Source organism: Bradyrhizobium sp. ORS 111 (assembly GCF_045571485.1).
In the GTDB taxonomy this organism is placed as follows: domain Bacteria; phylum Pseudomonadota; class Alphaproteobacteria; order Rhizobiales; family Xanthobacteraceae; genus Bradyrhizobium.
Genome location: NZ_CP120701.1, coordinates 7,635,229 through 7,750,571 on the forward strand (window position 1 = coordinate 7,635,229; position 115,343 = coordinate 7,750,571).

General features: G+C 64.8%; 102 protein-coding genes (1 of these 102 running past the window's edge). 49 read left to right on the plus strand and 53 right to left on the minus strand.

Going from position 1 to position 115,343, the window contains the following annotated elements; all coding sequences use genetic code 11:
* The 5 genes from P6U30_RS35305 to P6U30_RS35325 all read right to left on the minus strand — a co-directional run.
* Positions 1–311, minus strand: the start of a protein-coding gene (locus P6U30_RS35305) for a penicillin acylase family protein (RefSeq protein WP_407167271.1). The gene continues 2,134 nt to the left of window position 1, outside the view; 311 of the gene's 2,445 nt are visible here — the first part of the coding sequence; the start codon lies at positions 309–311; its stop codon lies beyond the left edge, outside the window.
* A 202-nt stretch (positions 312–513) separates the two neighbouring features.
* The gene (gene glpK / locus P6U30_RS35310) at positions 514–2,016 is read right to left on the minus strand and encodes a glycerol kinase GlpK (protein WP_407167272.1); all 1,503 of its coding nucleotides are present in this window, start codon (positions 2,014–2,016) and stop codon (positions 514–516) included.
* A 194-nt stretch (positions 2,017–2,210) separates the two neighbouring features.
* Positions 2,211–3,224: an SGNH/GDSL hydrolase family protein gene (locus tag P6U30_RS35315; RefSeq protein WP_407167273.1), complete on the minus strand. Its 1,014-nt coding sequence runs from the start codon at positions 3,222–3,224 to the stop codon at positions 2,211–2,213.
* A gap of 14 nt (positions 3,225–3,238) precedes the next feature.
* A complete protein-coding gene (locus tag P6U30_RS35320) occupies positions 3,239–4,012 on the minus strand; it encodes an SGNH/GDSL hydrolase family protein (protein WP_407167274.1) in 774 nt (257 codons plus the stop codon).
* Entirely contained in the window at positions 4,009–5,256 is a 1,248-nt protein-coding gene (locus P6U30_RS35325; protein WP_407167275.1) for an OpgC domain-containing protein, read from the minus strand. The genes P6U30_RS35320 and P6U30_RS35325 overlap by 4 nt, the downstream gene beginning before the upstream one ends.
* A gap of 284 nt (positions 5,257–5,540) precedes the next feature.
* Between P6U30_RS35325 and apaG the strand changes: the two genes are divergently transcribed.
* Positions 5,541–5,939 carry a Co2+/Mg2+ efflux protein ApaG gene (apaG, locus tag P6U30_RS35330; RefSeq protein ID WP_407167276.1) on the plus strand — a complete coding sequence of 133 codons (399 nt, stop codon included), beginning with the start codon at positions 5,541–5,543 and terminating at the stop codon, positions 5,937–5,939.
* 172 nt (positions 5,940–6,111) lie between these two features.
* Here the strand turns inward: apaG and P6U30_RS35335 are convergent, their stop codons facing one another.
* The 3 genes from P6U30_RS35335 to P6U30_RS35345 all read right to left on the minus strand — a co-directional run bounded on the left by P6U30_RS35335 (position 6,112) and on the right by P6U30_RS35345 (position 9,445).
* Complete coding sequence (locus tag P6U30_RS35335; protein WP_407167277.1) at positions 6,112–7,113, minus strand: Hsp33 family molecular chaperone; 1,002 nt, start codon at positions 7,111–7,113, stop codon at positions 6,112–6,114.
* 197 nt (positions 7,114–7,310) lie between these two features.
* Positions 7,311–8,237 (minus strand): ornithine carbamoyltransferase, encoded by a 927-nt coding sequence (gene argF / locus P6U30_RS35340; protein WP_407167278.1) that lies wholly within the window; start codon positions 8,235–8,237, stop codon positions 7,311–7,313.
* The gene (locus tag P6U30_RS35345) at positions 8,237–9,445 is read right to left on the minus strand and encodes an aspartate aminotransferase family protein (protein WP_407167279.1); all 1,209 of its coding nucleotides are present in this window, start codon (positions 9,443–9,445) and stop codon (positions 8,237–8,239) included. Before P6U30_RS35345 ends, argF begins: the two co-directional genes overlap by 1 nt.
* A gap of 484 nt (positions 9,446–9,929) precedes the next feature.
* On the opposite strand from P6U30_RS35345, the gene P6U30_RS35350 reads away from it, so the two are divergent.
* Positions 9,930–10,442 (plus strand): GcrA family cell cycle regulator, encoded by a 513-nt coding sequence (locus P6U30_RS35350; RefSeq protein ID WP_280974276.1) that lies wholly within the window; start codon positions 9,930–9,932, stop codon positions 10,440–10,442.
* Between the two features lie 223 nt (positions 10,443–10,665).
* Here P6U30_RS35350 and phoB read toward each other — a convergent pair whose 3' ends face one another.
* From phoB to P6U30_RS35420, 14 genes are all read right to left on the minus strand, one after another.
* Positions 10,666–11,376: a phosphate regulon transcriptional regulator PhoB gene (phoB, locus tag P6U30_RS35355; RefSeq protein WP_016844067.1), complete on the minus strand. Its 711-nt coding sequence runs from the start codon at positions 11,374–11,376 to the stop codon at positions 10,666–10,668.
* A gap of 59 nt (positions 11,377–11,435) precedes the next feature.
* On the minus strand, positions 11,436–12,155 hold the full coding sequence (phoU, locus tag P6U30_RS35360; RefSeq protein ID WP_407167280.1) for a phosphate signaling complex protein PhoU: 720 nt from the start codon (positions 12,153–12,155) through the stop codon (positions 11,436–11,438).
* Positions 12,156–12,257: 102 nt separating this feature from the next.
* The gene (gene pstB / locus P6U30_RS35365) at positions 12,258–13,076 is read right to left on the minus strand and encodes a phosphate ABC transporter ATP-binding protein PstB (protein ID WP_407167281.1); all 819 of its coding nucleotides are present in this window, start codon (positions 13,074–13,076) and stop codon (positions 12,258–12,260) included.
* Positions 13,073–13,918 carry a phosphate ABC transporter permease PstA gene (gene pstA, locus P6U30_RS35370; protein WP_407167282.1) on the minus strand — a complete coding sequence of 282 codons (846 nt, stop codon included), beginning with the start codon at positions 13,916–13,918 and terminating at the stop codon, positions 13,073–13,075. The genes pstB and pstA overlap by 4 nt, the downstream gene beginning before the upstream one ends.
* A gap of 4 nt (positions 13,919–13,922) precedes the next feature.
* Positions 13,923–14,912 carry a phosphate ABC transporter permease subunit PstC gene (gene pstC / locus P6U30_RS35375; RefSeq protein ID WP_407167283.1) on the minus strand — a complete coding sequence of 330 codons (990 nt, stop codon included), beginning with the start codon at positions 14,910–14,912 and terminating at the stop codon, positions 13,923–13,925.
* A gap of 221 nt (positions 14,913–15,133) precedes the next feature.
* Complete coding sequence (gene pstS / locus P6U30_RS35380) at positions 15,134–16,144, minus strand: phosphate ABC transporter substrate-binding protein PstS (protein ID WP_407149087.1); 1,011 nt, start codon at positions 16,142–16,144, stop codon at positions 15,134–15,136.
* A gap of 139 nt (positions 16,145–16,283) precedes the next feature.
* On the minus strand, positions 16,284–17,582 hold the full coding sequence (locus P6U30_RS35385) for an ATP-binding protein (protein ID WP_407167284.1): 1,299 nt from the start codon (positions 17,580–17,582) through the stop codon (positions 16,284–16,286).
* An 85-nt stretch (positions 17,583–17,667) separates the two neighbouring features.
* Positions 17,668–18,723, minus strand: a complete 1,056-nt coding sequence (locus P6U30_RS35390; RefSeq protein WP_407149089.1) for a lysylphosphatidylglycerol synthase domain-containing protein — start codon at positions 18,721–18,723, stop codon at positions 17,668–17,670.
* A 295-nt stretch (positions 18,724–19,018) separates the two neighbouring features.
* Positions 19,019–19,480: a GNAT family N-acetyltransferase gene (locus P6U30_RS35395; protein ID WP_407167285.1), complete on the minus strand. Its 462-nt coding sequence runs from the start codon at positions 19,478–19,480 to the stop codon at positions 19,019–19,021.
* Between the two features lie 2 nt (positions 19,481–19,482).
* Entirely contained in the window at positions 19,483–19,710 is a 228-nt protein-coding gene (locus tag P6U30_RS35400; protein ID WP_407167286.1) for a SelT/SelW/SelH family protein, read from the minus strand.
* Positions 19,711–19,729: 19 nt separating this feature from the next.
* Entirely contained in the window at positions 19,730–20,638 is a 909-nt protein-coding gene (locus P6U30_RS35405; protein WP_407167287.1) for a haloalkane dehalogenase, read from the minus strand.
* Positions 20,635–21,225: a TetR family transcriptional regulator C-terminal domain-containing protein gene (locus P6U30_RS35410; protein WP_407167288.1), complete on the minus strand. Its 591-nt coding sequence runs from the start codon at positions 21,223–21,225 to the stop codon at positions 20,635–20,637. Before P6U30_RS35410 ends, P6U30_RS35405 begins: the two co-directional genes overlap by 4 nt.
* A gap of 106 nt (positions 21,226–21,331) precedes the next feature.
* Positions 21,332–21,628 (minus strand): hypothetical protein, encoded by a 297-nt coding sequence (locus tag P6U30_RS35415; protein WP_407167289.1) that lies wholly within the window; start codon positions 21,626–21,628, stop codon positions 21,332–21,334.
* A gap of 2 nt (positions 21,629–21,630) precedes the next feature.
* On the minus strand, positions 21,631–23,025 hold the full coding sequence (locus tag P6U30_RS35420; RefSeq protein ID WP_407167290.1) for an OmpA family protein: 1,395 nt from the start codon (positions 23,023–23,025) through the stop codon (positions 21,631–21,633).
* A 168-nt stretch (positions 23,026–23,193) separates the two neighbouring features.
* On the opposite strand from P6U30_RS35420, the gene P6U30_RS35425 reads away from it, so the two are divergent.
* Together P6U30_RS35425 and P6U30_RS35430 are read left to right on the plus strand one after the other, a co-directional pair.
* Positions 23,194–24,252: a polysaccharide deacetylase family protein gene (locus P6U30_RS35425; protein ID WP_407167291.1), complete on the plus strand. Its 1,059-nt coding sequence runs from the start codon at positions 23,194–23,196 to the stop codon at positions 24,250–24,252.
* A 249-nt stretch (positions 24,253–24,501) separates the two neighbouring features.
* Positions 24,502–25,302 (plus strand): SDR family NAD(P)-dependent oxidoreductase, encoded by an 801-nt coding sequence (locus tag P6U30_RS35430; RefSeq protein ID WP_407167292.1) that lies wholly within the window; start codon positions 24,502–24,504, stop codon positions 25,300–25,302.
* Between the two features lie 238 nt (positions 25,303–25,540).
* On the opposite strand, the gene boxB is transcribed toward P6U30_RS35430, so the two are convergent.
* From boxB to P6U30_RS35450, 4 genes are all read right to left on the minus strand, one after another.
* Complete coding sequence (boxB, locus tag P6U30_RS35435) at positions 25,541–26,992, minus strand: benzoyl-CoA 2,3-epoxidase subunit BoxB (protein WP_407167293.1); 1,452 nt, start codon at positions 26,990–26,992, stop codon at positions 25,541–25,543.
* Between the two features lie 158 nt (positions 26,993–27,150).
* Positions 27,151–28,839: a 2,3-epoxybenzoyl-CoA dihydrolase gene (gene boxC / locus P6U30_RS35440; RefSeq protein WP_407167294.1), complete on the minus strand. Its 1,689-nt coding sequence runs from the start codon at positions 28,837–28,839 to the stop codon at positions 27,151–27,153.
* Between the two features lie 315 nt (positions 28,840–29,154).
* On the minus strand, positions 29,155–29,958 hold the full coding sequence (locus P6U30_RS35445) for an alpha/beta fold hydrolase (protein ID WP_407167295.1): 804 nt from the start codon (positions 29,956–29,958) through the stop codon (positions 29,155–29,157).
* Positions 29,959–30,275: 317 nt separating this feature from the next.
* Positions 30,276–31,814, minus strand: a complete 1,539-nt coding sequence (locus P6U30_RS35450) for a benzoate-CoA ligase family protein (RefSeq protein ID WP_407167296.1) — start codon at positions 31,812–31,814, stop codon at positions 30,276–30,278.
* Positions 31,815–31,959: 145 nt separating this feature from the next.
* On the opposite strand from P6U30_RS35450, the gene P6U30_RS35455 reads away from it, so the two are divergent.
* A complete protein-coding gene (locus tag P6U30_RS35455; protein ID WP_407167297.1) occupies positions 31,960–32,868 on the plus strand; it encodes a helix-turn-helix transcriptional regulator in 909 nt (302 codons plus the stop codon).
* 153 nt (positions 32,869–33,021) lie between these two features.
* Here the strand turns inward: P6U30_RS35455 and P6U30_RS35460 are convergent, their stop codons facing one another.
* Entirely contained in the window at positions 33,022–33,804 is a 783-nt protein-coding gene (locus P6U30_RS35460; protein WP_407167298.1) for an IclR family transcriptional regulator C-terminal domain-containing protein, read from the minus strand.
* Positions 33,805–33,915: 111 nt separating this feature from the next.
* Between P6U30_RS35460 and P6U30_RS35465 the strand changes: the two genes are divergently transcribed.
* Both P6U30_RS35465 and P6U30_RS35470 read left to right on the plus strand, forming a co-directional pair.
* A complete protein-coding gene (locus P6U30_RS35465) occupies positions 33,916–35,274 on the plus strand; it encodes a Rieske 2Fe-2S domain-containing protein (RefSeq protein WP_407167299.1) in 1,359 nt (452 codons plus the stop codon).
* 114 nt (positions 35,275–35,388) lie between these two features.
* A complete protein-coding gene (locus tag P6U30_RS35470; protein ID WP_407167300.1) occupies positions 35,389–36,825 on the plus strand; it encodes a glutamine synthetase family protein in 1,437 nt (478 codons plus the stop codon).
* A gap of 148 nt (positions 36,826–36,973) precedes the next feature.
* On the opposite strand, the gene P6U30_RS35475 is transcribed toward P6U30_RS35470, so the two are convergent.
* The 5 genes from P6U30_RS35475 to P6U30_RS35495 all read right to left on the minus strand — a co-directional run bounded on the left by P6U30_RS35475 (position 36,974) and on the right by P6U30_RS35495 (position 41,754).
* Positions 36,974–37,687: an ABC transporter ATP-binding protein gene (locus P6U30_RS35475; RefSeq protein WP_407167301.1), complete on the minus strand. Its 714-nt coding sequence runs from the start codon at positions 37,685–37,687 to the stop codon at positions 36,974–36,976.
* A gap of 22 nt (positions 37,688–37,709) precedes the next feature.
* Positions 37,710–38,477 carry an ABC transporter ATP-binding protein gene (locus tag P6U30_RS35480; protein ID WP_407167302.1) on the minus strand — a complete coding sequence of 256 codons (768 nt, stop codon included), beginning with the start codon at positions 38,475–38,477 and terminating at the stop codon, positions 37,710–37,712.
* The gene (locus P6U30_RS35485) at positions 38,470–39,417 is read right to left on the minus strand and encodes a branched-chain amino acid ABC transporter permease (protein WP_407149111.1); all 948 of its coding nucleotides are present in this window, start codon (positions 39,415–39,417) and stop codon (positions 38,470–38,472) included. Before P6U30_RS35485 ends, P6U30_RS35480 begins: the two co-directional genes overlap by 8 nt.
* On the minus strand, positions 39,414–40,331 hold the full coding sequence (locus P6U30_RS35490; RefSeq protein ID WP_407167303.1) for a branched-chain amino acid ABC transporter permease: 918 nt from the start codon (positions 40,329–40,331) through the stop codon (positions 39,414–39,416). Before P6U30_RS35490 ends, P6U30_RS35485 begins: the two co-directional genes overlap by 4 nt.
* Positions 40,332–40,581: 250 nt before the next feature.
* Positions 40,582–41,754 (minus strand): ABC transporter substrate-binding protein, encoded by a 1,173-nt coding sequence (locus P6U30_RS35495; protein WP_407167304.1) that lies wholly within the window; start codon positions 41,752–41,754, stop codon positions 40,582–40,584.
* Between the two features lie 386 nt (positions 41,755–42,140).
* Between P6U30_RS35495 and P6U30_RS35500 the strand changes: the two genes are divergently transcribed.
* Positions 42,141–42,692, plus strand: coding sequence for a DUF805 domain-containing protein (locus tag P6U30_RS35500; RefSeq protein WP_407167305.1), 552 nt, complete (start codon positions 42,141–42,143; stop codon positions 42,690–42,692).
* A gap of 321 nt (positions 42,693–43,013) precedes the next feature.
* On the opposite strand, the gene P6U30_RS35505 is transcribed toward P6U30_RS35500, so the two are convergent.
* Positions 43,014–43,898 carry a sigma-70 family RNA polymerase sigma factor gene (locus tag P6U30_RS35505; RefSeq protein WP_407167306.1) on the minus strand — a complete coding sequence of 295 codons (885 nt, stop codon included), beginning with the start codon at positions 43,896–43,898 and terminating at the stop codon, positions 43,014–43,016.
* 19 nt (positions 43,899–43,917) lie between these two features.
* The gene (locus P6U30_RS35510; RefSeq protein WP_407167307.1) at positions 43,918–44,226 is read right to left on the minus strand and encodes a hypothetical protein; all 309 of its coding nucleotides are present in this window, start codon (positions 44,224–44,226) and stop codon (positions 43,918–43,920) included.
* A gap of 376 nt (positions 44,227–44,602) precedes the next feature.
* Between P6U30_RS35510 and P6U30_RS35515 the strand changes: the two genes are divergently transcribed.
* A complete protein-coding gene (locus P6U30_RS35515; protein ID WP_407167308.1) occupies positions 44,603–46,009 on the plus strand; it encodes a DHA2 family efflux MFS transporter permease subunit in 1,407 nt (468 codons plus the stop codon).
* Between the two features lie 115 nt (positions 46,010–46,124).
* Positions 46,125–47,399: an NAD(P)/FAD-dependent oxidoreductase gene (locus P6U30_RS35520; RefSeq protein WP_407167309.1), complete on the plus strand. Its 1,275-nt coding sequence runs from the start codon at positions 46,125–46,127 to the stop codon at positions 47,397–47,399.
* 270 nt (positions 47,400–47,669) lie between these two features.
* On the opposite strand, the gene P6U30_RS35525 is transcribed toward P6U30_RS35520, so the two are convergent.
* Entirely contained in the window at positions 47,670–48,608 is a 939-nt protein-coding gene (locus tag P6U30_RS35525) for a helix-turn-helix domain-containing protein (protein ID WP_407167310.1), read from the minus strand.
* 149 nt (positions 48,609–48,757) lie between these two features.
* Here P6U30_RS35525 and P6U30_RS35530 point away from each other — a divergent pair, with 149 nt between their 5' ends.
* Entirely contained in the window at positions 48,758–49,417 is a 660-nt protein-coding gene (locus P6U30_RS35530) for a cysteine hydrolase family protein (protein ID WP_407167311.1), read from the plus strand.
* A gap of 61 nt (positions 49,418–49,478) precedes the next feature.
* Here the strand turns inward: P6U30_RS35530 and P6U30_RS35535 are convergent, their stop codons facing one another.
* The 3 genes from P6U30_RS35535 to P6U30_RS35545 form a co-directional block, all read right to left on the minus strand.
* Complete coding sequence (locus P6U30_RS35535) at positions 49,479–50,420, minus strand: IS110 family transposase (RefSeq protein ID WP_407166174.1); 942 nt, start codon at positions 50,418–50,420, stop codon at positions 49,479–49,481.
* Between the two features lie 317 nt (positions 50,421–50,737).
* Positions 50,738–51,955 carry an ABC transporter substrate-binding protein gene (locus tag P6U30_RS35540; RefSeq protein WP_407167312.1) on the minus strand — a complete coding sequence of 406 codons (1,218 nt, stop codon included), beginning with the start codon at positions 51,953–51,955 and terminating at the stop codon, positions 50,738–50,740.
* Positions 51,956–52,010: 55 nt separating this feature from the next.
* On the minus strand, positions 52,011–53,213 hold the full coding sequence (locus tag P6U30_RS35545; RefSeq protein ID WP_407167313.1) for a cytochrome P450: 1,203 nt from the start codon (positions 53,211–53,213) through the stop codon (positions 52,011–52,013).
* 82 nt (positions 53,214–53,295) lie between these two features.
* On the opposite strand from P6U30_RS35545, the gene P6U30_RS35550 reads away from it, so the two are divergent.
* On the plus strand, positions 53,296–53,820 hold the full coding sequence (locus tag P6U30_RS35550; protein ID WP_407167314.1) for a MarR family winged helix-turn-helix transcriptional regulator: 525 nt from the start codon (positions 53,296–53,298) through the stop codon (positions 53,818–53,820).
* A gap of 510 nt (positions 53,821–54,330) precedes the next feature.
* Here the strand turns inward: P6U30_RS35550 and P6U30_RS35555 are convergent.
* Positions 54,331–56,187 carry a feruloyl-CoA synthase gene (locus P6U30_RS35555; RefSeq protein ID WP_407167315.1) on the minus strand — a complete coding sequence of 619 codons (1,857 nt, stop codon included), beginning with the start codon at positions 56,185–56,187 and terminating at the stop codon, positions 54,331–54,333.
* Between the two features lie 146 nt (positions 56,188–56,333).
* Here P6U30_RS35555 and P6U30_RS35560 point away from each other — a divergent pair, with 146 nt between their 5' ends.
* Entirely contained in the window at positions 56,334–56,861 is a 528-nt protein-coding gene (locus P6U30_RS35560; protein WP_407167316.1) for a MarR family winged helix-turn-helix transcriptional regulator, read from the plus strand.
* A gap of 227 nt (positions 56,862–57,088) precedes the next feature.
* Here the strand turns inward: P6U30_RS35560 and P6U30_RS35565 are convergent, their stop codons facing one another.
* The gene (locus P6U30_RS35565; RefSeq protein ID WP_407167317.1) at positions 57,089–58,036 is read right to left on the minus strand and encodes a phosphotransferase; all 948 of its coding nucleotides are present in this window, start codon (positions 58,034–58,036) and stop codon (positions 57,089–57,091) included.
* Between the two features lie 122 nt (positions 58,037–58,158).
* The gene (ugpB, locus tag P6U30_RS35570; RefSeq protein WP_407167318.1) at positions 58,159–59,511 is read right to left on the minus strand and encodes a sn-glycerol-3-phosphate ABC transporter substrate-binding protein UgpB; all 1,353 of its coding nucleotides are present in this window, start codon (positions 59,509–59,511) and stop codon (positions 58,159–58,161) included.
* Positions 59,512–59,692: 181 nt separating this feature from the next.
* Here ugpB and P6U30_RS35575 point away from each other — a divergent pair, with 181 nt between their 5' ends.
* From P6U30_RS35575 to P6U30_RS35600, 6 genes are all read left to right on the plus strand, one after another.
* Positions 59,693–59,890, plus strand: a complete 198-nt coding sequence (locus P6U30_RS35575) for a hypothetical protein (RefSeq protein WP_407167319.1) — start codon at positions 59,693–59,695, stop codon at positions 59,888–59,890.
* A gap of 154 nt (positions 59,891–60,044) precedes the next feature.
* Positions 60,045–61,979 carry an ATP-binding protein gene (locus P6U30_RS35580; protein ID WP_407170622.1) on the plus strand — a complete coding sequence of 645 codons (1,935 nt, stop codon included), beginning with the start codon at positions 60,045–60,047 and terminating at the stop codon, positions 61,977–61,979.
* Complete coding sequence (locus P6U30_RS35585) at positions 61,949–63,697, plus strand: DUF3369 domain-containing protein (protein ID WP_407167320.1); 1,749 nt, start codon at positions 61,949–61,951, stop codon at positions 63,695–63,697. Before P6U30_RS35580 ends, P6U30_RS35585 begins: the two co-directional genes overlap by 31 nt.
* Positions 63,694–64,431, plus strand: a complete 738-nt coding sequence (locus P6U30_RS35590; RefSeq protein ID WP_407149132.1) for a response regulator — start codon at positions 63,694–63,696, stop codon at positions 64,429–64,431. Before P6U30_RS35585 ends, P6U30_RS35590 begins: the two co-directional genes overlap by 4 nt.
* A 218-nt stretch (positions 64,432–64,649) precedes the next feature.
* Positions 64,650–67,703: a DNA polymerase I gene (gene polA, locus P6U30_RS35595; protein WP_407167321.1), complete on the plus strand. Its 3,054-nt coding sequence runs from the start codon at positions 64,650–64,652 to the stop codon at positions 67,701–67,703.
* A gap of 539 nt (positions 67,704–68,242) precedes the next feature.
* A complete protein-coding gene (locus P6U30_RS35600) occupies positions 68,243–68,878 on the plus strand; it encodes a LysE family translocator (protein WP_407167322.1) in 636 nt (211 codons plus the stop codon).
* 164 nt (positions 68,879–69,042) lie between these two features.
* On the opposite strand, the gene P6U30_RS35605 is transcribed toward P6U30_RS35600, so the two are convergent.
* The gene (locus P6U30_RS35605; RefSeq protein WP_407167323.1) at positions 69,043–69,669 is read right to left on the minus strand and encodes a glutathione S-transferase family protein; all 627 of its coding nucleotides are present in this window, start codon (positions 69,667–69,669) and stop codon (positions 69,043–69,045) included.
* Positions 69,670–69,857: 188 nt separating this feature from the next.
* Between P6U30_RS35605 and pyrE the strand changes: the two genes are divergently transcribed.
* Together pyrE and P6U30_RS35615 are read left to right on the plus strand one after the other, a co-directional pair.
* Positions 69,858–70,421 carry an orotate phosphoribosyltransferase gene (gene pyrE / locus P6U30_RS35610; RefSeq protein WP_407167324.1) on the plus strand — a complete coding sequence of 188 codons (564 nt, stop codon included), beginning with the start codon at positions 69,858–69,860 and terminating at the stop codon, positions 70,419–70,421.
* Positions 70,422–70,624: 203 nt separating this feature from the next.
* Positions 70,625–71,422, plus strand: a complete 798-nt coding sequence (locus tag P6U30_RS35615; protein WP_407167325.1) for a DUF2865 domain-containing protein — start codon at positions 70,625–70,627, stop codon at positions 71,420–71,422.
* Positions 71,423–71,571: 149 nt separating this feature from the next.
* Here P6U30_RS35615 and P6U30_RS35620 read toward each other — a convergent pair whose 3' ends face one another.
* A complete protein-coding gene (locus P6U30_RS35620) occupies positions 71,572–72,003 on the minus strand; it encodes a hypothetical protein (RefSeq protein ID WP_407149140.1) in 432 nt (143 codons plus the stop codon).
* Between the two features lie 181 nt (positions 72,004–72,184).
* Between P6U30_RS35620 and P6U30_RS35625 the strand changes: the two genes are divergently transcribed.
* The 4 genes from P6U30_RS35625 to rocF all read left to right on the plus strand — a co-directional run bounded on the left by P6U30_RS35625 (position 72,185) and on the right by rocF (position 77,854).
* Positions 72,185–72,475 carry a GIY-YIG nuclease family protein gene (locus tag P6U30_RS35625; RefSeq protein WP_407167326.1) on the plus strand — a complete coding sequence of 97 codons (291 nt, stop codon included), beginning with the start codon at positions 72,185–72,187 and terminating at the stop codon, positions 72,473–72,475.
* Between the two features lie 656 nt (positions 72,476–73,131).
* The gene (locus P6U30_RS35630; protein WP_407170623.1) at positions 73,132–75,651 is read left to right on the plus strand and encodes a glycogen/starch/alpha-glucan phosphorylase; all 2,520 of its coding nucleotides are present in this window, start codon (positions 73,132–73,134) and stop codon (positions 75,649–75,651) included.
* A gap of 221 nt (positions 75,652–75,872) precedes the next feature.
* Entirely contained in the window at positions 75,873–76,691 is an 819-nt protein-coding gene (locus P6U30_RS35635) for an acyl-CoA thioesterase (RefSeq protein ID WP_407167327.1), read from the plus strand.
* Positions 76,692–76,876: 185 nt separating this feature from the next.
* Positions 76,877–77,854, plus strand: coding sequence for an arginase (rocF, locus tag P6U30_RS35640; protein ID WP_407167328.1), 978 nt, complete (start codon positions 76,877–76,879; stop codon positions 77,852–77,854).
* A gap of 363 nt (positions 77,855–78,217) precedes the next feature.
* Here rocF and P6U30_RS35645 read toward each other — a convergent pair whose 3' ends face one another.
* The gene (locus tag P6U30_RS35645; protein ID WP_407167329.1) at positions 78,218–79,834 is read right to left on the minus strand and encodes a phosphoenolpyruvate carboxykinase; all 1,617 of its coding nucleotides are present in this window, start codon (positions 79,832–79,834) and stop codon (positions 78,218–78,220) included.
* Between the two features lie 540 nt (positions 79,835–80,374).
* On the opposite strand from P6U30_RS35645, the gene P6U30_RS35650 reads away from it, so the two are divergent.
* Positions 80,375–80,578: a hypothetical protein gene (locus P6U30_RS35650; protein WP_407167330.1), complete on the plus strand. Its 204-nt coding sequence runs from the start codon at positions 80,375–80,377 to the stop codon at positions 80,576–80,578.
* Positions 80,579–80,722: 144 nt separating this feature from the next.
* Here P6U30_RS35650 and P6U30_RS35655 read toward each other — a convergent pair whose 3' ends face one another.
* Positions 80,723–81,487, minus strand: a complete 765-nt coding sequence (locus P6U30_RS35655) for a HugZ family protein (protein WP_407167331.1) — start codon at positions 81,485–81,487, stop codon at positions 80,723–80,725.
* Between the two features lie 238 nt (positions 81,488–81,725).
* Here P6U30_RS35655 and P6U30_RS35660 point away from each other — a divergent pair, with 238 nt between their 5' ends.
* The 5 genes from P6U30_RS35660 to P6U30_RS35680 all read left to right on the plus strand — a co-directional run bounded on the left by P6U30_RS35660 (position 81,726) and on the right by P6U30_RS35680 (position 85,725).
* Complete coding sequence (locus tag P6U30_RS35660) at positions 81,726–82,427, plus strand: response regulator transcription factor (protein ID WP_139479670.1); 702 nt, start codon at positions 81,726–81,728, stop codon at positions 82,425–82,427.
* A 114-nt stretch (positions 82,428–82,541) separates the two neighbouring features.
* Positions 82,542–84,350 (plus strand): stimulus-sensing domain-containing protein, encoded by a 1,809-nt coding sequence (locus P6U30_RS35665; RefSeq protein WP_407167332.1) that lies wholly within the window; start codon positions 82,542–82,544, stop codon positions 84,348–84,350.
* A complete protein-coding gene (locus tag P6U30_RS35670) occupies positions 84,347–84,913 on the plus strand; it encodes an HPr kinase/phosphorylase (RefSeq protein WP_407167333.1) in 567 nt (188 codons plus the stop codon). The genes P6U30_RS35665 and P6U30_RS35670 overlap by 4 nt, the downstream gene beginning before the upstream one ends.
* A gap of 87 nt (positions 84,914–85,000) precedes the next feature.
* Positions 85,001–85,402, plus strand: coding sequence for a PTS sugar transporter subunit IIA (locus P6U30_RS35675; protein ID WP_021076632.1), 402 nt, complete (start codon positions 85,001–85,003; stop codon positions 85,400–85,402).
* On the plus strand, positions 85,399–85,725 hold the full coding sequence (locus tag P6U30_RS35680; protein ID WP_407167334.1) for an HPr family phosphocarrier protein: 327 nt from the start codon (positions 85,399–85,401) through the stop codon (positions 85,723–85,725). The genes P6U30_RS35675 and P6U30_RS35680 overlap by 4 nt, the downstream gene beginning before the upstream one ends.
* 15 nt (positions 85,726–85,740) lie before the next feature.
* Here P6U30_RS35680 and P6U30_RS35685 read toward each other — a convergent pair whose 3' ends face one another.
* The gene (locus P6U30_RS35685; RefSeq protein ID WP_407167335.1) at positions 85,741–87,342 is read right to left on the minus strand and encodes a glycosyltransferase family 39 protein; all 1,602 of its coding nucleotides are present in this window, start codon (positions 87,340–87,342) and stop codon (positions 85,741–85,743) included.
* A gap of 388 nt (positions 87,343–87,730) precedes the next feature.
* Between P6U30_RS35685 and lepA the strand changes: the two genes are divergently transcribed.
* Complete coding sequence (gene lepA / locus P6U30_RS35690) at positions 87,731–89,542, plus strand: translation elongation factor 4 (protein WP_407167336.1); 1,812 nt, start codon at positions 87,731–87,733, stop codon at positions 89,540–89,542.
* Positions 89,543–89,749: 207 nt separating this feature from the next.
* Positions 89,750–90,082: a hypothetical protein gene (locus tag P6U30_RS35695; RefSeq protein ID WP_407167337.1), complete on the plus strand. Its 333-nt coding sequence runs from the start codon at positions 89,750–89,752 to the stop codon at positions 90,080–90,082.
* Between the two features lie 248 nt (positions 90,083–90,330).
* Here the strand turns inward: P6U30_RS35695 and P6U30_RS35700 are convergent, their stop codons facing one another.
* Positions 90,331–90,777: a methyltransferase family protein gene (locus P6U30_RS35700; RefSeq protein ID WP_407167338.1), complete on the minus strand. Its 447-nt coding sequence runs from the start codon at positions 90,775–90,777 to the stop codon at positions 90,331–90,333.
* Positions 90,778–91,024: 247 nt separating this feature from the next.
* On the opposite strand from P6U30_RS35700, the gene P6U30_RS35705 reads away from it, so the two are divergent.
* Positions 91,025–92,197 carry an acyl-CoA dehydrogenase family protein gene (locus tag P6U30_RS35705; RefSeq protein WP_407167339.1) on the plus strand — a complete coding sequence of 391 codons (1,173 nt, stop codon included), beginning with the start codon at positions 91,025–91,027 and terminating at the stop codon, positions 92,195–92,197.
* Between the two features lie 213 nt (positions 92,198–92,410).
* Entirely contained in the window at positions 92,411–93,082 is a 672-nt protein-coding gene (locus P6U30_RS35710; RefSeq protein WP_407167340.1) for a hypothetical protein, read from the plus strand.
* A gap of 448 nt (positions 93,083–93,530) precedes the next feature.
* On the opposite strand, the gene P6U30_RS35715 is transcribed toward P6U30_RS35710, so the two are convergent.
* Together P6U30_RS35715 and P6U30_RS35720 are read right to left on the minus strand one after the other, a co-directional pair.
* Complete coding sequence (locus tag P6U30_RS35715) at positions 93,531–94,040, minus strand: lipocalin-like domain-containing protein (protein WP_407167341.1); 510 nt, start codon at positions 94,038–94,040, stop codon at positions 93,531–93,533.
* Positions 94,041–94,837: 797 nt separating this feature from the next.
* A complete protein-coding gene (locus tag P6U30_RS35720; protein ID WP_407167342.1) occupies positions 94,838–95,260 on the minus strand; it encodes a hypothetical protein in 423 nt (140 codons plus the stop codon).
* Positions 95,261–95,586: 326 nt separating this feature from the next.
* On the opposite strand from P6U30_RS35720, the gene P6U30_RS35725 reads away from it, so the two are divergent.
* On the plus strand, positions 95,587–97,554 hold the full coding sequence (locus tag P6U30_RS35725; RefSeq protein WP_407167343.1) for a methyl-accepting chemotaxis protein: 1,968 nt from the start codon (positions 95,587–95,589) through the stop codon (positions 97,552–97,554).
* Positions 97,555–97,782: 228 nt separating this feature from the next.
* Here the strand turns inward: P6U30_RS35725 and P6U30_RS35730 are convergent, their stop codons facing one another.
* On the minus strand, positions 97,783–98,694 hold the full coding sequence (locus P6U30_RS35730; RefSeq protein WP_407167344.1) for a sterol desaturase family protein: 912 nt from the start codon (positions 98,692–98,694) through the stop codon (positions 97,783–97,785).
* Between the two features lie 106 nt (positions 98,695–98,800).
* On the opposite strand from P6U30_RS35730, the gene P6U30_RS35735 reads away from it, so the two are divergent.
* The 4 genes from P6U30_RS35735 to P6U30_RS35750 all read left to right on the plus strand — a co-directional run bounded on the left by P6U30_RS35735 (position 98,801) and on the right by P6U30_RS35750 (position 102,073).
* Positions 98,801–99,406: a TetR/AcrR family transcriptional regulator gene (locus P6U30_RS35735; protein WP_407167345.1), complete on the plus strand. Its 606-nt coding sequence runs from the start codon at positions 98,801–98,803 to the stop codon at positions 99,404–99,406.
* Positions 99,407–99,417: 11 nt separating this feature from the next.
* Positions 99,418–100,200: a sulfite exporter TauE/SafE family protein gene (locus tag P6U30_RS35740; protein WP_407167346.1), complete on the plus strand. Its 783-nt coding sequence runs from the start codon at positions 99,418–99,420 to the stop codon at positions 100,198–100,200.
* Positions 100,201–100,234: 34 nt separating this feature from the next.
* Positions 100,235–100,687: a DUF1801 domain-containing protein gene (locus P6U30_RS35745; RefSeq protein ID WP_407167347.1), complete on the plus strand. Its 453-nt coding sequence runs from the start codon at positions 100,235–100,237 to the stop codon at positions 100,685–100,687.
* Between the two features lie 444 nt (positions 100,688–101,131).
* On the plus strand, positions 101,132–102,073 hold the full coding sequence (locus P6U30_RS35750) for an IS110 family transposase (protein WP_407166174.1): 942 nt from the start codon (positions 101,132–101,134) through the stop codon (positions 102,071–102,073).
* A 126-nt stretch (positions 102,074–102,199) separates the two neighbouring features.
* Here P6U30_RS35750 and P6U30_RS35755 read toward each other — a convergent pair whose 3' ends face one another.
* Complete coding sequence (locus tag P6U30_RS35755) at positions 102,200–104,413, minus strand: putative bifunctional diguanylate cyclase/phosphodiesterase (protein WP_407167348.1); 2,214 nt, start codon at positions 104,411–104,413, stop codon at positions 102,200–102,202.
* Positions 104,414–104,850: 437 nt separating this feature from the next.
* Here P6U30_RS35755 and mepA point away from each other — a divergent pair, with 437 nt between their 5' ends.
* The 7 genes from mepA (at position 104,851) to P6U30_RS35790 (ending at position 110,001) form a co-directional block, all read left to right on the plus strand.
* Positions 104,851–105,795: a penicillin-insensitive murein endopeptidase gene (mepA, locus tag P6U30_RS35760; RefSeq protein ID WP_407167349.1), complete on the plus strand. Its 945-nt coding sequence runs from the start codon at positions 104,851–104,853 to the stop codon at positions 105,793–105,795.
* Positions 105,796–105,964: 169 nt separating this feature from the next.
* Entirely contained in the window at positions 105,965–106,171 is a 207-nt protein-coding gene (locus P6U30_RS35765; protein ID WP_407149162.1) for a molybdopterin-binding protein, read from the plus strand.
* 2 nt (positions 106,172–106,173) lie between these two features.
* A complete protein-coding gene (locus tag P6U30_RS35770; RefSeq protein WP_407167350.1) occupies positions 106,174–106,680 on the plus strand; it encodes a hypothetical protein in 507 nt (168 codons plus the stop codon).
* Between the two features lie 185 nt (positions 106,681–106,865).
* Complete coding sequence (gene modA / locus P6U30_RS35775) at positions 106,866–107,651, plus strand: molybdate ABC transporter substrate-binding protein (protein ID WP_407167351.1); 786 nt, start codon at positions 106,866–106,868, stop codon at positions 107,649–107,651.
* A 2-nt stretch (positions 107,652–107,653) separates the two neighbouring features.
* Positions 107,654–108,349 carry a molybdate ABC transporter permease subunit gene (modB, locus tag P6U30_RS35780; protein WP_407149165.1) on the plus strand — a complete coding sequence of 232 codons (696 nt, stop codon included), beginning with the start codon at positions 107,654–107,656 and terminating at the stop codon, positions 108,347–108,349.
* Positions 108,350–108,351: 2 nt separating this feature from the next.
* Complete coding sequence (gene modC / locus P6U30_RS35785) at positions 108,352–109,023, plus strand: molybdenum ABC transporter ATP-binding protein (protein ID WP_407167352.1); 672 nt, start codon at positions 108,352–108,354, stop codon at positions 109,021–109,023.
* 93 nt (positions 109,024–109,116) lie between these two features.
* Positions 109,117–110,001 (plus strand): hypothetical protein, encoded by an 885-nt coding sequence (locus P6U30_RS35790; RefSeq protein WP_407167353.1) that lies wholly within the window; start codon positions 109,117–109,119, stop codon positions 109,999–110,001.
* A 21-nt stretch (positions 110,002–110,022) separates the two neighbouring features.
* Here P6U30_RS35790 and P6U30_RS35795 read toward each other — a convergent pair whose 3' ends face one another.
* Entirely contained in the window at positions 110,023–111,816 is a 1,794-nt protein-coding gene (locus tag P6U30_RS35795) for a potassium/proton antiporter (protein ID WP_407167354.1), read from the minus strand.
* Between the two features lie 218 nt (positions 111,817–112,034).
* Here P6U30_RS35795 and P6U30_RS35800 point away from each other — a divergent pair, with 218 nt between their 5' ends.
* Together P6U30_RS35800 and map are read left to right on the plus strand one after the other, a co-directional pair.
* Entirely contained in the window at positions 112,035–113,351 is a 1,317-nt protein-coding gene (locus tag P6U30_RS35800) for a mechanosensitive ion channel family protein (protein WP_407167355.1), read from the plus strand.
* Positions 113,352–113,652: 301 nt separating this feature from the next.
* Entirely contained in the window at positions 113,653–114,477 is an 825-nt protein-coding gene (map, locus tag P6U30_RS35805; RefSeq protein WP_407149170.1) for a type I methionyl aminopeptidase, read from the plus strand.
* Positions 114,478–114,501: 24 nt separating this feature from the next.
* Here the strand turns inward: map and P6U30_RS35810 are convergent, their stop codons facing one another.
* Positions 114,502–115,221: a DNA-3-methyladenine glycosylase I gene (locus P6U30_RS35810; protein ID WP_407167356.1), complete on the minus strand. Its 720-nt coding sequence runs from the start codon at positions 115,219–115,221 to the stop codon at positions 114,502–114,504.
* Between the last annotated feature and the right edge of the window lie 122 nt (positions 115,222–115,343).

Below are 115,343 nucleotides of genomic sequence, written 5' to 3' on the forward strand. Positions count from 1 at the left end.
GGCCCGAAATCCTTCGCCAGCAGGCCGAGCCCGCGCTTGCGCCAGAGATCGATCTGCCACAGCCGGTCGCGCGCGGCGTTGAAGCCTTGCAGGAAGAACAGGTCGTGCTCGTTGCCGGCATAGATGTGCGGAATGCCCCAGACATCGACCAGGATCTGACCCGGCGCCTTCAGCCCAGCGACGTCGGTCCTAACCTGGCGCGCCGAGACGAGCGGGTTCTCCTTTTCACGCGCGGCTGCGGGCGCAGCCAGCATTGCGGCGCAGATCGCGGCGCTCAGCAGTTTTGCGACCCGGTTGAGATCCGTGTTCATGTTGTTCTGTCTCCGATGGTTGTTATTGATTATGGACCGCAGCGGGGCGGCTCCCTCTCCCGCTCGCGGGGGAGGGCTGGGGTGGGGGGTCGCCGCGATGGGACTAGTCATTACGCGGAGAGAGCCCCCACCCGTATGGCATCTACGATGCGATCCGGCCTCCCCCGCAAGCGGGAGAGGCGCAGGCAGCGTGCTCGCGCCACTATTCCCCCTCGTCGCTCGCGAGCACGCCCTTCACCGCGCGGGCCCAGCCGGCGAGCTTGCGCTCGCGGGTGGCCTGGCTCATCGCCGGCTTGAAGCGGTGCTCGAGCCGCCAGTTGTCGGCGAATTTCACGGGCTCCGGATAGACGCCGGCGTTGAGCCCGGCGAGATAGGCGGCGCCGAGCGCCGTGGTCTCCTGGATCATCGGGCGATCGACCGGCGCGTTGAGCAGATCGGCGAGGCGCTGCATCGTCCAGTCCGACGCCGTCATGCCGCCGTCGACGCGCAGCACGGCGTTGGCGGCGTTGGCCTCCGGCCAGTCGGTGCGCATCGCGGCCCACAGATCGAAGGTCTGGTAGCAGACGCTCTCCAAGGTCGCATGCGCGAGCTCGGCCGGGCCGGTGTTGCGGGTCAACCCGAACAGCGCGCCGCGCACGCGCGGATTCCAGTACGGTGCGCCCATGCCGACGAAGGCCGGCACCAGATAGACGCTCTGCATCGAGTCCGACTTGTCGGCGAGCGGGCCCGTTTCGGCCGCATGCTTGATGATGCCGAGCCCGTCGCGCAGCCACTGCACCGCGCTTCCCGCGACGAAGATCGAGCCTTCGAGGGCATATGTGCGTTGGCCGCCGAGCTGATAGGCGATGGTGGTGAGCAGCTTGTTCTTGGAGGCGACCGGCGTCGTGCCGGTGTTGAGCAGCGCGAAGCAGCCGGTGCCGTAGGTCGACTTCATCATGCCCGGCTCGAAGCAGGCCTGGCCGATGGTCGCGGCCTGCTGGTCGCCGGCGATGCCGGAGATCGCGATCGGGCCGCCGAACAAATCGGGGATGCTCTCGCCGAAACGGGCAGAGGAATCCTTGACCTCCGGGAGCATCGAGCGCGGCACCCGCAACAGCTTGATGAGATCGTCATCCCATTCGCCGGTGTGGATATTGAACAGCAGCGTACGCGAGGCGTTGGTGGCGTCGGTGGCGTGCACCTTGCCGCCGGTGAGTCGCCACAGCAGATAGCTGTCGACCGTGCCGAACAGCAATTCGCCGCGCTCGGCGCGCTCGCGTGCGCCCGGCACGTGATCGAGCATCCAGGCGACCTTGGTGCCGGAGAAATAGGGATCGATGATCAGGCCGGTCTTGGCGGAGATCGCAGGCTCGTGGCCCTCGGCCTTGAGCGCGGCGCAGATGTCGGCAGTGCGTCGGTCCTGCCAGACGATGGCGCGGTGCACCGCCTGCCCGGTGGCGCGGTCCCACACCACGGTGGTCTCGCGCTGGTTGGTGATGCCGATCGCGGCGATATCCTTCGCCTTCAGGCCGGCCTTCTCCAGCGCCTCGCGGCACACCATGACGGTCGAGGTCCAGATGTCCTCCGGCTCGTGCTCGACCCAGCCCGAGGCCGGGAAATGCTGCGGGAATTCCTGCTGCGCGACCGCCGCAATGGAGATGTCGCCGCGGAACACCATGGCGCGCGACGAGGTGGTGCCCTGATCGATGGCCAGCACGAAAGACATGAGCGTTTCCTTAAGGCATCCCGAAGGGTGATTTATCGGAGCCAAAGGAGCGGATTACCGCGGCAACGTCAAGGTTGGCTGGCCCTTTCCAATCGTCGTGGCCGGGCTTGACCCGGCCATCCACGTCTTCCGCGCGTGGAGACCAAGACGTGGATGCCCGGCTCAAGGCCGGGCATGACGAGCAAGTGGAAAGATCACATCGGACGATACGCCCGCACGTCGGAGGGGACGTTGACGCCGAGCTTGATCTGGCCGACCGAGTGGATGATGTCGTCGCCGAGCAACTGCGCGAAGCAGGCATAGCCCCAGTCGTTCATGTGCAGGCCGTCGGAGATGACGAAATCATTGATCGGAATCGCCTGCTGCTCGTGCCAGTCGCGCATCACCTCGAAGCGCGGGAAGATGCCGACGTGGCGCAGCGCGGCGATGCGGCTGAGCAGCTTCACCATGCCACGCGCGCTTTCGGGACGCTCGGTGACACGCGGCGAATATTGCGGATCGACCAGCACGACGTCGGCGCCCGCGGCCTGGATGCGCGCCACGCCATCCTCGACCTGCTTGCCGGTCTCCTTCGGATCGAGGTTGCGCAGCACCGCATTGGTGCCGACCTGCCAGATCACGAGATCGGGGTGCACGTCGATCACCTCGGTCTGCAACCGCTTCATCATCTCGGGTGCATCCTCGCCGCCGATGCCGCGATTGAGCACGGTGATGTCGGCCGACGGATAATGCCGGCGCAACTGCGCGGCGAGACGGTTCGGATAGGTGAACTCCGGCGCCGACGAGCCGTAGCCCTGGGTCGACGACGATCCGAACGCGATGATGACGACGGGCCGGCCGTCAGCGAGCTTGGCTGCGACGTGCGGCAGCGAGCCGGTGGTGTTCGCTACGCCCTTCGGCTGCAGGCAGGGCACGCGGCGGAAGATGTCGCCGGCGGACTTCGCAGCCTGCTTGACCTTGTCGAGCGCCGCGGCGGCCGCGCTGCGCTGGTCGGTGGAGCTTGCCGGAGCAGCCGTCGTCGCCGCAGGCTGAGCCGCATCAGGCTTAGCGTTGTCGGATTTTGCGCCCGGCGACAGCGCGGCATGCTGGTCGGCCGGCGCGGTCTGCGCATGAAGCGGCGCGATCGCGGCAGGCGCCAGCAGCAGGGGCGCGGCAATGGCGCACACGCTCCGCCATGTCATCGGGCGAAAAGGGACGGTCAAACGCATTTACTCCAGATCCTTTAATTCTGCTGCGTCGAGCCCAGATGGGCGGCATCGATCACGAATTTCGACAGCGCCCGGCCGAGGCAGCCATGCACGCGCTTGGCCAGATCGACGCCATGCGCGGTGCTGAACAGGTCAAAATACCCGGCATCGCTCCACTGCTTCATGATCGCGAACCGGTCGAACAGCGGGACATCGTGCTGCTGGGCCACCACGCGCATATTGTCCAGATATGGCGGCGCAGAGATCATCGTCTCCGTACGTGGGCTGTATTGCAGATTAACCAAAACCACATCGACCCCGGCGTTCCGCAACGCAACAACTCCGTCGTCGACAGCGGCGCGGAAATCATCGGGATCAACCGCTCGCATAGCATCCACGGTTCCGGTCTGCCAGATAACCAAAGTCGGCTTTTTTGCCTCAACAAGCTTAACGAGGGTTCCCCCGGTCTCCTCGGCGGTGTGTTTTGCCTGTAATTCTACGGATAGATTGATCGTCGCTGTCGGCAATGCCTCCTTCAGCGCGGCCTGCAACTCGGCCGGGTAGGCACTCGCCTCGTTGGCGGGAATGGTGGAGGAGCGGCTGCCGACGACCAGCACCTCCAACGGACGGCCGCTCTTGACGGCGTCGGTGACCTTGGGCAACGAGCTCTCGCTCGCCAAGAGATAGGCGGGGACGTCACAAGGCTGTTGCGGCGGTTCGGCCGCGGCGGTGTCGCCGGCCCGCGCCGGTGCCGCCGCAAGGCACGCGGCAAGCAGCGTCAGTCCCAGCATCGTCCGCGCGGACTTCATGCTCCCCCTCCCGCCAGATCGGCGTTGCCGCCGGCGCCCTTCGTTCGCGAGGCGCCTTTGTCGGCAGAGTGCTTGTACCACGAAATGATCCACGCCATGCCCCACATGATGAGGATGCCGCAGACGCTGATCAAGGCGTGCAGTACGGCACCGCCCGACACCTCGGCGAGCACGAAGTGACCGGCAAAGGCGAGGAAGACACCGAGACAGAATATCTCAAGCGAATGCTGGCCGCACAGGATCAAAGGTCGCAGCCAGGGCGATTTCAGCCCCGGCCAATCCTTGGGCAGGAAGCGCACGGTCAACGCGGCGAGCGCCAGGAAGTGCGCGAAACGCAGCACGTCCAGGTCGGTCTTGTTGATCGGATACATCCATTGCTCGATAATCTTCGGCATGACGTGACCGAGCTGCGGCACGTGCCAGGTCAGCGTCACGAAGAACGCCGCGACCAGATAGGCGATGCAGATCCACATCGTGATCGGCGACGCCAGGATATGCGACATCCGTCGCGCGCCGCCGAGCGCGCACCAGGCGCCGAACACGAACAGCAATTGCCAAGCGAACGGGTTGAACGCCCAGACGCCGTTCGGATAGGCCGACAGGTAAAGATCGAATTGCCAGGTCAGCGCGTAGAGCAGCACCGACAGGCCGAGCGTGACATCGGGCTTCCACTTCATCAGCCACAGGATCAGCGGCAGGAACAGCATCAACACGATGTAGAGCGGCAGCACGTCCATATTCACTGGGCGGAAGCGCAGCAGCAGCGCCTGGACAATGGTGACGTCGGGCTGCTTGAGGAAGTCCATGATCCCCATCTCTTCGGTATAGAGCGGGTTCTCGAACGAGGTCGCGACGTAGGAGATCTCGGCGAGGAAGATCGTGAACAGAAAGACATGCGCAACATAGATCTGCCAGACTCGGCGCAGCACGCGCGCGGTCGCGATCGTGAAACCCGCCTCCAGCATCGCGCGGCCGTAGACGAATGCTGCGGTGTAGCCGGAGATGAAGATGAAGATCTCGGTAGCGTCGGAGAATCCGTAGTTGCGGATCGTGAGCCAGGTCAGAAGATTGGTCGGCAGATGATCGATGAAGATCAACCAGAGCGCGAGCCCGCGGAACAGATCGAGCCGCAGCTCACGCTCGCCGGCCGCCGGCAGCGTGATCGCCGGCGCGACCGCCTTGGTCTTCGCCGCCTTGGCTTCCGCCGCGGGCGAACTCGCTATGGGGTCGGCAATCGAGCTCATCAAGCACCATGTCGGCTGCGGGATACTCGCACGCCATGCGAAAACATCATATCGGCCCGCAACGAGCGGACAAAGCGCCGGCAGTGGCGGCATGCCGCCGCGCTCTAGGACGGAACTATGTTGAAACCGCGATGGACCGGTCCCGAATGGACCGGCCTTTCGCCGCCCCGGCACCCGATTGGTTCCGGCGGCCCAATTCGATATGATGGCTTTCCGTCTCAGCGATCCGGAAAGCCGCGACCGACTTTTTCGGATCATGCTCCAAGACCATCGGAATTTGCTGCATGTACCGCGCCGTTACCCGCCAGATCGAAGTCACCGTCGAGCCGAACTTCATGCCGGATCGCTCGTCGGTCGAACGGCGTGAATATTTCTGGTCCTACACGATCGTGATCGTCAATTCCGGCCCGGAGACCGTGCAGTTGCGCACGCGGCACTGGATCATCACCGATGCCACCGGCCGCCGCCAGGAGGTGCGTGGCGAGGGCGTGGTCGGCGAGCAGCCGGTGCTCGCCCCCGGCGAGCGCTTCGAATACACCTCGGGGGTGCCGCTACCGACCGCCTCAGGCTTCATGACCGGCAGCTACCTGATGGTCAGCGAGAGCGGCGAACGCTTCGAGATCGACGTGCCGACCTTCTCGCTCGACAGCCCGAGCCCGGACGGCAAAAGGGTCTTGAATTAACGCGCGCGACCGCAATACCAGTGCCGTAGGGTGAGCGAAGGCGCGTCAGCGCCGCGCCCACCAGATATAGTTCGGCGTCGAACGATGGTGGGCACGCTTCGCTTTGCCCACCCTACCCTGGATCATCGGCGTTCGCGGGTGACGACGCGCTCGTTGTGGCGACGACCGTGCCCTACTCCACGCCCGCTTCGTCCGGCGTGAATTCGTAGACCGACGAGCAGAACTCGCAGGTCACGACCACCTTGCCGTCCTTGACCATGTCGGCGCGATCCTTCGGCGTGAAGCTCTTGAGCATCGCGGACACCGCGTCGCGCGAGCAGGAGCACTGCGCGCGCAGCGGTTGCGGGGTGAAGACGCGGACGCCGCGTTCGTGGAACAGGCGGTAGAGCAGCCGCTCGCCGGAGAGATCGGGGTCGATCAGCTCGACATCCTCGACGGTCGAGATCAGCGACTGACCTTCAACCCAGGCGTCGTCCTCGGGCACGCTGTGCGCGACCGTGCCCTCGGGCGCGTCGCCGGGATGCAGATCGGCCTGCTTGGCGCGCTCCGGCGCCTTCGGCAGGAATTGCAGCATGATGCCGCCGGCGCGCCAGTGCAGCTTGCCACCTTCGCCGCCGCGCATCTCCTCGCCGACCGCAAGACGGACCCGCGTTGGAATCTGCTCGGAGCGCAGGAAATACTCGTGGGCCGCGTCTTCCAGGCTGCCGCCCTCCAGCGCGACCAGCCCCTGATAGCGGCTCGTCTTCGAGCCCTGGTCGATGGTCATCGCCAGATGCCCCTTGCCGAGCAGCTCACCCGAGCTGAGGCCCGGCGTGAGGCGAGCGGCGTCGTAGCGCGCATAAGCGCGCAACTGGTCGGGCGCCCGGAAATCGACGATCAGCAGCGAGACCGGGCCGTCGGTGCGGGTCTGCAGGATAAAGCGACCCTCGAACTTCACGGAGGAGCCGAGCAGCGTGGTCAGTACGATCGCCTCGCCCAGCAGCTTGCCGACCGGCGGCGGATAATCGTGCTTGTGCAAGATCTCGTCGAGCGCGGGGCCGAGCCGGGTCAACCGGCCGCGCAGGTCGAGCGCGTCGACCTCGAAGGCCAGCACTGCGTCGTCAACCGGAATGGCCGATGGCGCGCGGGTTGGCGCCTCGGCAGCGATTTTGGTGTCGGGGGATTGTGGAACCATGGCGCTCTATCTGGGGTCTCGGACCGTGAAATAAAGGGGTTCACTCAACGAGAGATCGTCGTCCCTGCGAAAGCAGGGACCCATAACCACAACAGTTCGTCATCACACAAGGCGTCTCCCCTTGTGCCTTTTTCACAGGCCGCGGCGTATGGGTCCCGGCTCGCGCTTCGCTTGGCCGGGACGATAACGTCGAATGACTACGCGACCGCGTCAAAACACCAGGCCAGAATGCCCTTCTGCGCATGCAGGCGGTTTTCCGCCTCGTCGAACACGACGGACTGCGGACCGTCGATCACCTCGTCGGTGACCTCTTCGCCGCGATGCGCCGGCAGGCAGTGCATGAACAGCGCACCAGGCTTGGCCAGCGACATCAGCTTGGCATTGACCTGGTATGGCCTGAGCACGTTGTGGCGATGCTCGCCCTCCTTGTCGCCCATCGACACCCAGGTGTCGGTGACGACACAATCTGCGCCGCGGACCGCGGCTTCCGGATCGCTGCCGAGTACGATCGGCGCACCGGTCGCCTTGATCCAGTCGCGCATCGCCTTTTTCGGCGCGAGCTCCGGTGGGGTCGCGACGTTGAGATTGAACTTGAAGCGCTCGGCGGCGTGCGCCCAGGAGGCGAGCACGTTGTTGTCGTCGCCGGTCCAGGCCACTGTCTTGCCCTCGATCGACCCGCGATTTTCCTCGAAGGTCATCAAGTCGGCCATCACCTGGCATGGATGGGAGCGGCGCGTCAGCCCGTTGATCACGGGAACGGTGGCGTGCGCTGCGAGTTCCAGCAACGCATCGTGGTTGAGGATGCGGATCATGATCGCGTCGACATAGCGCGACAGCACGCGTGCGGTGTCGGCGATGGTCTCGCCGCGGCCGAGCTGCATCTCGGCGCCGGTCAGCATGATTGATTCACCGCCGAGCTGGCGCATGCCGACGTCGAACGAGACCCGCGTACGGGTCGACGGGCGCTCGAAGATCATCGCCAATGTCTTGCCTTCGAGCGGCTTCTTGCCCCTCTCATGGGCCTTCAGCTTCGCCTTCATGGCGGCGCCGGCCGAGAGCATGTTGCGCAGCTCGCCGAGCGGCAATTCGTTGATGTCGAGGAAGTGGCGGACCGGCTTGCTCATCATCCGGCCGCCTTCTTCGGCTGCGCCGCCGACAGCGCGGAGCAGGCGCGCTCGAGGCTTCCGATGGCGTGGTCGATTTCGGCCTCGGTCACGATCAGGGGCGCCAGGAATCGGACGACATTGTCGCCGGCGCCGACAGTGAGCAGCTTCTGCTCGCGCAGTGCGGTGACGAGATCGCCCGATGGCACCACGGCCTTGACGCCGATCAACAGGCCTTCGCCGCGCACATCCGAAATCACGCCGGGATAGCGATCGACGACCGAGGCGAGCTTCTGCTTGAGCAGCAGCGACATCTTCTGCACGTGATCGAAGAAGCCAGGTTTGAGCATCACGTCCAGCACGGCATTGGCCGCCGCCACCGCCAGCGGATTACCGCCGAACGTCGAGCCGTGCGAACCCGGCGCCATGCCGGCCGCAGCATTTGCGCTCGCCAGAACCGCGCCGATCGGGAACCCGCCGCCGAGCGCCTTCGCGAGCGACATCACGTCGGGCGTGACGCCGACGCGCTTGTAGGCGAACAATTCGCCGGTGCGGCCCATGCCGGTCTGCACCTCGTCGAACGCAAGCAACAGGCCGTGTTCGTCGCAGAGCTGGCGCAGCGCCTTGAAGAAGGCTTGCGGCGCCGAACGCACGCCGCCCTCGCCCTGCACCGGCTCGATCAGGATGCCGGCGGTGTGCGGCCCGATCGCCTTCTTCACCGCCTCGATGTCGCCATGCGGAACCTGGTCGAAGCCGTCCATCGGCGGGCCGAAGCCCTCGAGATATTTGGCGGAACCGGTGGCGGCGAGGGTTCCCAAGGTGCGGCCATGGAACGCGCCTTCGAAAGTGATGATGCGGTAGCGCTCGGGATGTCCCTTGGAGAAGTGATAATGGCGGACCAGCTTGATCACGCCTTCCATCGCTTCCGCGCCGGAATTGCAGAAGAACACGTAATCGGCAAAGCTCTGCTCGCAGAGCCGCGCGGCGAGCGCCTCGCCGTCCGGACTCTTGAACAGGTTCGACATGTGCCAGAGCTTGGTCGCCTGTTCCTGCAGCGCCTTGACCAGATGAGGGTGCGCATGCCCGAGCGCGTTCACCGCGACGCCCGAGGTGAAATCGAGATAGCGGTCGCCGTTGGTCGCGATGAGCCAGGCGCCCTCTCCGCGCTCGAAGCCGAGATCGACCCTGGCGAAGACGGGAAGCAGATGCGACGTGGCGCTATTGGTCATGGCAATCACTGACGGGTTTGAGGCCGACAATTGCCGCGTGCCTTAACGCCAGCGCAGCAACGGCCAGCTTCGGAAAACAAAACGTGCCGCCTTTTCGGGCGGCACGTGGAAGGCATTGTATGCTGCGGGCAGTCGCTGTCAATCGCCACGAAGTGGCCTTCCTGCAGTGCGAAACGCGCGCAATCCCGAGCATACCGGTGAGGTGGAAAAGCCTCATTGCAATGCATAAATGTCGGAACATGTGGACGCGCTGCCGCGGACTCTTGCGCCAGAGTCACGCCATATTGTAGCGTTTGGCCTGTCGGATACGACATCTCGTGCGGCAGTACTGGACCCTCTAAGTAGCTTTCGTTCTGCGTACACGTTCGGGCGCAAAACCGCGTCCGGCGAGGGCTAAGGGATTCTGACCGCAGGGATATTTGTCAGATTTGGCTCGCAGCGCCGCTCCGATGACTGGCCGGCGCAAGGCGAAGGGAAGAATGCGATGACGGTATTGACCTGGTCCGATGATCGCGTCGAGCAGCTCAAGAAGCTCTGGGAGGCGGGCCTGTCGGCCAGCCAGATTGCGGCGGAACTCGGCAATGTGACGCGAAACGCCGTGATCGGCAAAGTGCATCGGCTTGGCCTATCCGGCCGTGCCAAGGCCCCTTCCACCGCTGCCCCGCGACAGCGCAAGGCCCGTCCCGCCCAACATATGATGCGGGTGGCGCGCCCGGTCTCGCGCGGCAACACCGCGCTCGCCCACGCCTTCGAGGTCGAGCTGGAGCCGGATCCGGTCGCCTATGACAATGTGGTGCCGATGAGCCAGCGGCTGTCGCTGCTCGAGCTGAACGAGGCGACCTGCCACTGGCCAGTCGGCGACCCCTCGAGCCCTGAATTCTTCTTCTGCGGCGGCAAGGCGCTCACCGGCCTGCCCTATTGCGCGCACCACTCGCGCGTCGCCTACCAGCCGGCTGCCGACCGGCGCAGGCCCGCCAACAAGCCGCCGACCCGGTGAGCATCATAGGCCGTGGAAACAAAATCCCCGCGCAAGCGGGGATTTTTTTGTGAGGGGACTACCTCTACGTCACAGCGTCGTCCTGCCGCAGGCCGGGACCCATCCGCCGCGGCTTGTGTTGTGAACAGGACTCGTCGTTCCGACTTCGCGCAACAAATTGCATTCGGGGTTATGGGTCGCGGCTTTTGCCGGGACGACGCTGTGGTTATCTGCTGCCCGCGCCTTACGGCTGCGGCTCCGCCTTGGCGAAGCGGTCGTCGAGCGCATAGCCGGCACCGCGCACGGTGCGGATCGGATCCTGCTCGCGGCCGGGATTGAGCAGCTTACGCAAGCGGCCGATGTGCACGTCGACGGTCCGCTCGTCGATATAGATGTCGCGGCCCCAGACGCTGTCGAGAAGCTGCTCGCGGCTGAACACGCGGCCGGGATGCTCGAGGAAGAACTCGAGCAGGCGATATTCGGTCGGGCCGAGATCGATCGGCCGGCCCGAGCGCGCGACGCGGCGCTTCTCGCGGTCGAGCTCGATATCGCCGTAAGTCAGGACGGTGGCGAGCCGCTCAGGGCTCGCGCGACGCAACAGGCCCTTCACGCGCGCCAGCAGCTCCGGCACCGAGAACGGTTTGACGATGTAATCGTCGGCGCCGGTGGCGAGGCCCCGCACCCGCTCGCTCTCCTCGCCGCGCGCCGTCAGCATGATGATCGGAAGCTGCTTGGTCTCAGGCCGCGCCCGCAGGCGGCGGCACAGCTCGATGCCGGAGAGGCCCGGCAGCATCCAGTCAAGCACCACGAGATCGGGAACACGCTCCTTCAGCCTTGTGTCGGCGTCGTCGCCGCGTCCGACCGTCTCCACGTCGTAGCCTTCCGCGTCGAGGTTGTAGCGCAACAACGTCGTCAGCGCTTCCTCGTCTTCGACTACCAGAATGCGTGCGCTCATCGGTCTATGTTCTTTCTCTGTGTTGATCCGTTGCCCGAGAGGCGAACCAAACACCTCAGCTAGCCGTTACCCGGCACCGTGGTGGCAAAGGTGGTCATGTCGCCCTTCGGGCGCTTGTCGGTGATCTGCTGGCCTTCGATCATGTAGAACACGGTTTCGGCGATGTTGGTGGCGTGGTCGCCGATCCGCTCGATGTTCTTGGCACAGAACATCAGATGGATGCAGAACGAGATGTTGCGCGGATCCTCCATCATGTAGGTGAGCAGTTCGCGGAACAGCGAGGTGCAGATCGCGTCGACCTCCTCGTCGCCCTTCCAGACGGTCATCGCGGCCGGCAAGTCGTGCGCGGCGTAGGCGTCGAGCACCGACTTGACTTGCGACAGCACCAGATCGGTCATGTGCTCGAGGCCGCGGATCAGCTTCAACGGCTGGAAATCGCTCTCGAGGGCCGCGACGCGCTTGCCCATGTTCTTGGCGAGATCGCCGATCCGCTCGAGGTCGGTCGCCACCCGCATCGCGCTGACGATCTCGCGCAGGTCGATCGCCATCGGCTGGCGACGCGCAATCGTCAGCACCGCGCGCTCCTCGATGATGCGCTGCAGGCCGTCGATCTCGACGTCGGCGGCAACGACGCGCTTGCCGAGCGCGACGTCGCGGCGGATCAGTGCGTCGACGGACTCGGTGATCATGCGCTCGACGAGGCCGCCCATCTCGGCGACCAGGCGGGTGAGTTCCTGCAGATCGCTGTCGAATGCCTTGGCGGTATGTTCAGAAACCATCGCTTGCTCCTTCAATCATGATCCGGCCGGATCATGATCTCATTTCCTTGTTTGAGCATGATCTCATCGGAAAACCGGGTCTCCACTTTTCCGGATCATGCTCTAGCCGAACCGGCCGGTGATGTAGTCCTGGGTCCGTCGGTCGCTCGGCGAGGTGAAGATCTTGTTGGTGTCGTCGAACTCGATCAGTTCGCCAAGATACATGAAAGCGGTCTTGTCAGAGACGCGCGCCGCCTGCTGCATGTTGTGGGTGACGATCGCGATCGTGTAGTCCTCGGACAGTTCCTGGATCAGCTCCTCCACCTTGGCGGTCGAGATCGGGTCGAGCGCCGAGCACGGTTCGTCGAACAGGATCACCTCGGGCCGCACCGCGACGGTGCGGGCGATACACAGGCGCTGCTGCTGTCCGCCGGACAGCGAGAGGCCCGAGGCGTTCAGCTTGTCCTTGACCTCGTTCCACAGCGCACCGCCGCGCAGCGCCTTCTCCACGCGACCGTCCATCTCGGACTTCGAGATCTTCTCGTAGAGGCGGATGCCGAACGCGATATTCTCGTAGATCGTCATCGGGAACGGCGTCGGTTTCTGAAACACCATGCCGACCCGCGCGCGCAACAGGTTGAGGTCAAGCTTGGGGTCGAGAATGTTGGTCTGGTCCAGCATCAACTGGCCGACGGCGCGCTGACCCGGATAGAGATCATACATCCGGTTGAAGATGCGCAGCAGGGTCGACTTGCCGCAGCCCGACGGGCCGATGAACGCCGTGACGCGGTTGGTGCCGAGCGTCAGGTTGATGTTCTTCAGCGCGTGGTGCTCGCCGTAGTAGAAGTTGAGATTGCGCACCGTCACTTTCGGCGGCGCCTCTGGAAGCGGCACCTGGGGGACGTGGCTCGCGGCAGTCATCGAAACGGAAAGCTCGGTCATTTTGCAGCCCTTTCGGCACCTAGGATGCGCGCACCGATATTGAGCGCGAGCACGGTGAAGGTGATGAGCAGTGCACCGCTCCAGGCCAACTCCTTCCAGTAGGCATAGGGGCTCTGCACGAAGTTGTTGATGGTCACCGGCAGATTGGCCATCGTGCTGGTCAGGTTCAGGCTGAAGAACTGGTTCGAGAGCGCGGTGAACAGCAGCGGGGCGGTTTCGCCGGCGACGCGGGCGGTGGCCAGCAACACGCCCGTGATCAGACCCGATCGGGCGGCACGATATGCGATCCGCTTGATTACCAGCGAACGCGGCAGGCCGAGCGCGCTGGCCGCCTCGCGCAGCGGATTGGGCACCAGCAGCAGCATGTCCTCGGTGGTGCGCAGCACGACCGGGATCACGATCACCGCGAGCGCCAGGGAGCCGGCGATCGCCGAGAAGCCGCGCATCGGCACCACCACGGCGCCATAGATGAACAGGCCGATGATGATCGAGGGCGCGCTGAGCAGAATATCGTTGATGAAGCGGATCACCGAGGTGAGCTTGTCATGTCTACCGTACTCGGCAAGGTAGGTGCCGGCGAACAGGCCAAGCGGCGCGCCGATACCGACCCCGATCACGGTCATGATGATCGAGCCGACGATGGCGTTGAGCAGACCGCCTTCGGTCGAGCCGGGCGGCGGGGTGTTCTCGGTGAAGAGCTGCACGCTCAGCCCTGCGACGCCGTTGTAGAGCAGCGTAAGCAGGATCAGCGCCAGCCATGTGACGCCGAATAGCGCAGCGCCGATGCAGAGGGCGCGGACGACGATGTCGCTGCGGCGGCGGGATTTGTAGATCGGGTTCATGGCGTCACTTCCCCGCCTTCTTTTCCAGACGCAGCAGCATCAACCGCGCTGCGGCGAGCACGAAGAAGGTCAGCACGAACAAGAGCAGACCGAGCAGGATCAGGCCGGACTGGTGCAGGCCGTCGCTTTCGGCGAATTCGGAAGCGATCGCCGCCGAGATCGTGGTGCCCGGCGCGAAGATCGACGACGAGATGCGAAACGAGTTGCCGATGATGAAGGTCACCGCCATGGTCTCGCCGAGCGCACGGCCGAGCGCCAGCATGATGCCGCCGATCACGCCGACCCGGGTGTAGGGGATCACGACGCTGCGGACGACCTCCCAGGTGGTGCAGCCCATGCCGTAGGCGGCTTCCTTCAGCACCGACGGCACGGTCTTGAACACGTCGACCGAGATCGCGGTGATGAACGGCAACACCATGATCGCGAGGATCAGCGAGGCGTTGAACAGGCTGAGATAGGACGGCGGGCCCGCGAAGACGCTGCCGAGCACCGGCACACCCTCGAAGATGCGGATCATGAATGGCTGGAACGTGTTGGCGAGGAACGGGCCGAGCACGAAGAAGCCCCACATGCCGTAGATGATCGAGGGGATGCCGGCGAGCAACTCGACCGCGATGCCGATCGGTCGGCGCAGCCATTGCGGGCAGAGTTCGGTCAGGAACACGGCGATGCCAATGCCCACGGGAATGGCGATCAGCATGGCGATGGTCGACGTGATCAGGGTGCCGTAGACCGGACCGACCGCGCCGAGCACCGGCGGATCGGCCGATGGCGCCCAGCGCTGGGTCCACAGGAAGGCGAACCCGTATTCCTTCATCGCCGGCCAGGCGCCGACGATCAGCGACAGGATGATGCCGCCGAGGATCAACAGAACCGAAATCGCCGAAATCCGGGTGACCCAGTAGAAGGCGGCATCACCGAGCTTGAACGCGCTGAGGGCCTTGGCGCGATCGTAAGGTCCGGCAGCTTCCATCACATCGCTCTGAACAGCCATGTCAGCCACGCCAATCCCCTCTCTACTATGTAAAAGCTGCGCAACCCGCTACGCCCCGAAGCGATCGTCACCGACGTTTTTTGACCGACGCCGTTCCGGTTGCGCCTTCCGGGGCGCCGCTCCCGAACTCCAGGCTTGTCGCGATAATGACGGAGTCCGGATCCGGTTGCAGAGGCTGTGCCGCCCCGTGGGCGGCACAGCTTTGGTTCGAAACGTCGGAGTTAGCTCTTGATCTCGGAGGTCCAGGTCTTCTCGATCTGCTGGACGACATTGCCCGGCATCGGGATGTAGTCGAGCTCCTCGGCCATCTTGTCGCCGTTCTTAAACGCCCAGCGGAAGAACTTGAGCGCTTCCTGGGAAGCCGCCTTATCGGTTGCTTCCTTGTGCATCAGGATGAAGGTCGCCGCCGTGATCGGCCAGGACTTGTCGCCGGGCTGGTCGGTCAGGATCACGTAGTAGCCCGGCGTATGCGACCAGTCGGCGTTGGAAGCGGCGGCCTGGAAGGCGTCGACCGTCGGCTGCACCGTCTTGCCGCCCTTGTTGACCAGGCCGGTGTAGGTCAGCTTGTTCTGCTTGGCGTAGGCGTACTCGACGTAGCCGATCGAGTTCTTGGTCTGGCTGATGTTGCCGGACACGCCCTCGTTGCCCTTGGCGCCGACGCCGGTCGGCCATTCGACCGCGGTGCCCTCGCCGACCTTGCTCTTCCAATCAGCACTGACCTTCGAGAGATAGTTGGTGAAGTTGAAGGTGGTGCCCGAACCGTCCGAGCGGCGGACCACGGTGATCGCGGCCGAGGGCAGGTTGACCTTCGGATTGAGCTTCTTGATCGCCGGATCGTCCCACTTGGTGATCTTGCCGAGATAGATGTTGGCGAGTGTCTCGCCGTCGAACACCATCTCGCCGGGCTTGACGCCGTCGAGGTTCACGACCGGAACGATCGCACCCATGACCATCGGCCACTGGACGAGGCCGTCCTTCTCAAGCTGCTCGACCTTGAGCGGCATGTCGCTGGCGCCGAAGGTGACGGTCTTCGCCTGGATCTGCTTGATGCCGCCGCCCGAGCCGATCGACTGATAGTTCAGACCGTTGCCGGTCTCCTTCTTGTAAGCGTCGGCCCATTTCGAATAGATCGGGAACGGAAATGTCGCGCCCGCGCCGGTAATATCGGCAGCAAAGGCCGACGTCGACGCGGCGACCAAGCCGGCAGCGACGATTGTCTTGATGAAATTCATGCTGGTCTCCCTTGCTGAGCGAAGCGCCGAATGCGCCCGATCGCGCTCACGCCGGTCCATCTAGGAGCGGTCGGTGCTGCTTTTACGAAGGTTGGATGACAGTTGGATGACAGTATTAAGCGATTGAAAACGCTCAGCTTTATACCGGTACCGGGGTCTTCGGGCGCGGAAAACAGGCGGTAAAGGTCGCGCCGCTCTTCGGTACGCTTTCGATCAAAAGACGCCCGCGATGACGGTTAAGAATATGTTTCACCAGCGATAATCCGAGGCCGGTTCCACCCTGGTTGCGGCTGTCGCCGACGTCTACCCGATAGAAGCGCTCGGTCAGCCGCGGCAGATGCTCCGGCGCGATGCCCGGACCGAAATCCCGCACCATGACGCGGATTTCGGGGTTCGCCTCGCCTGGCGCCGGCTGGCTCAGCGACACGATCACGCGGCCACCGGAGGCACCGTATTTGAGCGCGTTCTCGATCAGGTTCTCGAACAGCCGCAGCAGCTCCTCCCGGTCGCCGGCAATCGTGACCGGCGCCTGTGGCAGGTTGAGCTCGATCTCGACCTGGCGCTCCCGCGCCAGCGCCTCCAGCCCATCAACCACCTGGCGGATGATCGGCATGATGTCGATCAGGGCTTCCGGCTGGACATGCGCCGAGAGCTCGACCCGGGACAGCGACAATAGATCGTCGATCAGCCGCGCCATGCGGGTGGCTTGGATATGCATGATGCCGAGAAAGCGCTCGCGGGCCCGGGCATCGTCCCGCGCCGGCCCCTGCAACGTGTCGATGAAGCCGGACAGCGCGGCGAGCGGCGTGCGCAGCTCATGGCTCGCATTGGCGACGAAGTCGGCGCGCATCTCCTCGACCCGGCGCAGCGGCGTCTGGTCGTGGAAGGTCATCAGCATGCACTTGTCGGTGCCGCCGAACAGGGTCGGCACCGGAACCGGCGTGATGACCAATTCCATCCAGCGATCGACCGGCACATGGTCGGTGTAGGTGGCGCGGCGCGGTTCGGTGGTGGCGATCGCCTCGCGCAGCGCGGTGATGATCTCGGGCGAGCGCAAGGCGAATTGCGCCAGCTCGTTCTTGCGCAGCGCCGGCGCGAGCTGGGCGGCGGCCGCGTTGAGGTGGATGACGCGGCCGGCGCGATCCAACAGCACGGCCGGATCCGGCATGCCGGCGACAACGGCACTGACGGCGGCGGCCTCGACCGGGTTGACGCTGCGGGCATCCTCGCGCGACGTCGCCGCATCGTGCAGCCGCCACGGCACCAGGGCCGCGGCGGCGATGCAGATGAACACCGCGGCGGCGCGCACCGGCGACAGCTCGCCGAGCGCCACGACCACGCTCAGCGCAAGGGCTGCCGCCAGCAGGATGATTGCAGCATGACGCAACCGGTCCGGCCACGGCGAGAACATGGAGGAGGGTGAATCATCGATTGCCATCGCGGCGGCTTTCTTCCCTTCGGTTCAGATCTCGCCTGGGCGAGGTCAAACGGACGTCGCGCGAGGACCGATCTGGCCGCTTCAATCAGACGCCGGAATCACCGCGCTTGCGGACGAAAACCGCTTCGTGGTGCGGCTCGACGCGGGGCCCCGAATCAGCCTGCGGCAGCTGTTTGAGTCGGGCGCCGACAATAACCTCGCGAAACGTCAGCAAGATTACAGATATGACAAACGGGACAATATAGTAGAGGAGCCGGAACAGCAGCATCCCGCCCAGCAGGTCCTCGCGGTCCATCTGCCAGAGGCCGACCAGCATGGCGGCATCGAAGACGCCGAGGCCGCCGGGGGAATGGCTGGCGAAGCCGAGCAAGGTCGCCGACACGAAGATGACGGCGACCACGACGAACCCCAGGTTCGGCTCGTCCGGCACCAGCACATACATGGCAAGCGCGCAGAAGCCGAGATCGAGGATGCCGATCGCGACCTGCAGCAGGGTCAGCGGCCCGCCCGGCAAGGTCACGGTCCATGGCCCGCGGCCGACCACCCGCGGCTGGGTCCAGACCCAGACCACATAGGCGACCAGCGCGATGATGATCGCGAATGCGAGGGTACGATTGAGCCAGGGCGGCAACTGATCGATATTGGCGGCGGCCTCCGGGTGATAGGCGATGCCGAGGCCGAGCACCGCGGCGTTGCCGAGCCAGAAGGTGAGGCCGGCGAGGAAGCAGATCTTGGCGACGTCGATCGCGTTCAAGCCCCAGGCTGAGTAGATGCGATAGCGCACCGCGCCGCCGGTGAAGACGCTGGCGCCGACATTGTGGCCGATCGAATAGGAGGTGAACGCCGCGAGCGCATTGATGCGATACGGGACATGGGAATGGCCGATCGCGCGCACCGCGAACAGGTCGTAGAAAGTCAACGTGAAGTAGCCTGCTGCGACGAATAGCGCTGCCAGCACGATCTGACGCTGCTCGGTGCTCTTGATGGCCTCGACCACCTCGTGGGTGTCGATGCCGCGCAGCATATGATAGAGAACGTAGCAGGCGATGCCGATAACGGCGATGCTGATGACAACACCCAGCTTATGCAGGATCTGCTTCTGGCGCAGAAACGCCATCGCCCTGCGTATTGCTTCCAGCATCTAGACCTCGAATTGCGATCCCGCGACGGCGGCTCCCGGGCGAACCCCGCCGACGCTCCGCTGTTCCCCGAACCCTGTAGCGCGTTTTGAGCGCGAGTGGAATTCGTCAAACGACAATAAAACGCGTTTCTTCAAGATATTAGGGACGCCTCGTGACGGCGCATCGACAAATTTGAGCGTTTCCCCCCGCACGGACAAGGCCTTGACGCACGGGTGCGTCAGATAGCCCGCCAAGCCGCCCGCGCGGCATCCCGGAAAACTACGGGCAGCGGGCGCGACGCAGCGACGCGCCGTCTCAGGATTGCGGCCCGTCGTCGGATAGATAGCCGGCGGCGAACGCCCTGGCCGGATTCTCAAAGATCGCCATCGCCGTGGTCATGCGACGAAAGCCGAAGGCCGCATAGAACGGCTCTCTGCCTGGAACGGAATAGAGAATGATCTTGCGGTGCCCGGCTGACAGATTGACCAGGCGTTGCACGATGTCCTTGCCGAGCCCGCGGCCCTGATGGGTTGGATGCACCGCGATGTCGCAGAGATACGCGCAATCGCGGCCATCGGCGAGCACGCGGCCGGCGCCGACCAGCCGGCCGTCATCGAAGGCGAAGGCGCGAAACATGCTGTTGCCGAACACGAGCCTCAGGTCGGCCGCGCCCTTGTCGCCGAGCGGCGCCACCCGGTAGAGCGCCGACAGCTCGTCCCAATCGACCGCGGACAGATCGTCGCTCCATGAGAGCAGAGAAGAAGCAGGTCCGCTCATCGTCATGCCCGCGCCGCCGCCACCGCGGTGACGATCTCCGCGGCATCGGGGAAATGCCCCTTGACGCGCTTGGCGACCACCTTGCCATCAAGCTTGACCTCGAAGATGCCGCCCTTGCCGGGCACCAGTTCGGCATCGAGCCCGAGGCGCTCATGCAACAGGGCGGCAGCCTCTTTGGCGCGCTTCTCGTAACCGCAGGGACGGCAATAGGTGATCGAGATCTCGGTCATGGCATGCTCTCCCATCATTTCATGCTGCGAGGCGTTGTGCGTTGGCGGCTTCGATCCCGGCGATCCAGCCGGCGACCGAGCGACCGATCGCCTCCGGATGATCTTCCTGCAGATAGTGGGCGCCGGCGCCGAGTTGAATGACCGCGCAATGCTTGAGGGTTGCGGCGAAATCCGCAGCGAAGGCCGGTGACACCAGCGCCCCGGGAGATCCCGCGAACAGCAGCTTCGGATAGGTCGAGGCCGCGAGCGCGGCATGTGCTGCGGTGAGCGCCTGGTCGACATCGGCCGGCTCGCCTGCAATCGGCAATTCGCGCGGCAGCATCAATGTCGGCTTGCGGCTCTCGCGGGTCGCAAACGGCGCGCGGTAGGCGGCCATCTCCTCCTCGCTGAGCTTGCGCAGGATCGAGCCCGGCAACACGCGCTCGACGAAAACATTGTGGTCGAGGATCAGCGCCTCGCCCTCGCCAGGCGTGCGGAATTTGCGGAACATGTCGCGAGCGGCGTCATGCTGATGGAAGTCTGACCAATTCCGCATCGGGCGGATGAACTCCATGAAGGCGAGCCCGCGGACGAAATCCGGACGCCGCGCCGCGAGGTGAAACGCCAGCGCGGTGCCCCAGTCCTGGGCGACGAGATAGGCCGAGCCGATGCCGAGATCGTCGATCAGCGCATCGAGATAGTCCGCGTGATCAAAGAAGCGGTAGGCGATGTCGGGCTTGCCGGACTGGCCGTAGCCGATCAGGTCGGGCGCGATGCAATGGCCGACCGGCGCGACCAGCGGCATGATGTTGCGCCAGATGTAGGACGACGTCGGATTGCCGTGCAGGAACAGCACGTGCGGCGCGTCGCCGCGTCCGGTTTCGCGATAGGCCATCGTGGATCCGCGGATGGGCCGGTGATGCAGGCTGATATCGGTAGCGAAGATCATGGCAGCTCCTTGAACACGGTTTGGAATGCGATCGTCTTGAAACGGTTGAGTGCGGCCGCGCTGCGTTCGACTTTCATGCGCAGCATTGCGCCCTGCCAGGATGCCAGCAGGAAATCGGCGAGTTCACCGGGATCGAAGTCGGACGCGATCTCGCCCTTGGCCTGCGCCTCGGAGATGCAGGCAGCAAACGGCTCACGCCATTCCCGGAAGATCGCGTCGAGCTGCTCGCGCAGCATCTCGCTGGAGCCGGATGCCTCCAGACTGAAATCGCCGATCAGGCAGCCGCGGGTGAAGCCGTCATGGGCAAGCTTGCCGGTGATGAGATCGAGATAGCGCCTGAGCCGTTCGCGCGCGGTCAGCGTGGTGTCCCCCAGCGCTTCCGCCACCAGGCCGCGCACATAGAGGAAGTAGCGATCAAGCACTTCGGAGGCGAACAGCTCCTTCGAGCGGAAATGGTTGGTGAACGAGCCCTGCGGCGCGCCGGCGGCGGCGGTGACGTCGCGCACGCTGGTGCCGTGATAGCCGGTGCGGAACATCGCCTTCAGGCCGGCGTCGAGAATGGCATCGCGGAGAGAGGGTTTTGGCATAATCCAATAATACGTACGTACGTATTGATTGTCAAGCGCCAAAATGACCGCGGCTCGCGCGCCCATGGCGGCGCCGCTTAGGCGTGACGGATCAAGCGGTTGGAGGTCAGCTTGCGGGCTTGCTGCGCGAAACCACCCAGTCGCGCAGCCACGAACCCACGGCGCAGCCGCAAAGGTAGAGCGCGAACATGACCAGGAAGAGATCGAGCCAGTAGCCGAAGCGGCCGGGCACGACATGCGTGAACGAGGCGGCAACCAGCGCGACGGCAAGCACGGACAACCAGCCGATCCAGGCCTTCGAGACGCCCCGCGCCCGATGCACTACGGCGATCCAGCCCATGCCGAAGCCGAGCAGCAGCGCCGCCAGCAGCCAGCCCCAGAAGAATGTTGCCACCGCTATCATCGCTACTTCACCACGAAATCGATGCGCCGGTTCTGCGCCTTGCCGTCTTCGGTGTCGTTGCCTGCCACGGGCTGCGTGCTGCCGAAACCGACCGCCGTGAAACGGTTGGCCGGCAATCCGGCACGGACAAGATAATCCACCACTGCCTGCGCGCGCTTTTCCGACAGCGCCTGGTTGGCGGCTTCATCGCCGTCGCTGTCGGTATGACCGGCGATCTCGATATTGGTCGTCGGACAACGCATCGCAGTTTCGATCAGACGATCGAGCAGGCCAACGGAATCGGGCACGATATCGGCCTTGCCCGACTCGAAGCGGATCCGCCCCTTCACCAGGAGGTCGGCGAACAATTGCTGGCACACCGAAGCGTCGACCGGCGCCGATGGCGGCTTGACCGTGACCTCGGCCTTGTACTGCCAACCTTGTGGAAACTCCTTGCCCAAGCCGCTGCGGATCTGGCCGGCGGCGGCATCATAGAGCGCATCGCCTGACAGCTTCACCTCGCGGTCGGACACTACCAGCGTTCCCGTCGACAGCCGCGACAGCGCGCCGAGCGCTGGCACCACGGCCGCGGCAAAGCTAGCCGGCGCACCAACGCTGGCCTTGAGATTGTCGACGACCTTCTCGCTGAAGAATTTGCGGCTGGCGGCGGCGACCAGCGCCGCGTGCGTGGCGTTATCAGGGACGTAGCCGGTCAGCGTCAATGTCAGCGCGACCGGATCCTTGTAGGCCTGGAACACATAAGGCGGGGCCTGGATGTCGTTGGCGGCGATCGAATAGCCCTCCGGAAGATTCTTCAGCGCTCCCGCGATCGCCTCGCGCCCGCCGAGTTCGCGCGCCATGCCGGCAAGACTGACCTTGGTGTCGGTCAGCGTAATCTTGCCGTCCTTCAGCTTGCCGATCTGGTCGAGCAGCAGCAGTGCTGCGGCGTCGAACCGCGACGGCGCGCCGCGCGCGAGCGCCATCTGATCCGCCACCTCGACGCCGCCGAGATGAGCCTTCGCGGCCTCCACCAGCTTGCCCTTGCTCGACGGCAGCGGCGCATTGCCGCCGAGAGTCACGCGGCCGACATCGCGCTCGGCGGACCAGACATACGGCTTGGCTTCGGCAACAAGACGGGTTTCGTCGTTCACCAGCCGCACACCCGGCACCGCTTCGACCGACGCCACCGCGCTGAGTCGGCCATCTTCGGAGAACGCATTGGCCGCAAAGGTCACGTCGCGGCCATCGACGCTGATGCGGCGCTTGTCGAGGACGGTATCCTTGAGTGCGGCATTAGTACGCGCGGCAAGATCGGCTTCGACCGTTGCCGTGCTGGTCCACCCTGCAATACCCCAAAAGACGACCAGCGGAATCACCCCCGGCCACCATTTGCTACTCCACTTGAAAAGTCCGTGCATTCAGGGTCCTGCGGCTCGAGAATCAGAGAGAAAACAAACCCTTGGCTGACTGTCAAACCCCAAATCGCGTCCCCGGCAGAGCCGCCTTGTTCCGATCAGGCTAACAGTTTCTTCAGTGGTCTTTCGCTAAGTTTGCGGCGGAATGCAAATCGGCCCGCCCGTGCCCTCATGAAGCAGCTTCGTAATACCGTGATCCGCGCCGGGCTGGAGGCACTGTGCTTTTCGGGCGCGCACATCCTGCTGCGGCCGGTCTTCGCCGGCGTCGGCGCCATCTTCATGCTGCACCATGTCCGTCCGCGGCGCGATGACGCGTTCCAGCCGAATCGCCATCTCGAGGTCGAGCCGGACTTCCTGCGCGCAACGCTTGCGCACCTGCGCGCGCTCGACATCGACATCATCAGCCTCGACGAGGCTCACCATCGCCTGATCGAACGGAATTTCACCCGGCGCTTCGCCTGCTTCACCTTCGACGATGGCTATCGCGACAACCGCGATTTCGCCTTGCCTGTGATGCGCGAGTTCGAGGCGCCGCTGACCGTCTACGTCACCAGCGATTTCGCCGACGGCTCCGGCCGGCTGTGGTGGATTGCGCTGGAGCGGGTGATATCGGCGGCCTCAGCCATCGAGGTACCGATCGGCGGCAGCACGACGCGGCTCGACACCTCCACCGCGCAAGCCAAGCGCGCAGCGTTCGATCGCATCCACGACTGGCTGCGCGCGCTGCCAAGCGAATGCGACGTGCAGCGCGAGGTCTCCGCGCTCTGCATCCGTCACGGCATCGACGACACCACCATCGCACGCGAGCTCTGCCTGTCCTGGGATGAGTTGCGCCAATTTGCCGGCGACCCGCTGGTCACGATCGGCGTGCACACCGTCAGCCATTGCAATCTCGCCAAGCAAAGCGAGACGATCGCCTCATTCGAGCTCACAACCAGCCGCGCGCGGATCGAGGACGCCTTGCAGCGGCCGGCGCTGCATCTCGCCTATCCCTACGGCGACCGCACGGCTGCCGGACAACGCGAATTCGCGCTCGCCAAGACGATCGGCTTCAGGACAGCGGTAACGACGCGGCCCGGCATGCTGTTCGCCGAAAGCGCCGATCATCTGACCGCCTTGCAACGGGTCTCGCTGAACGGCAACTACCAGGAGGCGCGCCTGTTGCCAGTCCTGACCTCCGGCGCCGCCACCGCGATGTGGAACGGCTTCCGCCGCATCGATGCGGCATGATGCGCGCATCGGGTACCGCCTCGGATTTTCAGTTTTCTCCTTCCCCCTGAAAGGGGGAAGGTCGGGATGGGGGTCGGCCACAGACGACAGTGTCTGCAGAAAGCAGATCCCCACCCGCTTTGCTCTGCGCGCAAAGCGACCTCCCCTTTTCAAGGGGAGGTGGCAAGCCATGCTCCCAGTCGCGCCTCCTCTTCCTTGACTCGATCGCCGCCTGCGCCCAGAACCTCCGATAATTCAACGGAGGAACGCATGTTCAAAGATCTGTTCTCACTGAAAGGCCGTGTCGCATTGGTGACCGGCGGATCGCGCGGCATCGGCAAGATGATCGCAGCCGGCTTCCTCGCGCAGGGCGCGGCCAGGGTCTACATCACCGCGCGCAAGGCCGGGCCGTGCGAAGCCACCGCCAAGGAGCTGTCGGCTGCCTATGACGGCGAATGCATCGCGCTGCCGATCGATATCTCGACGGTCGAGGGCTGCGAGAAGCTCGCCGGCGAGATCATCAAGCTGGAGCCGAAGCTCGACATCCTCGTCAACAACGCCGGCGCGGCATGGGGCGCGGATTTCGACGAATTTCCCGAGAGCGGCTGGGACAAGGTGATGAACCTCAACGTCAAGTCGCTGTTCTTTCTGACCAAGGCGCTGGCGAAGCCGTTGCGCGCCGCGGCCAGCGCAGCGCAGCCCGCCAAGGTGATCAACATCGCCTCGATCGATGGCATCTTCGTCAATCCGATGGAGACCTATTCATATGCAGCGAGCAAAGCAGCGGTCATCCACCTGACGCGGCGTATGGCGACCAGGCTGATCAAGGACCATGTCAACGTCACCGCGATCGCACCGGGCGCGTTCAAGTCCGACATGAACCGGGCCGCGCGCGACCATGCGGACGATGTCGCCAAGCGCGTGCCGGCGCAGCGGGTCGGCACCGACGAGGATATGGCGGGGGTTGCGATCTACCTCGCCTCGCGCGCCGGCGACTATGTCGTCGGAGCCACCATCGCGGTCGACGGCGGCGTGGTCTACGCCAATGCCGGCGCCGAGATCGCAGGGTAGCACCCAGCGACCGACCACAATCTCACTGTCATGCCCCGGCTTGACCGGGGCATCCAGTACGCTGCGGGATTTTCGATTCCTGCTGCGCTGTAGACCGTGACGTGGCGCTCTCTATGCCGGCGAGCACGTCGTCGCGGCCGTCAGCGCACTGCGCTCGACAAAGAAAAGGGGCGAGCCAGGGACCTCTCGGCTCACCCCTCTCCTGCTCTCTCCGGGAGGAGAAAGAGCGCTCAAGCGATCAGCTCTCGATCCTCACATATTCGAAATCGCCGGGCTTGTTGTCGATGCCGACCTTCGGCGGCGAGATCCATGAGGCGAACTGGCCGGGTTCGGTCACGGGCTTCATCAGCGAAGCGATGAACTCACCGTCCTCGCTCGACGGCAGCCACTCGCCCTTGCGCTTGGCCCAGGTGGCATCGTCGATCAAAAGGCCGTCGGGCGTTGCATGAACGTCCTTGAACTCGCCGATCTGGCGGTGGAAGGCGGTGTTCGGCACCGTGAGCTTGTAGTCATAGCCCGCGGTCGAGATCACCTTATTCCAGCGCAGCATGCCCTTGACGCAATCCTGCGTGTAGTCGTCGCGCAGGCGCATGTTGAGCGCGGTGAGCGCCGGCTCGTCGACCATCTTGATCTGGCCGTCGACCAGCTTCATGACCGGATAGGTCGAGTTCTTGAGCTGATGATCGTCGTCGATCGTGGTTTCCTTGTAGCGGCCCTTGATGCCGGCATTGAAGGCGTTGGCGGCGTTGGTCGACACCTCCGAACCGAACAGGTCGAGCGACAGCGAATAGTGCAGGTTCAGCTTCTTCTGGATCGTCGGCAGGTCGATCACGCCGAGCGCGCGGACCTTGGCGATGTCGGTCGGATCGGTGATGCCGGCTTCCCGCATCGCATCGCAGGTACGCTGCACGACGCGGGTGATGCCGGTCTCGCCGACGAACATGTGGTGGGCTTCCTCGGTCAACATGAAGCGGCAGGTGCGCGACAGCGGATCGAAGCCCGACTGCGCCAGCGAGTGTAGCTGCATCTTGCCGTCGCGGTCGGTGAAGTAGGTGAACATGAAGAACGACAGCCAGTCCGGCGTCGCCTCGTTGAACGCGCCGAGCATGCGCGGTGAATCCGCGTCACCGGAGCGGCGGCGCAACAAATCATCCGCTTCCTCGCGGCCATCGCGGCCGAAATACTTCTGCAGCAGGTAGACCATCGCCCAGAGATGGCGGCCTTCCTCGACATTGACCTGGAACAAATTGCGCATGTCGTAGAGCGACGGCGCGGTCTTGCCGAGGTGGCGCTGCTGCTCGACCGAGGCCGGCTCGGTGTCGCCCTGGATCACGATGAGGCGGCGGAGCAGCGCGCGATGCTCGCCGGGCACCTCCTGCCAGGCCGGCTTGCCGTAGTTCTCGCCGAACGGAATGACGCGATTTTCCTCCTGTGGGGCAAGCAGAATGCCCCAGCGATATTCCGGCATCCGCACGTAATCGAACTTGGCCCAGCCGCGCGGATCGACCGAATAGGCGGTGCGCAGATAGACCAGCGATTCCTGGAAGCCGTCCGGGCCCATGTCGCTCCACCAGTCCATGTAGCCGGGGTGCCAGCCCTCCAACGCCTTGAGCACCTGGCGGTCCTCGGCGAGATTCACGTTGTTCGGAATCTTGGTCGAGTAGTCGACGTTCATGATGTTCACGTTCATGGCCGTGCTCCTGGATATCGTTTCGACGTGTATCGCGTCTTGCTCAACCGTCATCCTGAGGAGCGGCGTCTTCGCCGCGTCTCGAAGGATGCTGGCTTGGTCATATTCATCCTTCGAGGCTCGCTAACGCTCGCACCTCAGGATGACGGCGAAATTTCCTAAACCCTCGTCATGTCGAACTGCGCCTTCTGGCCGGTGCCGTAGCGGCGCAGCGCGCCCTCCTCGCCGACCGCGTTGGGCCGCTGGAAAATCCAGTTCTGCCACGCCGTGAGGCGCGAGAAGATCTTCGATTCCATGGTCTCGGGCCCAACGAAGCGCAGATTGGCTTCCATGCCGGTGAGACCGTCGGGCGAGAACGAGGTGCGCTCCTCGAAGAATACGCGCACCTCATCGTCCCAATCGATGTCGTCGAGCGCGAAGGTGACGAGGCCGAGCTCCTCGGCCTGCTCCGCATCGAGCGCCTTGCCGATCGACGCCTGCGCGCGCTCCAAATCGGACGGATCGGCCTGGAAGCGGGATTGCAGCCGGGTCAGGCCGTGGCTCATCGGATACGGCCCGAAATTCATCGCGGTCAGCTCGATGGTCGGCGGGGCGCGATTGTCGCCCTGCTTCTGGCCGATCAGCATATAGGAGCGATCGGCGGCGAACACGAGCTCGGCCAGCGTGCCGACGAAGCAGGAGCCGGGCTCGACCAGCGTCACCAGCGTGCGCGAGGTGACGTCGATGCGCTTGAGCACGCGCTTCCAGTAATGCCTGATCTCGTTGACCAGCCAGTGCGCCTTGTTGGCCTCGAGGAACCCGTCATAGGCGACGACGTTGGCGGCGTCGCCGTGGCTCTTGAACACCAGCATCGCGATCCCGAGTTCGTTGAGGCGCAGATGCAGGACCGCATCGTCGAGCTCGCGGGCGACCTGCAACGGCCAGAACGAGGCGCCCTGCGCGATCATGCCGTCGATGCCTTCCGGCGGCGCGGCTTCCGGCGCCTTGATCGAGATCGTGGCGATGCGCGCCGCGCGGTCGATATCGACGCTGACGAAGCCGTAGCGGATCGCGCTGTCGTCTATGGTCCGCTTCAGCGGCGTCAGCGCGATGCCCGGGCCGGCGCCGTTGCGCTTCGACTTCGCGGCGAATTCCTTGACGCGCTCGGTGAGCTTGCCTTCGAGCTTGGAGTTCGGCGCGATCTCGTCAACCAGCCGCCAGGCGACCGCGCGCTTGCCCTTGATGCCTTCCTCGATGGTGCAGAAGAAATCGGCATGGTCGCGGCGCACCTTGCGCTTGTCGACCACGCGGGTGAGCCCGCCGGTGCCCGGCAGCACTGCGAGCAGCGGCACCTCGGGCAGCGCCACCGCCGCCGCGCCGTCATCGGCCATCATGATGTGGTCGGTCGCGAGCGCCAGCTCATAGCCGCCGCCGGCGGCGGTGCCGTTCACGACGGTGATGAAGCTCTGGCCCGAATTCTCGCTGGAATCCTCCAGGCCGTTGCGGGTCTCATTGGTGAACTTGCAGAAGTTGACTTTGTGGGCGTGGGTCGAGCCCGCCAGCATGCGGATGTTGGCGCCGGCGCAGAACACGCGGTTCTTGCCCGAGCGCATCACCACGACTTTCACCTCGGGGTGCTCGAAGCGCAGCCGCTGCACGGCATCAGCCAGTTCGATATCGACGCCGAGATCGTAGGAATTCAGCTTGAGCTGGTAGCCCTCGAACAGACCGGCGTTCTCGTCGACGTCCATGGTGAGCGTCGCAACGTCGCCCGCAACGTCCAGCTTCCAGTGCCGGTAGCGCGACGGCTCGGTCTGGAAGTCGATGTATTTCGCCCCGCCTGCGAGGACGCGATCGTCGCCAGCCATTGGGCCACCCTTCAACGTTGTTTGTTTGACCTTGTCGGTTCGATACATGCACAATAATGCATGTTTTCGAGCTGGTCTAGTTCAAAATACAAAAACATGCATTTTGTTTCATGTTCGGGGAATCGCCAGCTCATCCAATGACCTAGACGGTGACGCGCACGCTGCTCCATCCCCGTCATTGCGAGCGAAGCGAAGCAATCCATCGTCCCGCCTATGCAGAGCGATGGATTGCTTCGTCGCTTCAGCGCAAAATTGCTTTGCAATTTTGTCGCGAGCTCCTCGCAATGACGGGGACGGAGCGCCGTGCACGTCCTCTCACGCGGCCAACGTCCGGTCGTCGCGCAGCGCCGCCCTGGCGAATTCCGTGACCACCTCCAGCGTCACCGCAGGCGCCTCGCGATGCGGCGAGTGGCCGGCGCCGTCGATGACCGCGACGTCGACCGGGCAGTAGCATTCCTCGCGCGCGATCTCGACCTGGCGCATCGTGCCGTATTGATCGTCGACGCCCTGCACGATCAGCACCGGCACGCGGATATAGGCGAGATAATCGGAGATATCCCAGTCGCGGAAGTTCGGGTCGAGCCAGGCGCCGTTCCAACCATAGAACGCGTTGTCGACATCCTTGTGCCAGCGCGCGAGCTTCTCCTTCAGGTTGCTGGTCTCATACGCCGTCTTGATCTCGGCAATCGATTTCACCGAAATGTCCTCGACGATAAAATGCGGCGCAATCAGCGCGATCCCCTGCAGGCGATGATCCTGGCGCGAGCCGGCATAGATCGCCGCGATCGACGCGCCGTCGGAATGGCCGACCAACAGGCCGCGACGGAAGCCGATCTGATCGAGCAGCTTCGGCAGCACCTCCAGCGCCTCGATATGCATGTACTCAACCGGGCGCGGCAGCTCGACCGGGCTCGACGCACCATAGCCCGCACGCGAATAGACGAGCACACCGGCACCGGTCGCAGCCTGCAGCTTCTCCGGGAAGTCGCCCCACAGCCCGACCGAGCCGAGCCCTTCATGCAGCATCACGATGGTGGGCGCCGCATCCGGTGACGGACCGATCATGCGGTATTCGAGATCGGCGCCATCTATGGCGAGGAAGCCGGAGGGGGAAAGCATGTGCGAAGCTCCATTCTCTCAACTTCGCAAGCGACGCAACGACCGCTCTCTCATTCCCTCCCCCCTTGCGGGGGAGGGGCAGGGAGAGGGGTGCCGCTTGCTCCGCTGTGTGACCGAGAGCGACAACAAAGCTCCGCTCTGCGACGGCCTTGCGAGGTTCGTTGATGTGACGGCGTAGAATCTCTGGCGTCGCAGCCGGGGCTCACCCCTCTCCCCAACCCTCCCCCGCAAGGGGGGAGGGAGCCCGCGCAGGGTGCTCACCTCACTGAAGCTCTCGTCACAGGAGTTCTCTTGCATGCGGGTTCTCAACGGACGTCTCAGCGCTTCGTGCCTTCGTCCCGCAACTTGAACCGCTGGATCTTGCCCGTTGCAGTCTTCGGAAGCGAATCCACGACATCGATCCAGCGCGGATATTTCCACGGCCCGATCTTCTGCTTGACGTGCTCCTTGAGCGCCTCGTGCAGCCCCTCGGTCGAGCTGCCGGGGCGCAGCACCACGAACGCCTTCGGCTTCAACAGTCCCTCCGGATCGGCTTCCGGCACGACGGCGGCTTCGAGCACCGAGGGATGGGTGATCAGCGCGCTCTCGACCTCGAACGGCGACACCCAGATGCCGGAGACCTTGAACATGTCGTCGGCACGGCCGCAGAAGGTGTAACGGCCGTCGGCGTCGCGGACGTATTTGTCGCCGGTGCGGGTCCACGCGCCCTCGAAGGTGGAGCGGCTCTTGCTGCGCTGGTTCCAGTAGCTTTCGCCGGCCGAGGGCGCATCGACCAGGAGCTCGCCGACCTCGCCGTCGGCCACCTCGGCACCCAGCTCGTTGACCAGCCGCACCTTGTAGCCGGGCACCGGTCGGCCCGAGGTGCCGTATTTGATGTCGCCGGGCGCATTCGACAGGAAGATGTGCAACAGTTCGGTCGAGCCGACGCCGTCGAGGATGTCGACGCCGAAGCGCGACTTCCAGGCATTGCCGACCGATTCCGGCAACGCCTCGCCCGCGGAGGTGCAGATGCGCAGGCGATCGCCCGCGGCTTGCGCCTTCGTCGCCTCGTCGTTCAGCATCGCGGCGAACAGGGTCGGCACGCCGAAGAAGATGCTGGGGTGATATTTGTTCATCAGCGCGAACATTACCGCCGGCGTCGGGCGCTCCGAATTCAATACCGTGCTGGCGCCAACCGACATCGGGAAAGTCAACGCATTGCCGAGGCCATAGGCAAAGAACAGCTTGGCCGCAGAGAGCCCGACATCATCCTCGCAAATGCCGAGCACCTGCTTGGCATAGGTCTCCGCGGTAGCAGCGAGGTTGGAATGCAGATGGCGCACGCCCTTCGGCATGCCGGTCGAGCCTGATGAATAGAGCCAGAATGCCGGTTCGTCGGCATGCGTCGGCGCGGTCGCGAACACGTCGCCCTCGCGCGCGAGTTCGTCGGAGAGCTTCTTGTAACCGTGCGCCTGCTGGCCCGAGACCACGACATGTTCGAGATCCGGCATCCGAGCGATAACATCCTTCACGACCGGCAACAGCGCTTCGGAGACGAACAGCACGCGCGCGCGGCAATCGCCGAGGATGTAGGCATACTGCTCTGGCGTCAGCAGCGTGTTCAGCGGCACCGGCACCACGCCGGCGCGGATCGCGCCCAGGAACACGATCGGGAAATCGACCGTATCCAGCATGATCATCGCAACCCGCTCTTCGCGCCGGACGCCGAGCCGGCGCAGCACGTTGCCGAGCCGGCGCGTCTGTTGCTGCAGCTCGCCATAGGTGAGCTTCGACACGGTGTCGTCGAAGACGACCTTGTCGCCGCGGCCTTCGTCGACATTGCGATCGAGCAGCCAGGTCACCGCGTTGTAAGTCATGCCCCGCTCCTCGGACCCAGACGCGCCACGCTTCCCTCTCCTGTGAATTTAAGAATTATAATTCATACAAAGCCACTACATCGGCTTGCTGTCAATGCTCATCGGCACTATGTTTCCGGAACACCCGCGCGCGTCCATAGGGATCATGACCCAGGATAACGATCCGGAAACCGGCTTCCTCGAACAGCTCGGCCAGCGCGTACGCACGATGCGCGCCCTGCGCGGCATGTCGCGCAAGGTGCTCGCCAAGGTCTCGGGCATTTCCGAACGCTACATCGCCCAGCTCGAGAGCGGCAAAGGCAATGTTTCGATCGTGCTGCTGCGGCGTGTCGCAGGCGCGATGGGCGCGCATCTCGAAGACCTCATCCCCTCCGGCGAGCCCGCACCCGACTGGGCTGTGATCCGCGACCTCCTGCGGAAGGCTTCGGCGAACCAGATCGCGCAGGCCAAGGACATCCTCGCCGGCGGCAGCGCCTCGGCGCCGCGGCGCGCCTCGTTCTCCGGCATTGCGCTGATCGGCCTGCGCGGCGCCGGCAAGACCACGCTCGGCAGGATGCTGGCCAAGAAGATCGGCTGGAGCTTCGTCGAGCTCAACAAGGAGATCGAGGCGCAGAACGGCCTGTCGGTCGCCGAGATCATCGCGCTCTACGGCCAGGAAGGCTTTCGCCGCATGGAGCAGGCGGCGCTGACCCAGCTTCTGGCGCGCAAGGAATTGATGGTGCTTGCGACCGGCGGCGGCATCGTCTCCGAGCCGCTGACCTTCGACCTGATCCTGTCGTCGTTCTACACGATCTGGCTCAAGGCCGAGCCGGAGGAGCACATGGCCCGCGTCCGCCGCCAGGGCGATTTGCGCCCGATGGCCGACGACCGCTCCGCGATGGCGGAGCTCCGCAACATCCTGGTCAGCCGCGAGCCGCTTTACGCCCGCGCCTCCGCGGTGGTCGACACCGCCGGCCTGTCAGTCGACGCCGCCGCGGCGCGGCTGATCGATTCGGTGCGGCCGGTGCTGCAGAACGAGGCGCGCTCGTTCGGCCTGCGCAGCGTAGCGCTGTAGGCGCACCGCCACTACCGCGTCACAACCGGTTCATCCCCTCATCCTGAGGAGCTTGCGCAGCAAGCGTCTCGAAGGACGAGGCCACTAGCCGGGCCCCATGGTTCGAGACGCGCTTCGCGCTCCTCACCATGAGGGATTTCCAACTCATTTGACCTACAGCAGCCGGCTCTTCACATCGTCAGCGCCTTCTCGCAGCAGCGGCAGGAAGCGATCGATCAACTCCTGCCTCGGCACGCGGTCGACATGCGCGCCCATGTTGATGGCGGCGACGATTGTGCCGTCATAGCGGCGCACCGGCACCGAGATCGAGCGGAAGTGCGGCTCGGCCTCACGGTCGACCAGCGAATAGCCTTGCGCGCGATCGGCGATGATGGTGGCGAGCAGCCGCTTCGGATCGGTCACGGTCTGCGGCGTCACGGATTCGCGGCGCATCGCCCTCAGCCGTGTCGCGAGCTCGCCATCGGCGAGCCGGCCGAGCATCGCGCGCCCGACCGAGGTGCAGAACGCCGGCAGCCGGTAGCCGATGTCGAGGCCGGCGGAGAACACCCGCGTCGGGCTCGATCGCGCCACGAACACGACGTCGTCGCCGTCGAGCAGCGCGAGCGAAGCGATCTCCTGCGCCGCGCTCGCGATCCGATCGAGCACCGGCTGCAGCACCGTCACCACCTGGTTGGATTGCAGGAACGAGCCTGCCAGCGTCAGCACATGCGGGGTCAGCGTGAACAGCTTGCCGTCGGTCGCAACGAACCCGCCATGCGCAAGCGTGAACAGGATGCGCCGTGCGGTGGCGCGCGGCAGATCGGCGGCGCGTGCGAGATCACTCAGCGTCGCCGGCCCCGTAACGGTGCCGAACACCTGCAACAGGCGCAGGCCGCGGTCGAGGCTTTCGACGAAGTCGGTCGCGCGCTCCTCATCGGTCCGCTTCAGCTTGGGCATGGGTTTGCGGCTTTGAACGGTTCAAAAATTGGACTTGCTGTCCCAATCAGACATGGCATAATTCGCACATTCGTTCAATAGGCGAACAATCCAAATCCGGGAGACGCCGCCATGATGAGCCAGGAGCAGAACGACCTGATCACCCGCACCGGCCGTAAGGACCCATGCGGCAAGCTGATGCGGATGTACTGGCAGCCGGCGGCGCTGGTGGACGAGTTGCAGGGGCCGCGCCCGGTGCGCCCCGTGCGGCTGCTCGGCGAGAACCTGGTGCTGTTTCGCGGCGCGGACGGCCGCTACGGGTTGATCGACCGTCACTGCGCGCATCGCGGCGCCGACCTCGCCTTCGGCCGGCTGGAGAATGGCGGCCTGCGCTGCGCCTTCCATGGCTGGCTGTTCGACACGAGCGGCGAATGCATCGAGACCCCGGCCGAGCCGGCAGGCTCGCAGCTCTGCAAGGGGATCAAACAACGCTCCTATCCGGTGGTCGAGAAGAGCGGCGTCCTTTGGGCTTTTCTCGGCGAAGGCGCGCCGCCGGCGTTTCCCGAGCTCGACTGCTTCGTCGCGCCCGACAGCCACACCTTCGCGTTCAAGGGCCACATGAACTGCAACTGGCTGCAGGCGCTCGAGGTCGGGATCGACCCGGCGCACGCCTCCTATCTGCATCGCTTCTTCGTGGACGAGGATACGTCGGCCGCCTATGGCAAGCAGTTTCGCGGCGCCTCGGCCAGCAGCGACATGCCGATGACCAAGATCCTGCGCGAATATGATCGCCCGATCATCAATGTCGAGCACACCGAATACGGCCTGCGACTGATCGCGCTGCGCGAGCTGGATGGCGAGCGCACTCATGTGCGCGTCACCAACCAGCTATTCCCGCACGGCTTCGTGATCCCGATGTCGACGGAGATGACGATCACGCAGTGGCACGTCCCCGTCGATGACGAGAACTGCTATTGGTACGCGATCTTCACCAGCTACACGAACCCGGTCGACAAGCAGAAGATGCGCGACCAGCGGCTCGAGCTCTACGAGCTGCCGGACTACAAGTCGCGCAAGAACAAGTCGAACGATTACGGCTTCGACCCGCACGAGCAGGCGACCGCGACCTATACCGGCATGGGCACCGACATCAACGTCCACGACCAGTGGGCGGTGGAATCGATGGGCCCGATCCAGGACCGCACCAACGAGCATCTCGGCCAGAGCGACAAGGCGATCGTGCAGTATCGCCGGCTGCTGCGGCAAGAGATCGAGAAGGTCGCGGGCGGCGAGAAGCCGATGCTGTTCCTCGACGACGCCACCGCGCGCAGCATTCAGGGCCCGGCGACGATGGACGGCATCGGCCCGACCCAGGGCTGGGAGCTCTACTGGATGGAGGTCGACGTCAAGCGCCGCCGCGGCGCGCCGTGGGCCGCCCCCGTGCCACGTGAGATCGCCGGCAAGGTGCCTCATCTGACGGCGGCGGAGTGATATGCGTGACATTGTCATTCCGGGGCGATGCGGCAGCATCGAACCCGGGATCTCGAGGTTCCGGGTCTGGTCCTTCGGATCATCCCGGAACGACAGCGGGGAAGGAGTGACGCGGTGAGCTTTGTCGAGCACCACGGCCTGTGGTCGAACGAGCAGCAGGAGGCCGCACAGCGCCTTCGCCGTATCGTCGAGGAGAACAACCTCGAAGTCGTCAGGCTGTCGTTCCCCGACCAGCATGGCATCCTGCGCGGCAAGACGCTGATCGCAAGCGAAGCCGTGCGTTCGCTCGAGGGCGGCTGCTCCATCACCACGACGATGCTGGCCAAGGACACCTCGCACAAGACGGTGTTTCCGGTGTTCACCGCCGGCGGCGGCTTCGGCATGAAGGAGATGGAGGGCGCGGCCGACGTGCTGATGGTCGCCGATCCCACCACGTTCCGCGTGCTGCCCTGGGCGCCCAACACCGGCTGGCTGCTGTGCGACCTCTATTTCAGCGACGGCCGCCCGGTGCCGTTCGCGACCCGCAATCTCTATCGCAAGGTGCTCGATCAGCTCGCCGGCCGCGGCTACGACTTCGTCGCCGGGCTCGAGGTCGAATTCCATCTGTTCAAGCTCGACGACGCCCACATGGCGCCGGAGGATGCCGGCCAGCCGGGACGGCCGCCTGATGTCAGCCTGCTGTCGCAGGGCTATCAGTATCTCACCGAGCAGCGCTACGACCTGATGGAGCCGGCGCTCGAGATCATCCGCCGCGATGTCCTCGCGCTCGGCCTGCCCTTGCGCTCGGTCGAGGTCGAATTCGGCCCGAGCCAGTGCGAGTTCACCTTCCAGCCGACGACGGGGCTTGCGCCGGCCGACACCATGGTGCTGTTCCGCTCCGCGGTGAAGCAGATCGCGCGGCGCCATGGCTATCACGCCACCTTCATGTGCCGGCCGAAACTGCCGAACGTGTTCGCCAGCGGCTGGCACCTGCACCAGTCGCTGGTGTCGCGCGCCACCGGCGAGAACGCCTTCATGGCGAGGGAGACCGGCGAGCCCTTGAGCCCGCTCGGCCGCACTTATCTCGCCGGCCTGATCGAGCACGCGCGGGCCTCGACCGTGTTCACGACGCCGACCATCAACGGCTACAAGCGCTACCGCTCTTACTCGCTGGCGCCGGATCGCGCGATCTGGGGCCGCGACAATCGCGGCGTGATGATCCGCGTGCTCGGCGGCGCTGATGATCCCGCGACGCGGCTGGAGAACCGGATCGGCGAGCCGGCCGCCAATCCCTATCTCTACATGGCGAGCCAGATCCTCTCCGGTCTCGACGGCGTCGACCGCAAGCTCGATCCCGGACCGTCGGCGGATACGCCCTACGAGACCAAGGCCGCGCTGCTGCCGAAATCGCTGCGCGAGGCGGTGTTCGCGCTGCAGGACGATCCGTTCTTCCGCCAGGCGCTGGGGCCGGAGTTCGTCGACTACTACGTCCACATCAAGAACGCGGAGATCGAGCGGTTTCAGGCCGAGGTCTCCGATTGGGAACATCGCGAATATTTCGAGATGTTTTGAGGGCCCATTGTCGTCCCGGCGAATGCCGGGACCCATAACCACAGCCGGTATTTGGTTTGCACAGCCGGCTCCCCGCGGAGCCAAACGAGAGGCCGCGGCGTATGGGTCCCGGCTTTCGCCGGGACGACGCTGGTGCGAGAACGGTGTTCTAAATCCCCAGGTACTTGTGCTGCAAATCTGGCTCGGCGATCAGCGCTTCGCTCGTCCCGCTCCACACCGTCTTGCCGCGCTCGATGATGTAATGGCGGTCGGCGATGCGGGCGAGGTTCTCGACGTTCTTGTCGATCACCAGCACCGACTGGCCCTGCCCCTTCAGCATCGACAGGCAGCTCCAGATCTCGTCGCGGATCAGCGGCGCGAGGCCTTCGGTCGCCTCGTCGAGGATCAGGAGCTTTGGGTTGGTCATCAGCGCGCGGCCGATCGCGAGCATCTGCTGCTCGCCGCCGGAGAGTGTGACGCCCATATTGCTGCCGCGCTCGGCGAGCCGCGGAAACAGCGCGTGGATCTTGTCCAGCGTCCACGGATCGCGGCTGCCCAGGCGATTGCCGGAGGCCGCCACGAGATTTTCGCGCACGGTCAGGTTCGGGAAGATCTGGCGCCCCTCCGGCACGAGGCCGATGCCGAGTTTGGCGATCTTGTAGGACGGCAGGCCCCGTACCTGTTCGCCGGCAAAGCGGATCGCGCCTGAGCGCGCCGGCGTCAGGCCCATGATCGAGCGGATGGTGGTGGTCTTGCCCATGCCGTTGCGGCCCATCAGCGCAACCATCTCGCCCGCCTTGATCTGTAGCGACAGGCCGAACAGCACCTGGCTCAGGCCATAGCAGGTCTCGATCGCATCGACGTCGAGCAGGGTCTCAGCCATTTTGGTCTCAGCCGATTTTGCTTCAGTCATGGCGCGTCACCGCATGCTGTTCGCCGAGATAGGCGCGCTTGACCTCCTCGTGCCTGCGGATCGCGTCCGGCACGTCGCAGGCGATGACGCGGCCATAGACCAGCACCGTGATGCGGTCGGCCAGCGCGAACACCGCCTCCATGTCATGCTCGACCAGCACGATGGTGACCTCCTTGCGCAGCTCCTTGAGCAGCGCGACCATCCGCGCGGATTCGGTGACGCCGAGGCCGGCCATCGGCTCGTCGAGCAGCAGGAGCTGCGGCCTGGTGGCGAGCGCGACCGCCAGCTCGAGCTCGCGCTGCTCGCCATGGCTCAGTTGCGAGACCAGCACATTGGCGCGCATGCCGAGGCCGACGCGCTCCAGCGCGGCGCGCGCAGCCTCGCGCAGGTGCGGCTCTTTCCGCGCATTGCCCCAGAAGCGGAAGGAGTGACCGTCATGGGCTTGGGCCGCGAGCGCGACGTTGTCGATCGCCGAAAAATCCTTCAGCAGCGAGGTGATCTGGAACGAGCGCGCCAGCCCGAGCCGGCTGCGCTTGTAGGACGGCAGCCGCGTCACGTCGCGGCCGCCGAACTGAATGGTGCCGGAGTTCGGCATCAACTGCCCGGTGAGCTGGCTGATCAGCGTGGTCTTGCCGGCGCCGTTGGGACCAATGATGGCATGCAATTCGCCCGGTGCAACCTCCAGCGAAAGGTTGTCGGTCGCGGTGATGCCGCCGAAGCGGCGGACCAGATTGTCGACGCGGAGCAAGGGATCAGACACGGCCCATCCTCCCGAGCAGGCCCATGATGCCGCCGCGCGCGAACAGCACGATCAAAAGCAGCAGCGGCCCCATGATCAACGCCCAGTATTCGGTGAACTGCGACAGCAGCTCCTCCAGCACCAGATAGATGATGGCGCCGAGCACGGGACCGAACAGCGAGCCCATGCCGCCCAGGATCACCATCACCATCAGATCGCCGGAGCGGGTCCAGTACATCACCGCGGGGCTGACGAAGTCGGTGTTGTTGGCGAGCAGCGCGCCCGACAGCCCGCAGATGGTGCCGGCAATGACGAAGCAGACCAGGCGGTAGCGGTTGGCATGGAAGCCGATCGCCTGCATGCGCTGCTCGTTGGAGCGGACGCCCTGCACCACCAGGCCGAAGCGCGAATTGACGATGCGCCAGATCAGATAGAGGCCGCCGAACAGGCAGGCCAGGCAGAGATAGTAGAACTGCGTGCGGTCGGACAGGTTGATCAGGCCGGCGAAGTCGCTGCGCTTGTAGATGGTGAGGCCGTCATCACCGCCGTAGCGCGACAGGCCGGAGGCCACGTAATAGGCCATCTGGGCGAAGGCCAATGTGATCATGATGAAATAGACGCCGCGGGTGCGTAAGCTGAGCGCACCGATCACCAGCGCAAACAGCGCCGAGACCGCGAGCGCCACCGGCCACTGGATGAAGCCGGAGCCGATGCCTTCCGCGGCGAGGATGCCGACCGCATAGCCGCCGATGCCGAGATAGGCGGCGTGGCCGAAGCTCATCATGCCGCCATAGCCCATGATCAGGTTCAGGCTCGCGGCCGCCAGCGCGAAGATCACGATGCGGGTGAACAGCGTGAGGATGAAGATGTTGCCGCTCACCGCCGAATAGACCGGCAGCAGGACTAGGGCGGCGCAGAGCAGCGCCGCGACCAGATTGGAGAGGTTGAGCTTGGGCATCATCGCTTCGCCGCCGGAAACAGCCCTTCCGGCCGCACGACCAGCACGATCGCCATCAGGAGGTAGATCAGCATCGAGGACAGCGCCGGCGCCGCGGTTGAGGCCGCAGCGCCGCTCAACACCTTGCGCAGGAGGTCAGGCAGGAAGGCGCGGCCCATCGTGTCGATGATGCCGACGAAGATCGCCGCCAGGAACGCGCCGCGGATCGAGCCGATGCCGCCGATCACGATGATGACGAAGGCAAGGATCAGGATGTTCTCGCCCATGCCGATCTGCACGGTGAGGATCGGCGCCTGCATCAGCCCGGCAAGGCCGGCGAGCGCGGCCCCCAGGCCGAACACCAGTGTGAACAGCAGCTTGATGTTGATGCCGAGCGCGCCGATCATCTCGCGGTTGGAGGCCCCGGCGCGGATCAGCATGCCGACACGGGTGCGCATCACGACGAGGTAGAGCAGCGCGGCAACCGCCAGCGCGACGGTGATGATCAGGAGGCGATAGGCCGGATAGTACACGCCGGGAATGATCTGCACGGGCACTGTGAGCCAGGCCGGCAGCGGCAGGGCGAGGCCGGCCGGGCCCCAGATCAGCCGCACAGCATCGTTGAAGAACAGGATGAGGCCGAAGGTCGCGAGCACCTGGTCGAGATGGTCGCGGCCATAGAGATGTCTCAACGCGACATATTCGAGCACGATGCCGAGCAGCAGCGTGGCGCCGAGCGCCAGCAGCGCGCCGAGCACGAAGCTGCCGGTCCACGCCACGAACGTCGCGGCGAAATAGGCGCCCATCATGTAGAGCGAGCCGTGCGCCAGATTGACGAAGTCCATGATGCCGAACACCAGTGTTAGCCCAGCCGCCAGCAGGAACAGCAGGAGGCCGAATTGCAGGCCGTTCAGGAGTTGTTCGACGACGAGATACATGGACGTTTCACATTGGGCTGAAACAAAACAGCGGCAGCGCGCATGCGCCGCCGCTCACGTGGACTCCCTCGCCCCGCTCTTCGCGGGGCCGGGACGAGCAGGGCTCGCCCTGAGAGGGTTGGGGAGAGGGGCGGCTCCGCAGACCGGGTTCGTGGAGAGTCCCCCCTCACCCGGCGCCACGCGCCGACCTCTCCCCGCACGCGGGGCGAGGTAACTAGGAAGCAAGCCGCGCGCCAAGATCACCCAAAAATCACTTCATCGGACACTTGTCGTGAAACTTGTCCTGGTCGTCCTTGACGATGGTCGCGACCGTCTTCAGCGAGAGCTGGCCGTCGTCGCCCTTGACCACGTCCTGCAGATAGAAGTTCTGGATCGGGATGTGGTTGTTGCCGTACTTGAACGGGCCGCGCAGCGACTTGAAGTTGGCCTTCTCCATCTCCGCCTTCATCGCGTCCTTCTTGGTGAGGTCGCCCTTCACCGCGACGACAGCGCTGTTGATGAGCTGGGCGGCGTCATAGGCCTGGGCCCCGTAATAGGTCGGGCGCAGGCCGGGATACTTCTTGTGATAATCCGCGACGAACGTCTTGTTCTGCTCGTTCGGCAGGTCGTTGACCCATTCCTGCGCGCCGGGGATGCCGATCGCATTGTCCTTCTGCAGCGGCAGCGACAATTCGTCGACGGTGAAGGCGGTATAGAGCGGGATCTGCTGCTTGATGCCGGCCTGGGCGTATTGGTTCAGAAACTGGACGCCGGCCGCACCGGGATAGAACACGAAGATCGATTCCGCGCCCGAGTTGCGCGCCTTGGTGAGCTCGGCGGAGAAATCGAGCTGGCTCGGCCACACCGTATATTCCTCGCCGACCACTTTGCCCTTGAAGGTGCTCTTCACGCCCGCCAGCATGTCCTTGCCGGCGGCGTAGTTCGGGCCGATCAGGAACACCGACTTGACGCCCTTCTGGTTCATGTAGAGCCCCATCGCCGCGGGCGTCTGGTCGTTTTGCCAGGAGGTTGAGAACACGTAAGGCGAGCACAATTCGCCGGCGAGCTGCGACGGACCGGCATTGGCCGAGATCAGGAAGGTCTTGCTATCGACCGCGGTCTTCAGCGAAGCCAGCAGCACGTTCGACCAGATGTAGCCGACGATGAAATCGACCTTGTCGGACTGCACCAGCTTCTCGGTCTTCTGCTTGCCGATGTCGGGCTTCTGCTGGTCGTCTTCGTAGATCACCTCGACCGGCTTGCCGTCCATCTTGCGGCCCATATGGTCGAGCGCGAGCTCGAAGGAATTCCGCATGTCGTTGCCGATCACGGCGGTCGGGCCGCTGAAGGTCGAGACAAATCCGATCTTGATGGTGTCGGCCGCGGTCGCCGGCTGCGCCAGCGCCATGGCCATGGCGCCTGCCAGCCAAAATGCCTTGTTCATAGTCACTCCCCTCCTCAACCAATATCCTGCCGGGCCTCGTCGTCGGCCCGGGGCGGCGTCACGCTTTGCGCGTCGTTTTTCGATGCCTTGTTTTGTGCGCGAAATCGCAAGTCTACAGCAAGCATGAACCGACGGCCCTCGTTTAGAACCTTCGGCGCATACCCCAGCACTTTGCACCATAATTCGTACAAACCAGCCGTGGCAAGAAATATAATGCCGGTTGCGAGGGCAACGATTGTCGCAGGTGGCCCTGCGCTCCGTGGCGCAGCGCAGCAGAATCGACGCGTTCAATAAAGCGAACGGAAACCACGCGCCGGCCAGATCGCGGCGCTTTCACGGTCTGGAAAGCAGTCCGAGGCGACGGTCAGGCGAAAAGGACGCGTCATATGCTGGGTTACCTGTTCGGCTTCAACGCCCGGATCAGCCGGGCGCCTTTTGTGCTCGGCATCTTCACGCTAGTCGCAGGCCTTGTGCTGCTGGCCTATGGGGTGACCGGCACGATGCCGGGAAGCGGCAGGATCGACGTGCTGCTGGTGCAAGCCGCGGGCAGCGGCCCGATGCAGATCGCCTTCTTTGCCGCGCTTGCGGTCAGCTTCATGCTGCAATCGATGCGGGTCCGTGACATCGGATGGGATCCGGTGTGCGTGATGGTGGGATGGGTCGTGCTCATCGTGATCGACAGGCTGGTCGCCAGCAGACATCCGGAATGGGCGATCAATCCGCAGGTCAGTGGAACGTTGATCGGCGGGCTCATCAATGCCGCCCTCATGCTGGCCTTGTTCGTCTGGCCGAGCGGTCATTCCGACGCGACATCGCTACTGCCGCGCGACCAAAGCGGGACGGCGGACGATGTTCGGCGCAACAGCAGCACACCAGCCGCAGCCACCAACCGCATCGCGCGCATCGCCAACGGCGAATTCGGCGGGCGAGCGAAGTAGGGTGTCCTCGCGCTTCGCTGCATCCTCACGCGTCGTCCTGGCACAAGCCGTCTGAACCGTCATCCTGAGGAACCGCGAAGCGGTGTCTCGAAGGATGCTCGGCCCCGCTGGTGGCCGTCGTGCTTCGAGGCTCGCTCCGCTCGCACCTCAGCATGACGGTGTTAGAGTAGAATGCGCACTCTCGATCGTCAGTGCGAGAAGCTCGCGACCAAGCATCCATCTCTCGGCTTGCTGTGTGATGGATTGCTTCGCGGAGCCTGTCATCGGGCACGCGTTCGCGCGACCCGTTGGCTCGCAATGACGATTTACAGCGTGGCGGGACTACCCCGCATCCACCGCCCACTCCGCGCCGTCGATCGCATAGGGCGCGTGGCGGAAATCTCTGATGGCGGCGAGCTTGTCGGCCGACCAGTCGAGCAGCATAAAATATGTCGGCGGCGCGTTCGCCTCGTTGGGATCGAACACCAGGATAGCGGCGCGTCCCTCGACCTGCCCCGGCACCAGATGCCAGTCGGTGGCCTTGGAATAGTTGCCGAAATAACGCGACACCTCGGCCTTGCCGTTCAGCCTGGTGCGGTTGACTAGCTCGAGCCTGATATCGTCGGCGATCATGGCACGGATAGCGTCGAAGTCGCGGGCGTTGAAGCGGCTGACATAGGCGTTGAGCCGGATCCGATCCGTCTCCGACAGGCCGGGCCGCGGTGCATCGTCCGACTCGCCGGCGAATGCGCGCAATTGGGTGCGGCCGCGATGCAGCGCCGCCTTCACCGCCGGCAGGCTAAAATCCATGATGTCGCAGACCTCGGCCAGCGAGCAGCCGAGCACGTCCATCAGGATCACGCTCGAGCGCTGCGCCACCGGCAGGCGCATGAAGGTGCGCAGGCTGGCCGCTGCGATCTCGCGGCGGGTGACGTCATCGAGCTCTCCGGTCATCATGTCCACCTCCTCCGGCGAGCGGAGTGCTTCCTGGCGGTTGCGCCGCCTGAGGAAGTCGAGCGCGGTGTTGTGGGCGATCCGAAACAGCCAGGCCTCCACGTTCTGGATCGGGGCGGCGGAAGCGAACGCTTCCACCGCCTTGATCAGCGCGTCCTGCAGCACATCCTCGCCGTCGATCACCGAGCCGACCATGCGCGCGCAATAGCGATGCAGCTTCGGGCGCAATGCCGAAAGGTGCTGGTTGATATCGACGGCAGGCGATGTTGACATCATTCCACTCCGGACCCGGTCAAGACTCCTCCAGCATACGGTAATTGCCGACGATGCTGGCGCTACGCACCAGGGGCGGCTCCGCGCAGCGGTCGCGGATACCATCCTGGAACGCCTGGAACGCGGCAAGCTTCGGGATCGGGCTCGAGCCGTCCTCGGCGGCGGCCTCGACAAAGTGCACGAAGGTGTCGTCCTCCAGCCGCAGTGTCAGATAGCGCACGCCGTCCGGCTGCGCCGCCTTCAGCTCGGCAAATACCGCCTTCACCAGCTCGGCATTCCTATCCGCCATCTCCGGCTTCGCCTTGTACCTGATCAGGGTCCGTCTCATGGGTCTCACTCCTTGGGAAGTGTTGTCGTCACCTAAAGCATGATGAGTGAATCGGTCGAGCGGCGGGCTAAGTCGACCTCTCCCGCTTGCGGGGGAGGTCGCATCGCATCGAAGATGCGATGCGGGTGGGGGCTCTCTCCACAACGTGACTCGCGGAGAGAGCCCCCACCCCAGCCCTCCCCCGCAAGCGGGAGAGGGAGCGCACCGTCGCCGCGGCCGCTGTTCAACCTCATCTCATCGTTCCCCAAGGACGTTTGCCGGCCGGCAAAGGATGCGGTCCGGGAAAAATAATTTCGCGCCGCATCCTTTGCCCCTCCCGCCTCGTCTTGGCGATGAAGCGCGCCGCAACAGGGCGGCGCGGCAATGGAGAGCAAACATGCAGACCCCGATCTCTCGCACCGGGCAGCTCTGGGTGCTCGGCGTCACCGCGCTGGCATCCTTCATGATGGCGCTCGACGCCATGGTCATCACGACGGCGTTCGCAACCATCCGCGCCGATTTCGGCAGCCGGGTGGAGACGCTGCAATGGACTGTCAATGCCTTCAACCTCACCTTCGCCGTGCTGCTCCTGACCGGCGCGGCGCTCGGCGACCGCTTCGGTCGGCGGCGGATGTTCGCAGCCGGGATCGCCCTGTTCGTCGTCGCATCGGCCGCCTGCGCGCTGGCCGGCAACGTGCAGGCGCTGATCGCCGCCCGGGCGCTGCAGGGCGCCGGCGCCGCGCTCGTGATGCCGCTGGCGATGGCGATCCTGAGCGGCGCGTTCGGCCGGGACGAGCGCGCCCGCGCGCTCGGCATCTTCTCAAGCATCACCGGATGCGCGCTGATCGTCGGCCCGGCCATCGGCGGCTTCATCACCACCCATCTCGGCTGGCGCTGGATCTTCTGGATCAACCTTCCGATCGGCCTGATCGTGATCGCGCTGGTGCTGACGCGCCTGCGCGAAAGTTTTGGCCCGGCCGCACCGCTCGACATTACCGGGCTGTCGCTGGTTGCCGTCGCCGCGCTGGCGCTGGTCTGGAGCCTGCTGCGCGGCAACGCCGTCGGCTGGCTAAGCGCCGAGGTGGTGGGCACGCTGGCCACCGGAATCGTGTTCGCAGCCGGCTTCGTGCTGTGGGAATTGCGCACGGCAACGCCGATGCTGCCGATGCGGCTGTTCGCGTCGCGCGCGTTCGCATCCGGCATGGCCGCGAGCGTGCTGTTCTATGCCGCGATGTATGGCGTGCTGTTCCTGCTGCCGCAGTTCCTGCAGACCACGCTCGGCTTCGACGCCTTCAGCGCCGGGCTTCGCCTGCTGCCCTGGACCGCGACGCTGTTCGTTACGGCGCCGGTCGCCGGCGCCGTCGTCAACCGGTTCGGCGAGCGGCCGCTGGTGGTGACGGGCCTGCTGATGCAGGCGATCGGGCTTGGCTGCATCAGCGAGATCGTGAGCCCCACCGTCCCCTACTCCGCCCTGGTCGCCCCGCTGGTGCTGGCCGGCGTCGGCGTCTCGATGGCGATGCCGGCGGCGCAGAACGCGGTGCTGAGCGCAGTGGCGGTGACCGAGATGGGCAAGGCCTCCGGCGCCTTCAACATGGGCCGCTTCCTCGGCGGGATGTTCGGCATCGCCGCGCTGGTGGCGGAGTTCTCCGCCACTGGCGCTGCCGATTCCGCCGTTCATTTCGCGAGCGGATTTGCCGCGGCGATGAGTCTTGCCGCCACGCTGTCGCTGGCCGGTGCGGCCGCGGGACTTGTTCTGCCGGCACGCCACCGCGCGCTGGCCGCGGCCGCACCGCAGGATGCGTGAGGCCATGACGATAGGGTTTCGCTATCGGGCGATCCGGCAATTCGTCTTGGAATGGAGCTGCGAATGAATACATAATCGCAGGTGACGAAGCCGTTCGAACCGGGGACAAAATCGGATGACAGACGCGCCGGCCAAACCTCATCGTGTGGTGATCGTCGGCGCCGGTTTCGGAGGGATCGAGGCCGCGTTCGGGCTGGCCGGCGCGCCGGTCGAGATCACGCTGATCGACCGCCGCAACCACCACCTGTTCCAGCCGCTGTTGTACCAAGTCGCCACAGCGTCGCTTGCGACCAATGAGATCGCCTGGCCGATCCGTTATCTGTTGCGCGACCGCCACGAGGTGACGACGCTGTTTGCCAATGCGAACGGCGTCGATGTCGCAGGAAAACGTGTGCTGCTCGATGACGGCGAGAACGTTCCCTACGACACGCTGATTCTCGCCACCGGCGCGCGCCACGCCTATTTCGGCCATGACGAATGGGAGCCGTTCGCGCCGGGACTGAAGACCCTGGAGGACGCCACCACCCTGCGGCGGCGCATCCTGGTTGCCTTCGAGCGCGCCGAGCGCGAGACCGATCCGGAGCGACGCGCGGCGCTGCTCACCTTCGTCGTGATCGGCGCCGGCCCGACCGGCGTCGAGATGGCCGGCACCATCGCCGACCTCGCCAACGACACGCTGCCGCGCGATTTCCGTCACATCGACACCCGCAAGGCGCGCGTGGTGCTGATCGAGGCCGGCCCGCGCGTGCTGGCGGGCTTTCCCGAGGACTTGTCGGCCTATGCGCAGCGCTCGCTGGAGAGCCTCGGCGTCGAGGTGATACTGGGCCAAGCGGTGACGGAATGCTCAGCCGACGGCGTGGTCTATGGCGGCAACACGCTGGCGGCACGCACCATCGTCTGGGCCGCCGGCGTGCGCGCCTCGCGTGCCGCCGAATGGCTGAACGCGCCAGCCGACCGCGCCTACCGCCTGCAGGTCGAACCCGATCTGACGGTACCGGGCCATCCCGAGATCTTCGCGGTCGGCGACACCGTCACGATCAAGGACCCCGACGGCAATCCGGTGCCCGGCATCGCGCCGGCCGCCAAGCAGGAGGGCCGCTACGTCGCAGCCATGATCAAGGCGCGGCTCGCGGGCAGGACGTTGCCGCCGTTCCGCTACAAGCACGCCGGCAGCCTCGCCCAGATCGGCAAGCGGCTCGCGGTGATCGATTTCGGCTGGCTCAAGCTGCGCGGCGCGCTTGCATGGTGGATCTGGGGCATCGCCCACATCTACTTCCTGATCGGCCTGCGCAACCGCCTCAGCGTCGCACTGAGCTGGCTCTGGATCCACGCCCGCAATCAGCGCGCCGCACGGCTGATCACGCAAGGCAGCAGCAAGGTGGGGCAGTAGGCGTGCAGCCGGCGATAGGCGCAATTCTCGTTCCGTCATTCTGAAACGCGCATCCCGCGCTTCTCAAGGGGACGGGGCAATCGGCTGCGCACTCGGTTCGCCTCTCCCCCTGTGGGAGAGGCCCGGAACGCATGAAGCGAAGCGGAATGCGCTCCGGGTCAGGGGTTGCGGTCTCTCCTCGCGGTGCGCCGCATGGAGAGATACCCCTCACCCCAGCCCTCTCCCACAAGGGGAGAGGGGCATAGCGGAGCCAATGGACACAGACTCGCCTCACCCCATCACGTGATGCGGCGAGCGGCCGAACGCGATTTTGAACGCGCGGCTGAAATGCGAGACGTCGCTGAAGCCGAATGCGAGCGCAACGTCGGTGACGTGGGCGAAGCGCCGCTCGGCTAGCGCGCTGTAGGCGCCGGCGAGGCGCTGCTGCCAGAGCCAGCGGATCGGCGTCGTCCCCTCGCGTGCGAACAGGCGATTGAGGGTGCGCGGCGCCAGGTTCTGTGCGGTGGCAATGCTGTCGAGATCGAGCCCGGGGTCGTCGAGATGGGCCAGCATGTAGGCCTTGACCCGCGCCAGCCGCTCGTCGCCATGCCGAAGCGAGTCGTCGGTCAGTTCTGACTGCAGCGTTGTCGCGAAGATGTCGAGCGCGGCGGCGCCGAGCCGGATGGCTGCGGGCCCGGCGTCATCATCGAACCGCACAAGCTGGCGGATGAACAAGCTCGCCAATGCACCGACCTTCGAGTCGCGGCCGATCCGCCGCGCGGTCAGGCGGTGCGCGTCCGGTAGCCGCGACACCAGCAGCGGTCGCGGGATCGACACCATGATCGCGTGTGCCTGCGGTGCGAATTCGAGCGTGAAGGGCTGCGACTGGTCGTGCAACATCAGATCGCCGCGATGCATCTGCGCGTCGCGCCCGTTCTGCGCAAAGCTGACCTCGCCATGCAGCGTCAGCCACAGCATGAAATAATCGCGCGAATCCTTTCTCGTGTCGCCCGAACTGCGCATCACCCTGATACGATCGGCGGCCGCAGTCTTCGACCAGATGTCGTTGATGACCAGCGGGCCGAAATGGTGAATCGCGATCGAGGCCTGAAACGCGTCATCCGCCAGACGGCGGCACTCGGTCAGCGAGAACTCGCGGCAGGTGACGTGATGCCAGCGATCGAAGCTGTCACCCGGCCTGACCGCGACTGTGTGGTGGTGGGCCTGCACTGGACCATGCTCCCGCTCAACCCGGCGCCGGATATTCTGCGTCCGCCGCCCGGTTCTGGCAAGCAGAGTCCAGCGACTGGCAAGCGCAGCCAAGAGCTGCGGCCGCAGCCGATGTAGAAGATGTCTCCCACCAGGAGAGGAGACACCCGATGGGCTACCAATGCGAAATCATCGATCCGGCCCGTACCGTGATGATCGTTGTCGACATGCAGAACGATTTTGTGGCCGACGGCGCCAAGCTGCGCTCGGCCCAGGCCGCCGCGATGGTGCCCCGGCTGGCGCAGACCCTGGAAGCCTGCCGCGACAAGGGCATCCGCGTCATCTACACCGCCCACGTCCATCGCCGCGACGGCAGCGACATGGGGCTGTATGACGACCTCTATGCGCCGATCGCCGACCGTTCGTCGCTGGTCGACGGCAGCGACGGCGTCGAGATCTTCAAGGACCTGGCGCCTGCGCCGGGCGAGCACGTCATCAAGAAGCACCGCTACAGCGCGTTCTTCTCGACCGACCTCGACCTCATCCTGCGCGAATGGGGCATCACCACGGTCATCATCTCGGGCACCACGACCGAGAACTGCTGCCACGCCACCGCGCGCGACGCCATGTTCCACAATTACAAGGTGGTGTTCCTGTCGGACGCGACCGGCACGTTCGACTATCCCGACGTCGGCCAGGGCGCGATGTCGGCCGAAGAGGTGCATCGCGCCACGCTGACGATCCTGGCGTTCTCGACGGCGCATGTGATGACGGCCACGGAGATGCTGGCGCGGGTGAAGCCGGCTGATGGAGCGGCGAAGGCGGCGTAGGCTGTTCTCCCTCTCCCCGTTCTTACGGGGAGAGGGCTGGGGTGAGCGACTATCTGGATTGTCAAGTTGCATTGGGGTAAGCGGCACGCGCATCGCGTGCTTTGGCGTTGAGGCGGACCAGGAGCTTGCGGGCGAGCGCAATGCGCACGACCATTTTCTCCTTGCCAGCCTTGAGCAGCCGGTCGCGGAACTCGCCGAGGCTGTTGTCGTAGCGGGCGGCGATGGCCGCGACGAGGAAGAGGATGGAGCGGACGCCGGCGCGGCCGCCGCGGGTGGGTCGCTTACCCTTGCGCTTGCCACTGTCATTGGCGATCGGGGCGAGACCGGCAAGCTTGGCAATGGCCTTGTTGGACACCGTGCCGATCTCCGGCAGCTCGGCATGGAGGCGGGCGACGGTCCGTCCGGCAACGCCCTTCATCTCGCGCCAGGTCTCGGCGAGCTTTGCCCACAGCGGGTCGTCATCGATCATCGAAGCGATCTCCCCTTCGAGCGAGAGGGATTGGCGCTTCAGCAGGACGATCACCTCGTCAATGCTCGCACGCATCTCGCCGTTGTCGAACATGCTGGCGCGGCGCTGCTTCTGGACGGTCAGATCGTCGGTGACCTGTCTGAGCCTTGTCACCAGGGCCTTCAGCCGCTGCTGGGCTTCGCTTGGCAGCGGGGTCGCTGCCAAGTTCTTGGCATGGGCGAAGCGGGCAATCACCGAGGAATCGATCCGGTCGGTCTTCTCCAGAATGCCCATCGCCTCGGCATAGCGCCGGACGCTGCGGGGATTGGTCAGCGCGCAACTGATCCCCTCCTCCCAGAGCCCGACGAACACCCCTCGCTCGTAACCGCCACTGGCCTCCATCACCGCCAACGTGACGGCGTGCTCGCGACAGAACGCGGCCAGCTTGGCAATGCCTGCGGCATCATTATCGAAGCTCGCAAACCGTTGTCCGGGTTCGATACAGGCATCGAGCCTGGCCTTCGAAACGTCCACTCCACAAATCGTCTTCTTCACGGTAACCTGCCTTGTCCATGCGATCGGAACTCAAGCGACTGTTCGGTCATGCGTGACATGGCGAAGATCCCAGAGCTCACCCACGGTTGTAGCCGGAGGGGCAAACGGGCGACATCGCCACGCGCTTTGGCCGGTGGCCACCGGCCAAAGCGCAAGTCGCTTCCATCGCACAAATCATGGCCGTGCAGATACAAGGGGCTCCATCCACGAGAGCAACTCACGGAGACTCCCCCTCACCCGGATCGCATCCGTCGATGCGATCCGGCCTCTCCCCGCACGCGGGGCGAGGCGAACCGAGAGCGAGGCAACAGCAGTCCTTACTTCACCAGCGAACACCCGCCATCGGCGAGCGGCCGGAATGCCTGATCCGCGGGAATCGCCGCGATCAGCTTGTAATAGTCGTACGGATACTTCGACTCCTCCGGCTTCTTCACCTCGAACAGATACATCGGATGGATGACGCGGCCGTCCTGGCGGATGGTGACGTCGCCGAACAGCTTGTCCTTGCCCTTGAAGGTCTTCATCTGCGGCACCACTACCTTGGCGTCGTCGCTGCCGGTGGCGGCGACGGCGTTGAGATAGGCGAGCGTTGAGGCGTAGACGCCGGCCTGGTTGCCGCTCGGCATCTTGCCGTTCATGCCGGGACGGGCGGCAAAGCGCTTGGCAAAGTTGCGGGTGTCGTCGTTCATGTCCCAGTAGAAGGCTTCGAGCAGTTGCAGGCCCTGCGCGACTTTCAGGCCCATGCCGTGGATGTCATTCACGAACAGCAGGAACGCGACCATGGTCTGGCCGCTTTGCTGGATGCCGAACTCGGCCGCCTGCTTCACCGCGTTGATGGTGTCGCCGCCGGCATTGGCGAGCCCGATCACCTTGGCCTTGGAGTTCTGCGCCTGCAGCAGGAAGGAGGCGAAATCGGAGGTGCCGAGCGGATGCTTGCTGGAGCCGAGCACCTTGCCGCCGTGCTTCTCGATGTAGTTGGTCGCCTCGGCCTCGATGCCCTTGCCGAGCGCGTAGTCCACCGTGACGAAATACCAGTCCTTGCCGCCGCGCTGCATCATCGCGGCCGCAGTCGTGTTGCCGGTGGCCCATGCATCATTGACCCATTGGATGGTGTTCGGCGAGCAGGCCTTGCCGGTGAGGTCGGAGCTTGCGGTCGAGGACGCCAGGAACGTCATTCTGCTGTCGCGCAGGATGGTGTTGATGGCGAGGCCGACCGCCGAGTTCGGCACGTCGACGATGGCGTCGACACCCTCGACATCGAGCCATTTGCGCGCGATCGCCGAGCCCACGTCGGCCTTGTTCTGGTGGTCGGCGTAGACGATCTCGACCTTGATGCCTTTGCCGCCGCCGGCAAAATCCTCCGCCGCCATGCGCGCGGCTTCCACCGAGCCCATGCCGTTGGTGTCCTGGAAGATGCCGGAAATGTCGTTGAGCACGCCGATCCGCACCACGTTGTCGGAAATCTCCGCCCGCGCGGTCCCTACGGCGCAGGCCAATGCCAGCGCCAGCGCCAGACCAACCCCAAAGCCCCTCATCGTCCCCTCCGTTTCCTCGTTCCTCAGCCAGCCACTTGCCGGTCTCTAGTCTTCGTCAGGCTGGCGTGATCTCGACCGGCAGGCTGCCCAGCCCGCGCAGCGTGTTGTTGAAAAGGCGCCTCGGCTCGCCGACGATTTCGATCCTGGCAACGCGGCGCGCCAGCGCCGCCATCATCACCTCGCCTTCAAGGCGGGCGACGAGTTGGCCGACGCACATGTGGATGCCCGAGCCGTAACCGACATGGCCCGACGTGCGACGCGTGATGTCGTAGGTGTCGGGCTGTTCCCACCGGCGCGGATCGCGGTTGGCCGCGGCCAGGAACATCAGCACCTTCTCGCCTTCCGGGATCCTGGCGCCACTGAGCTCGACATCGCGGGTGGTGGTGCGGAAGAAGGTCTGGACCGGACTTTCAAACCGCACGGCTTCCTCGAAGGCGTTGCGCGCCAACGTCGGATCGCCGCGCAGCCTTTCGAACTGGTCGGGAAAGCGTGCCAGACAATAGACGGCAGCGCCGATGCCGTTGACGGTCGTGTCGAGACCAGCGGACAGCAGCGAACGCACCAGCAGCGGCGCTTCGGTCTCGGTAATGGCGCCGCTGTCGACGTGGGCATGGATGCAGGCGCCGATGCCACCGGGCGCGAGGTTGTCGCGCTGGCACTGCTCCGCAACATAGGCCTGATGTGGCGCCGAGCGTTCGATGGCCTCCTCGCGGAGCAGGTTCGGCGGGCCGAAGGCGTTGAACACCAGGCTCGCATAGGGCAGCAGATGCTCGCGGCCCTCGGGCTTCAGGCCGAGCGCATCCGGGAAGATCGACAACGGATAGGCTTCCGCAAGGTCCTCGATCGCGTCGAAGCGACGCTTTTCCAACAGCGCATCGACACGGGCCTCCGCCGCGGCGGTAAACCGCCCGCGAAGCTGCTTCATCACGGTCGGCGACAGCACCGTGCTCAGCACCGCACGGGTGCGGGTATGGGCCGGCGGATCGGCCTCCAGGATCAGGCTCGGCGGCCGCCACGGCTTCTCCTTGGCGAAATCGCTCAAGCCGACTCCGCGGCTGGAGCAGAAGGTCGCCGGATCGTTCAAGACGGCATGGACCTCGGCGTAGCGCGCCACGCCATAGACATTCCACTTGTCGAGATAGACCACGGGTGCGGCCTCACGCAGCCGCTCATGAGTCGGGAACGGGTCGGCGAAGAAGTCGAGCGCGAACGGGTCGACGTCGAGATGCGGAACGGACGCACTGGCTGTTGCAGTCATCAGGACCTCCCGAGGTTTGATCTTGTCAAGAAGGAGCGCATGTCTATTGCTCCCGGACGGTTTCGCAGCGATGATTCGAGAGATGAGCAGTCAGCCCCTTCCCCGAAAGCCCCGCCGGCCGAAACCGGCCGATCCCGCAGAGGCCGCCAACGGCCCGCTGCTCGACCTCAACCGCTACGTGCCCGGGCTCGTCACCTTTATCGGCAACAAGCTGTCGAACAGCGCGACCGCCTATTACCAGAAGAATTTTGGCGTCAATGTCACCGAGTGGCGGATCATATCGCAGCTCGCGATCGAGCCGGGCATTCCGGCCTCGCGGATCTGCCAGGTCATCGGCTTCGACAAGGGGCCGGTCAGCCGCAACCTCGCGGCGATGCAAAAGCGCGGGCTGGTGACGATCCGCACCGCGCCGGACGACGGCCGCACCCATGCGATCGCCCTGACCGCCCGCGGCCGCGCCGTCCACGACAGGGTGATCGTCGCGGCGCTGGAGCGCGAGCGGCGGCTGTTGTCCTGCCTGAAGAAGGATGAGCGGGAGGTGCTGATCGACCTGCTGCGCCGGCTGCACGAGAATCTCGGCAACGTGACCGGGCAAAGCCCGACCTGAGCGCGCGGCGGAGCCGTACGCGGTCCGTTGCAGTACCGCGACACTCCGAAGGCCTGCGACAATAGTTCGTGCCGATCGCGCTGCGCTGCGCAACATTCTCCTCCCAAACGCGTGGCCGTTGACCGGCCCTGCCCGATTGGCGGCCAAGCTCGCACAGCTTAGTTGCCAAGGCAACTAAAAAACGGCGCGTGCAGCGCGGCAAGAGGAAGTACACCCTGGAGTCCAGGGGCTTACGGGCGTCGGCGCAATCTCCTGGGTTCACCTCGCCCGCTTGCGCGAGGGCGACTTCGAGACGGCGAAAGGCGGGTAGCCGGATGGAGCGCAGCGCAATCCGGGTCAGGACCGTCCGCGGTGAAGCCCCGGATTTCGCTTCGCTGCGTCCGGGCTACAGTCGCTCTCCACAGCGGGACCCGTGAAGGAGCCCCCACCCCGGCCATCCCCCGAGAAGGACGCACTGCCAACGCGGCTGGAGCGGAGCCTAATCCTAATCGTCTCGGATGACGAACAAGCTCACCCCGCACAAGCAATCGGCTCGACCGCCGCATCGTTCTCCAGCACCGCCACCGCCGCGGCGCGGCGGGTCAGCACGGCGCGCTGGTTGATGTAGCCCTTGTCGGTAATCTCGCCACCGTCGACCGAGGCGGGCTCGGTGAGCAGCAGCGCGCGGGTGGCATGGCCGGAGGAATGGCCGCCCTGCGCCTTCAGCTTCGCCAGCCCCAGCGCGATCGCGCTGCGAACATCGGCATGGCCGATCACATCCCTGATGTCGGCGTTCTCGGTCAAGCCGGCCAGCGCGCGGCAGGCGGCGACATTCGGAAACACCAGGAAGCGGACCTCGTCGCGGCCATGACCTGACACCACGATGTCCTGCGCGAGCGGCGCCAGCGCCGTAATGCCGGCGACGCGCAGTGTGCCGACAGAGACCCAGGTGCCGGAATTGAGCTTGAAGTCCTCCGCGACGCGGCCGTCGAAGAATAGGCCGAGTTCGGGCCTGTCGGGATCGGCGAAGGTGACGGCATCGCCGATCAGGTAAAACCCCTCCTCGTCGAAGGCCTGCGCCGTGAGACCCGGCGCCTTCCAGTAGCCCGGTGTGACGTTCGGGCCGCGCACCCGCACCTCCAACTTGTCGCCTGACGGCACCAGCTTGAGCTCGGTGCCGGGGATCGGCACGCCGATATTGCCGGAGCATTTGGCGAGGAAATGACAATCGGTCGCAAGCGGCGAGGTCTCTGTCGACCCCCAGGCCGAGACCATCGGCAGCGGGCGGCCGACAGTTTGAAGTGACAACCCTTGCAGCGCATCCCAGAGGTTCTGCGGCAGCGCCGCGCCGGCATAGAAGGCGAATTTGGTGCCCGCGAAGAACTTGCGGCGCAGCTCCTCGTCGGTGCGCAGTGCCGCGATCAGCATGTCGAAGCCGCGCGGCACGTTGAAATACACCGTCGGCACCACGCTGCGCAGATTGGCGAGCGAGGTCGAAAACAGGCCGGGCGCAGGCTTGCCGCCGTCGATATAGAGCGTGCCGCCGTTGCGCAGCACCAAGTTGAAATTGTGGTTGGCGCCGAAGGTGTGGCTCCAAGGCAGCCAGTCCAGGATGATCAGATCGTCGGCAGAGGATTCCAGGAACGTCCAGGTCTGCGCCTTGGCCTGCTGACTCGAGGTCAGCATGCGCTCGGTGTTGATCACTGCCTTCGGCGTACCGGTTGAGCCCGAGGTGAACAGGAATTTTGCGATCGTATCCGGTGTCACCGCCGCAAACGCCGTTGCGACGTCAGGCGTTTCCGCCGTCGCCGCGATGCTGCGGAACGGCAATGCGTCGGCATCATCGGGACTGCCGCTGACGATGGTCGCCAGATGCAGCGGCTTGATCGCGGCCAGCGCCGCCGCGAACGGCTTGGTGCCCGCGACATAGATCGCGCCGGGCTCGAGCAGGCTGACCATACTCCTCAGCTTGTCGAAGTCCTTCGACATCAGCGAATAGGCCGGCGAGATCGCGGCCGAGGGCACGCCGACATGCTGGGCGGCGAGCGCGAACAGCGCATGCTCGATGCTGTTGTCGGAGAGGATGACGAGCGGCCGCGCCGGGCTCAGCCCCTGCGCCAGGATCCAGGAGGCGGCGCGACGCACGATGCCGAGCGCATCGCGATAGGTGACCGTGGTCCAGGGCACCTCGGCATTGGCGCGCTCGCCCAGGAAGATGCGATCCGGCGCCTGCCGCGCCCACTGCTCCAGCCAATCGCCGACGCAGCGGGCGCTTTCCTTCAGCGGCGTAGTGGAACGGATCAGGATGCTGCCGTCGGCACGATGATCGGCAACGATCGCGGGCGTCGCGAACAGGCTGCCCGGATTGTCTCCGCTCGCCATCGTCATGATTCCTCCTCGCCCGCATTGCGCAGATCGCGCGGCAGCGAGGTGCCGCGTGTCCCATCTGGCTCTTTGCCACAATGTTGCGGACACCGATTGTTGTCGTCAACAACAATCTTTCCCTGATGCGGGCGGCGCGCTAGCATCCGGTCATGGCAAGGAAGCAGCAGGCGTCACGCAAGACGATCAGAGGAGGAGTGGCAATTCGCCGCCCCGCGGCGCGCAGCGCGAATGGCGGCGCACATGTCGCCGCGGAGCGGGAGATCGGCCTCGACGCGCTGGCCGGCCACGCCGGCTATGCGGTGCGGCGTTTCCAGCTCTGGATCTTCCAGGATTTCATCAAGACGCTCGCCGAAGCCGACATCCGCCCGACGCAATATTCGGTCATGACCGTGATCGGCGCCAATCCGGGGCTCAGCCAGATGGCGGTGGCGAAGCGGCTCGGGATCGAGCGCGCTCGGCTGGTGCATCTGCTCGACAGCCTGGAGCGGCGCAATTTGGTCAGCCGCAGCGCGTCCGCCACCGACCGCCGCTCCCACGCGCTGCATCTGACCGCATCAGGCAAGGCCGCGCTGGCGCAGTTCAAGCGGCTCGCCGCCCAGCATGAGCGGCATGTGGCGGAGAAAATCGGTGAGGAGAACCGCGCGCGGCTGCTGCAGATCCTCGCCTGCTTCACTTGACGACGCTTGCGCCACTGAAGCGCGATGAATTTCGATCGAGTCGGCTTAGCTACGCGTTCGTTCACCTCTCCCCAACGGGGAGAGGTCGATTTGCGGAAGCAAATCGGGTGAGGGGCCGCAGCGCTAACGAGATACCGTGATCCCTCACCCGGCGCTGCGCGCCGACCTCTCCCAAGGGAGAGGTGAAGCACCGCCGTCGCTCCAGCTCAACCTAATCTCATTACGCTTTAGCCAGGCCAGATCAGCTCCTGTAGCTGCACGAGGTCGCTGGCCCTGTCCGGCCAGCTTTCGATGCAGATATGCCTGAGCGGATCGGATGCGCGGTGCAGCAGCATCAGGGCCATCAGCCGCCGCTTCAGCGCGAATGTTACGTCCTGGCGCGCGATGCCGAAGCCGTCAAACAGGCTGCGCACCCGGCGCGGATGGCCCGCCGCCATGAATGCGCTCGGGCCGAGCAGGTCGTATTCGCCCCACCCGGTCTGCACGTCGCCGAAGTCGAACAGCCCGGCGACGTGCCAGCCGTCGCCGCCCTGCGCCAGCAGGAAATTCTCCGGAATGTACTCGCCGACCAGAATCACCGGCGGCGCATCCATCGGGATCAGCGCAGCCGCGTCGCGCAGGAGATCGTCGAGCCCGGCGAGGAATTTCTGCGGCAGTCCGAGCCGCCCGTGGCGGGCCCTGCACTGCGCGATCTGCTGGCGCATATACACATCCCAGCGCGGCTCGATTGCCGACAGCGCGCCCGGCGGCACACGCTGCACCTCGGCAATCACGGCGCCGATCTCGGCGAGCACCCGCTCCTTCTGCACCTCTGGCAACGACCGCCACACCTCCGAGCCCACGACGCCGGTGAGACGGGTGATGACGAGATAGGGCCAGTCGTCACGCTCGCCGACGGCTACGATCTCGGGTGTAGGAATCGCGAGCCTGCCGCGCAGCAACGTCAGTGCGGCGTGCTCGGAGACGAACTGCGAGCGCAGGAACGGCGGGAAGATCTTGAGGATCAGATCGCCGCCAAGCCCGACGACGAGATTGGTGCCGGTTGCGAACACATGCGGCGCATCGCACGGCAGCCCGTGGCCATCGGCGATGTCGCGTGCAACCGGCAGCCAGCGCGAGGTGTCGCTACGCCAGGCACGGTAGGTGTCGTAATCGGTGAGGAGTGGCAGAGACATTCTCGGAGATTAGTGCGAGGAGAGACTTCGTAGCCCGGATGGAGCGAAGCGTAATCCGGGGGCGCTTTTTCGGGGCAACGCAGAATCCCGGATTGCGCTGCGCTCCATCCGGGCTACATGGCTCACTGGTCCGGATTGGCGCGCTCGAACTGGCGCAGCAGACGGTTGCCGCGCTCGACAGCGTTGTCCATCGCGGCCTGCGCGGTTCGCTTGCCGGCAAAGACCTGCTCGAGCTCCTCCTCGATCACGTCACGGATCAGGACGAACGAGCCGAGCCGGATGCCCTTCGAATTGTCGGTCGGCTCCTTCAACGTGACTTGCTCGATTGAGATGGAGGTGCCGGGATTGCGGTCGTAGAAGCCCTGCGTGCGGGTGAGATCGAACGCGGCGCGGGTGATCGGCAGGTAGCCGGTGTTCTGGTGCCAGGCGGCCTGCACCTCGGGCCGCGACAGATAGGCGAAGAACTTCGCCACCCCGGCATATTCGGCGGGCGGACGGTCGCGCAGCACCCATAGCGTGGCGCCGCCGATGATCGAGTTCTGCGGCGCGCCCTGCACATCGGGATAATACGGCATCATGCCGTAGCCGATCTCGAACTTCGAATTGGCCTTGATGTCGGCGCGCGTGCCCGACGAGCCGATGAAGATGCCGCATTCGCCCTTCTGGAAGCGCGGCTCCGCCGCCTGCCCGCGGCCGCTATAGTCGAAGACCTTCGTCGTCTGCCACTCCGCGAGCTGCGCGATGTGACGCACCACGATCGGATTGTTGAAGATCAGTTGCGCGTCGAGCCCGCCGAACCCATTGGCCCGGGTCGCGATCGGCAGGTTGTGGAAGGCGGAAAAGTTCTCGATGTTGATCCAGGACGGCCACGACGTCGTGACGCCGCACATCATGCCTGCCGCGCGCAACCGCTTCGCCGCCACGCCCACCTCGGGCCAGGTCTTCGGCGCCAGGTCCGGATCGAGCCCGGCCGAGCGGAACATGTCCTTGTTGTAGTAGAGGATCGGGGTCGAGGCATTGAACGGAAACGACAGCATGTTGCCGTCGACATCGGCGTAATAGCCGGCGACCGCCGGCAGATAGGCCGACGGCGTAAACGCCTCCGACTGATCGCGCATCAGCTCGAACACCGGATAAATGGCGCCGCGCGCCGCCATCATGGTAGCGGTGGCGATCTCGTTGACCTGAACGATCGCCGGCTGGCTGCGCGAGCGGAATGCAAAGATCGCCGCAGTGACGGTCTCGGTATAATTGCCCTTGTAGGCCGGCACGATCCGGTAATCGGATTGCGAGGCATTGAAGGCGGCGGCGAGCTTCTCGACCTGCTTGCCGAGCTCGCCCGACATCGCGTGCCACCACATGATCTCGGTCGAAGCTTGCGCAGGTGACACAAGCAGAAGGACCGCTGCGACGAGCTGCAGGACTTTCCTGGCGAACTTCACGGCGATCCGTTCCCGGTGGCGATGTGCCGTCATAAGCCGCAATGTCGGCAGTTTCAATCGACACGGTTGGTTGCGGCGCGGAATTAACGATTTGGCCAATGGGCGAACCGCCGGCCTTCTGCTAAAAATGTGTTGAACCTTTTCTTCCCGCCCTGGACACAGATCACAAGGGGAATTGTTGCCTGTGTACTGCCGCGCCTGCCTTTCGCGGACCATGACGCTCGTTGCCGCGCTGTCGTTAACGACGGCTTCGGCGCACGCGCTTGCGCGCGAATTCCGCAACCAGGCGGAGGATTCCGGCGTCAGGATCGATTCCGACCGAACGCCGCTCGGGGCTGCGATGGCCAGCGTCCAAGCCGATGCCGAGCGCGATCCTACGGCAGCCGCACTGGTCGAACGCAAGGTGGAGTGACCGAAACTTGGCGGCGCCGCAACAAGACCGGAATGCAAGACCGCTGCGGGGCTTCGGACCGCAGGGCCGTTTTCGCATTGTCCAGTTGCTGCGATCGGTCCCGATTCGTTGGCGCATTCTCTCGATCGCGCTGCTCAATTCCGCTGTCGTGGTCGTGCTCGCAGTGCTGATCTGGAATGGCTCCAAGGTGCTCGGCTCGGCCTGGGAGGATGTCCGTCAGGTGCGGAAGTCCGACCGGATCCTGGCCAATCTCGAGAGCGAAACCAGCCGCCTGCAAAACCTGATCCATCGCTACATCAATCAGCCGAGCCCAGACCTGTTCGCGGAGATCCTGTTGCTGCGCGAGGCCGTGCTCGGCACGCTGACGACCCGCGCCTCGACCGACCCGATGCTGTCGGGCTCGGTCGAGGAGCTTGAACGCGTCACCAGCCGCTTCCTGGACGGTTTCGGGGAATTGCGCGCGGTGCAGGCGAAGATCTCCAAGACCTATAACGAGCAGGTGCTGGCGCCGACCAAGGACATGGCGGGGCTCTATTCGATCATCGAGGGTGCGACGGGCCATCGCGACGCGCTGATCTGGCCTTCGCTCGGCAAGTCGCGCGAGGCGTTTACCTCGCTGCTGGTCGCCGCCAACACCTACTATCTGTCGCTCGCCCCGGAATCCGCCGAAGAGGCCCGCCGCAACACCGACACGATCGAGAAGACCATCCCGATCATGACCAATCTTGCCGAGAACGACCTGCAGCGCATGGCGCTGACGCGGCTCAAGGTCAAGACGGCAGAGCTCCGCGACGGCCTCGCCAAGCTGAGCGAGCAGCTCGCCAACCGCACCGATCTGTTGCGCAACACGGTCGATGCCAGCCAGGCCGACGCGATCGGCGCGATCGACGACCTCTCGACCAAGATGCGCCAGCGCGAGCAGAAGGCGCAGGAGACTTTTGACAGGACGCTCTCTTCCATCTCGCGCCGGGTGCTGTCGATCGCGGTGATCTTTCTTGGCGTCATCATGTCTGCCGGCGTGATGATCGCGCTGTCGATCCGGCTGCCGCTGGCGCAGATCATGGCGGCGATGCGCGCCATCACCTCGGGCGATCTCGACCGGCCGGTGCAAGGCGCATCGGCCAGGGACGAAGTCGGCGCGATGGCCCGCGCCGTCGAGGTGTTCCGCGAGAACGCAATCGCCAAGCGCAAGACCGAGGACGAGTTGCGCACCGCAAAGGAAAAGGCCGAATCCGCGCTGCTCGAGCTCAACACCGCGCAGCAAAATCTGATCGATGCCGAGCGCCTTGCGGCGCTCGGCGGCCTCGTCGCCGGCGTCGCGCACGAGGTCAACAATCCGATCGGCATCAGCCTCACGGTTGCCTCGAGCTTCGCCCGTCGTGCCGAAATGTTCGAGGGCGAGCTCAAGAGCGGGCCACTGCGGCGCTCGAAGCTCGACGAATTCGTCCGCACCTCGCGCGACGCATCGCAACAACTCGTGGCCAATCTGCAGCGCGCCGGCGAGCTGATTCAGTCCTTCAAGCAGGTCGCCGTCGACCGGTCGCACGCCGAGCGACGCCAATTCAACTTGAGTGAATCGACCGACCAGATCGTCGCGAGCCTGCGCCCGGTGCTGAAGAAAGCCGCCGTCACGCTGGTGGTCGATGTGCCCGAGGGCCTCTTGATCGACGGCTATCCCGGCGCCTATGGGCAAATCTTAACCAATCTTTTCCTCAACGCCGTCAATCATGCCTTCGCGGATGGCCGCTCCGGCACGATCACGATCTCGGCGCGGGCACGCGGTGCCGACGATATCGAGATCATCTTCGCCGACGACGGAGCCGGCATGACCCCGGATGTGCAGCGGCAGGCGTTCGACCCGTTCTTCACGACGCGGCGCAACGAGGGCGGCACGGGTCTCGGCCTGCACATCGTCTACAACCTGGTCACCCAGCAGCTCGGCGGACGCATGATGCTGGAGTCAAGACTGGGACAAGGCACCACTTTTCGCATTATCATGCCGAGGATCGCCAGGGGCGAGCCCACCATCACTGACGCAGCAGCCGACGGAACCAGTCAATGGCCGAACAGGACGATGTCCTCCACCTGATCGACGATACCGAGAGTCCCCCGGAGGATTCGCCGGCCCGCAAATGGAAGATCGCCGTTATCGACGACGATCACGCGGTGCATGAGGGCACCCGTTTCGCACTGAGCGACTACAATCTGAACGGCGCGACGCTGGAAATCCTCTCGGCCTATTCCGCGGCCGAAGGTCGCACGCTGATGCGCGATAACCCCGACATCGCCGCCGTGCTGCTCGACGTCATCATGGAGACCGACGTCGCCGGCCTCGAGCTCGTCGAATACATCCGCAACGAGATCAAGAACGAGACCGTCCGCATCATCCTGCGCACCGGCCAGCCCGGACAGGCACCGGAACGGCGCGTCATCGTGCAGTACGACATCAACGACTACAAGGCGAAGACCGAGCTCACCGCCGACAAGCTGTTCACCTCGCTGACCGCGGCGCTGCGCAGCTATCAGCAGCTCGAGCGCATGGTGCAGACGCGGCGCGGACTCGAGATCATCATCGACGCTGCCTCGACGCTGTATGATTTCAAGTCGATGCAGCGGCTGGCCGAAGGCGTGCTGACCCAGCTCGCATCGCTGCTCAATGTCGACTGTGCCGGCATTCTGGTGCTCCGCGACAACGGCAATGCCGCGGCCGACGATTTCTCGGTGCTGGCCTGCTCCGGCTGCTACAGCCGCTTCATCGGCACCACCTCCTCGAAGGCGCTCGACCAAGATCTGCGCGAGATGGTGGAAGCCGCCTTCCAGCGCCGCAAGAATGAATTCGCCGACCATCGCAGCGTGCTCTATTCACGCACCGGCAGCGGCCGCGAGGTCGTGGTGCTGTTGCAGGCGGAGCGCCAGCTCTCCGACACCGACCGCGCGCTGGTCGAAATCTTCTCGAGCCGGCTGTCGATCGCATTCGACAATGTGATCCTCTATCAGCAGCTCCACGAGGCCAACACCCAGCTCGAAGACCGCGTCGCGCAGCGCACCCGCGCGCTGATGCAGGCCAACCGGCGGCTGTCGGCGCAGTGGCTGCGGCTGCAGCGTGCCAATGGCTTCAAGAACGAAATCCTCGGCACCGTGGCCCACGACCTGAAGAATCCGCTCGGCGTGATCCTCGGCCGCACCGAGATGCTGACCGAATTGATCGGCGCCGGCTCGCCCAAGGAAAACGTCACCGCCCAGGTCGAGCATATCAGGGACGCCACCAAGCGGCTGACTTCGATGGTCGACCATCTGATCTCGGATGCGATGGCGGACGCCTTCGACATCACCATCCGCCGCGAGCCGGTCGACGTCGCAGCCCTTGTCAACGAGGTGACCGAGGCGAACCTGCCCTCGGCGATCAACAAGCAGCAGAGTATCTCGGTCTCGGGGCCGCAGCAATTCGTCACCATGTGCGACGCCGACCGGATCCGCGAGGCGATCGACAACCTCGTCAGCAACGCCATCAAATATTCGCCGATCGGCGGCAAGATCACGGTCGCCGTCAGCCACGAGGCCGACAGCACCGTGATCCGCATCGCCGACCAGGGCCCCGGCCTCAGCCCTGAGGACCTCGGGCGGCTGTTCGGCCGGTTCCAGCGGCTCTCGGCCAAGCCCACCGCGGGCGAGAGTTCAACCGGCCTCGGGCTTTCGATCGTCAAGCGCATCATCGACATGCATGGCGGCCATGTGACCGCGCAGAGCCCGGGCCCCGGACAGGGGTCGACCTTTACGGTTACATTGCCCGCGACAGAGGCATCATGAGCCAGACACCGCATATCTTCATCGTCGACGACGAGGCGCCGGCCCGCGAAATGGTCGGCGATTATCTCAAGATGCACGGCTTTGGCGTGACATTGTGCGATGGTGGCAAGAGCCTGCGCAAGGAGATCGAGACCGCCACGCCCGATCTCGTCGTGCTGGATCTCAACATGCCCGAGGAAGACGGGCTGTCGATCGTCCGCGACCTCAAGAGCCGCATCAACGTCCCCGTCATCATGCTGACGGCTACTGCCAGCCCGATCGACCGTGTGGTCGGGCTCGAGCTCGGCGCCGACGACTATGTCGCCAAGCCCTGCGAATTGCGCGAGCTGATGGCGCGCATCCGTTCGGTGCTGCGCCGGAGCGGCCCGGCGAAGGCGGCGGCGCCGGAACCGGCGAGCGCGAAGGCGGAAAAGGAGCAATTGGTGCGGTTCGGCACCAAATGGCTCGATCTCGAGGCCCAGGCGCTGCGCGACGACGAGGGCAATGAGCATCCGCTGACCGCGTCCGAATTCGGCCTGCTGAAGGTGTTCGCGGCCAACCCCAAGCGCGTGCTGTCGCGCGAGCGGCTGTTGGAACTCGCCAATGCGCGCGATGCCGAGGCCTTCGACCGCGCCGTCGACCTCCGCATCATGCGGATCCGGCGCAAGATCGAATTCGATCCGACCAAGCCCTCGGTGATCCGAACCATTCGGGGCGGCGGCTATCTGTTCTCGCCGACCGGCGACAAGGCGTAAGCGTCGTTAGTAGTCTTGCGTCGTCCCGGCGCAGGCCGGGACCCATAACCACGACAGACGGTTGGCAGAAGATCCTCGCGCCGCGTGCCACTTGCGACCGCCGCGGAGTATGGGTCCCGGCCTTCGCCGGGACGACAGAATCATTATCATTATGCGGCACACCCAGAATCCACACAGCTAAGGCTGTCAATTTGCGCAAAAATCCCTAGATTTCGGCCATGCCGAAAACAGCCTCCAAAACTTCCGCCAAGCCCGCTTCCAAGACCGCCGCCGCCAAACCCGTCGCCGCCAAGGCCACGGCGAAGGGCGATCACGTCTTCCTGGTCGACGGCTCGTCCTACATCTTCCGCGCCTATCACGCGCTGCCGCCGCTGAACCGCAAATCCGACGGGTTGCAAGTCAACGCCGTGCTCGGCTTCTGCAACATGCTGTGGAAGCTGCTGCGCGACATGCCCGAGGACAACCGGCCGACCCACCTGGCGATCGTGTTCGACAAGTCCGAGATCACCTTCCGCAACAAGCTCTATCCCGACTACAAGGCGCACCGGCCGCCGGCACCCGACGACCTGATCCCGCAATTCGCGCTGATCCGCGAGGCGGTGCGCGCCTTCGAGCTGCCCTGTCTCGAGCAGATCGGCTTCGAGGCCGACGATTTGATCGCGACCTATGCGCGGCAGGCCACCGAGCGCGGCGCGACCACGACGATCGTGTCGTCCGACAAGGACCTGATGCAGCTCGTCACCGACAAGGTCGTGATGTACGACACCATGAAGGACCGCCGCGTCGGCCGCGACGAGGTGATCGAGAAGTTCGGCGTGCCGCCGGAGAAGGTGGTCGAGGTGCAGGCGCTGGCCGGCGACTCCACCGACAACGTGCCCGGTGTCCCCGGCATTGGCGTCAAGACCGCGGCGCAGCTCATCATCGAATATGGCGACCTCGACCAGTTGCTGTTTCGCGCCACCGAGATCAAGCAGCCGAAGCGGCGCGAGGCGCTGCTCGAGAATGCCGAGAAGGCGCGGATCTCGCGCCAGCTCGTGCTGCTCGACGACAAGGTCGATCTCGAAGTGCCGCTGGACGACCTTGCGGTGCACGAGCCCGACGCGCGCAAGCTGATCGCCTTCCTCAAGGCGATGGAGTTCTCCACCCTCACCCGCCGCGTCGCCGAGTATTCGCAGATCGACCCGGCCGACGTCGAGGCCGATCCCGGCAACAAGAGCGGCGCGAGCGTGTTCTCGCCGCTGCCGCCTTCGGATGTGAAGCCGGCGCCCGGATCGGGCCAGGAAGCTGGCGGGGTCGCGACCGCGACGGCGAAACCGCGCGCCAAGCCGACCGGGGCCCGGGACGACAAGGCTTCCAGCCTGAAGGGCACGCCGGCTGCGCTCGCCGAAACCCGCGGCGAGGCGATCCGCAAGATCGGTTTCGATCGCAAGGCCTATCGGGCGATCGGCAGTCTCGACCAGTTGCAGGCATTCCTCGCGCGCGTGCACGACACCGGCCACTTCGCGATCGAAGCGATGTCGGAATCGATCGACCCGATGCAGGCCGAGCTTTCCGGACTGGCGTTGGCGCGGGCGCCCAACGAGGCCTGCTATGTGCCGCTCGGCCACAAGCAGCCCGGCGGCGGCGCCGGCCTGTTCGACGCCGGGCTTGCGCCCGGCCAGCTCAAGGCCGCCGAGGCGCTGGACGCGCTGAAGCCGCTGCTGGAATCGGCCGGCATCCAGAAGGTCGGATTCAACGTCAAGTTCGCCGCGGTGCTGCTGGCGCAGCACGGCATCACGCTGCGCAACTATGATGATGCGCAGTTGATGTCCTACGCCCTCGATGCGGGCCGCGGCTCGCATGCGCTGGAGTCGCTGGCCGAGCGCTGGTTCGGCCATGCCGTCGTCAACTACGGCGGGCTGGTCGGCAGCGGCAAGGGCAAGCTGACCTTCGATCAGATCGCGATCGACAAGGCGGCGGAGTATTCGGCCGAAAGCGCCGACGTGACCCTGCGCCTGTGGCGGGTGCTGAAGCCACGCCTGATCGCCGAGCGGATGCTGACGGTTTACGAAACGCTGGAGCGGCCGCTGGTGGCGGTGCTGGCGCGGATGGAGCGCCGCGGCATCTCGATCGACCGCCAGGTGCTGTCGCGGCTGTCGGGCGACTTCGCCCAGACCGCCGCCCGCGTCGAGGCCGAGATTCAGGAGATCGCGGGCGAGCCGATCAATGTCGGCAGCCCGAAGCAGATCGGCGACATCATCTTCGGCAGGATGGGATTGCCCGGCGGCAGCAAGACCAAGACCGGCGCCTGGTCGACCACCGCGCAGGTGCTCGACGAGCTCGCCGAGCAGGGCCACGAATTCCCGAGGAAGATTCTGGAGTGGCGCCAGGTCTCGAAGCTGAAATCGACCTACACCGACGCGCTGCCGACCTATGTCAACCCGCAGACCCACCGCGTGCACACGACCTACGCGCTGGCCGCGACGACGACGGGCCGGCTGTCGTCGAACGAGCCGAACTTGCAGAACATCCCGGTTCGCACCGAGGACGGCCGCAAGATCCGGCGTGCCTTCATCGCCACTCCCGGCCACAAGCTGGTGTCGGCGGACTATTCGCAGATTGAATTGCGGCTGCTCGCCGAGATCGCCGACGTGCCGGTGCTGCGCCAGGCCTTCCGCGACGGCCTCGACATTCACGCGATGACCGCATCCGAAATGTTCGGCGTGCCGATCAAGGACATGCCGAGCGAGGTGCGCCGCCGTGCCAAGGCGATCAATTTCGGCATCATCTACGGCATCTCCGCGTTTGGCCTCGCCAACCAGCTCGGCATCGCCCGCGAGGAAGCCTCCGCCTACATCAAGAAGTATTTCGAGCGCTTCCCGGGCATCCGTGCCTACATGGACGAGACCAAGGATTCCTGCCGCAGGAACGGCTACGTCACCACGCTGTTCGGCCGCAAAATGCACTACCCAGACATCAAGGCCTCCAACGCCTCGGTGCGCGCCTTCAACGAACGCGCCGCGATCAATGCCCGCCTGCAAGGCACCGCGGCCGATATCATCCGCCGCGCCATGATCCGGATCGAGGACGCGCTCGCAGAGAAGAAGCTGTCGGCGCAGATGCTGCTCCAGGTGCATGACGAATTGATTTTCGAGGTGCCCGATGATGAGGTCGCGGCCACGCTGCCTGTGGTGCAGAAGGTGATGCAGGACGCGCCGTTCCCGGCGGTGATCCTGTCGCTGCCATTGCAGGTCGATGCGCGCGCGGCGACCAACTGGGACGAGGCGCATTAGTGCTTGCCTCACCCCTCCCCGCTTGGGGCAGGGCTATCGCATATGCCGCCTTGGGCGGCTGCGCACGTACTCGGCCTCGTGGTTCGAGACGCGCCGCAAGCGGCGCTCCTCACCATGAGGTCTACTATTGTGCCGCAAAACAAGACCTCATCCTGACAGGCCGTGAATGTATGCGTCTTGCGCAGCGATTTGGGCCAGTGCACATCGCTCCAGCCCCGTGATTGCGAGCGAAGCGAAGCAATCCATCGCACAACGTCCGCGGAAGCATGGATTGCTTCGTCGCTTTCGCTCCTCGCAATGACGGGGCTACATAGATTCACAGCCTCTGAGGAGCCCGCCAAAGGCGGGCGTCTCGAAGAGTGGCCGCAGGGCGCTTTTCTCCCAAACGCAATTGCCCTACCGCTTGGGGAGAGGTCGGATCGCATCACAGATGCCATCCGGGTGAGGGCGTCTCCGCTACATTGCTCCGAGAGCAATTCCAGGATGGCCGCGCAACTGACGGCACGCTAGAAGTGCGTGCATCCCTCGCGAGACCAGTCATGCCCCACACATCCGCTCTGCTCGGCTTTGCGCTGATCTGCCTTGGCATGGTGCTGACACCGGGGCCGAACATGATCTATCTGATCTCGCGCTCGATCACGCAAGGGCCCGCGGCCGGCATCGTCTCGCTCGGCGGCGTGGCGCTCGGCTTCGTGTTCTACATGCTGTGCGCGGCCTTCGGCATCACCGCGCTGTTGTTCGCGATCCCCTACGCCTATGACGCGCTGCGCCTCGCCGGCGCGGCCTATCTGCTGTGGCTGGCCTGGCAGGCCGTGAGACCCGGCGGCCGCTCGCCCTTCCAGGTCAAGACGCTGAAGATCGACGGCCCGCGCAAGCTGTTCGCGATGGGCTTCGTCACCAATCTGCTCAACCCGAAGATCGCGATGCTCTATCTCGCGTTGCTGCCGCAGTTCATCGACCCCGCCGGCGGCAGCGTGCTGACGCAGTCGCTTGCGCTTGGCTCGATCCAGATCGCGATCAGCGTCAGCGTCAACGCGATGATCGCGCTTGCCGCGGGCTCGATCGCGCTGTTCCTCGGCACCCGCCCGACCTGGCTGTTGGTGCAGCGCTGGCTGATGGGCACGGTGCTGACGGGGCTTGCGGTGAAGATGGCGCTCGAGGCGCGACGCGCCTAGCAAGTACCCTCTCCCCTTGTGGGAAAGGGTGGCGAAATCGAGCGGAGCGAGATGAAGCCGGGTGAGGGGTCTCTATCCGCGGATACAAACCCCTCATCCGGCTCGCATCTGTCGATGCGAGCCACCTTCTCCCACAAGGGGAGAAGGGAAGAACCTTCAGCCCCTCAATCCAGCTTGGCTTCCATGCCCCGCTTCGTCGCGGGGCGGGCCATCAGCGCGTCGTACCAGCGCTTGACGTTGGGGAAGTCGGCGAGATCCACCTTGTGGCGGGGGTGGCGCCAGGCCCAGCCGAGGATTGCGAAATCGGCAACCGAGAGGTCGCCGGCGACGAATTCGCGGCCAGCCAACCGGCGATCCAGGACGCCATAGAGCCGGCGCGTCTCGGCCATGTAGCGCTTCAGGCCGTAGGCGCGGTCCTGCTCGTTCTCCAGCGCGATGAAATGGTGCACCTGGCCCGGCATCGGGCCGAACCCGCCCATCTGCCACATCAGCCACTCATAGACCGGAATCCGCTCGGCGAGCGATTTCGGCAGGAACTTGCCGGTCTTCTCGCCGAGATAGAGCAGGATCGCGCCGGACTCGAAGATGCTGACGCGTTTTCCCCCGGGGCCATCTGGATCGACGATCGCCGGGATCTTGTTGTTCGGGCTGATGTCGAGGAACGCGGGCGCCATCTGCTCGCCCTTGGTGATGTTCACCGGGATCACCTTGTAGGGCAGGCCCATTTCCTCCAGCGCGACCGAAATCTTGCGGCCGTTCGGCGTGTTCCAGGTGTGGAGTTCGATGGTCATTGTCGTTTCCTCGCAAGCGTTTGGCGTCTGCTTACGGGGAACCGGAAGGCCGCACAACCCGTGCTTTCCGCACATGTGTCAGCCGAAAATCGCCGCGCGGGCGCTGTTGACGATGTCATTTCAGCGCTGGAATGTGCCGGAAAGCGCCGATAGATTGCCGCCCGCCTCGAACCCTTAGGGAAAAAGCCTTGTCGAAATCAGCCTCCCGCGCCCGCCTCGCCGAGATCATCCGCAAGCGCTCGTTCGGCCGCGGCGAGATCACGCTGGCCTCGGGCCGCAAGAGCGATTTCTATTTCAACCTGAAGCCGACGATGCTCGACCCCGAGGGCGCGGCGCTGCTTGCCGAACTCACCTATGAGGCGCTGAAGGACGACAAGCTCGATTTCGTCGGCGGCCTCGAGATGGGCGCGGTGCCGCTCGCCGGTGCCATCGCGCAACTATCCTGGCTGAAGGGCCATCCGATCGCGGCGTTCTTCGTGCGCAAGAAGCCGAAGGAGCACGGCGCGCGGCTCTCGGTGGAAGGGCTCGCCAAGGGCGAGACGCTTCAAGGCAAGCGTATCGTGATTGTCGAGGACGTCACCACGACCGGCGGCTCGGCGCTGAAGGCGGTGGAGGCCGTGCGCGAGGCCGGCGGCGAGATCGCGCTGGTCTTCACCATGGTCGATCGCGAAGAAGGCGCGACCGAAACGTTTGCGGAGGCCGGGCTGCCGTTCCGCGCGCTGTTCACGGCGGGCGAGTTTCTGAAGGGCTGAACTCTCACAGCATGCTCTCGTGGCCGGGCTTCACCCAGGCATGACGAATGGAACCGGGCGCGCGCTCGATCCTCCCTAGATTCACCATAATCAATCGCTCGTTTACCATCCGACACTAGGGTGAATCGTGCCGAGGCAACGATCGCCGCGGCGCTTTCGATCGGGTGGAGCGAGCGTTGCGTACAGGATTGAACGATCGGCGCATGCAGCGTCGCCTGATGCTTGTCGCCGCCGCGCTGGCCGGCGTCGCCATCAGCATGCCTGTCCCAGCATCAGCCGAAGGCCTGCTCGACTTCTTCTTCGGCGGCGGGCAAAGACAGCCGTCGCGCCAAGCCGCGCCGCAGCCCAATTTCTTCCCCGATCCGTTCGGCCTCAACCAGCAGGGGGAACGGCCGCCCTCCGCGCCGACGTCGGCACCGCGCGTCGCGGGATCGGGACCGGCGTTCTGCGTGCGTAGCTGCGACGGCAAATACTTCCCGCTGACCATGCGCGGCAACGCCACGCCGGTGCAGCTCTGCCAGTCATTCTGTCCGGCGAGCCCGACCAAGGTTTACTACGGCAGCAACATCGACAGTGCCGCGTCGACCACCGGCGAGCGCTACGCCGACAGCGAGAACGCCTACGCCTATCGCAAAGCGCTGCGCGCCGACTGCACCTGCAATGGCCGCGACCCGGCCGGCCTTGCGCCGGTCGACCTCACGCTCGACGTCTCGCTGCGTGCCGGCGATGTGGTCGCAACCAGCGACGGCCTCGTCGCCTACACCGGCATCCGCGTCGGCAACGACCAGGCGTTCGACTTCACGCCGGTCGCGTCCTATCCCGGGCTGACGGCCGCGGTGCGCGCGCGACTCGGTGAAATGAAGGTCGCGCCGGTCGGCAGCGATGTCGGCGGCGACGCGCCACCGCCGGAAACGAGCCGCGACGCCGCCCCCTCTGCCCCATCCTCGGCGGCGCCGAAGACCACGGCGCCGAAGCCCGGCAAGCGGGCGGACGTGAACTGACGGCCTAAGCCGTCACGCCCTGATGATGCGTGGCACCAGGCCTGAGACGCGCACCTGCGCGTCGGGGAATCCTGGGGTTCTCTCAGGTGCAAGGGTGCGCATCGCCGTCCGATGCCTTGCATCGCCAGGAATCGCGTCACGATACATGGTCAGCGCGCCACGATCACGCCGATCACATTCGGCGCGGCCAGATACTTGTCCTCGATCGCCGCACGCGCCGCGGCGCGGTTCTCCGGATTGAGGATGCCGCGCTTCTCGGCGAGGATCATCCAGCAATAGCCCCACCAGTCGGTCAGCATCCCCTGATCGTCGACGAGATCGTAGCCCTGCTCGGCGGCGAAGATGCGCGCATGTGCCTCGTCGAGCGAATCCAGCCAGGCGTGATCCTCGAGCGAGAACAGATCGTCGCTGAAATCATCCGTGGTGTAGCCCCAAATCGACATGCAGACCGCGTTGAATTCGCGGTCGAGCTGATCGTCATCGACCCACTGTCGCCGCGAGGCCTGATGCAGCCGCGACAGCGAGCGTGCGAAATCCGCGATGCGGGTCAGGGCGAACTGATCGAAGGCGATGGTGGACATGTAGTCCTCGCGAAAGCTGACAGACCATAGATATTGTGTCGGCAGGGGCGCCGAATCACAATGATATATCAAAGACTTGCTAAAGTGTTCTTAATTTGTTCTAGTTCACTAATTGCGTCGCCCCGGCGAAGGCCGGGGCCCATAACCACCGCTGCTGAACATTTGCGCGATCGGCCCTGAGATGAACCCCGTAGCCTATTACGTTTATATTCTCGCAAGCCGCCGCCATGGGACACTTTACATTGGCGTCAGCAACGATCTTCGAAATCGGCTCATGCTGCATCGCTCCGGGCGCGGTTCGCAGTTCGTCAAGAAGTACGGCGTCACGCAACTGGTCTACGTAGAGATCTACGCTTCACCACAGGAGGCGATCGCACGGGAGAAAGCGCTTAAGGAATGGCGCCGCGACTGGAAGATTCGTCTGATTGAGCAGGACAATCCAGAGTGGAGCGATCTATCCCATCTTCTCTGACAACTGTGGTTATGGGCCCCGGCCTTCGCCGGGGCGACGAGTTGTGAAGGACGCCAACCCCACGAAGGAGCTACAAAAGCAATAAGGGCCGCTGAACATGTCAGCGGCCCGGCCGTAGAAATTGCTTCGGAATGAAATGTGCCTGCCCCACGCGCGGCAACTCCTCTTGTAGAGAACTCGTTACGCCCTGGAAATCCGTATCACCACGGTGTTCCCGCTCCGCGCGGCGTGACATGCGGGGTGATGCTGAATCTGCAGCTCAGGCCCTCGGCAGTGCGGCTGATTTTTAGCTGTCGCGTAGGCCGCGCTCGTGGCAGTGATGCAGATCACGAGCAAGGTTGCGGCCACGATCTCGATCAATAGCCTCATCGCGCATCCTCCGCTAAGGTGTCGCAAGATCTCGGCCTTGGAAGCTGATGATAACAGCGGTGATGGCAGGTTCGAAGGGTTCCGAGGTCGGCCCGGTCCTTGCATAAAATCACGGCAGCGCGGCACGGCAGGCTCTCGATGGTTTCGATTGCGGCAGAACGTGCGTATCATTGTGACGAAGTGTGGCCCGAATGGTGGAACCGATTTGCGAGCCGGCCACGCTCAAATAGAGAGTTGAGACCATGATGCGTGCCATGCGTCATGATCTAGAAGTCTGAAAGGCAGGGATTGGCGCGTTGCAGGAACAAACAAACTACCCGGCACTGAATCAGCCGGTCGACGAGCTGGCACTGGCCGAAATCAAGAGCGCGATTCTCGCCAAGCTTCGGCTTGCGATCGGCAAGGACGCCACCGTGGCGACCAGGCGCGATTGGTACAAGGCCGCCGCGCTGGCGCTGCGCGACCGCATCGTGCATCGTTGGCTGACCGCCGAAAAACAGAGCTACGACGCCGGCGCCAAGCGCGTCTATTATCTCTCGCTCGAGTTTCTGATCGGCCGCCTGTTCACCGACGCGCTGAACAATATGGGGCTGTTGCCGCTGTTCGAGGCCGCGCTGGGCGATCTCGGCGTCGACCTCTCCGACTTACGCAAATGCGAGCCGGATGCGGCGCTCGGCAATGGCGGCCTCGGGCGTCTCGCCGCGTGCTTCATGGAGAGCATGGCCACCCTCGCAATCCCGGCGATCGGCTACGGCATCCGCTACGATTTCGGCCTGTTCCGCCAGATCATCAATCAGGGCTGGCAGCAGGAATATCCCGACGAGTGGCTCGGCTTCGGCAATCCCTGGGAATTCCAGCGGCCGGAGGTGGTCTACAACGTTCATTTCGGCGGCCATGTCGAGCATGTCGACGAGCAGGGCCGCGATCGCGCCATATGGCATCCGGCGGAAACCGTGGAGGCGATGGCCTACGACACGCCGATCGTCGGCTGGCGCGGCGAGCGCGTCAACGCGCTGCGCCTGTGGTCGGCGCATGCGCCGGATCCGCTCGAGCTCGACGTCTTCAATACCGGCGACTACGTGTCCGCGAGCGCCGAGCAGGCGCGTGCGGAGGCGATCTGCAAATTCCTCTATCCGAACGACGAAAGCGCGGCGGGGCGTGAGCTCAGGCTGCGCCAGGAATATTTCTTCGTCTCGGCCTCGCTGCAGGATCTCGTGAAGCGGCATCTCGCATCCGATGGCGGTTTGCGCAACCTCGCGCAGAAGGCCGCCGTGCAGCTCAACGACACCCATCCGAGCCTCGCGGTCGCGGAGTTGATGCGGATCCTGGTGGACCTGCACAATTTCCGCTGGGACGAGGCCTGGAAGATCACCGTCGCCACGCTGTCCTACACCAACCACACGCTGCTGCCGGAGGCGCTGGAAACCTGGCCGGTCGAATTGTTCGAGCGGCTGCTGCCGCGGCATCTCGAGATCATCTACCGGATCAACCAGCAGCATCTCGCGCTGGCCGAGGAACGCTGCCCCGGCGACATCGAATATCGCGCCTCGGTGTCGCTGATCGACGAGAAGAGCGGCCGCCGCGTGCGGATGGGCCAGCTCGCCTTCGTCGGCTCACATCGCATCAACGGCGTCTCTGCGATGCATTCCGATCTGATGAAGGAGACCGTGTTCCACGATCTCCACCATCTCTATCCCCAGCGCATCACCAACAAGACCAACGGCATCACCTTCCGCCGCTGGTTGATGCTCGCCAATCCGAGTCTGACGGCGCTGCTGCGCGAGACGTGCGGTGAGGCCGTGCTCGACGACTTCTCGCTGCTCGAACGGATCGAGGAGCACAGCAGCGACCTCGAGTTTCAGCGGCGCTTCCGCGACGTCAAGCACCACAACAAGCTGGCGCTGGCGCGGCTAATCGGCGAACGCAACGGCGTCAAGGTCGATCCGTCAGCGCTGTTCGACGTGCAGATCAAGCGCATCCACGAATACAAGCGGCAACTGCTCAATATCCTGGAGACCATCGCGCTCTACCACGCGATGAAGGACGAGCCGCAGCGCGACTGGGTGCCGCGCGTGAAGATCTTCGCCGGCAAGGCGGCGGCGAGCTACCGCTACGCCAAGCTGATCATCAAGCTGATCAACGATGTCGCCGAGATCGTCAACAACGACGCTTCACTCGGCGGCAAGCTGAAGGTCGCCTTCCTCGCCGACTACAATGTCAGCCTCGCCGAGGTGATTATCCCGGCCGCCGATCTCTCCGAGCAAATCTCCACCGCCGGAATGGAGGCCTCCGGCACCGGCAATATGAAGCTCGCGCTGAACGGCGCGCTGACGATCGGCACGCTCGACGGCGCCAATATCGAAATCCGCGACTGGGTCGGGACTGAGAACATCGCGATCTTCGGCATGGAGGCCGGCGACGTCATGGTTCGCCGCAAGCAGGGACTGGATGCCAGCGACGTGATCCGCAAATCGCCGCGGCTGGAACGCGCAATCCGCGCCATCGAGAGCGGCGCGTTTTCGCCAGGCGATCCCGCCCGCTTCGCCTCGATCGGTCATGCGCTGCGCTTTCTCGACCACTACATGGTCTCGGCCGATTTCGATTCCTACTACGATGCGCAGCGCGGCATCGACGCGCGCTGGCAGGTAACCCCGGCCTGGACGCGCGCCTCGATCCTCAACGTCGCGCGCATGGCGTGGTTCTCCTCCGACCGCACCATCCGCGAATATGCCGAGGATATCTGGCACGTGCCGGTGCATCCGACCGCGCCGCCACTGCTCGGCACGCGACGCGAGGCCAAGGGGTAATCCCGGGGCGCGGAAATCGATTACGTCCGACGTCATTGAATTCGGCACCGCTGCCGGGGTACTGATATTCCGCGTCATTGCGAGGAGCGATAGCGACGAAGCAATCCATGTCTCCGCTTGTGGAAGCAGGGATTACTTCGCGGAGCCTGTCATCGGGCGCGCATGCGCGCGACCCGTTGGCTCGCAATGACAGAGACGAACGTCTGCGATCAAGGACTCGTATGCTCACCAAGACCCCGCACCTTTTCGATGAAGCAACGGCCGTCACCGCCGGCGACAGCCGCTGGCAGGGACGCACCAGCCCGGATTACTGGGCGTTCGTCGGGCCGTTCGGCGGCTGCACCGCCGCGACGATCCTGCGGGCATTGATGCAGCATCCCCAGCGCGCCGGCGATCCGCTGGCGCTCACCGTGAACTATTGCGCGCCGGTCTCCGAGGGCAGCTTCGATCTCGACGTCCGCCTGGTGAAGGCCAATCGTTCGAGCCAGCATTGGTCGGTCGAGATGACGCAGGGCGGCGGCGACGTCGCGACGCTGGCGAGCGCCGTATTTGCCGAGCGCCGGCCCTCATGGTCGCACCAGCAGGCCAGCTTTCCCGGCGCCACGCCGTTCGAGCAGCTCCGGTCCTATCCCAGGCTCGCGATGACCTGGGCCAATCAGTACGACTTCCGCTTCGTCCAGGGCGAGCCGAAGCTCGGCAGCGCCGCACCGCAGCAGCCGTCGAGCGCCTATTCAAAACTCTGGATCGCCGACCGCTCACCGCGCAAGGTCGACGCGCTGTCGCTGATGTCGATGTCGGACGCCTTCTTCGGCCGCATCTTCCACGCGCGGCACGAACTCGTGCCATTCGGCACGGTGTCGCTGACGACCTACTTCCACGCCGATACCGTCGACCTCGACGCGGAGGACACCACCCGCCTGCTCGCGGTGGCCGATGCCAAGACCTTCCACAAGAGCTACGGCGACCAGCATGGTGAATTGTGGTCGCCGTCCGGCCGCCTGCTCGCCACCACGACGCAGATCGCCTATTTCAAGGCATAGCAGGGTGTTTGCGCAAAACCGACACCGGCTCGCGTGAACGCGGGCTTCAGCTCTGATTCGATCAGAGCCGAAGCCCATGGGAAGGCAAATATCCACATGATCCATCACGGCCGGATTGCCTATTTCACAGGTTGAAGGAACATTGGCGCGTCGCTTCTGTTTCACGCCTTTGGGAGCACTGCCGCATGTCCGAAGCCGACAATTCCAGACCCTCGCGCATCGCGCTGCTTGGCGTTCCCATCGAGATCGGCGCGGCGCAGGCCGGTCCGCTGATGGGGCCCGATGCGCTGCGCACGGCGGGCATCGCGCGCCTGCTCGAGCAATTGGGCTTTTCCGTTGACGACCACGGCAATCTTGCGATCCCGGCTGTCGTCGCCGACGGCCCGGTGCCGGCAAACACCAAATTCTACGACGAGGTGAAGACCTGGACCCGCGCGCTCTCCGAACGCGCCTACTGGCTGGCGCATTCCGGCGCGATCCCGATCTTCATGGGCGGCGATCACTCATTGTCGATGGGATCGATCAATGGCGTCGCGCGCTACTGGCAGGAGAAAGGCCGGCCGCTGTTCGCGCTGTGGGTCGACGCGCATGCCGACTACAACACGCCGGCCACCACCATCACCGGCAACATGCACGGCATGTCGGCGGCCTTCCTGTGCGGCGAGGCTGGGCTCGACAACCTGCTCGGCGGCCTGCCGCGCGCCTCGATTCCGCCCGACCAGTTCGACCTGATCGGCACGCGCTCGGTCGATCCGCTGGAGCGCAAATTGTTGCGAGAGCGCAACGTCTCGATCGCAGACATGCGCCAGATCGACGAGTTCGGCGTCGCCGTGCTGATCCGTCGCGTGATCGATCGCGTCAAGGCCAAGAACGGCGTGCTGCATGTCTCGTTCGACGTCGACTTCCTCGATCCGGCGGTGGCGCCCGGCGTCGGCACCACCGTGCCGGGCGGCGCGACCTATCGCGAGGCGCATCTGATCATGGAGTTGCTGCACGATTCCGGGCTGGTGCGCGCGCTGGATATCGTCGAGCTCAATCCCTTCCTCGACGAGCGCGGCCGCACCGCACGCGTCGCGGTCGAATTGATCGGCAGCCTGTTCGGCCTGCAGATCACCGACCGCCAGACGCCGAGCAACGCGGTGTTGCCGGAGATGGGCGAGTAGCGAATCGCGCCCCTCGCCGCCCCATCAGTCCCGCGCAAAGGCTTCGCCTTGTCGCTGGAGGCGCGAGCGCAGCGAGCGTCGAAGGATGACGGAACTGAAGGCGGGACAACGTATCCGACGTCGTCCCTGCGAAAGCAGGGAGCCATAACCACAGGGTTTAATTGTTGAGGAAGGCTGTGGCCCCAGCCCTGCGCAACAATGACCTTCGGTGGTTATGGGTCCCGGCTTTCGCCGGGACGACAGTGGAGTATGTGGCGCCGTTCGCTACTCAGCTTGACGGGTTGATACGTTACCGGGCCGACTGGGCAAACAAAAAGGCGGCCACGAAGGCCGCCTTTTCAAATCGTGCGATCGGTGCGCGGCTTACTCCGCCGCCAGCTTCACTTCCGGCGCAGCGGCGCGGATTTCGGCGTCGACCTGCGCTTCGAACTTGGTAAAGTTCTTCTGGAACATGCCGATCAGCGCACGCGCGGTCTTGTCGAACTCGGCCTTGTCGGCCCAGGTCTTGATCGGATCGAGGATGTGCGGCTCGACGCCCGGCAGCGAGGTCGGCACCGCGAAGCCGAAATAGCGGTCGGTGCGGAAATCGGCGTTGCGCAGCGAGCCGTTCAACGCGGCAGTCAGCAGCGCACGCGTCACCTTGATCGGCATGCGGCGGCCGACGCCGTACTTGCCGCCGGTCCAGCCGGTGTTGACCAACCAGCAATCGACGTTGTGCTTGGCGATCAGCTCGCGCAGCATGTTGCCGTACACGGACGGATCACGCGGCAGGAACGGCGAGCCGAAGCAGGTGGAGAATTCCGGCTGCGGCTCGTTGCCGAGACCGCGCTCGGTGCCGGCGACCTTCGCGGTGTAGCCGGACAGGAAGTGATACATCGCCTGCGCCGGCGTCAGCTTGGCGATCGGCGGCATCACGCCGAAAGCGTCGGCGGCCAGCATCACCACGTTCTTCGGATGCGGCGCGCAGCCGGTGCGCGAGGCGTTCGGGATGAAATCGAGCGGATAGGCCGAGCGGGTGTTCTCGGTCTTCGAGCCGTCATCGAAATCGGGCGCACGGTCGTTCGCGCCGAGCACGACATTCTCCAGCACCGCACCGAAGCGCTTGCTGGCGGCATAGATTTCCGGCTCGGCTTCGGCCGACAGCTTGATGCACTTGGCGTAGCAGCCGCCTTCGAAATTGAAGACGCCGTCCTCGCTCCAGCCGTGCTCGTCATCACCGATCAGCGTGCGCTTGGGATCGGCGGAGAGCGTGGTCTTGCCGGTGCCGGACAGGCCGAAGAAGATCGCGGTGTCGCCATCGGGGCCGACATTGGCCGAGCAGTGCATCGGCATCACGCCCTTCTCGGGCAGATAGTAGTTCAGCGTGGTGAAGACGCTCTTCTTCATCTCGCCGGCATATTGCGAGCCGCCGATCAGGACGATCTTGCGGGCGAAATCGATCGCGACGACGTTCTCCGAGCGCACGCCATGGCGCTTCGGGTCGGCGCGGAAGCTCGGCAGGTCGATGATGGTGAGTTCGGGAACGAAGCCCGCGAGCTCCGAGGTTTCGGGGCGGATCAGCAGCGTGCGGATGAACAGCGAATGCCAGGCAAGCTCGGTGAAGACGCGCGTCTTGATGCGATGCTTCGGATCGGCGCCGCCATAGAGATCTTGCGCGAACAGCGTCATGCCTTCGGCGTGCTTGAGGAAGTCGGCATAGAGCGTCGCGAACTGCTCCGACGTGATCGACTGGTTGCCGGCCCACCACATGCTCTTGTCGGTGAGCCCGTCGCGAACCGTGAACTTGTCCTTCGGGCTGCGGCCGGTGAACACGCCGGTGTCCGCGCACAGCGCGCCATCGGCCGAGAGCACCGCTTCGCCGTTGCGCAGCGCATGCTCATAGAGCTGGGGCGCGCCGTAATTCCAGTGCACGCCCTTGAGATTTTTTAAGCCGAATTTGTCGGCACCGAAGGCACCGTTATGCACGCCCATCTCTTGCACGAAGAACCTCCTCGAACCCGCGTATCCTTGCTCGCGCGAATGTCGCCAAACGCGCCCCGCCGCGGTGACCGCCTGTTGAATATAGCCTTCCGGCTCCGGTCCGGCGACCTAATAGTGGGGATCGCCGGGCTTGCCAAGCTAGTCGACCGGGTTTTGGTTTATTCCAAGGCGGGCTCGTCATTTCATGCATATGCCGCAGCGCGGGACTGTTTCGCTTCGCTTTCGCTTTCCTGTCGATTTCACGGAAGTTGCGCGACGTTTGATCGCTGTTTTCCCCGAAATCACGGCACTGCAATGCACAAACGATGCCAGCACGTGAGGCAGGTGCAATCCGATCAGCGCGCAAATGACGGAGAATGCCGGGTATGCATTTCGCGACGACGATGCGTCGTCGAGGCGCTTCGGCAAGACCTGACGCAACGTCACCACGCCGCGCATGTCGTCCACTATTGTGTTGCACGGATCGCACCACCCGATCTGCACCGAGCTTCAGTCGCGCAACCTCAATCACGGCCAACGAGCCATGGCCGAAGCTGAATCATGGTAATGCGCAACTGCGGCAAAGGTTCCGCAGATGCACATTCGATCGCCTCGGTGAGGCCGTGCAGCGCCACCGATGATAACGCAATCAGCAACCACTCGGGCATCGCTCTCCGTCGCGAGCGCATCTTCCTGAGCGACGATGTGATTTTACGTGTGCCGCGTTCGCTCTGTCGGCGGCGACAGTTCATCGGCGCAAAATGATCGCGCTGTCAGCGTCCCGCCACGACCAACGCCTCCGTCACCAAACGTCTCGCGCGATCTCACCGCACAGAAGCCGCGGCATGCGACACCATGCCTCGTCGCGGCAACGGCAGCGCGGCTCGGACCGACCGATAGTCCTTTGAACTACCCGTCGTTGGATGATGCGGTGTCGGATGATCCCTTGGCGCGGGCCTCGCCGGCGAGGCGGACCAGCATCTTGCGCAGGTCGGGGCCACTCGTGACCCTTGCCGGGAAATCGAGCCGCAACGTCCTGCGGTCCGCCTGCATGTCCATGCCGTCGGGATCGCAGCCGGTGCAGGTCCAATCCGCACTCTGCGCGCCGAGTAGGCGCGTGGCGTAGAGATTCATCGCCTCGCGGTGATCCTCATTCATATGTGCCACCGCGCCCGCCTCTGCTTCCAACAGGGGCGCCGCGTCGCTGAGATCGGTAAGAAACTGCTCCGGCGTCAGGTCGATGATCCGGCCGAATCCGGCCACCAGATGGGCGCCGGTGGGCCGGACCCGAAAGAACGCAAAATCCTTAAAATCTACAAAGGTTTCCGCGGAGGGATGGACGCTGAGATAGCGGCGGCGCAGCAATGGCGCCGCAGCCTCACTGGCCTCCTCCGCCCGCCCCGCCAGCATGATCCGCGCCCCTTCCAGCGGATCCCCTTCGGCGCGTTCGTCCAGCATCAGCGAGACCCTGCCATCGGCCAGGATGTTCCTCGTATGCAGCGCCAGCCGCGAGATCAGCAGGATCGGCGAGCCGTCCGGATGGGAAGCCAGATTGACCAGCGAGCAATAGGGATCGCCGCTGCCCGTCATGAGTGTGGCGAGCGCCCCCTGGCGGCTGCGTCGCAGCAGCGAGCGGGCGAGCCGAGCGGGGTTGAAATCGGGGGTCGGTTGCATGGGCCTATCGGGTCATTTTATTGCGGAACCGGCCGATTCCCCAGCGAAAAAGGGCCTTTCCTCATGATCTCAGGGTGCTATATGGGGTCCAACGCATGGGTCGCAGAAGCGTTTTTTGCGGAACTCGGTCACACTTCAGCCTAGCTTGCATTGCTCGTTGACCGCGTTCGAAGCCCTATTGTACGGCGCGTCGCTGGAATGCCCGCCGCTTAAGCCACTCTCATTGTGAAAGCAGCACATGCCCACAATCGCCTTGGTCGACGACGACCGCAACATTCTCACTTCCGTCTCGATCGCGCTCGAAGCCGAAGGCTATCGCATCATGACCTATACGGACGGTGCGTCGGCGCTGGATGGTTTTCGCACGTCGCCGCCCGATCTTGCGATCCTCGATATCAAGATGCCGCGCATGGACGGCATGGAGACGCTGCGGCGGCTGCGGCAGAAGTCCGATCTGCCGGTGATTTTCCTCACCTCCAAGGATGAGGAGATCGACGAATTGTTCGGCCTGAAAATGGGCGCCGACGATTTCATCCGTAAGCCGTTCTCGCAGCGCCTGCTGGTCGAGCGCGTCAAGGCTGTGCTTCGCCGCGGCCAGCCCAAGGATCCGACCGCGCCGCCGAAGGAGCCCGATGCCCGTGCGCTCGACCGCGGCCTGCTGCGGATGGACCCGGAGCGCCACACCTGCACCTGGAAGAACGAGCCGGTCACGCTGACGGTAACCGAATTCCTGATCCTGCAGGCGCTTGCCACCCGCCCCGGCGTGGTGAAGAGCCGCAATGCGCTGATGGATGCCGCCTATGACGACCAGGTCTATGTCGACGACCGCACCATCGACAGCCACATCAAGCGGCTGCGCAAGAAGTTCAAGGTGGTGGACGACGAGTTCGAGATGATCGAGACGCTGTACGGCGTCGGCTATCGCTTCAAGGAAGCCTGATCTGCGCTTCCGGGACGCTTTGTTAACTGACAGGGCCCGCGCGGCTGGGGTAAGGTCGCGCGGGCGATTACGTGCTTCGCGGGACGACATCCACACCAACCGGCAGCTTTGCCAGTGCTTGATCGAACGCAGCCCGAGCCGGGACTGAACACCGAGGACGCGCTACTGCTCCTCGAACACGATGCAATAGCTGACGACGTGGCGCTGGAGAAAGGCTGGCGGCGCCCGCTCGGCTGGCTGCGCCGTGCCGGCCAGTTCTTCTTCGCGCTGTCGTTCTCGAGCCTGACGCGCCGCATCGTCTCGCTCAATCTGGCCGGCCTCGTCGCACTGGTCGCGAGCATCCTCTATCTCTCGCAATTCCGCGCCGGCCTGATCGAGGCGCGTACGCAGAGCCTGATGGTCTATGCCGAGATCATCTCGGAGGCGATTGCCGCATCGGCGACCGTCGAAGGTAACACCGTGACCATCGATCCCGACCGGCTGCTCGATTTGAAGCCCGGCGAGAGCTTCGGTCAGCCCGATGAATCGGCGGACTTCCCGATCAATCCCGAGCGCGTGGCGCCGATCCTGCGCCGCCTGATCGCGCCGACCAAGACGCGCGCGCGCATCTTCGACCGCGACGGCGGGCTGATCCTCGACAGCCGCAACCTGTTCGCACGCGGCGACGTGCTGCGCATGGAGCTGCCGCCGCCGTCAGAGAAGCCGTCGCTGTACGAGAGAAGCAAGATCGCGATCAAGACCTGGTTCAACCGCGGCGACCTGCCGATCTACCGCGAGCTCGGCCCCGAAGGCGGCAAGGGCTATCCGGAAGTCGCAAAGTCGCTCGAGGGATTGAACAGCAGCATGGTGCGCGTCACCGAACGCGGTGCGGTGGTGGTGTCGGTCGCCGTCCCGGTGCAGCATTTCCGCGCCGTGCGCGGCGCGCTGATGCTGACCACGCAAGGCGACGACATCGACCAGATGGTGATGTCCGAACGCCTCGCCATCCTCAAGGTCGGCGGCGTCGCATCCGCGGTCATGATCATGCTGTCGCTGCTGCTGGCGAGCACGATCGCGGGTCCGGTGCGGCGGCTCGCCGACGGCGCCGAGCGCGTCCGCCATCGCATCCAGACCCGCGTCGAAATTCCCGACTTCACCGGGCGCCGCGACGAGATCGGCCATCTCTCGGGCGCGCTGCGCGACATGACCAACGCGCTCTACAGCCGCATCGAGGCGATCGAGATGTTCGCTGCCGATGTCGCCCATGAGCTCAAGAATCCACTGACGTCGCTGCGATCAGCCGTGGAGACGCTGCCGCTGGCGCGCAACGACAGCAGCCGCGCGCGGCTGCTCGCCGTGATCGAGCACGACGTCAAGCGGCTCGATCGCCTGATCTCCGACATTTCGGACGCAAGCCGCCTCGATGCCGAGTTGCAACGGCAGGACATGGCGCCGGTCGATCTGCGCCGGCTGCTGACGACGCTGACCGGCGTCGCCAACGAGACACGGCTCGGCCACGACGTCGCCGTCGAAGCCCGCTTCGAGGGCCGCGGGCCCACCGATACGCTCTCGGTGCCGGGCCATGATTCACGGCTCGGCCAGGTGATCTCGAACCTGCTGTCGAACGCGCAGTCGTTCTCCAGGCCCGGTGACAAGGTGCGTATCGTCTGCCGGCGCGTCCGCAATGAGGTCGAGATCGTCGTCGACGACGACGGCCCCGGCATCGGTCAGGATGCGCTGGAGCGGATCTTCGAGCGCTTCTACACCGACCGGCCGCACCAGGGCTTTGGCCAGAACTCCGGCCTTGGGCTCTCGATCTCCAAGCAGATCATCGAAGCGCATGGCGGGCGCATCTGGGCCGAAAATCGCCATGGTCCTGCCGGCGCGGACGGCAAGCCCACGGTCGCCGGCGCACGCTTCGTGGTCAGGCTGCCGACACTATGAGCCGCAACGCCAGCGTGCATGCATCCGCCGTTCTGATCGGCGAGCGTGCCGTGCTGATCCGGGGACCATCGGGCGCCGGCAAGTCCCGCCTGGCGTTCGACCTGATTCTCGCCGGCCGCTCCGGACAGCTTCCGACCGCCATTTTGGTGGGTGACGACCGTGTCCATCTCGACACAGCCGGCGAACAATTGTGGGTCCGGCCGGCGCGGGAACTGGCCGGCCTGATCGAGATCCGCGGCCTCGGAATCCGCCGCTGCCACTTTGTCGGGCAGGCCAGGGTCGGGCTCGTCGTCGACTTGGCGGCCGAGGATGCGGAGCGGCTGCCGCCGCCGGAAGCTCTCAAGATCGACCTAAATGGTGTTTTACTACCGAGAATTCCGGTCGCTGCCGGCTTCCAACCCCTGCCGCTGGTTGTCGCCGCGCTGACGACAACTGAAAGTTCATGTCCCGGTAATCTTGCGGCCGATTGTGGAAAGGGAATTGGTAACCATATCACATCCACTATCGCGTCCGATTTGGTCGGCGCAGCCTCCCCTCTCGATCGCCAGGAACAGGGAGACTAGCCAAGATGCCCTCTTGCGCAGGGCCTCTGGATGGTCAAAGTGGCGCGTTCGTGCGGTGCACCAAAGAGCGCCCACGAGGAGTTTCCGATGATTGGTCTAGTGCTGGTGACCCATGGGCGCCTTGCCGACGAGTTCAGAGCGGCGCTCGAACACGTGATGGGTCCACAGAAACAAATTGAAGCAATTACGATCGGAGCGGAGGACGACTCCGATCTCTGTCGAAGCGACATCATCGAGGCGGTGAATCGCGTCGATAGCGGCGACGGCGTTGCGATCCTCACCGACATGTTCGGCGGCACGCCGTCGAACCTTGCGATCTCCTGCATGAGCCGCCCGAAGGTGGAAGTGCTCGCAGGTATCAATCTTCCCATGCTGGTCAAGCTTGCCAAGGTTCGCGAGGAGCGCTCGTTGCCCGATGCGATCGCGATGGCCCAGGAAGCCGGCCGCAAATACGTCACCATCGCCAGCCGCGTTCTCGCAGGCAAATGAACGACGAAACCTCGGGCGCAAACGAAGTCGGCCCGAGCGTGCCAGCGGGTGCCATTTCCCGTGAACTGCTGATCGTCAACAAGCGCGGCCTGCATGCCCGCGCCTCCGCCAAATTCGTTCAGACAGTCGAACGCTTCAACGCCGAGGTCTGGGTCACGCGCGGCAGCGAGACCGTCGGCGGCACCTCGATCATGGGCCTGATGATGCTCGCAGCCGGGCCCGGCACCACGGTAATCGTCTCCGCGAAGGGCCCCGAAGCGCAGGCCGCGCTCGACGCCATCGCCGAACTCGTCGCAAGCAAATTCAACGAAGAAGGCGCGTAAGGCGCACCGGTGCCGCTAGTTCGCCGGCGGCACCAGGTAGACCTTCCACACGGTCGATGGGCCGGGATGGCCGCCATAGAAGCGCTGCGTGGTCATCACCAGCGGCTCGGCATCCTTGGCGTGCTCCGCCATCCACGCTTCGCACGGCTTCAGAAAGACCGGATCGGTGGTGTCGCAGATGCCGATGAAGCCGTAACGCTTGGCGTCATCGAGCGAGGTCAAGCCGGACGACACTTCGCCGGGCGTGATCGCGGCCGGATGATCGGGACTATAGAACGTCATCGGCTCGCTGATGTCGGAGCGGGCGGCGACGACGGCCCAGCGCGAATGGAATTTGGCCTGCCAGGTCTGGGTCAGCTCGCGCGCGAGCTCCGAGCGGGCGGCATAGGTCGAGGCTGTGTTGTGGCTCGACGCCATCTCCTGCGTCGCGATGCTCGGCGCGGCGAACAGCATGGCGACCGTGATCACGAACCAGATCGCGGTGATGGTGAACAGCGCCATGCGCGGAATCCGCACCCGCGGGATCGCGACCAGCACGAGCGGCACCAGGAAGAACAGCGGAATACCCCAGTCGGTCTTCATGTAGACCGTGAACGCCAGTGCGCCGAGCGGCGGCCCGATCGCGACAATGATCTGGATGATCCAGACGTTGAGCGCCTGTGCGCGGTTGAGCTCCGGATTGGGGCGGCTCGACCAAAGGAGCCGCGCGGGCCGCCACGACAGCGAGCTCAATGACAGCGCCAGCAGGCCCAGCAGCACCGGCGCTGCGAGCAGCCCGAGATTGTGCCCGATATAGCCGATCACGAGCTCGACGTTGAGCGCGCGGCTCGACAGCGCGTAGACGTCGCCGGCGTAGGTGAGCGGCAGGAAATCCACCTCCTCCAGCCACACCAGATGCGGGATCATCAGCACGGCCATCGTGCCGATCGCAACCCAGGGCGCCGGCGAGCGCAGGAAGGCGAGCCGCTGCGGATGGATCAGCGCGGCCAGGCCGATCGCGCCGATCATGGTCAGCACCCAGTACTTGGTCATCAACGCCAGCGCGCCGGCGAAGCCGAGCAACAGGCCGGATCTCACGCTCCGCTGCTCGAACGCGTTCAGATAGGCCAGCACGAGCAAGGGCAACGGCACGAGCTGCGCCAGGTCGGCGTTGTATTTGAAACCCTTGAAATTGAAGATCGGGTACAGCGCGAGCATCACCACGCTGAAGAACGCGCGGCGGCGATCGACGACGCGCAGCGCGATCAGCCAGCAGACCACCATGGCGAAGCTCACTGTCGCCATCGCAAGCGCATAGGTCGACCAGTTGGCGACCGGGAAGAACTTGAACCAGACGCCGGCCATCCAACCTGACAGCGGCGGATGCTTGCCATAGCCGAGCAGGAAGCGCTGGCCCCAGCCATAGGCTTCGGCAACGTCCATGTGGACGTCCTGCGCTGCCTTGAGCTTGATGAGGATCGCCGTCCACAGCACCGCGTGAACGAGCGCGAAGCTGATCACGAGCCACAGGCCGGTCTGGGGATCCGTCGCCCGCGAGACCAGCCACGCGGCCGCTCGACGGATCGTCAGCCGGCGGTTCGCGCGCCGCGCGGCGGGAAGATAGGAGGCAGTCGACATGGTCAGCGCCTACGGCATGATCCGGAGAAGTGCGAAGCGGTGTTCCGAAAAGATCATGCCCAACAGAAAGCCACAGCGCGATGATGTCTCATTCGGATTTCACCGCGCTTTAGCGCGTTTTTACGGCCAGTGAAATCAGCTTGGCGTGAACTGCGCTCTCGGCCGCCGACCGGCGTCACGTGCTTTTGGGCAACCGCCCGCGGAACGCACGACGGGCGAGCGGTCCGGCGGGTCCAGCGCATCGAAAGGTCCAGGGTTGGGCGACGCCACACCGGGCCGAAAGGCGGCCGGACATCGATCACGATGCCGCCCGTGATTCGCTGTCACACCGCTGCAAAATACCGCAATATGGTTGCCGCTTGGGGGGTGCGGATGCTATCCCGCGCCCATGACAACCGCCCCGATTTCCAACATCCGCAACTTCTCCATCGTCGCCCATATCGACCATGGCAAATCGACCCTGGCCGACCGCCTGATCCAGATGACGGGCGGACTGTCGGATCGCGAAATGGCGGGCAAGGAACAGGTGCTCGATTCCATGGATATCGAGCGCGAGCGCGGCATCACGATCAAGGCGCAGACCGTCCGGCTGAACTACCGCGCCAAGGACGGCAAGGATTACGTCTTCAACCTGATGGACACGCCCGGCCATGTCGACTTCGCCTACGAGGTGTCGCGGTCGCTGGCGGCGTGCGAGGGTTCCCTGCTGGTGGTCGACGCCAGCCAGGGCGTCGAGGCGCAGACGCTCGCCAACGTCTACCAGGCGCTCGACAATAACCACGAGATCGTGCCGGTCCTGAACAAGGTCGACTTGCCCGCCGCCGAGCCGGAGAAGGTGAAGCAGCAGATCGAGGACGTGATCGGCATCGATGCGTCCGATGCCGTGATGATCTCGGCCAAGACGGGGCTCGGCGTGCCCGACGTGCTGGAGGCGATCGTCACTCGCCTGCCGCCGCCGAAGGGCGACCGCGACGCGACGCTGAAGGCGCTGCTGGTCGACAGTTGGTACGACGTCTATCTCGGCGTGGTCGTGCTGATCCGCGTGGTCGATGGCGTGATGAAGAAGGGCCAGCGCATCCGCATGATGGGCACCGGCGCCGCCTACGACATCGAGCGCGTCGGCTTCTTCACTCCGAAGATGGAGCAGGTCGAGGAGCTCGGCCCCGGCGAGATCGGATTCATCACCGCGGCGATCAAGGAAGTCGCCGACACCCGCGTCGGCGACACCATCACCGACGACCGGAAGCCGATCAGCGAGATGCTGCCGGGCTTCAAGCCGGCGATCCCGGTGGTGTTCTGCGGCCTGTTTCCGGTCGACGCCAATGACTTCGAGACGCTGCGCGCCGCGATGGGCAAGCTGCGGCTGAATGACGCGAGCTTCTCCTACGAGATGGAAACGTCCGCCGCGCTCGGCTTCGGCTTCCGCTGCGGCTTCCTCGGCCTGTTGCATCTGGAGATCATCCAGGAGCGGCTGTCGCGCGAGTTCGACCTCAACCTGATCGCGACCGCGCCGAGCGTCATCTACAAGATGAGGCTGACCGACGGCAGCGAGCTCGAGATCCACAACCCGGTCGACATGCCCGACGTGGTCAAGATCGCCGAGATCGACGAGCCCTGGATCGAGGCCACCATCCTCACCCCCGATGAATATCTCGGCAGCGTGCTGAAGCTGTGCCAGGACCGCCGCGGCGCGCAGAAGGAGCTGACCTATGTCGGCAGCCGCGCGATGGTGAAATACGACCTGCCGCTCAACGAGGTGGTGTTCGATTTCTACGACCGCCTGAAGTCGGTCTCCAAGGGCTATGCCTCGTTCGACTATCATTTGACCGACTACAAGCCGGCCGACCTCGTGAAGATGCAGATCCTGGTCAACGCCGAGCCCGTCGACGCGCTGTCGATGCTGGTGCATCGCACCCGCGCGGAAGGCCGCGGCCGCGCCATGGTCGAGAAGATGAAGGAGCTGATTCCGCCGCACATGTTCCAGATCCCGATCCAGGCGGCGATCGGCGGCAAGGTGATCGCGCGCGAAACCGTGCGCGCGCTGCGCAAGGACGTCACCGCGAAGTGCTACGGCGGCGACATCACCCGTAAACGAAAACTTCTGGAGAAGCAGAAGGAAGGCAAGAAGAAGATGCGGCAGTTCGGCAAGGTCGACATCCCGCAGGAAGCCTTCATCGCCGCGCTCAAGGTGGATAGCTGAGACATCGTCACGGACTGTCGCCAGCTTGACGACGACCGCGCCGGTCCCGCCGTAAGCAAAAATCTCGAAAACAACCCCATGCAAAGTAGCCGGAGGTGGATATCGGGCGCGCTAGCGGACGCGCGCAGGATGTCCATCGTTGTCCTAGCAACAAAACGCACCATGATTTGAATCGCCATCGCACGGTGGTCCGATTAAGCTTCGATCATGTTGCGCATCCTGTCCCTCCTTGTCGTCATCCTCGCATTGCTGCAACCGGACCTGAGCTCGGCCGCGTCGTCGAAGAAGCGGCATGGCAGCACGCGCTGGCATGGCTACGGCTTCCTGCCCGGCTACCGGCAGCCGCCGAACCAGACCATCCCGGTGTTCGGCCCGCGCGGCGCCGCCCGTGGCTATCCGGACTATGCGCCGCAGTACTGGTATGGCGGTGACTGGCACTATTTCGGCCGGCCCGGCTTCTATCGCGGCCGCTACAATGGCGGCAGCTTCGGCCCGTGCTGGACCTGGACGCCGATCGGCCGCGCCTGGAATTGCGGATAGAGCATGATGGGATCAGGTTGACCAACAGCTCGGAGGTCACCTCTCCCCGGCGGGGTACGGCTATCGCATTTGGGGAGAAAAGCGCCCTGCGGCCATCCTTCGAGACGCCCGCCTTTGGCGGGCTCCTCAGGATGAGGTCTTGCTTTGCGGCACAATAGTAGACCCTCATGGTGAGGAGCGCCGCTTGCGGCGCGTCTCGAACCACGAGGCCGAGTACGCACGCAGCCGCCCAAGGCGGCATATGCGATTCACACCCAGCGCCGCACCCGGGCGACATAGTCATCATAGGCCGCGCCGAACTGGCGGCGCATCTTGGCTTCCTCGAAGGGAATGTGCACCCAGTTGGCGGTCGCGAATACCGCGACCGGCGCAATCAACATCGGCCAGGCCCCGACCCATAGCGCGATGCCCAGCGCGAGCAGCACGAGGCCGGAATACATCGGGTTGCGGGTGAACCGGTAAGGGCCGCTGGTGACCAGCGCGCGATTAGTCGGCGACGTCGGTTCGATCTCGGTGCCTTCGCGCCGAAACAGGACGAACGCCCACACCGGCGCGATGAACGCGATCACCACCAGCGCGATCCCGAGCAGTGGATTCGGCAGGCCGGGAAGCGCCGGCCAGCCGAGCCACCAGCTCAGCGCCGCGCACATAAGGAGATAGATCAACGTCCAGATCGGCGGAGGGAGCTTGAGCATGGCCGAACCTCGCTGGGATGGAACGCACAACCGGCATCTGAGCTGCGGCTACCACAAAAACATGTTCGCCCTGCGTCCGTTGCGACGATCCACTCCACCGATCCGGACACATCTCGTACCGACCCGACCGTCGCACGACTTCGATGGCGGCTCTGCGATGATGCCACCCCGCCTTGCCCTCTTCCACTGGATAAGCCACCATCGTGCACCCGCCCACCAAGAACGTGAAAAGGGGCAGAGGACACGCATGAGCAGGCCGCAGGGTTTCGACCTCGTCGAACGGGCGCGCGCGCTGGCGCCGCTGATCACAAGTGAAGCCGACGAGATCGAGCGGACGCGGCGGCTGACACCGGCGGTCACCTCGGCGCTGGTGGAGAACGGGCTCTATCGCGCGCTGCTGCCGAAACGGTTCGGCGGCGCCGAGGCGACGCTGGAATCGTTCATGCAGATGCAGGAGGAGATCGCCAAGGCCGATGCCTCGACCGCCTGGTGCCTCGGCCAGTGCAGCGTCTGCGCCATGACCGCGGCCTATCTCGAACCCGACGCCGCCAACGCGATCTTCAACACCGCGCCGGGCATCCTCGCCTGGGGCGCGATCGCCCATGAGGTTCGCGCCGAGCCCGGCGGCTACCGCGCCAGCGCGCGCTGGGACTTTGCCTCCGGCTCGCGGCAGGCAAGCTGGCTCGGCGCCCATGTCCGCGTCGTCGAAGCTGACGGCTCACCGCGCAAGAAGGCCGACGGTTCGCCGGAAATCCGCACCATCCTGTTTCCGGTGTCGTCGGCGACCATGCACGATGTCTGGGACGTGATCGGACTGAAAGGCACCGGCACCGATTCCTACTCGGTCGAGAATCTCTTCATCCCCGAACAATTCGCCGCGCTGCGCGACGATCCGGCCGCGCTCCGCGAGCCGGGCCCGCTCTACAAGCTCTCCACCAACATGGCGTTCAGCATGGGCTTTGCCGCCACCTCGCTCGGCGTCGCGCGCGCCATGCTGGATGCGGCGACCGAGCTTGCGCGCGGCAAGACCCCGCAAGGGCTGAAGGCGATGCGCGACAACAACGCTGTGCAGGGGCAGATCGGCCGCACCGAGGCCAGCCTGCGCGCCGCCCGCGCCTATCTCTATGCGACCGTAAACGACGTCTGGCGGGATCTCGCGCGCGGCGATCCCCTCACCGAGGCGCATCGCGTCGCGATCCGGATCGCCTCGACCTGGACCATCCATCAATCGGCCGCGGTGGTCGACACCGCCTATCACATGGCCGGCGCCACCGCGGTGTTCGCCAAAAATCCGTTCGAGCGGCGCTTCCGCGACATGCACGCGATCGCCCAGCAGATCCAGGCGCGCGACACGCAGTATGAGGACGCCGGCAAGGCGATCCTGGCGGGCAATCTCGCCGCACCGCCGACCGCTCGCTGAGGCGTGATGAAGTCAGATTGAACCAAGGCGCGTACTCATACATCTGCCATGTCGGCTCTATCCCCTAAAACCGGACATCGCCGGGTGACCACGGCATGCCCGTTTTGGGCCCAGAAGCGGAAGTCACGTTTGGCTGGAGAACAGGCAAGCTTCTGTTAACGCAATGGCCATGATTGTGCACATTGCGCTGGACAAACGCTTAAGTTGCTTTCCATGAAGCGCTTCCTGCTTGTCACCCTGATAGTGCTCGTCGCTGCCTTCGCGACCTATAAATTCTTCTATCCGTCCTACACTTATCGCTACCGCTTAACGGTCAATATTGAGACGGACGGCAAACTCCACTCGGGTTCAAGTGTAGTCGAGGTGGTCTGGCATGCGCACGTTCTGCCAGAGCTGGTGTCATTTTCACCCGAATTGCGCGGGCAGGCGGCGCTAGTTGATCTTGGAGAGCATGGCGTAGTGGTTGCGACGTTAACAGCCGATGATTGGGGTTGGCATAATAGCAATGCGGGTTGGGGCGCACTCTGGCTTGTTCCTCGCGCATTTGGCGTCAGGGACTCAAATGAAGGGCTGTCCAAACTTGTAAATCTCCACGGCAAACGCGAACTTGCCCTCGATAATCTCCCACGTTTGTTGTGGCTCTCAAATCCGCGAGACCCAACAACAGCTAAGACGATAAGTATAGACGACATACCGTCCGACTTCGGCTCCTCGGCCAAATTTGCGGGAGCATCCGTTGAGATCACAAGCGATCCGCTCGTGGCCAACATCCGCGAAGCGCTGCCGTGGATTACCTCGCTGGAGGGCAAGCCCGCAGGCAATGATCGTATCTACCCGAATAAGCTTAGCATCGGCCGTTACATGTTTATTGGAGACGCCTCGTGAGATCGGACGTCCGCAACGGGTCATTCTCGACCGATTTCAACGTGGCTTCGCGATGTCCGCTTGTTCTCGGGAAGCGGACGTCGGACCGTTGGCCTTTACGAGTACGCGTCCCAACGACCGCGAAGATGCTGCGCTCCCTCTCCCCGTGCTCCCAGGGCTATCGCATATGCCGCCTTGGGCGGCTGCGCACATACTCGGCCTCGTGGTTCGAGACGCGCCGCAGGCGGCGCTCCTCACCATGAGGGTCTACTATTGTGCCGCAAAACAAGACCTCATCCTGAGGAGCCCGCCAAAGGCGGGCGTCTCGAAGGATGACCACAGGGCCGCTCGGGGTCAAAACGCGACGAACTCAAGTTGAGCAAACCTCGTCCGCTCGGCCGCAACGAGCAGACTTCCGTCAGACGACGCGCAACTTCGCTTACGGGCCACAACCAGACCTGCGGTCAGGTCACTCGGCTCGCTTCCAAATCACATCGACTATATCTCCTGCCGGCGGACGAACGGTCAGCGTCAGTTGGTCTCCCGCAACCACGACAAAGCGCTTCTGTTCGGTGCCATTCCAGTTTGGAAAGGAGCTGCCTTCAACGCGGATCGCGACGCTGCTATCTGCCTCGTTTGCTGAATACGTTCCGAAGTAGGTTATGGTGCCGTCCGCGGTTTCCTTGTTTTCCTCAGGTGTGCCCTGCCACAGGGTATTGCTCGTGTATTTGGCTCGATCTGAGCGCATCACCGTGATGATGTATCGCCCACCTGCATCAAAGAATGCGATGCCCTTCGGAGCGGGCCCATAGCGCTCGATCTTGGTGCCATCGCCTTTCTTTTGCTCCCACGAGAGCAAGGTCCAGGTGCCGACCAGTTGATCTTTGAGCGATTGCTTCTGACCAAGCGCGTCGATTGTCATCATGAACGATCCAGAAACCGCAATGGCACATGCTACAAAAATTGCTCGCAAAGTCATTGATGTATTCCAATGGAAGAATTGATGAATAGCTGTCGAGCACTCTGGACGTTACCACGCAGGGGCGAGCCCGGTAAGATGAGTCCGGCAGGTCCGCTCTGGATCATTCTCGGCCGATTTCAATGTAGATTCGCGATGTCTGCTTATTCTCCGGAGGCGGACATCGGACCGTTGGCGCTCATGAGTACGCGCCCTAACGACCGCGCTAAGGCGCGACGAAGTCAGATTGAACCAGGGCGTGAGATGCGGTCGAAGAGCGACCGCGCTGCGCTCCCTCTCCCGGTGCTTACGCAGGGCAATCGCATTTGGGAAAAAACACCCTGTGGCGCATCCTTCGAGACGCCCGCCTTTGGCGGGCTCCTCAGGATGAGGTCTTGTTTTGCGGCACAATAGTAGACCCTCATGGTGAGGAGCGCCGCTTGCGGCGCGTCTCGAACCACGAGGCCGAGTACGTGCGCAGCCATCCAAGGCGGCACATGCGCCAGCCCTGCGTGCTTACGGAGTCGAGACGAGCGAAGCTCGCTCTTAGAGGGTCGGGGTGGGGCCGTCTCCGCACATACGGCCAGAGCTGCATTTGCGGAGACTCCCCCTCACCCGGAACGCATCTAACGATGCATTCCGACCTCTCCCCGCACGCGGGGCGAGGTGAAGCGGAGTCCGCGGCTCGATCCGAAGCAAGGTCATCTCGTTCCAGGGCGCGTACTCATACATCCGCCATGTCGGCTTTACCCAAACCGGACATCGCTGGATGACCACGGCATGTCGCCTTTGGGCCCAAAGGCAGACATCTTGGCTCTTCACCTATTCATCAACGAGAGTGGTTGGCCTCGTCGGAGAGCCTGCTTGAGCGCGGTGAAGAGTTCGGGCAACCGTTTGATCAGGTCTGCAAGCCGGTCGCGGGAGAACTCGACACAGGCAGGTAGAACGCTGGCTTCGATGTAGCCACTGGGGTGTCCCCATACAACGTCAGCATGCACTAGTGACGGCGCTTTGTGCAGGTGCTTTAGCGACACCGATAGCGCCACGTGGTCAGGCAGATCGGGGCGGCTTTCCTTCAATAGGCATTCGATTCCAATAATGTGACCGTTCCAATCTGTGCGGCTTCCTACCGATGAATCGCAGATAATGGTTGTCACATCAGGATACTCTCTTCTCAACTCTCGCTCCCAGTCCTGCAAGACCGGCAGAAGGGCGGTACGGAGTTGCGATACGGGGTCCACTTCGAAGGTCTCCTCGCGCCATCGAACCTCAGGGTTAGGCATCCTACGCGAAACGCTTGCGGGAAAGCCACTCGCGGGCGCCGCCTTGGATGGCTGCGTACGTACTCGGCCTCGTGGTTCGAGACGCGCCGCAAGCGGCGCTCCTCACCATGAGGGTCTATTATTGTGCCGCAAAACAGGACCGCATCGCGATTGGGCGGCATGGTACGAAAGTAGGCACCGGCGGCCACGGTCGGGTTAGGAATACCGCAGGCAACAACATCCGGTTGTTAAGATTTTTCTGAGACCTTGCGGACGGCGCTAATGCCTGGAGTCCCGCTGGTCCCATGTTCAAGCTTCAATCGATTGCCGCCCGCCTGATCCTGGCGATTTCACTGACCGTTGCGGTCGCCTGCGCCATCCTCGGCGGCTTCTCCATCGGCCAGCAGCGCGCGCTGACGCGGCTGGCGCTCGATCAGCAGCTCAAGCTGCAATATGACAGCGTGATTGCAGCGATCGACTACGAAGGGCGTGCGGCGCTCGCGGTCTCGGCGGTGATCGCCGCCTTGCCGCCGGTCGAGGATGCCATCGCCAAAGGCGACCGCGAGGGCCTCGGAAAGCTGCTCGGCGCCCCCTGGGCGGCGATGAAGGCGCAAGGCATTCCGCTGATCTCGTTCTGGCAGGCCCCCGCGACCGGCTTCTACCGGGTCCACGCGCCGAAGGTGTTCGGCGACGATGCCTCCACCCGGCGCACGACGGTGGTGGAATCGATCAAGGCCGGCAAGCCGATCGTCGGCGTCGAGCCCGGTCGCGAAGCGCTTTCGATCTTCGGCATGACCCCGATCATGCGCGACGGCAAGACGCTGGCCAATGTCGACGTCGGCGCCGCCTTCGGCAAGGAATTCGTCGATCGCGCCAAGAAGCGGTTCGGCATCGACCTTGCCGTGCATTCGTTCGACGGCCAGAGCTTCAGGCGGCTGTCCTCGACCTTCGGCGACACCGTGGTCGCGACCCAGGACGAGCTCAGAAGCGTGATGCACGGTGAGCCGCTGCTGCGTGATGCGACGCTCAACGGCCATGCGGTCGAGCTTTATCTCGGGCAGATCAGGAACTATGCCGGCCAGCCGGTTGCCGTGCTCGAGATCATCAAGGACACCACGGATTACGAAGCCGCCGCGGCGAGCGCGCAGCGCAATCTGATCCTCGGCACGGTCGCGATCCTGGCCGCGGCCGTGCTGCTTGCGTTCCTGCTCGGCCGCGGCCTCTCCCGGCCGCTGACCGCGATCACCGCGGTGATGAATCGCCTCTCGAGCGGTGACACCAGCGTCACGATTCCCGGCAGCGAGCGGCGCGACGAGCTCGGCACCATGGCGAAGGCGGTCGACGTGTTTCGCCGCAGCATGATCGAAACCACCTCATTGCGCGAGGCGCAGGAGGCCGACAAGACGAAGGCCGAGGCCGAGAAGCAGGCGTTGCAGCGGCAGATGGCCGATCGCTTCGAATCCGACGTCAAGGGCATGGTCGCCGCGGTCGCGCGGTCGTCGAGCGACATGCAGCGCGTCGCGAGCGAGATCACGACGAGCGTCAACGGCGCTTCCGAGCGGACCTCGGCCGCGGCCGCGGCCTCCGAAGAGGCGTCGGCCAGCGTCAACGCGGTCGCCGCGGCGACCGAGGAACTGGCGTCCTCGATCACCGAGATCGGCCGTCAGGTCACCCATTCCAGTCACGTGGCCGACAATGCCGTGGTCAAGGCCAAGGAGACCACCGAGATGGTGGCCGGCCTCGCCGCATCCGCCGAGAAGATCGGCGACGTGCTGCGCCTGATCAGCGCGATCGCCAGCCAGACCAATCTGCTGGCGCTCAATGCCACCATCGAGGCAGCCCGCGCCGGCGAAGCCGGCCGCGGCTTCGCGGTGGTCGCCGCCGAGGTGAAGGAGCTGGCGAGCCAGACCGCGAAGGCCACCGAGGAGATCGCCGGCCAGGTCGGCGCGATCCAGCAGGCGACCGGCGACTGCGTCAGCGCGATCGGCGACATCAGCGCGACCATCAGCGAAATCTCGGGCATCGCCACCGCAATCGCGGCCGCCGTCGAGCAGCAGGACTCGGCGACACGCGAGATCGCCCGCAGCGTGCAGCAGGCGTCCGCGGGCACCGGCGAAGTCTCCGCCAATGTCGCCGGCGCGAGCGAGGCCGCCGGTCAGTCCCGCGCCCTCACCGGTAACGTGCTCGACACGTCGAGCCAGCTCGGCGAGCACGCCTCAGCGCTGTCGCATAGCGTGGATACGTTCCTCGCCGGATTGCGCAACGCGGCCTAAAACCTGATGAGGTTAGGCTGAGCTGGAGCGGCGTCGAAAGTTCACCGCTCCCTTGGGAGAGGTGAACCGAGACCACGCCAAGCCGATTCAACCAAAACTCATCCCGCTTGAGAGCCCGCTCCTATCGGATCGGAACAGGTTCTGGGTTCTTGTGTGTCGCGTTTTCTTCACGCGAGCCGGCGCCCGCTTCGCTTGAAAACGCTCTAACCGGGCGTACCGAGCTTGACGTCACGGCCAAGGCAGCACGGGTGGCGAACCGGATCGGCTCGCCTTGTCGTCCGGCTTCGCTGCAAGCCGTCCCCATTGGCTCATGAAGGGCATCTTGAGCAACCCGGATAGCGACTGCTTCTCGGGATCATCGAAACCGTCAAGGCCATAGCGCAGCTCCGCGAAGCGCGGACCACGGTTATAGGTGCCGCCAAGCCGATCCCAGATCGAGAGCAGGTTCGAATAATTGCTGTCGGTCTCCGGCTGATAGCGCGAATGATGCATCTTGTGCATGTTCGGCGTCACGACGGCGAGCCGCAGCCAGCAATCGAGCCGCTCGGCCAAGCGAATGTTGGCGTGCTCGACCTGGGCGTTCAGCGCCGACAGTGTCAGATAGGTGACCAGCACCCAGGCCGGCGTTCCGAACACGAACACACCCGCAATATGCCAGCCGATCCGCCACAGCGTTTCGCCGGGGTGCTCGCGGAAGGCGGTGGTGACATCGACGAAGCGATCGGCATGGTGCATGCGGTGGAAGCGCCACATCCAGCCGAGCTTGTGCATGGAGACATGAGCGAAATACGCGAACAGGTCGAGACCAGCGATCCCAAGCAGGAACTGGCTCAGGGGTGACAGGCCGAGCCAGTGCGAGAGGCCGAATTTCGCTTCGAGCGTCCATTGCGCCGCCAGCGGCGACAGCGGGCTGAGCAGCAGGTTGACGCCGATGAAGATCACGGTGATGGCCGCGTTGCGGCCGATATTGCGCAGCCGGTCGCCGCGATCGTAGTCAAACAGCGGAAACGCGGCCTCGAACAGCAGCACGAGCGCAAAGGTCGCGAGCAGGAAGGCGATGCGCGAGCCAATCGACGGCAGCTCGACATGGGCCATCTCCCCCGCGCCCGGATGCCACAGCAGCTTTGCAAAGCCGATCATGGCCGAATGCTCCTCTTTACAAAACGAATATTCGTTCTTTATAGTGACGGCGAATGATCGTCAAGCCGGCCGCCCCGACCGATTACGACCTGACAAGGACCCGACAATGCCGAAGGTGAAGCCCGAGACCCTCGCGATCCGCCGCGAGGAGATTCTGCAGGCGGCGGAAATCTGCTTTGCGCGCCAGGGGTTTCACCAGACCACCATCCAGGACGTGATCAAGCAGTCCGGGCTCAGCGCCGGCTGCATCTACGGGCATTTCACCAACAAGGAGCAGTTGATCCAGGCGATCGGAGAAAGCCGCCATGGCCGCGACAGCGCGCTGCTCGCGCTCAGGGGGCCGTCGGACGACCCATTGCAGAGCCTGCGGTCGATCGCCCGCGCCTTTCTTGGCGACCTGCAGAAGGAAGAAGGACTGCGCGCCCGCCGCGTCGCGCTGCAGCTCTGGGCGGAAGCGCTGCGCGACGACGTGGTCCGCGACCAGGTGACGAGCGGAATTCGCCAGCCGGTCGCCATGATCGTGGACCTGCTGCGGCGCGGCCAGAAGGGCGGCGCGATCGACCGCAGCGTGCAGCCACGCGGCGCCGCACGGGCGATGGTCGCCATGTTCCAGGGCATCGTGCTGCAACGGCTGTGGGGCGAAGCCGTCTCGACCGCGGAGGCAATGCACGCCTTCGACATCTTTCTCGCCGGGCTTGCCGCAAGGCGCTGACGGGGAATGCGGTGATCATCCACGACCTCATCGCCGGCATTGCTACGGGCCTCGCCGGCGGCCTGACCGCAGGGCTGCTCGGCGTCAGCCCCGGCGGCGGACTGGTCGTGTTCTCGGTCCTGCTGCTCGGCGCCGGGCAGCATGTCGCGCAGGGCATCTCGCTGGTCGCCCAGGTGCCGCCGACCGGCCTTACCGGCATCAGGCGCTATTGGCAGAGCGGCAACCGCACGCCGCCCCGCTGGATCGTCCTGCTCGCGATCGGCTTCGTCGGCGGTGGCACAGCCGGCGCGCTGGCGGCGAATCATGTGTCCGAGCCAGCGTTGCGCTGGACCTATGTGGCCTATCTCGCCGCGCTCGATGCGATGCTGATCCTGCGCGGCGGAGGCGACAAGGCGGAGCACCGCGACAAAGCCGCCGCGCGCGACGCGTCCTCGCCGGCACTGCTCATTGTTGGGATGCTGGCAGGCCTGTCGTCAGGTTTTCTCGGCATCGGCGGCGGGCTCGCGACCGTCGTGGGCCTCAGCGCCGTGCTCGAAGTGCCGCAGCACCAGGCGCAGATGGTAAGCCTCGTGATGTCGCTGATCCCGACCACCATTCCCTCGGCCTGGATCTATTGGAGCGAAGGCTCGCTGGCGTCCTGGCCGGTGCTGTCGGGCGTCATCATCGGCCTGCTCGCCGGCACCGATCTCGGCGCCCGGGCCGCCAACCGCATCGACCGCGCCAGCTTGCGGATCGCGATGATCTTCTTCGTGTCGCTGATGGCGATCTATATGACCGTCAAGGCGCTGTGGTAGACAGACGCGCTACGTCCTCCTCACGGAGCCCACCATGCGCAAGCCGGCAGCACCGATCAGCAAAGCCGCACGACGACCGCACGCGAAAGCGGCGGATGCGCTGTTCGACGCATACCCTGCCACGGTCAAGGCCAAGCTGCTGGCGCTCCGGCGCCTGATCCTCGATACGGCGAAGGCCACCAGAGGTGTCGGCGCGCTTGAGGAGACGCTGAAATGGGGCCAGCCGAGCTACCTGACCGCGGAGACGGGAAGCGGCAGCACGGTTCGCATCGACCAGGTGAAGCCGGGCACGGACCAGGTCGCGATCTACTTCCATTGCCAGACCAATCTGGTCGAGACGTTCCGCGAGCTCTATCCCGAGCTCCGCTACAGCGGCAATCGCGCGATCCTGCTCGACGTTCGCGACAAGCTCCCGGAGGCCGCGCTGCGCCACTGCGTGGCGCTGGCGCTGACCTATCATCTGAGGAAGGCAACCGCGGGAGCGTGATCCGGTAGGGTGGGCAAAGGCGCAGCGCGCCGTGCCCACCATCTCCTGCACAGAAGACCACATTGGTGGGCACGCTTCGCTTTGCCCACCCTACGGTTCTCCTGAACAAGAAGGCGTCATAGAGCGTCATGAGATTAGGTCGAAGAGCGACGGTGGTGCGCTCCCTCGCCCCGTTCTTGCGGGGAGAGGGGTGGGGTGAGGGGCCGTCTCCGCGCATTCCGATGATAGCTGCATTCGCGGAGCCTCCCCCTTGTATCTGCACGGCCATGATTTGTGCGATGGAAGCGACTTGCGCTTTGGCCGGTGGCCACCGGCCAAAGCGCGTGGCGATGTCGCCCGTTTGCCCCTCCGGCTACAACCGTGGGTGAGCTCTGGGATCTTCGCCATGTCACGCACGACCGAACAGTCGCTTGAGTTCCGATCGCATGGACAAGGCAGGTTACCGTGAAGAAGACGATTTGTGGAGTGGACGTTTCGAAGGCCAGGCTCGATGCCTGTATCGAACCCGGACAACGGTTTGCGAGCTTCGATAATGATGCCGCAGGCATTGCCAAGCTGGCCGCGTTCTGTCGCGAGCACGCCGTCACGTTGGCGGTGATGGAGGCCAGTGGCGGTTACGAGCGAGGGGTGTTCGTCGGGCTCTGGGAGGAGGGGATCAGTTGCGCGCTGACCAATCCCCGCAGCGTCCGGCGCTATGCCGAGGCGATGGGCATTCTGGAGAAGACCGACCGGATCGATTCCTCGGTGATTGCCCGCTTCGCCCATGCCAAGAACTTGGCAGCGACCCCGCTGCCAAGCGAAGCCCAGCAGCGGCTGAAGGCCCTGGTGACAAGGCTCAGACAGGTCACCGACGATCTGACCGTCCAGAAGCAGCGCCGCGCCAGCATGTTCGACAACGGCGAGATGCGTGCGAGCATTGACGAGGTGATCGTCCTGCTGAAGCGCCAATCCCTCTCGCTCGAAGGGGAGATCGCTTCGATGATCGATGACGACCCGCTGTGGGCAAAGCTCGCCGAGACCTGGCGCGAGATGAAGGGCGTTGCCGGACGGACCGTCGCCCGCCTCCATGCCGAGCTGCCGGAGATCGGCACGGTGTCCAACAAGGCCATTGCCAAGCTTGCCGGTCTCGCCCCGATCGCCAATGACAGTGGCAAGCGCAAGGGTAAGCGACCCACCCGCGGCGGCCGCGCCGGCGTCCGCTCCATCCTCTTCCTCGTCGCGGCCATCGCCGCCCGCTACGACAACAGCCTCGGCGAGTTCCGCGACCGGCTGCTCAAGGCTGGCAAGGAGAAAATGGTCGTGCGCATTGCGCTCGCCCGCAAGCTCCTGGTCCGCCTCAACGCCAAAGCACGCGATGCGCGTGCCGCTTACCCCAATGCAACTTGACAATCCAGATAGTCGCTCACCCGGAACGCATCTAGCGATGCGTTCCGACCTCTCCCCGCACGCGGGGCGAGGTAAAGCGGAGCCCGACGCGCGATTCAAAGTAACATCATCTCGCTCCGGGCTTCCCTACGCCACCAGCGCGGTCCCCGCCTCAGCGCCGCGCTGCGCCTGCAGCAGGCTGACGACTTCGGCATTCGGCCGGGCACGGCTGAACAGGAAGCCTTGCCCCTCGTGGCAGCCTTCGGCGCGCAAACAGCTCAGCTCGGCCTCGGTCTCGACGCCCTCCGCGGTGATGGTGACGCCGAGCCCGATGCCGAGGCTGACGATCGAGCGCACGATCGCCTGCGCGTCGCGGTTGGCGCCGAGGTCGCGCACGAACGACTGATCGATCTTGATCTTGTCGAACGGGAAGCTGCGCAGATAGCTCAGGCTCGAATAGCCGGTGCCGAAATCGTCCATCGACATGCGCACCCCGAGCGCGCGCAGCGCATGCAGCGTGGCCAGCACCTGGCTGCTCTTCTCGAGCAGCAGCGTCTCGGTGATCTCGAGTTCGAGCCGCCGCGCCGGCAGGCCGGATCGCTTCAATGCATCGGTGACGAGCGACAGCAGATTGCCGGTGCGGAATTGCAGCGGCGAGAGGTTGACGGCGACGCGGACGTCATCCGGCCACTGCGCCGCATCCATGCAGGCGCGGTGCAGCATCAGCCCGCCGAGCGGGTTGATCAGGCCGGTCTCCTCCGCCACCGGAATGAACTCGCCGGGCGAGATCATGCCGCGCTCCGGATGCGGCCAGCGCACCAGCGCCTCGAAGCCGGTGATGCGTCCGCTCGCGAGATCGACCAGCGGCTGGTAGTACGGCCGCAGGCCCTCGTTCTGGATCGCGTCGCGCAGGTCGATCTCGATCTTGCGCCGGCTCTGGGCGCGCGCGTCCATCTCCGCCTCGAAGAAGGAAAAGGTGCCGCGGAATTCGCGCTTGGCGCGCGACAGCGCCATGTCGGCGCTCTTCAACAGCTTTTCCGAATCCTCGCCGTCGCCGGGCGACATCGCGATGCCGATGCTGGCGCCGATCACCACCGAATGCCCGTCGAGCAGATATGGCTCGCCGATCGCATCCAGGATGCGCTTGGCCAGCAAGACCGCGTCCTCGGGCCGGACCACGCCGCTCTGCACGATGGTGAACTCGTCGGAATTGAGCCGGGCCAGCGCATCCTCCTCGCGCAAGGTCGAGCGCAGCCGCTTGGCGACGCCGCGCAGCAGCTTGTCGCCGACGCCATGGCCGAGCGTGTCGTTGACCGCCTTGAAGTTGTCGAGCCCGAGCATCAGCACCGCGACTTTGTCCGAGCTGCGGCGGCTGTGCTGCAGCATCTCGTCCATCTGCTGGCGCAGCAGGGTGCGATTCGGCAGGCCGGTCAGGCTGTCATGCTGCGCCATGAAGGCAAGCCGCGCCTCGGCGCGCTTGCGCTCGGTCATATCCATCAGCGCGAGCAGCATCGCCGGCTGGCCGCCGTGCATCAGTTGGCGCGAGTAGATCGCAAGATCGATCAGCGTGCCGTCGGCACGAACGTGCTTCCAGGTGCGTGCGGCCTGTTCATCGGTGCTGCGCCCGGCGGCCCACGGCAGCTCGGGATCGAACGCCTGCAGGCTTCGGATCGTAAGCTTCTCGAACTCGGCGCGGGCATAGCCGTAATGGGCGACCGCGGCATCGTTCACGCTGAGAATCCGCTCGCCGTCGAGCGCGCACAGGATCATCGGCACCGGGTTGCCGTCGAACAGCAGGCGGAACGACGCCTCGCGCTGCTTCAGCTCGGTGATGTCGACGCGCAGCCCGACGATGCCGCCATCCGAGGTCAGCCGTTCCTCGATCAGGACGACGCGGCCGTCGGCGAGCACCTGCTCGTGCCGTTCGCCCGGCTGATACATCTTCTTCAGCCGCTCGGCGATCCATTGCTCCTCGCGGCCCTCGGCCTCGGGATAATCGCCGCGCTCGACGCCGATGCGGATGGTGTCTTCCAGCCGCACGCCATGCTCGAACAGATCCGAGCTGCGCTTGTAGATCTCCGCGTATTTCTTGTTCCAGAGAATGTAGCGGCCCTCGGCATCGAGGAACACGATGCCCTGCGGCAGGATGTCGATCGCCTCGCGCAGCCGCTCGTTGGACCTGCGTGCCTCCGCGATCGCCGCCTCGGCCTGCGCACGTTGGCGCACCAGCTCGCCGATTGCGCTGGCGCCACGCTGCGACCCGCCCGACGGGTTCGGTGCAGGTTTGGCCCGATGGCCACCGCGAAGGCGCCTTGCAACTTGCTTCGGTTTCTTGATTTTCTTTGGCCGCATTATCGGCATCGCACGCCCCACGCGCATTCCAGCTTGGCGGCATTTCTGCGATAAGCATCTGAAAAATTGGTATCTATTGACGAGGAACGACGCAGGAGGTGCGCCCGCGGCCTGCCCGCTTTGAAGGCGAATACGCGCATCGCGCGAGTGTACAACGCCATGCAATCGACGTCGCCGCTCATTCGCGAGGTGGAAGCGCCGGGGCATGGTGAGGAACGCGTAAACAAACGTGCGATTGCACAATGGACGCGCTGAAACCTGCTGAAGCGCACGAATATGTGTCAACGCGCGATAGCGTTATCGTCGAGTTAAGGCGCGACGCGTCACTTCCGATGCGCATCCCAGCGCAGTCGTCATTCAGGCTGTGGGCGATCAATCAATTGCGATGAAAGCGCCGTCCGCTCACGGCAAATCCATGCTAGCTTCGCGTGGACAGAGTGATCCGAATGACACCCCGCCTGCTTCTGATCCCGCTCCTGCTCTCCATCCTCGTCGCCACCAGTTCCGCCTGGTCGCAGGACAAGGGCACCATTGACCCCAAGCCGTTGCCGCCGCTCGCCAACCCCAACGATCCGAAACTCGCCGCGAAGGAATTGTTCGCGCGCAAGGTGCTGCCGGCCGCGATGCCGACGCAGGCGATCGGCTCCTACGCGAAGGGCTGTCTCGCCGGCGCGGTGAAGATGCCGCTGAACGGCGATACCTGGCAGGTGATGCGGCTGTCGCGCAACCGCTACTGGGGCCACCCGGCGATGATTGCGCTGCTGAAGCGGCTTGCGGCGAAGGCGCACAAGGACGCAGGCTGGCCCGGCATTCTGGTCGGCGACATCGGTCAGCCGCGCGGCGGTCCCGCGCTGTCCGGCCACGCCAGCCACCAGATCGGGCTCGATGCCGACATCTGGCTGACGCCGATGCCCGACCACACCTTGTCGCGCGAAGAACGCGAGGAGACGTCGGCAGTCATGATGGTGCGTGACGACCGGCTCGACGTTGATCCGCGCGTCTTCACACCCGGCCATGTGCTGGTCCTTCGCGACGCGGCGCAGGAGCCTGCCGTGCAGCGGATCTTCGTCAATGCCGCGATCAAGAAAGCACTGTGCCGCGAAGCCAAGGGCGACCGGAGCTGGCTGTCGAAGATCAGGCCGTGGTGGGGCCACGACTACCACTTCCACATCCGGATGCGCTGCCCGCCCGGAAGCCGCGAATGCAAAGGACAACCGTCGCAATCCGGCGACGAAGGCTGCAAGCCCTCCGACCTCGCCTTCTGGTTCAAGGAGTCGGTGCTGCATCCGAAACCGCCGCCGAAGCCACCGAAGCCGCGCCCGCCCATGACGCTGGCGCAACTACCGGCGGACTGCAAAGCCGTGCTGAAGGCGCCCGACGCCAAGCAATAACATCTTTGTCAGGCGCTATTCCGGCGCCTCAGAAATGCGCTATCATGACTACGTCGTCGCGCCGTAAGCGCGTGCGAGCCGCGGGTCAGGGCCGTTGATCCAGCTCACCTCCACTTCATCAATGCGGAGGTCGTCACTCATGTGACGACCGATGTTGAAGGATTCCATCATGCGCATCAGTGCACGCAACCAGATCAAGGGCACCGTCCTCGAGGTGAAAAAGGGCGCGACCACCTCTCATGTCCGGATCGACATCGGCGGAAATGTGATGACGTCCTCCATCACCAACGAAGCCGTCGATGAACTCGGCATCAAGGTGGGCGGCCAGGCGATCGTTGTGATCAAGGCCTCCGACGTCATGATCGCGGTGGACTAGAGATGCGCAGCTCGCTCCTCGCGCTCGCGTTGTTGCTCGCTTCAACCCCTGCCTTGGCCGCGGAGGAGCCAAGCGGCTGTGACAAGTTCAAATGGCAGATCGACCAGGCGCGCGCCGCGCTCACCGCGCCCGATCGCGCCCGATTAGCGTCGGGCAGCGAGCAGGCGGCGTTGCCGTCGACGGGTATCACGCTGGCGCTGGTCGCACCCGCCGATGCAAAGCTTCCGACACCGGCGGAGCGGGCACCGAAGGAAGGCACCTTTGCCGGCTTCACCAGCTTCAAGACCGCACCGAAGGCCGGGCTCTACACCATCAGCCTCTCGGCCGGCGCCTGGGTCGACGTGGTGCAGGACGGCCATTCCCTCAAGCCGAAGGCCTTCAGCGGCGCGACCGATTGCGACGGTATCCGCAAGACCATGAAGTATGAGCTCGCCGCCAGCCCCTTCGTGCTGCAAGTCAGCGGCGCCAGGGAGAACTCGATTTCGATCGCGATCCAGCCGAGCCAATAGCACGATCGTTGGACAAAGCGGCTTTACCGTAAGCCTCAGCCTGCTATGTTTGCAGGGCGATCTCCCTGACGACCGTAAGTCCTCCGGAGAGCAGCGGAACAGCGCTTCCGCCGATCGCGACCCAGAATCCACCAACGCCTGATTTGCGCGCGCTTGTTCGCGCGAGGTCGCACGGAGCGCTTCCTATGTTACGCATTGCCGGACTGTTCACGACCTTCGTCATCCTGCTCGGCGCGATGCATGCGCCTGCCTCGGCCGACGACAAGACGCTCACCGTCTTCGCCGCGGCCTCGATGAAGAACGCGCTCGATGACATCGACGCAGCCTATACCGCCAAGACCGGCGTCAAGATCAATGCCAGCTATGCCGCCAGCTCGGCGCTTGCCAGGCAGATCGAGCAGGGCGCGCCGGCCGATGTGTTCGTCTCCGCCGATACCGACTGGATGGACTATGCGATCAAGCAGAAGACCATCAACGAGCCGACCCGCGTCAACCTGCTCGGCAACTCGATCGTGCTGATCGCGCCGAAGGATTCCAAGATCGACAATGTCAACATCGCGCCGGGCTTCGACCTCGCCAAGCTCGCCGGCGACGGCAAGATCGCGACCGGCGACGTCAAGGCGGTGCCGGTCGGCAAATACGCCAAGGCGGCGCTGGAGAAGCTCGGCGCCTGGCAGGCGGCGGAGCCGAAATTTGCAATGGCCGAGAGCGTGCGCGCCGCGTTGACGCTGGTGGCGCGCGGTGAAGCCGTGCTCGGCATCGTCTATTCGACCGACGCCAAGGTCGAGCCGGGCGTCAAGATCGTCGGAACCTTCCCGGCCGACACTCATCCGGCGATCATCTATCCGGTGGCAGCGACGACGAATGCGAAGGCGGAGACTTCGGACTATCTCGCCTTCCTGCGCTCGTCCGCGGCGAAGGCGATCCTCGAAAAGTACGGCTTCAAGTTCCTGATCAGCCCGACGACGTAAGCGTGTTCGAGATCTCGCCGACCGAATGGACGGCGATCCTGCTTTCGCTCAGGGTCGCCGTCATCGCAACGCTGGTGGCGACCCCGTTCGGAATCGCGCTCGCCTGGCTGCTGGCGCGGCGCGATTTCTGGGGCAAATCCATCCTCGATGCGCTCGTGCACCTGCCGCTGGTGCTGCCGCCGGTCGTCACCGGTTATCTGCTGCTGCTGACCTTCGGCCGGCGCGGCGTGGCCGGTGCCTGGCTCGCCGATCATCTCGGCATCGTGTTCGCTTTCCGCTGGACCGGCGCGGCGCTCGCCTGCGGCGTGATGGCGTTTCCACTGCTGGTGCGGCCGATCCGGCTCTCGATCGAGGCGATCGACCGGCGCCTCGAGCAGGCGGCCGAGACGCTCGGCGCCGCGCCCTGGCGGGTGTTTGCGACCGTGACGCTGCCGCTCGCGCTGCCGGGCGTGCTCGCCGGCATGGTGCTCGGCTTCGCCAAGGCGATCGGCGAGTTCGGCGCGACGATCACCTTCGTCTCCAACATCCCCGGCGAGACCCAGACCATTTCATCGGCGATCTACTCGCTGATCCAGACGCCGGAAGGCGATAGCGCCGCCGGGCGGCTCGTGATTATCTCGATCGTGATCGCGATGGGCGCACTGGTCGCCGCGGAGTGGTTCGCGCGCCGCGCCACCGCCCGCCTGCACGGACAATAGCGATGCTGCGCGTCGACATCACCAAGCAGCTCGGCGAGTTCACGCTGGCGGCGTCCTTCGCCAGCGAGGGCCGCGTCACCGGGCTGTTCGGCGCCTCCGGCTCCGGCAAGACCTCCCTGATCAATACCATTGCGGGGCTGTTGCGCCCCGACCGCGGCACCATCGCGATCGACGGCGAGACCGTCGACGACACTGCGGCGGGCATCCACGTCCCGACCTGGCGCCGCCGCATCGGCTACGTCTTCCAGGATGCCCGGCTGTTTCCGCACCTCGATGTCCGGCAAAATCTCGATTACGGCCGCCGCATGAACCGCCTCGCCGACGATCCCGCGCAGCGCAAGCGCGTGATCGAGCTGCTCGATATCGGCGCGCTGCTCGACCGCCGCCCCGGAAAGCTCTCCGGCGGCGAGCGCCAGCGCGTCGCGCTCGGCCGGGCGCTGCTGTCGAAGCCGCGGCTGCTGCTGCTCGACGAGCCCCTGGGTGCGCTCGACGAGGGCCGCAAGCTGGAGATCCTGCCCTATCTGGTGCGGCTGCGGGACGAGGCCGGTATCCCCATGGTCTATGTCAGCCACGACGCCGCCGAACTGCGCCAGCTTGCCACCCAGATCGTGATGCTGCGCCGCGGGCAGGTGACCGCGTTCGGCGGTGTCAAGGTGCTGACAGCGACGTCATAGCTGGCCGTTTACCCGAAAGCCGGCGTAAGATGGCCCGCCTTGTCCGTTGGACGCCCCTTGGCGTCGGATCGGACGCTTGAGGGAAAAAGCGTCGTGCGATTGACTGGCTGGATCTTGCTGCTGATTGGCGCGGTGCTGTGCGCGACGGTCGCGTGGGCGGCCGTCGGCTTCCTGCTGATGGGCCTCGGCCTGATCTCGCTGCAGGTCGCCGAGCGCGGCCGGCACCGGACCAATGTGGCGGTGGCCGCGCCCGCCGCAGGGTTCAATGCGCCGGCTGTCGGCGCGGGCCTGCAGCCGCCGACCCTGGAGCCCGTCATCCAGCACGACGGTCAGCCGCCACCGCAGCCGCGCCGGATGGCATGGCCGGCCAGGACCGGCGATACCCCCTACGACCGGGAGGCGTGGGACCAGCTGGTCGCGAGCGATCCCGATATTGCCCGGCTCGCCAAGGTGCTTGCCGATTACGGTCCGCACTATGTCGACGAGCTCGCGACCAACTATCTCGTCGCACCGGAGAAGAACCGGCTCGGCGGCATCGTGGACGGTATCATCGCAAGGGCGAGCGGCGGCGAGCCGATCCCGCCACCTGCGCCGACCCGAGCATCGCAGCCGGCATCGCCGGCCAATCCGACCGAGGCGCTCGAAGCGTCCCTGATCACGGCCGTCACCGAGGCCTCCGCCAAGCGCGCCGATCCGCCAAGGCCGCCGGCAGCGCCGCCGCAGCGTCCGGACGCGACGCGCGAGCCGGACGGCACATCCGCTGCGTCGCCGCCTGTCCCGCCCCAGCCAAGCGCGCCGGCCAGCGAGGCCGACGCGACGCTGCTCGCGGCGCTCGCCGAGATTTCCGGCGTAAAGCTTACCGATGCGACCAAGCGCGATGCCGCCTCGACGGAGCCGCCGCCCCCGCCGGCCGACGATGAGCTGGCGAAGATGATCAGGACATTCGCGCAGGAATCGAATGTCCTCCGCAAGACCTGATCCGTCTCCCGTCCTTGGAGCTCAGACCCCCGCGACCGACGCCCAGATGTCCGCAAGCTTGCGCCGGACGATACGCATCCGCGTCTCCGGCACAGACTCCTCCTCTTCTTCGGGAAGGCGAAGGCCGACGACATTGACGCGGCCGCCGCTGATATTGCGGGCCACCAGCACGATCGTATCGAGCGCGAGCTCGGCGCCTTCCTTCGGCGTGCGGTCGAGATTGACATCGAAGTAGTCCGCCAACGTCAATCTGGCCTGGTTCTCGTCGACCTTGACGCCATAGATCTCGGCGAGCTCGCCCAGCGTATGCTCGCCCGACACCATGAAGTCGCCGAGCAGATGTGGGTCGGGCGCAGCCGACGGCGGCATGTCGACGAAGAAGCGATCGAGCGCCTCGGCGCGCTGCGGCGGCGCCAGCAGATAAAGGTAGTCGCCGGGCTCGACCGGATCGGCCTCGGTCGGCGTCAGGATCCGCTCGTCGCGGATCACCAGCGTCGGCTTCGACCACGACGGGATCAGGCCGCGGCGGAAATACAGGCTCTTCGACCGGACCGGATAGCCGACCAGTTGCTGCTCGAGCTGCCCAGGCAGATCCAGTTCGACGCGGCGCGGGCCGCGCTCGGTGCGCGGCAGCGCGACATGCAGCCGCCGCGCCGCCGGCGCCAGGGTCCAGCCCTGCAGCAGCAGCGAGATGATGACGACGACGAAGGCGACGTCGAAATAGAGATAGGCCTTGGACAGGCCGACCAGCATCGGGATCGAGGCCAGGAAGATCGCGACCGCGCCGCGCAGCCCGGTCCAGGCGATGAAGACCTTCTCCCGCCAGTTGAACTTGAACGGCGCAAGGCAGATCAGCACCGCCAGCGGCCGCGCCACCAGCATCAGCGCGAACGCCACCGCCACAGCCCCGCCGACGCTCGAAAGCAGGCGGTGCGGCGACACCAAGAGGCCGAGCAGCACGAACATCACGATCTGCGCCAGCCAGGTCGCGGCATCGAGGAACGTCACCACGGAATTATGCGCACGGGTCGGCCGGTTGCCGATGATGATGCCGGCGAGATAGACGGCGAGAAACCCCGAGGCATGCACCATCTGCGAGCCGCCGAAGATCACCAGCGCCGCGGTGGTGACGAACGGCGCGTGCAGGCCCTGCGGCAGCGCCACATAGTTCAGCGCCAGCACCACCAGCCGGCCGCCGATCACCCCGATCACGGCGCCGAGCACCGCCTCCTGGATGAACTCCATCGCGATATGCGACGCCGAGCTCTGGCCGATCGAGATGAACTCGACCAGCATCAAAGTGAGGAAGATCGCGAACGGATCGTTGGTGCCGGATTCGGCCTCCAGCGTCGCACCGACGCGGGGGCGCAGGCGCAGGCCCTGCGTGTGCACCAACAGGAACACCGCCGCAGCGTCGGTCGAGGCGACGACGGCGCCGACCAGCAGCGACTCGGTCCAGTTGAGGTCGAGCACATAGTGGGCGACCGGCGCCGTGATCAGCGCGGTCAGCAGCACGCCCGTGGTCGCCAGCATCATCGAGGGCGCCAGCACAGTGCGGATGCTGGCAAATCGCGTCTTCAAGCCGCCGTCGAACAGGATCAGCGCCAGCGCCACCGAGCCGACCAGGTAGGTGGTGCGGACGTCGTCGAACTGGAGGTGGCCGGGCCCGGAGTCGCCGGCCAGCATGCCGACCAGCAAGAACACCAGCAGCAGGGGGGCGCCGAACCGCAATGCCAGCAGGCTCGACAGGATGCCGGCCATCACCAGAACGGCGCCGAGCAGGATTGCTATGCTGACCGAGTCGAGGGAAGCCATGCGCCTTCGGTGGGATCAAATACTTGCAATTGCATCCTTATCGTCGCCACACTTGGACGCCAACCCATTTCTGTCATCAGCGGCAATGTGCCCGGTTTTACAGCCTCAGATCGCCTCGACACTGTGTTGTATCGATGGTCGCATGCCCGCCTTTGTGGGATTCTACCGGCCATTCGAATCACATTTGCCTGACCCGCGCTTGAGTTGAGATCTTGCCGATGGACATGAGCCTCAAGGACGTCCTGGAAGCCATCCAAATGGCGGCGCGCTCGGTCGGGGCCGAGATCGCCTCGCCCTGGTTCTACCTTCAATTCGGCATCATCCTCGCGGCCGCCGGAATTTCCTACGCCGCCGATACCGCCATTCATGCCCGGGTCGACACGTCGTCGCTGGCGACGCGCTGGCCGCTGCCGCTCCGGCACTTCGCCCGCGTGATGGTGGCCAGCGCCTCGACCGCCGTATTCGCGGTGCTGATGATCACCTCGCGGATCGTGATGTGGCACGCGACCTGGCCGAGCCGCAGCTATTTGATCGCGGTCTCGGCCAAGCTGGCGCTGGCCTGGCTGGTGATCCGCCTGGTGACGTCGGTGCTCGACAACGCCTTCATCGTCAAGCTGGTCTCGATCGCGGCCTGGGTGGTCGCAGCGCTCAGCATCATCGGCGAACTCGACTGGGCCGCCGACACGCTGGATTCGGTCGCCGTCGTGATCGGCGGCCTCAGGCTGACGCCGCTGTTGCTGATCAAGGCCGGCGCGCTCCTGATCGTGGCGCTGTGGCTGACCAACATCGCCAGCAATTACGCCGAGAGCCGCATCAACCGCTCCACCGACCTGACGCCCTCGATCCAGGTGCTGCTGGTCAAGATCATCCGCATCGGGCTGATGGTGATGGCGATCGCGATTGCGCTCGACGCGGTCGGCATCAACCTCTCGGCGCTTGCGGTGTTCACCGGCGCGGCGGGCGTCGGCATCGGTCTCGGCCTGCAGAAGATCGTCGCCAACTTCATCAGCGGGCTGATCCTGCTGGTCGACAAATCGGTGAAGCCGGGCGACCTCGTCACGATCGGCGACAGCTCGGGCAAGATCAGCGCGATGAAGACGCGCTACATCTCGGTCGCCGCCGGCGACGGCCGCGAATTCCTGATCCCGAACGAGGATCTGGTGACGCAGAAGGTCACCAACTGGACCTATACCGACAAGAACACCCTGGTGAAGATCGCCTTCGCCGCCAATTACGATGCCGATCCGAAGCTAGTCTGCCAGCTCGCGATCGACACCGCCGCGGCCCATGAGCGCGCCATCAAGGGCAAGCCGCCGAGCTGCATCCTGACCGAATTCGCCGAGTTCGGCATGAAGTTCTCGCTGACCTTCTGGATCGCCGATCCCGACGGCATGGACAGGGTGAAGAGCGACGTGATGCTGGCGCTGTGGGATGCCTTCAAGGGCCACGGCATCCGCGTGCCCTATCCGGTGCGGGAACTCCGCGTCCGCGGCGGCGCCCTCCCGGTCGAAAGCGTGGTCGAGGTGTCCAGCTAAAGCGGGATGGGGTTAGGTTGAACCCGCTCGCGGCGGCTCCGGATTGTATCGCCAGATGCAATCCGGGTGAGGGCCCTCGCCCTCTCGATAGACCGTGACCCCTCACCCGATTTGCTGCGCAAATCGACCTCTCCCAAGGGAGAGGTGACGTCCGCCGCTGTTCCGGATGAACGAGCCCGGATCTTGCCCGGAAATCAGGCGTTTGGGCATCGTCCCCATGCCCAACCTTGGCTTGCACCGGCCGCCCCGATCATTACATTGTCCTTTGAGATCAGCCCCTTCCTCCAGACTTGACCCGCTCATGAGCTATATCGACGCCACCGACACCTCCCTGCGCAAGACCGGCCAAATCAAGCTGCACGGGCAAAGCGGCTTTGCCGGCATGCGCAAGGCTGGCGCATTGGTGTCGAAGTGCCTCGACGCGCTCACCGACATCGTCAAGCCGGGCGTGCCGACCTCCGTCATCGACGAGTTCGTCCGCAAGTTCGCCTTCGATCACGGCGCCTACCCGGCGACGCTGATGTATCGCGGCTATCGCTACTCGACCTGCACCTCGATCAATCACGTGGTCTGCCACGGCATGCCCGGCGACCGCCCGCTGAAGGAGGGTGACATCGTCAACATCGACGTCACCTTCATCGTCGACGGCTGGTATGGCGATTCGAGCCGGATGTATGCGATCGGCGGCATCGCGCGGAAGGCCGAGCGGCTGATCGAGGTGACCTATGAAGCGATGATGCGCGGCATTGCCGCGGTCAAGCCCGGCGCCACCACCGGCGACATCGGCCATGCCATCCAGAGCTATGTCGAGCCGCAGGGCATGAGCGTGGTGCGTGATTTCTGCGGCCATGGCCTCGGCCGCCTGTTCCACGACGAGCCGAACATCATTCATATCGGTCGCCCCGGCGAAGGCGTGACGCTGCGGCCCGGCATGTTCTTCACCATCGAGCCGATGATCAATCTCGGCAAGCCGCATGTGAAGATCCTGTCCGACGGCTGGACCGCGGTGACCCGCGACCGTTCACTGTCGGCGCAGTTCGAGCATTCGGTCGGCGTCACCGCCGACGGCGTCGAGATCTTCACGCTGTCCGAGCGCCATGGCGAGAAGCCCTGGGTCGCGGTGTGACGGCATAATCGGCAGCGGCAGCGATCATGCATCGCTCCGCGTCCGCGCGCTGATCTCCTCGGGCGTATAATTCTCTCCGATCGACATCGCGCAAATGCGCGAGATGTGGGTGTAGGGCAAGCCGGTCTCTTCCGCCCAGGCGTTGAACTGCGCCTGCACCTTGGCGAGATCGCGCTTCGACTTGACCTCCTCGGCGATGTCGAGCCCGGCCTCACGCAGGCAGGCGACGACGTCGCGCGAAGTGACAAAGCCGTCCCAGCCGAGAAAGCGCAGCAGCATCTGCCCGGTATTGCCGCCGAGCCGGCTGCCGCGCTTGGCCAGCAAATCCAATAATCCGATTTGATCCGATGCTGGCCAGGCCGCGAGGAATTTGCCGAAGCTGCCGTGCTCGCGCGAAATCTCCTGCACGAGGCGGCCGTTGTCGCGCACCGACATGATCTTGGCGCCGTTGCGCACGATCCTGGCGTCACTTGTGAGCTTTTCCCAGAATTCATCGGGTTTGAAGGCGAGCTTGGCCGGCTGAAAGCCGAGGAAGGCCTGCTCGAACCCCGGCCATTTGGCGTCGATCACGCTCCAGGCGAAACCGGCGCAGAACACGCGCTTGGTCATTTCGGCGAGCACGCGGTCGTCGCCGAGCTTGGCCAGCGCCTTCGGCGTCGCGACCTGTGGCAGTACCTTCTCCAGCGCCTTCGCGCCGCCCTTGCGCTTCTCGGCGCGTGCCCGGATCACCTTGAACGATGTCACGCCAACACCTCTCCCGACATTTTTAGGCGGGCGAACGGTAGTTCAGCGATGCGGCCGAGGCAAACCGGGATTAGGTTGACCTGAAAACAGCGTCGGAGGTCACCTCTCCCTTGGGAGAGGTC

Coding starts and splice junctions, on each gene's coding strand:
- glpK (WP_407167272.1), bottom strand. CDS start 2,016: ATGTCTTTCGTGCTGGCCATCGATCAGGGCACCACCTCGTCGCGCGCC.
- P6U30_RS35315 (WP_407167273.1), bottom strand. CDS start 3,224: ATGCGTTTGACCGTCCCTTTTCGCCCGATGACATGGCGGAGCGTGTGC.
- P6U30_RS35320 (WP_407167274.1), bottom strand. CDS start 4,012: ATGAAGTCCGCGCGGACGATGCTGGGACTGACGCTGCTTGCCGCGTGC.
- P6U30_RS35325 (WP_407167275.1), bottom strand. CDS start 5,256: ATGAGCTCGATTGCCGACCCCATAGCGAGTTCGCCCGCGGCGGAAGCC.
- apaG (WP_407167276.1), top strand. CDS start 5,541: ATGTACCGCGCCGTTACCCGCCAGATCGAAGTCACCGTCGAGCCGAAC.
- P6U30_RS35335 (WP_407167277.1), bottom strand. CDS start 7,113: ATGGTTCCACAATCCCCCGACACCAAAATCGCTGCCGAGGCGCCAACC.
- argF (WP_407167278.1), bottom strand. CDS start 8,237: ATGAGCAAGCCGGTCCGCCACTTCCTCGACATCAACGAATTGCCGCTC.
- P6U30_RS35345 (WP_407167279.1), bottom strand. CDS start 9,445: ATGACCAATAGCGCCACGTCGCATCTGCTTCCCGTCTTCGCCAGGGTC.
- P6U30_RS35350 (WP_280974276.1), top strand. CDS start 9,930: ATGACGGTATTGACCTGGTCCGATGATCGCGTCGAGCAGCTCAAGAAG.
- phoB (WP_016844067.1), bottom strand. CDS start 11,376: ATGAGCGCACGCATTCTGGTAGTCGAAGACGAGGAAGCGCTGACGACG.
- phoU (WP_407167280.1), bottom strand. CDS start 12,155: ATGGTTTCTGAACATACCGCCAAGGCATTCGACAGCGATCTGCAGGAA.
- pstB (WP_407167281.1), bottom strand. CDS start 13,076: ATGACCGAGCTTTCCGTTTCGATGACTGCCGCGAGCCACGTCCCCCAG.
- pstA (WP_407167282.1), bottom strand. CDS start 13,918: ATGAACCCGATCTACAAATCCCGCCGCCGCAGCGACATCGTCGTCCGC.
- pstC (WP_407167283.1), bottom strand. CDS start 14,912: ATGGCTGTTCAGAGCGATGTGATGGAAGCTGCCGGACCTTACGATCGC.
- pstS (WP_407149087.1), bottom strand. CDS start 16,144: ATGAATTTCATCAAGACAATCGTCGCTGCCGGCTTGGTCGCCGCGTCG.
- P6U30_RS35385 (WP_407167284.1), bottom strand. CDS start 17,582: ATGGCAATCGATGATTCACCCTCCTCCATGTTCTCGCCGTGGCCGGAC.
- P6U30_RS35390 (WP_407149089.1), bottom strand. CDS start 18,723: ATGCTGGAAGCAATACGCAGGGCGATGGCGTTTCTGCGCCAGAAGCAG.
- P6U30_RS35395 (WP_407167285.1), bottom strand. CDS start 19,480: ATGAGCGGACCTGCTTCTTCTCTGCTCTCATGGAGCGACGATCTGTCC.
- P6U30_RS35400 (WP_407167286.1), bottom strand. CDS start 19,710: ATGACCGAGATCTCGATCACCTATTGCCGTCCCTGCGGTTACGAGAAG.
- P6U30_RS35405 (WP_407167287.1), bottom strand. CDS start 20,638: ATGATCTTCGCTACCGATATCAGCCTGCATCACCGGCCCATCCGCGGA.
- P6U30_RS35410 (WP_407167288.1), bottom strand. CDS start 21,225: ATGCCAAAACCCTCTCTCCGCGATGCCATTCTCGACGCCGGCCTGAAG.
- P6U30_RS35415 (WP_407167289.1), bottom strand. CDS start 21,628: ATGATAGCGGTGGCAACATTCTTCTGGGGCTGGCTGCTGGCGGCGCTG.
- P6U30_RS35420 (WP_407167290.1), bottom strand. CDS start 23,025: ATGCACGGACTTTTCAAGTGGAGTAGCAAATGGTGGCCGGGGGTGATT.
- P6U30_RS35425 (WP_407167291.1), top strand. CDS start 23,194: ATGAAGCAGCTTCGTAATACCGTGATCCGCGCCGGGCTGGAGGCACTG.
- P6U30_RS35430 (WP_407167292.1), top strand. CDS start 24,502: ATGTTCAAAGATCTGTTCTCACTGAAAGGCCGTGTCGCATTGGTGACC.
- boxB (WP_407167293.1), bottom strand. CDS start 26,992: ATGAACGTGAACATCATGAACGTCGACTACTCGACCAAGATTCCGAAC.
- boxC (WP_407167294.1), bottom strand. CDS start 28,839: ATGGCTGGCGACGATCGCGTCCTCGCAGGCGGGGCGAAATACATCGAC.
- P6U30_RS35445 (WP_407167295.1), bottom strand. CDS start 29,958: ATGCTTTCCCCCTCCGGCTTCCTCGCCATAGATGGCGCCGATCTCGAA.
- P6U30_RS35450 (WP_407167296.1), bottom strand. CDS start 31,814: ATGACTTACAACGCGGTGACCTGGCTGCTCGATCGCAATGTCGACGAA.
- P6U30_RS35455 (WP_407167297.1), top strand. CDS start 31,960: ATGACCCAGGATAACGATCCGGAAACCGGCTTCCTCGAACAGCTCGGC.
- P6U30_RS35460 (WP_407167298.1), bottom strand. CDS start 33,804: ATGCCCAAGCTGAAGCGGACCGATGAGGAGCGCGCGACCGACTTCGTC.
- P6U30_RS35465 (WP_407167299.1), top strand. CDS start 33,916: ATGATGAGCCAGGAGCAGAACGACCTGATCACCCGCACCGGCCGTAAG.
- P6U30_RS35475 (WP_407167301.1), bottom strand. CDS start 37,687: ATGGCTGAGACCCTGCTCGACGTCGATGCGATCGAGACCTGCTATGGC.
- P6U30_RS35485 (WP_407149111.1), bottom strand. CDS start 39,417: ATGATGCCCAAGCTCAACCTCTCCAATCTGGTCGCGGCGCTGCTCTGC.
- P6U30_RS35490 (WP_407167303.1), bottom strand. CDS start 40,331: ATGTATCTCGTCGTCGAACAACTCCTGAACGGCCTGCAATTCGGCCTC.
- P6U30_RS35495 (WP_407167304.1), bottom strand. CDS start 41,754: ATGAACAAGGCATTTTGGCTGGCAGGCGCCATGGCCATGGCGCTGGCG.
- P6U30_RS35500 (WP_407167305.1), top strand. CDS start 42,141: ATGCTGGGTTACCTGTTCGGCTTCAACGCCCGGATCAGCCGGGCGCCT.
- P6U30_RS35505 (WP_407167306.1), bottom strand. CDS start 43,898: ATGTCAACATCGCCTGCCGTCGATATCAACCAGCACCTTTCGGCATTG.
- P6U30_RS35510 (WP_407167307.1), bottom strand. CDS start 44,226: ATGAGACGGACCCTGATCAGGTACAAGGCGAAGCCGGAGATGGCGGAT.
- P6U30_RS35515 (WP_407167308.1), top strand. CDS start 44,603: ATGCAGACCCCGATCTCTCGCACCGGGCAGCTCTGGGTGCTCGGCGTC.
- P6U30_RS35520 (WP_407167309.1), top strand. CDS start 46,125: ATGACAGACGCGCCGGCCAAACCTCATCGTGTGGTGATCGTCGGCGCC.
- P6U30_RS35530 (WP_407167311.1), top strand. CDS start 48,758: ATGGGCTACCAATGCGAAATCATCGATCCGGCCCGTACCGTGATGATC.
- P6U30_RS35540 (WP_407167312.1), bottom strand. CDS start 51,955: ATGAGGGGCTTTGGGGTTGGTCTGGCGCTGGCGCTGGCATTGGCCTGC.
- P6U30_RS35545 (WP_407167313.1), bottom strand. CDS start 53,213: ATGACTGCAACAGCCAGTGCGTCCGTTCCGCATCTCGACGTCGACCCG.
- P6U30_RS35550 (WP_407167314.1), top strand. CDS start 53,296: ATGAGCAGTCAGCCCCTTCCCCGAAAGCCCCGCCGGCCGAAACCGGCC.
- P6U30_RS35555 (WP_407167315.1), bottom strand. CDS start 56,187: ATGACGATGGCGAGCGGAGACAATCCGGGCAGCCTGTTCGCGACGCCC.
- P6U30_RS35560 (WP_407167316.1), top strand. CDS start 56,334: ATGGCAAGGAAGCAGCAGGCGTCACGCAAGACGATCAGAGGAGGAGTG.
- P6U30_RS35565 (WP_407167317.1), bottom strand. CDS start 58,036: ATGTCTCTGCCACTCCTCACCGATTACGACACCTACCGTGCCTGGCGT.
- ugpB (WP_407167318.1), bottom strand. CDS start 59,511: ATGACGGCACATCGCCACCGGGAACGGATCGCCGTGAAGTTCGCCAGG.
- P6U30_RS35575 (WP_407167319.1), top strand. CDS start 59,693: ATGACGCTCGTTGCCGCGCTGTCGTTAACGACGGCTTCGGCGCACGCG.
- P6U30_RS35585 (WP_407167320.1), top strand. CDS start 61,949: ATGGCCGAACAGGACGATGTCCTCCACCTGATCGACGATACCGAGAGT.
- P6U30_RS35590 (WP_407149132.1), top strand. CDS start 63,694: ATGAGCCAGACACCGCATATCTTCATCGTCGACGACGAGGCGCCGGCC.
- polA (WP_407167321.1), top strand. CDS start 64,650: ATGCCGAAAACAGCCTCCAAAACTTCCGCCAAGCCCGCTTCCAAGACC.
- P6U30_RS35600 (WP_407167322.1), top strand. CDS start 68,243: ATGCCCCACACATCCGCTCTGCTCGGCTTTGCGCTGATCTGCCTTGGC.
- P6U30_RS35605 (WP_407167323.1), bottom strand. CDS start 69,669: ATGACCATCGAACTCCACACCTGGAACACGCCGAACGGCCGCAAGATT.
- P6U30_RS35615 (WP_407167325.1), top strand. CDS start 70,625: ATGCAGCGTCGCCTGATGCTTGTCGCCGCCGCGCTGGCCGGCGTCGCC.
- P6U30_RS35620 (WP_407149140.1), bottom strand. CDS start 72,003: ATGTCCACCATCGCCTTCGATCAGTTCGCCCTGACCCGCATCGCGGAT.
- P6U30_RS35625 (WP_407167326.1), top strand. CDS start 72,185: ATGAACCCCGTAGCCTATTACGTTTATATTCTCGCAAGCCGCCGCCAT.
- P6U30_RS35635 (WP_407167327.1), top strand. CDS start 75,873: ATGCTCACCAAGACCCCGCACCTTTTCGATGAAGCAACGGCCGTCACC.
- rocF (WP_407167328.1), top strand. CDS start 76,877: ATGTCCGAAGCCGACAATTCCAGACCCTCGCGCATCGCGCTGCTTGGC.
- P6U30_RS35650 (WP_407167330.1), top strand. CDS start 80,375: ATGGTAATGCGCAACTGCGGCAAAGGTTCCGCAGATGCACATTCGATC.
- P6U30_RS35655 (WP_407167331.1), bottom strand. CDS start 81,487: ATGCAACCGACCCCCGATTTCAACCCCGCTCGGCTCGCCCGCTCGCTG.
- P6U30_RS35660 (WP_139479670.1), top strand. CDS start 81,726: ATGCCCACAATCGCCTTGGTCGACGACGACCGCAACATTCTCACTTCC.
- P6U30_RS35670 (WP_407167333.1), top strand. CDS start 84,347: ATGAGCCGCAACGCCAGCGTGCATGCATCCGCCGTTCTGATCGGCGAG.
- P6U30_RS35675 (WP_021076632.1), top strand. CDS start 85,001: ATGATTGGTCTAGTGCTGGTGACCCATGGGCGCCTTGCCGACGAGTTC.
- P6U30_RS35680 (WP_407167334.1), top strand. CDS start 85,399: ATGAACGACGAAACCTCGGGCGCAAACGAAGTCGGCCCGAGCGTGCCA.
- P6U30_RS35685 (WP_407167335.1), bottom strand. CDS start 87,342: ATGTCGACTGCCTCCTATCTTCCCGCCGCGCGGCGCGCGAACCGCCGG.
- lepA (WP_407167336.1), top strand. CDS start 87,731: ATGACAACCGCCCCGATTTCCAACATCCGCAACTTCTCCATCGTCGCC.
- P6U30_RS35695 (WP_407167337.1), top strand. CDS start 89,750: ATGTTGCGCATCCTGTCCCTCCTTGTCGTCATCCTCGCATTGCTGCAA.
- P6U30_RS35700 (WP_407167338.1), bottom strand. CDS start 90,777: ATGCTCAAGCTCCCTCCGCCGATCTGGACGTTGATCTATCTCCTTATG.
- P6U30_RS35705 (WP_407167339.1), top strand. CDS start 91,025: ATGAGCAGGCCGCAGGGTTTCGACCTCGTCGAACGGGCGCGCGCGCTG.
- P6U30_RS35710 (WP_407167340.1), top strand. CDS start 92,411: ATGAAGCGCTTCCTGCTTGTCACCCTGATAGTGCTCGTCGCTGCCTTC.
- P6U30_RS35715 (WP_407167341.1), bottom strand. CDS start 94,040: ATGACTTTGCGAGCAATTTTTGTAGCATGTGCCATTGCGGTTTCTGGA.
- P6U30_RS35725 (WP_407167343.1), top strand. CDS start 95,587: ATGTTCAAGCTTCAATCGATTGCCGCCCGCCTGATCCTGGCGATTTCA.
- P6U30_RS35730 (WP_407167344.1), bottom strand. CDS start 98,694: ATGATCGGCTTTGCAAAGCTGCTGTGGCATCCGGGCGCGGGGGAGATG.
- P6U30_RS35735 (WP_407167345.1), top strand. CDS start 98,801: ATGCCGAAGGTGAAGCCCGAGACCCTCGCGATCCGCCGCGAGGAGATT.
- P6U30_RS35745 (WP_407167347.1), top strand. CDS start 100,235: ATGCGCAAGCCGGCAGCACCGATCAGCAAAGCCGCACGACGACCGCAC.
- P6U30_RS35755 (WP_407167348.1), bottom strand. CDS start 104,413: ATGCCGATAATGCGGCCAAAGAAAATCAAGAAACCGAAGCAAGTTGCA.
- mepA (WP_407167349.1), top strand. CDS start 104,851: ATGACACCCCGCCTGCTTCTGATCCCGCTCCTGCTCTCCATCCTCGTC.
- P6U30_RS35765 (WP_407149162.1), top strand. CDS start 105,965: ATGCGCATCAGTGCACGCAACCAGATCAAGGGCACCGTCCTCGAGGTG.
- P6U30_RS35770 (WP_407167350.1), top strand. CDS start 106,174: ATGCGCAGCTCGCTCCTCGCGCTCGCGTTGTTGCTCGCTTCAACCCCT.
- modA (WP_407167351.1), top strand. CDS start 106,866: ATGTTACGCATTGCCGGACTGTTCACGACCTTCGTCATCCTGCTCGGC.
- modC (WP_407167352.1), top strand. CDS start 108,352: ATGCTGCGCGTCGACATCACCAAGCAGCTCGGCGAGTTCACGCTGGCG.
- P6U30_RS35795 (WP_407167354.1), bottom strand. CDS start 111,816: ATGGCTTCCCTCGACTCGGTCAGCATAGCAATCCTGCTCGGCGCCGTT.
- P6U30_RS35800 (WP_407167355.1), top strand. CDS start 112,035: ATGGACATGAGCCTCAAGGACGTCCTGGAAGCCATCCAAATGGCGGCG.
- map (WP_407149170.1), top strand. CDS start 113,653: ATGAGCTATATCGACGCCACCGACACCTCCCTGCGCAAGACCGGCCAA.